102 protein-coding genes and 4 pseudogenes (1 of these 106 only partly in view) are annotated in these 102,963 nt (G+C 71.9%); 60 read left to right on the top strand and 46 right to left on the bottom strand.

The window, feature by feature from the left end; genetic code table 11:
* The coding region (locus ACFYW5_RS30570; RefSeq protein WP_389420343.1) for a transposase at nt 1–184 on the bottom strand (184 nt) is incomplete at its 3' end.
* Between the two features lie 326 nt (nt 185–510).
* The gene (locus tag ACFYW5_RS30565; RefSeq protein ID WP_389420342.1) at nt 511–1,665 is read right to left on the bottom strand and encodes an aromatic acid exporter family protein; all 1,155 of its coding nucleotides are present in this window, start codon (nt 1,663–1,665) and stop codon (nt 511–513) included.
* 243 nt (nt 1,666–1,908) lie between these two features.
* Between ACFYW5_RS30565 and ACFYW5_RS30560 the strand changes: the two genes are divergently transcribed.
* Both ACFYW5_RS30560 and ACFYW5_RS30555 read left to right on the top strand, forming a co-directional pair.
* Nucleotides 1,909–2,643 carry a D-Ala-D-Ala carboxypeptidase family metallohydrolase gene (locus ACFYW5_RS30560; protein ID WP_389420341.1) on the top strand — a complete coding sequence of 245 codons (735 nt, stop codon included), beginning with the start codon at nt 1,909–1,911 and terminating at the stop codon, nt 2,641–2,643.
* Between the two features lie 36 nt (nt 2,644–2,679).
* On the top strand, nt 2,680–3,207 hold the full coding sequence (locus ACFYW5_RS30555; protein ID WP_389420340.1) for an SMI1/KNR4 family protein: 528 nt from the start codon (nt 2,680–2,682) through the stop codon (nt 3,205–3,207).
* A gap of 14 nt (nt 3,208–3,221) precedes the next feature.
* Here ACFYW5_RS30555 and ACFYW5_RS30550 read toward each other — a convergent pair whose 3' ends face one another.
* Nucleotides 3,222–4,112 carry a hypothetical protein gene (locus ACFYW5_RS30550; RefSeq protein ID WP_389420339.1) on the bottom strand — a complete coding sequence of 297 codons (891 nt, stop codon included), beginning with the start codon at nt 4,110–4,112 and terminating at the stop codon, nt 3,222–3,224.
* Nucleotides 4,113–4,198: 86 nt separating this feature from the next.
* Here ACFYW5_RS30550 and ACFYW5_RS30545 point away from each other — a divergent pair, with 86 nt between their 5' ends.
* The 3 genes from ACFYW5_RS30545 to ACFYW5_RS30535 are packed head-to-tail and all read left to right on the top strand — an operon-like array spanning nt 4,199 to nt 6,621.
* Nucleotides 4,199–5,395: an MFS transporter gene (locus ACFYW5_RS30545; protein ID WP_389420338.1), complete on the top strand. Its 1,197-nt coding sequence runs from the start codon at nt 4,199–4,201 to the stop codon at nt 5,393–5,395.
* Between the two features lie 56 nt (nt 5,396–5,451).
* On the top strand, nt 5,452–6,033 hold the full coding sequence (locus ACFYW5_RS30540; protein WP_389420337.1) for a sugar O-acetyltransferase: 582 nt from the start codon (nt 5,452–5,454) through the stop codon (nt 6,031–6,033).
* A 30-nt stretch (nt 6,034–6,063) separates the two neighbouring features.
* On the top strand, nt 6,064–6,621 hold the full coding sequence (locus tag ACFYW5_RS30535) for a TetR/AcrR family transcriptional regulator (protein ID WP_389420336.1): 558 nt from the start codon (nt 6,064–6,066) through the stop codon (nt 6,619–6,621).
* A 93-nt stretch (nt 6,622–6,714) separates the two neighbouring features.
* On the opposite strand, the gene ACFYW5_RS30530 is transcribed toward ACFYW5_RS30535, so the two are convergent.
* Complete coding sequence (locus ACFYW5_RS30530; RefSeq protein ID WP_389420335.1) at nt 6,715–7,242, bottom strand: DUF2269 domain-containing protein; 528 nt, start codon at nt 7,240–7,242, stop codon at nt 6,715–6,717.
* Between the two features lie 266 nt (nt 7,243–7,508).
* Here ACFYW5_RS30530 and ACFYW5_RS30525 point away from each other — a divergent pair, with 266 nt between their 5' ends.
* On the top strand, nt 7,509–8,129 hold the full coding sequence (locus tag ACFYW5_RS30525; RefSeq protein ID WP_389420334.1) for an NADPH-dependent F420 reductase: 621 nt from the start codon (nt 7,509–7,511) through the stop codon (nt 8,127–8,129).
* 15 nt (nt 8,130–8,144) lie between these two features.
* On the opposite strand, the gene ACFYW5_RS30520 is transcribed toward ACFYW5_RS30525, so the two are convergent.
* Nucleotides 8,145–8,993 carry a hypothetical protein gene (locus ACFYW5_RS30520; protein ID WP_389420333.1) on the bottom strand — a complete coding sequence of 283 codons (849 nt, stop codon included), beginning with the start codon at nt 8,991–8,993 and terminating at the stop codon, nt 8,145–8,147.
* Nucleotides 8,994–9,283: 290 nt separating this feature from the next.
* On the opposite strand from ACFYW5_RS30520, the gene ACFYW5_RS30515 reads away from it, so the two are divergent.
* Complete coding sequence (locus ACFYW5_RS30515; protein WP_389420332.1) at nt 9,284–9,445, top strand: hypothetical protein; 162 nt, start codon at nt 9,284–9,286, stop codon at nt 9,443–9,445.
* A pseudogene (locus tag ACFYW5_RS30510) lies at nt 9,439–9,728 on the top strand (TauD/TfdA dioxygenase family protein); the annotation flags it as partial. The gene ACFYW5_RS30515 and the pseudogene ACFYW5_RS30510, both read left to right, overlap by 7 nt.
* Before the next feature lie 121 nt (nt 9,729–9,849).
* On the opposite strand, the gene ACFYW5_RS30505 reads toward ACFYW5_RS30510, so the two are convergent.
* A complete protein-coding gene (locus ACFYW5_RS30505) occupies nt 9,850–11,793 on the bottom strand; it encodes a DUF1996 domain-containing protein (protein WP_389420331.1) in 1,944 nt (647 codons plus the stop codon).
* Nucleotides 11,794–12,041: 248 nt separating this feature from the next.
* Here ACFYW5_RS30505 and ACFYW5_RS30500 point away from each other — a divergent pair, with 248 nt between their 5' ends.
* Entirely contained in the window at nt 12,042–13,487 is a 1,446-nt protein-coding gene (locus ACFYW5_RS30500; protein ID WP_389420330.1) for a glyceraldehyde-3-phosphate dehydrogenase, read from the top strand.
* Between the two features lie 40 nt (nt 13,488–13,527).
* On the opposite strand, the gene ACFYW5_RS30495 is transcribed toward ACFYW5_RS30500, so the two are convergent.
* Both ACFYW5_RS30495 and ACFYW5_RS30490 read right to left on the bottom strand, forming a co-directional pair.
* Nucleotides 13,528–14,037 (bottom strand): hypothetical protein, encoded by a 510-nt coding sequence (locus ACFYW5_RS30495; protein ID WP_389420349.1) that lies wholly within the window; start codon nt 14,035–14,037, stop codon nt 13,528–13,530.
* Nucleotides 14,038–14,104: 67 nt separating this feature from the next.
* Entirely contained in the window at nt 14,105–14,557 is a 453-nt protein-coding gene (locus tag ACFYW5_RS30490; RefSeq protein ID WP_389420329.1) for a flavodoxin family protein, read from the bottom strand.
* Nucleotides 14,558–14,835: 278 nt separating this feature from the next.
* Between ACFYW5_RS30490 and ACFYW5_RS30485 the strand changes: the two genes are divergently transcribed.
* Nucleotides 14,836–15,954: an acyltransferase family protein gene (locus tag ACFYW5_RS30485; RefSeq protein WP_389420348.1), complete on the top strand. Its 1,119-nt coding sequence runs from the start codon at nt 14,836–14,838 to the stop codon at nt 15,952–15,954.
* A 30-nt stretch (nt 15,955–15,984) separates the two neighbouring features.
* Here ACFYW5_RS30485 and ACFYW5_RS30480 read toward each other — a convergent pair whose 3' ends face one another.
* Nucleotides 15,985–16,170, bottom strand: coding sequence for a CsbD family protein (locus tag ACFYW5_RS30480; protein WP_389420328.1), 186 nt, complete (start codon nt 16,168–16,170; stop codon nt 15,985–15,987).
* A 76-nt stretch (nt 16,171–16,246) separates the two neighbouring features.
* Nucleotides 16,247–16,933: an ANTAR domain-containing protein gene (locus ACFYW5_RS30475; RefSeq protein ID WP_389420327.1), complete on the bottom strand. Its 687-nt coding sequence runs from the start codon at nt 16,931–16,933 to the stop codon at nt 16,247–16,249.
* Between the two features lie 129 nt (nt 16,934–17,062).
* Here ACFYW5_RS30475 and ACFYW5_RS30470 point away from each other — a divergent pair, with 129 nt between their 5' ends.
* Complete coding sequence (locus ACFYW5_RS30470; protein WP_389420326.1) at nt 17,063–17,413, top strand: MarR family transcriptional regulator; 351 nt, start codon at nt 17,063–17,065, stop codon at nt 17,411–17,413.
* Here ACFYW5_RS30470 and ACFYW5_RS30465 read toward each other — a convergent pair.
* Both ACFYW5_RS30465 and ACFYW5_RS30460 read right to left on the bottom strand, forming a co-directional pair.
* Nucleotides 17,380–17,862, bottom strand: a complete 483-nt coding sequence (locus ACFYW5_RS30465) for a GNAT family N-acetyltransferase (protein ID WP_389420325.1) — start codon at nt 17,860–17,862, stop codon at nt 17,380–17,382. The two genes, ACFYW5_RS30470 and ACFYW5_RS30465, sit on opposite strands and share 34 nt — an antisense overlap.
* On the bottom strand, nt 17,859–18,377 hold the full coding sequence (locus tag ACFYW5_RS30460) for a hypothetical protein (RefSeq protein ID WP_389420324.1): 519 nt from the start codon (nt 18,375–18,377) through the stop codon (nt 17,859–17,861). The genes ACFYW5_RS30465 and ACFYW5_RS30460 overlap by 4 nt, the downstream gene beginning before the upstream one ends.
* 102 nt (nt 18,378–18,479) lie before the next feature.
* On the opposite strand from ACFYW5_RS30460, the gene ACFYW5_RS30455 reads away from it, so the two are divergent.
* The 10 genes from ACFYW5_RS30455 (at nt 18,480) to ACFYW5_RS30410 (ending at nt 29,201) form a co-directional block, all read left to right on the top strand.
* On the top strand, nt 18,480–19,124 hold the full coding sequence (locus ACFYW5_RS30455) for a lipoprotein (RefSeq protein WP_389420323.1): 645 nt from the start codon (nt 18,480–18,482) through the stop codon (nt 19,122–19,124).
* Nucleotides 19,125–19,507: 383 nt separating this feature from the next.
* The gene (locus ACFYW5_RS30450; RefSeq protein WP_389420322.1) at nt 19,508–21,631 is read left to right on the top strand and encodes a hypothetical protein; all 2,124 of its coding nucleotides are present in this window, start codon (nt 19,508–19,510) and stop codon (nt 21,629–21,631) included.
* Between the two features lie 84 nt (nt 21,632–21,715).
* Nucleotides 21,716–23,206: a GT4 family glycosyltransferase PelF gene (gene pelF, locus ACFYW5_RS30445; RefSeq protein ID WP_389420321.1), complete on the top strand. Its 1,491-nt coding sequence runs from the start codon at nt 21,716–21,718 to the stop codon at nt 23,204–23,206.
* Nucleotides 23,203–24,558, top strand: coding sequence for a hypothetical protein (locus ACFYW5_RS30440; protein WP_389420320.1), 1,356 nt, complete (start codon nt 23,203–23,205; stop codon nt 24,556–24,558). The genes pelF and ACFYW5_RS30440 overlap by 4 nt, the downstream gene beginning before the upstream one ends.
* A gap of 42 nt (nt 24,559–24,600) precedes the next feature.
* Nucleotides 24,601–25,602, top strand: coding sequence for a GDP-mannose 4,6-dehydratase (locus ACFYW5_RS30435; RefSeq protein ID WP_389420319.1), 1,002 nt, complete (start codon nt 24,601–24,603; stop codon nt 25,600–25,602).
* A gap of 38 nt (nt 25,603–25,640) precedes the next feature.
* Complete coding sequence (locus tag ACFYW5_RS30430) at nt 25,641–26,354, top strand: NDP-sugar synthase (protein WP_389420318.1); 714 nt, start codon at nt 25,641–25,643, stop codon at nt 26,352–26,354.
* A 7-nt stretch (nt 26,355–26,361) separates the two neighbouring features.
* Complete coding sequence (locus tag ACFYW5_RS30425; protein ID WP_389420317.1) at nt 26,362–27,243, top strand: NAD-dependent epimerase/dehydratase family protein; 882 nt, start codon at nt 26,362–26,364, stop codon at nt 27,241–27,243.
* Complete coding sequence (locus ACFYW5_RS30420) at nt 27,240–27,902, top strand: spherulation-specific family 4 protein (protein ID WP_389420316.1); 663 nt, start codon at nt 27,240–27,242, stop codon at nt 27,900–27,902. The genes ACFYW5_RS30425 and ACFYW5_RS30420 overlap by 4 nt, the downstream gene beginning before the upstream one ends.
* Complete coding sequence (locus ACFYW5_RS30415; protein WP_389420315.1) at nt 27,899–28,684, top strand: endo alpha-1,4 polygalactosaminidase; 786 nt, start codon at nt 27,899–27,901, stop codon at nt 28,682–28,684. Before ACFYW5_RS30420 ends, ACFYW5_RS30415 begins: the two co-directional genes overlap by 4 nt.
* A 28-nt stretch (nt 28,685–28,712) precedes the next feature.
* Entirely contained in the window at nt 28,713–29,201 is a 489-nt protein-coding gene (locus ACFYW5_RS30410) for a molybdenum cofactor biosysynthesis protein (protein WP_389420314.1), read from the top strand.
* Nucleotides 29,202–29,242: 41 nt separating this feature from the next.
* On the opposite strand, the gene ACFYW5_RS30405 is transcribed toward ACFYW5_RS30410, so the two are convergent.
* The 4 genes from ACFYW5_RS30405 to ACFYW5_RS30390 all read right to left on the bottom strand — a co-directional run bounded on the left by ACFYW5_RS30405 (nt 29,243) and on the right by ACFYW5_RS30390 (nt 32,157).
* On the bottom strand, nt 29,243–30,616 hold the full coding sequence (locus ACFYW5_RS30405) for an endo-1,4-beta-xylanase (protein WP_389420313.1): 1,374 nt from the start codon (nt 30,614–30,616) through the stop codon (nt 29,243–29,245).
* Nucleotides 30,617–30,808: 192 nt separating this feature from the next.
* Nucleotides 30,809–31,453 carry an SRPBCC family protein gene (locus tag ACFYW5_RS30400; protein WP_389420312.1) on the bottom strand — a complete coding sequence of 215 codons (645 nt, stop codon included), beginning with the start codon at nt 31,451–31,453 and terminating at the stop codon, nt 30,809–30,811.
* Nucleotides 31,446–31,799 (bottom strand): ArsR/SmtB family transcription factor, encoded by a 354-nt coding sequence (locus ACFYW5_RS30395; protein WP_389420311.1) that lies wholly within the window; start codon nt 31,797–31,799, stop codon nt 31,446–31,448. Before ACFYW5_RS30395 ends, ACFYW5_RS30400 begins: the two co-directional genes overlap by 8 nt.
* 121 nt (nt 31,800–31,920) lie before the next feature.
* On the bottom strand, nt 31,921–32,157 hold the full coding sequence (locus tag ACFYW5_RS30390; protein ID WP_389420310.1) for a hypothetical protein: 237 nt from the start codon (nt 32,155–32,157) through the stop codon (nt 31,921–31,923).
* Nucleotides 32,158–32,477: 320 nt separating this feature from the next.
* Between ACFYW5_RS30390 and ACFYW5_RS30385 the strand changes: the two genes are divergently transcribed.
* Genes ACFYW5_RS30385 through ACFYW5_RS30360 form a run of 6 tightly spaced genes read left to right on the top strand, consistent with a single transcriptional unit; the run spans nt 32,478 to nt 37,658 of the window.
* On the top strand, nt 32,478–33,833 hold the full coding sequence (locus ACFYW5_RS30385) for an ATP-binding protein (RefSeq protein WP_389420309.1): 1,356 nt from the start codon (nt 32,478–32,480) through the stop codon (nt 33,831–33,833).
* The gene (locus ACFYW5_RS30380; RefSeq protein WP_389420308.1) at nt 33,830–34,252 is read left to right on the top strand and encodes a roadblock/LC7 domain-containing protein; all 423 of its coding nucleotides are present in this window, start codon (nt 33,830–33,832) and stop codon (nt 34,250–34,252) included. The genes ACFYW5_RS30385 and ACFYW5_RS30380 overlap by 4 nt, the downstream gene beginning before the upstream one ends.
* The gene (locus ACFYW5_RS30375) at nt 34,249–34,611 is read left to right on the top strand and encodes a DUF742 domain-containing protein (RefSeq protein ID WP_250076951.1); all 363 of its coding nucleotides are present in this window, start codon (nt 34,249–34,251) and stop codon (nt 34,609–34,611) included. The genes ACFYW5_RS30380 and ACFYW5_RS30375 overlap by 4 nt, the downstream gene beginning before the upstream one ends.
* Nucleotides 34,583–35,191 carry an ATP/GTP-binding protein gene (locus tag ACFYW5_RS30370; RefSeq protein WP_351985524.1) on the top strand — a complete coding sequence of 203 codons (609 nt, stop codon included), beginning with the start codon at nt 34,583–34,585 and terminating at the stop codon, nt 35,189–35,191. Before ACFYW5_RS30375 ends, ACFYW5_RS30370 begins: the two co-directional genes overlap by 29 nt.
* A complete protein-coding gene (locus tag ACFYW5_RS30365; RefSeq protein ID WP_389420307.1) occupies nt 35,188–36,426 on the top strand; it encodes a cytochrome P450 in 1,239 nt (412 codons plus the stop codon). Before ACFYW5_RS30370 ends, ACFYW5_RS30365 begins: the two co-directional genes overlap by 4 nt.
* Complete coding sequence (locus ACFYW5_RS30360) at nt 36,423–37,658, top strand: cytochrome P450 (protein WP_389420306.1); 1,236 nt, start codon at nt 36,423–36,425, stop codon at nt 37,656–37,658. The genes ACFYW5_RS30365 and ACFYW5_RS30360 overlap by 4 nt, the downstream gene beginning before the upstream one ends.
* A gap of 128 nt (nt 37,659–37,786) precedes the next feature.
* Here the strand turns inward: ACFYW5_RS30360 and ACFYW5_RS30355 are convergent, their stop codons facing one another.
* The gene (locus tag ACFYW5_RS30355) at nt 37,787–39,295 is read right to left on the bottom strand and encodes a helix-turn-helix domain-containing protein (RefSeq protein WP_389420305.1); all 1,509 of its coding nucleotides are present in this window, start codon (nt 39,293–39,295) and stop codon (nt 37,787–37,789) included.
* A 199-nt stretch (nt 39,296–39,494) separates the two neighbouring features.
* Between ACFYW5_RS30355 and ACFYW5_RS30350 the strand changes: the two genes are divergently transcribed.
* The 3 genes from ACFYW5_RS30350 (at nt 39,495) to ACFYW5_RS30340 (ending at nt 41,881) form a co-directional block, all read left to right on the top strand.
* Nucleotides 39,495–40,115: an L-threonylcarbamoyladenylate synthase gene (locus ACFYW5_RS30350; RefSeq protein ID WP_389420304.1), complete on the top strand. Its 621-nt coding sequence runs from the start codon at nt 39,495–39,497 to the stop codon at nt 40,113–40,115.
* Between the two features lie 112 nt (nt 40,116–40,227).
* Nucleotides 40,228–40,992, top strand: a complete 765-nt coding sequence (locus tag ACFYW5_RS30345) for a dienelactone hydrolase family protein (RefSeq protein ID WP_389420303.1) — start codon at nt 40,228–40,230, stop codon at nt 40,990–40,992.
* A 109-nt stretch (nt 40,993–41,101) separates the two neighbouring features.
* Nucleotides 41,102–41,881 carry an SDR family NAD(P)-dependent oxidoreductase gene (locus ACFYW5_RS30340; protein WP_389420302.1) on the top strand — a complete coding sequence of 260 codons (780 nt, stop codon included), beginning with the start codon at nt 41,102–41,104 and terminating at the stop codon, nt 41,879–41,881.
* Between the two features lie 4 nt (nt 41,882–41,885).
* On the opposite strand, the gene ACFYW5_RS30335 is transcribed toward ACFYW5_RS30340, so the two are convergent.
* Nucleotides 41,886–44,279 carry an ATP-binding cassette domain-containing protein gene (locus ACFYW5_RS30335; protein WP_389420301.1) on the bottom strand — a complete coding sequence of 798 codons (2,394 nt, stop codon included), beginning with the start codon at nt 44,277–44,279 and terminating at the stop codon, nt 41,886–41,888.
* Nucleotides 44,280–44,457: 178 nt separating this feature from the next.
* Complete coding sequence (locus ACFYW5_RS30330; RefSeq protein ID WP_389420300.1) at nt 44,458–44,892, bottom strand: Lrp/AsnC family transcriptional regulator; 435 nt, start codon at nt 44,890–44,892, stop codon at nt 44,458–44,460.
* Nucleotides 44,893–44,988: 96 nt separating this feature from the next.
* Between ACFYW5_RS30330 and ACFYW5_RS30325 the strand changes: the two genes are divergently transcribed.
* Nucleotides 44,989–45,927: an SMP-30/gluconolactonase/LRE family protein gene (locus ACFYW5_RS30325; protein WP_389420299.1), complete on the top strand. Its 939-nt coding sequence runs from the start codon at nt 44,989–44,991 to the stop codon at nt 45,925–45,927.
* Nucleotides 45,924–46,736 (top strand): ammonia-dependent NAD(+) synthetase, encoded by an 813-nt coding sequence (gene nadE, locus ACFYW5_RS30320; protein WP_389420298.1) that lies wholly within the window; start codon nt 45,924–45,926, stop codon nt 46,734–46,736. Before ACFYW5_RS30325 ends, nadE begins: the two co-directional genes overlap by 4 nt.
* Here nadE and ACFYW5_RS30315 read toward each other — a convergent pair whose 3' ends face one another.
* Both ACFYW5_RS30315 and argG read right to left on the bottom strand, forming a co-directional pair.
* Nucleotides 46,737–47,678: a DMT family transporter gene (locus ACFYW5_RS30315; protein ID WP_389420297.1), complete on the bottom strand. Its 942-nt coding sequence runs from the start codon at nt 47,676–47,678 to the stop codon at nt 46,737–46,739.
* 350 nt (nt 47,679–48,028) lie between these two features.
* Nucleotides 48,029–49,471 (bottom strand): argininosuccinate synthase, encoded by a 1,443-nt coding sequence (gene argG, locus ACFYW5_RS30310; RefSeq protein ID WP_389420296.1) that lies wholly within the window; start codon nt 49,469–49,471, stop codon nt 48,029–48,031.
* Between the two features lie 210 nt (nt 49,472–49,681).
* Here argG and ACFYW5_RS30305 point away from each other — a divergent pair, with 210 nt between their 5' ends.
* On the top strand, nt 49,682–51,184 hold the full coding sequence (locus ACFYW5_RS30305) for a metallophosphoesterase family protein (RefSeq protein ID WP_389420295.1): 1,503 nt from the start codon (nt 49,682–49,684) through the stop codon (nt 51,182–51,184).
* 29 nt (nt 51,185–51,213) lie between these two features.
* Here the strand turns inward: ACFYW5_RS30305 and ACFYW5_RS30300 are convergent, their stop codons facing one another.
* Nucleotides 51,214–52,404, bottom strand: coding sequence for an erythromycin esterase family protein (locus ACFYW5_RS30300; protein WP_389420294.1), 1,191 nt, complete (start codon nt 52,402–52,404; stop codon nt 51,214–51,216).
* Between the two features lie 58 nt (nt 52,405–52,462).
* On the opposite strand from ACFYW5_RS30300, the gene ACFYW5_RS30295 reads away from it, so the two are divergent.
* A complete protein-coding gene (locus tag ACFYW5_RS30295; protein WP_389420293.1) occupies nt 52,463–53,191 on the top strand; it encodes a TioE family transcriptional regulator in 729 nt (242 codons plus the stop codon).
* Nucleotides 53,192–53,276: 85 nt separating this feature from the next.
* On the opposite strand, the gene ACFYW5_RS30290 is transcribed toward ACFYW5_RS30295, so the two are convergent.
* Nucleotides 53,277–54,629, bottom strand: coding sequence for a phosphatase PAP2 family protein (locus ACFYW5_RS30290; protein ID WP_389420292.1), 1,353 nt, complete (start codon nt 54,627–54,629; stop codon nt 53,277–53,279).
* A 138-nt stretch (nt 54,630–54,767) separates the two neighbouring features.
* Complete coding sequence (locus tag ACFYW5_RS30285) at nt 54,768–55,742, bottom strand: TauD/TfdA dioxygenase family protein (RefSeq protein WP_389420291.1); 975 nt, start codon at nt 55,740–55,742, stop codon at nt 54,768–54,770.
* Between the two features lie 217 nt (nt 55,743–55,959).
* Between ACFYW5_RS30285 and ACFYW5_RS30280 the strand changes: the two genes are divergently transcribed.
* The gene (locus ACFYW5_RS30280; RefSeq protein ID WP_389420347.1) at nt 55,960–56,400 is read left to right on the top strand and encodes a cupin domain-containing protein; all 441 of its coding nucleotides are present in this window, start codon (nt 55,960–55,962) and stop codon (nt 56,398–56,400) included.
* 6 nt (nt 56,401–56,406) lie between these two features.
* Here ACFYW5_RS30280 and ACFYW5_RS30275 read toward each other — a convergent pair whose 3' ends face one another.
* On the bottom strand, nt 56,407–56,874 hold the full coding sequence (locus tag ACFYW5_RS30275) for a peroxiredoxin (RefSeq protein ID WP_389420290.1): 468 nt from the start codon (nt 56,872–56,874) through the stop codon (nt 56,407–56,409).
* 93 nt (nt 56,875–56,967) lie between these two features.
* Nucleotides 56,968–57,214 (bottom strand): annotated as a pseudogene (locus ACFYW5_RS30270) (hypothetical protein); the annotation flags it as partial.
* Between the two features lie 183 nt (nt 57,215–57,397).
* Here ACFYW5_RS30270 and ACFYW5_RS30265 point away from each other — a divergent pair.
* The 3 genes from ACFYW5_RS30265 (at nt 57,398) to ACFYW5_RS30255 (ending at nt 60,397) form a co-directional block, all read left to right on the top strand.
* Nucleotides 57,398–58,378, top strand: coding sequence for an ATP-dependent DNA ligase (locus ACFYW5_RS30265; RefSeq protein ID WP_389420289.1), 981 nt, complete (start codon nt 57,398–57,400; stop codon nt 58,376–58,378).
* A 129-nt stretch (nt 58,379–58,507) separates the two neighbouring features.
* Complete coding sequence (locus ACFYW5_RS30260; RefSeq protein ID WP_389420288.1) at nt 58,508–59,284, top strand: NPP1 family protein; 777 nt, start codon at nt 58,508–58,510, stop codon at nt 59,282–59,284.
* A 93-nt stretch (nt 59,285–59,377) separates the two neighbouring features.
* The gene (locus tag ACFYW5_RS30255; RefSeq protein WP_389420287.1) at nt 59,378–60,397 is read left to right on the top strand and encodes a questin oxidase family protein; all 1,020 of its coding nucleotides are present in this window, start codon (nt 59,378–59,380) and stop codon (nt 60,395–60,397) included.
* Here ACFYW5_RS30255 and ACFYW5_RS30250 read toward each other — a convergent pair.
* On the bottom strand, nt 60,375–61,373 hold the full coding sequence (locus ACFYW5_RS30250) for a DUF5937 family protein (protein WP_389420286.1): 999 nt from the start codon (nt 61,371–61,373) through the stop codon (nt 60,375–60,377). The two genes, ACFYW5_RS30255 and ACFYW5_RS30250, sit on opposite strands and share 23 nt — an antisense overlap.
* Before the next feature lie 74 nt (nt 61,374–61,447).
* On the opposite strand from ACFYW5_RS30250, the gene ACFYW5_RS30245 reads away from it, so the two are divergent.
* Nucleotides 61,448–62,635, top strand: coding sequence for an MFS transporter (locus ACFYW5_RS30245; RefSeq protein WP_389420285.1), 1,188 nt, complete (start codon nt 61,448–61,450; stop codon nt 62,633–62,635).
* Between the two features lie 124 nt (nt 62,636–62,759).
* On the top strand, nt 62,760–63,695 hold the full coding sequence (hemC, locus tag ACFYW5_RS30240) for a hydroxymethylbilane synthase (protein WP_389420284.1): 936 nt from the start codon (nt 62,760–62,762) through the stop codon (nt 63,693–63,695).
* Between the two features lie 14 nt (nt 63,696–63,709).
* Here the strand turns inward: hemC and ACFYW5_RS30235 are convergent, their stop codons facing one another.
* Nucleotides 63,710–64,225: a hypothetical protein gene (locus tag ACFYW5_RS30235; protein WP_389420283.1), complete on the bottom strand. Its 516-nt coding sequence runs from the start codon at nt 64,223–64,225 to the stop codon at nt 63,710–63,712.
* A gap of 426 nt (nt 64,226–64,651) precedes the next feature.
* Between ACFYW5_RS30235 and ACFYW5_RS30230 the strand changes: the two genes are divergently transcribed.
* The gene (locus tag ACFYW5_RS30230) at nt 64,652–65,470 is read left to right on the top strand and encodes an RNA polymerase sigma factor SigF (RefSeq protein ID WP_389420282.1); all 819 of its coding nucleotides are present in this window, start codon (nt 64,652–64,654) and stop codon (nt 65,468–65,470) included.
* Here the strand turns inward: ACFYW5_RS30230 and ACFYW5_RS30225 are convergent.
* Nucleotides 65,467–65,817 carry an ANTAR domain-containing protein gene (locus ACFYW5_RS30225; protein ID WP_389420281.1) on the bottom strand — a complete coding sequence of 117 codons (351 nt, stop codon included), beginning with the start codon at nt 65,815–65,817 and terminating at the stop codon, nt 65,467–65,469. The genes ACFYW5_RS30230 and ACFYW5_RS30225 overlap by 4 nt on opposite strands.
* A gap of 165 nt (nt 65,818–65,982) precedes the next feature.
* Between ACFYW5_RS30225 and ACFYW5_RS30220 the strand changes: the two genes are divergently transcribed.
* The gene (locus ACFYW5_RS30220; protein ID WP_389420280.1) at nt 65,983–66,786 is read left to right on the top strand and encodes a VOC family protein; all 804 of its coding nucleotides are present in this window, start codon (nt 65,983–65,985) and stop codon (nt 66,784–66,786) included.
* Here the strand turns inward: ACFYW5_RS30220 and glgX are convergent.
* Together glgX and ACFYW5_RS30210 are read right to left on the bottom strand one after the other, a co-directional pair.
* The gene (gene glgX, locus ACFYW5_RS30215; protein WP_389420279.1) at nt 66,783–68,927 is read right to left on the bottom strand and encodes a glycogen debranching protein GlgX; all 2,145 of its coding nucleotides are present in this window, start codon (nt 68,925–68,927) and stop codon (nt 66,783–66,785) included. The genes ACFYW5_RS30220 and glgX overlap by 4 nt on opposite strands.
* Entirely contained in the window at nt 68,924–69,436 is a 513-nt protein-coding gene (locus ACFYW5_RS30210; RefSeq protein ID WP_389420278.1) for a pep a2, read from the bottom strand. Before ACFYW5_RS30210 ends, glgX begins: the two co-directional genes overlap by 4 nt.
* A 303-nt stretch (nt 69,437–69,739) precedes the next feature.
* Here ACFYW5_RS30210 and ACFYW5_RS30205 point away from each other — a divergent pair, with 303 nt between their 5' ends.
* From ACFYW5_RS30205 to ACFYW5_RS30180, 6 genes are all read left to right on the top strand, one after another.
* A complete protein-coding gene (locus tag ACFYW5_RS30205) occupies nt 69,740–70,039 on the top strand; it encodes a DUF5133 domain-containing protein (RefSeq protein WP_389420277.1) in 300 nt (99 codons plus the stop codon).
* Between the two features lie 72 nt (nt 70,040–70,111).
* Nucleotides 70,112–72,094: an alpha-1,4-glucan--maltose-1-phosphate maltosyltransferase gene (locus tag ACFYW5_RS30200; RefSeq protein WP_389420276.1), complete on the top strand. Its 1,983-nt coding sequence runs from the start codon at nt 70,112–70,114 to the stop codon at nt 72,092–72,094.
* Nucleotides 72,091–73,824 carry a maltose alpha-D-glucosyltransferase gene (treS, locus tag ACFYW5_RS30195; protein WP_389420275.1) on the top strand — a complete coding sequence of 578 codons (1,734 nt, stop codon included), beginning with the start codon at nt 72,091–72,093 and terminating at the stop codon, nt 73,822–73,824. Before ACFYW5_RS30200 ends, treS begins: the two co-directional genes overlap by 4 nt.
* A gap of 42 nt (nt 73,825–73,866) precedes the next feature.
* Nucleotides 73,867–75,234, top strand: coding sequence for a maltokinase (locus ACFYW5_RS30190; protein ID WP_389420274.1), 1,368 nt, complete (start codon nt 73,867–73,869; stop codon nt 75,232–75,234).
* Nucleotides 75,235–75,238: 4 nt separating this feature from the next.
* The gene (gene glgB, locus ACFYW5_RS30185) at nt 75,239–77,449 is read left to right on the top strand and encodes a 1,4-alpha-glucan branching protein GlgB (RefSeq protein ID WP_389420273.1); all 2,211 of its coding nucleotides are present in this window, start codon (nt 75,239–75,241) and stop codon (nt 77,447–77,449) included.
* Nucleotides 77,450–77,553: 104 nt separating this feature from the next.
* Complete coding sequence (locus ACFYW5_RS30180; RefSeq protein ID WP_389420272.1) at nt 77,554–78,645, top strand: glutamate--cysteine ligase; 1,092 nt, start codon at nt 77,554–77,556, stop codon at nt 78,643–78,645.
* Nucleotides 78,646–78,658: 13 nt separating this feature from the next.
* Here the strand turns inward: ACFYW5_RS30180 and ACFYW5_RS30175 are convergent, their stop codons facing one another.
* Nucleotides 78,659–78,892, bottom strand: a complete 234-nt coding sequence (locus ACFYW5_RS30175; protein ID WP_389420271.1) for a DUF6480 family protein — start codon at nt 78,890–78,892, stop codon at nt 78,659–78,661.
* Between the two features lie 166 nt (nt 78,893–79,058).
* Between ACFYW5_RS30175 and ACFYW5_RS30170 the strand changes: the two genes are divergently transcribed.
* The 4 genes from ACFYW5_RS30170 (at nt 79,059) to ACFYW5_RS30155 (ending at nt 85,227) form a co-directional block, all read left to right on the top strand.
* The gene (locus ACFYW5_RS30170; RefSeq protein WP_389420270.1) at nt 79,059–80,960 is read left to right on the top strand and encodes an AMP-dependent synthetase/ligase; all 1,902 of its coding nucleotides are present in this window, start codon (nt 79,059–79,061) and stop codon (nt 80,958–80,960) included.
* 47 nt (nt 80,961–81,007) lie between these two features.
* On the top strand, nt 81,008–81,439 hold the full coding sequence (locus ACFYW5_RS30165) for an ATP-binding protein (protein ID WP_389420269.1): 432 nt from the start codon (nt 81,008–81,010) through the stop codon (nt 81,437–81,439).
* A 195-nt stretch (nt 81,440–81,634) separates the two neighbouring features.
* Nucleotides 81,635–83,002 (top strand): NAD(P)/FAD-dependent oxidoreductase, encoded by a 1,368-nt coding sequence (locus ACFYW5_RS30160; protein WP_389420268.1) that lies wholly within the window; start codon nt 81,635–81,637, stop codon nt 83,000–83,002.
* 113 nt (nt 83,003–83,115) lie between these two features.
* A complete protein-coding gene (locus ACFYW5_RS30155) occupies nt 83,116–85,227 on the top strand; it encodes an FUSC family protein (protein WP_389420267.1) in 2,112 nt (703 codons plus the stop codon).
* A gap of 6 nt (nt 85,228–85,233) precedes the next feature.
* Here ACFYW5_RS30155 and ACFYW5_RS30150 read toward each other — a convergent pair whose 3' ends face one another.
* The 4 genes from ACFYW5_RS30150 to ACFYW5_RS30135 all read right to left on the bottom strand — a co-directional run bounded on the left by ACFYW5_RS30150 (nt 85,234) and on the right by ACFYW5_RS30135 (nt 87,880).
* The gene (locus tag ACFYW5_RS30150) at nt 85,234–85,665 is read right to left on the bottom strand and encodes a hypothetical protein (RefSeq protein WP_383308988.1); all 432 of its coding nucleotides are present in this window, start codon (nt 85,663–85,665) and stop codon (nt 85,234–85,236) included.
* Nucleotides 85,666–85,693: 28 nt separating this feature from the next.
* Nucleotides 85,694–86,536, bottom strand: a complete 843-nt coding sequence (locus ACFYW5_RS30145) for a DUF1206 domain-containing protein (RefSeq protein WP_389420266.1) — start codon at nt 86,534–86,536, stop codon at nt 85,694–85,696.
* Between the two features lie 59 nt (nt 86,537–86,595).
* On the bottom strand, nt 86,596–87,417 hold the full coding sequence (locus ACFYW5_RS30140) for an ANTAR domain-containing protein (protein WP_389420265.1): 822 nt from the start codon (nt 87,415–87,417) through the stop codon (nt 86,596–86,598).
* A 61-nt stretch (nt 87,418–87,478) separates the two neighbouring features.
* A complete protein-coding gene (locus tag ACFYW5_RS30135; protein WP_389420346.1) occupies nt 87,479–87,880 on the bottom strand; it encodes an ATP-binding protein in 402 nt (133 codons plus the stop codon).
* 142 nt (nt 87,881–88,022) lie between these two features.
* Between ACFYW5_RS30135 and ACFYW5_RS30130 the strand changes: the two genes are divergently transcribed.
* From ACFYW5_RS30130 to ACFYW5_RS30120, 3 genes are all read left to right on the top strand, one after another.
* Nucleotides 88,023–88,244: a hypothetical protein gene (locus tag ACFYW5_RS30130; protein ID WP_389420264.1), complete on the top strand. Its 222-nt coding sequence runs from the start codon at nt 88,023–88,025 to the stop codon at nt 88,242–88,244.
* Between the two features lie 42 nt (nt 88,245–88,286).
* Nucleotides 88,287–89,762: an aminotransferase class I/II-fold pyridoxal phosphate-dependent enzyme gene (locus tag ACFYW5_RS30125; RefSeq protein WP_389420263.1), complete on the top strand. Its 1,476-nt coding sequence runs from the start codon at nt 88,287–88,289 to the stop codon at nt 89,760–89,762.
* A gap of 268 nt (nt 89,763–90,030) precedes the next feature.
* The gene (locus tag ACFYW5_RS30120; RefSeq protein ID WP_389420262.1) at nt 90,031–90,486 is read left to right on the top strand and encodes a cyclic nucleotide-binding domain-containing protein; all 456 of its coding nucleotides are present in this window, start codon (nt 90,031–90,033) and stop codon (nt 90,484–90,486) included.
* Nucleotides 90,487–90,492: 6 nt separating this feature from the next.
* Here ACFYW5_RS30120 and ACFYW5_RS30115 read toward each other — a convergent pair.
* Both ACFYW5_RS30115 and ACFYW5_RS30110 read right to left on the bottom strand, forming a co-directional pair.
* Nucleotides 90,493–91,047 (bottom strand): annotated as a pseudogene (locus tag ACFYW5_RS30115) (MFS transporter); the annotation flags it as partial.
* Nucleotides 91,048–91,128: 81 nt separating this feature from the next.
* On the bottom strand, nt 91,129–91,743 hold the full coding sequence (locus ACFYW5_RS30110; RefSeq protein ID WP_389420261.1) for a LysE/ArgO family amino acid transporter: 615 nt from the start codon (nt 91,741–91,743) through the stop codon (nt 91,129–91,131).
* 69 nt (nt 91,744–91,812) lie between these two features.
* On the opposite strand from ACFYW5_RS30110, the gene ACFYW5_RS30105 reads away from it, so the two are divergent.
* Complete coding sequence (locus tag ACFYW5_RS30105; protein ID WP_389420345.1) at nt 91,813–92,709, top strand: LysR family transcriptional regulator ArgP; 897 nt, start codon at nt 91,813–91,815, stop codon at nt 92,707–92,709.
* A gap of 19 nt (nt 92,710–92,728) precedes the next feature.
* Here the strand turns inward: ACFYW5_RS30105 and ACFYW5_RS30100 are convergent, their stop codons facing one another.
* Nucleotides 92,729–93,433, bottom strand: a complete 705-nt coding sequence (locus ACFYW5_RS30100) for a TetR/AcrR family transcriptional regulator (RefSeq protein ID WP_389420260.1) — start codon at nt 93,431–93,433, stop codon at nt 92,729–92,731.
* Between the two features lie 124 nt (nt 93,434–93,557).
* On the opposite strand from ACFYW5_RS30100, the gene ACFYW5_RS30095 reads away from it, so the two are divergent.
* Nucleotides 93,558–94,772, top strand: a complete 1,215-nt coding sequence (locus ACFYW5_RS30095) for a saccharopine dehydrogenase family protein (RefSeq protein ID WP_389420259.1) — start codon at nt 93,558–93,560, stop codon at nt 94,770–94,772.
* Nucleotides 94,773–94,883: 111 nt separating this feature from the next.
* On the top strand, nt 94,884–95,138 hold the full coding sequence (locus tag ACFYW5_RS30090) for a WhiB family transcriptional regulator (protein WP_389420258.1): 255 nt from the start codon (nt 94,884–94,886) through the stop codon (nt 95,136–95,138).
* A gap of 7 nt (nt 95,139–95,145) precedes the next feature.
* On the opposite strand, the gene ACFYW5_RS30085 is transcribed toward ACFYW5_RS30090, so the two are convergent.
* The 3 genes from ACFYW5_RS30085 to ACFYW5_RS30075 are packed head-to-tail and all read right to left on the bottom strand — an operon-like array spanning nt 95,146 to nt 98,423.
* Nucleotides 95,146–96,972, bottom strand: a complete 1,827-nt coding sequence (locus ACFYW5_RS30085) for a sensor histidine kinase (protein WP_389420257.1) — start codon at nt 96,970–96,972, stop codon at nt 95,146–95,148.
* The gene (locus ACFYW5_RS30080; RefSeq protein ID WP_389420256.1) at nt 96,969–97,673 is read right to left on the bottom strand and encodes a response regulator transcription factor; all 705 of its coding nucleotides are present in this window, start codon (nt 97,671–97,673) and stop codon (nt 96,969–96,971) included. Before ACFYW5_RS30080 ends, ACFYW5_RS30085 begins: the two co-directional genes overlap by 4 nt.
* 18 nt (nt 97,674–97,691) lie before the next feature.
* The gene (locus ACFYW5_RS30075; protein WP_389420255.1) at nt 97,692–98,423 is read right to left on the bottom strand and encodes a L,D-transpeptidase family protein; all 732 of its coding nucleotides are present in this window, start codon (nt 98,421–98,423) and stop codon (nt 97,692–97,694) included.
* Between the two features lie 52 nt (nt 98,424–98,475).
* Between ACFYW5_RS30075 and ACFYW5_RS30070 the strand changes: the two are divergent.
* Nucleotides 98,476–98,580: pseudogene (locus ACFYW5_RS30070) on the top strand (DUF488 family protein); the annotation flags it as partial.
* Between the two features lie 3 nt (nt 98,581–98,583).
* Here the strand turns inward: ACFYW5_RS30070 and ACFYW5_RS30065 are convergent.
* Together ACFYW5_RS30065 and ACFYW5_RS30060 are read right to left on the bottom strand one after the other, a co-directional pair.
* Nucleotides 98,584–100,257 carry an FAD-binding dehydrogenase gene (locus ACFYW5_RS30065; RefSeq protein ID WP_389420254.1) on the bottom strand — a complete coding sequence of 558 codons (1,674 nt, stop codon included), beginning with the start codon at nt 100,255–100,257 and terminating at the stop codon, nt 98,584–98,586.
* A gap of 16 nt (nt 100,258–100,273) precedes the next feature.
* The gene (locus tag ACFYW5_RS30060; protein ID WP_389420253.1) at nt 100,274–100,873 is read right to left on the bottom strand and encodes a TetR/AcrR family transcriptional regulator; all 600 of its coding nucleotides are present in this window, start codon (nt 100,871–100,873) and stop codon (nt 100,274–100,276) included.
* 154 nt (nt 100,874–101,027) lie between these two features.
* On the opposite strand from ACFYW5_RS30060, the gene ACFYW5_RS30055 reads away from it, so the two are divergent.
* Nucleotides 101,028–101,654 (top strand): alpha-ketoglutarate-dependent dioxygenase AlkB, encoded by a 627-nt coding sequence (locus ACFYW5_RS30055; protein ID WP_389420252.1) that lies wholly within the window; start codon nt 101,028–101,030, stop codon nt 101,652–101,654.
* Nucleotides 101,655–101,680: 26 nt separating this feature from the next.
* Here the strand turns inward: ACFYW5_RS30055 and ACFYW5_RS30050 are convergent, their stop codons facing one another.
* Complete coding sequence (locus ACFYW5_RS30050; RefSeq protein WP_389420251.1) at nt 101,681–102,469, bottom strand: ABC transporter permease; 789 nt, start codon at nt 102,467–102,469, stop codon at nt 101,681–101,683.
* Nucleotides 102,466–102,963, bottom strand: partial view of an ATP-binding cassette domain-containing protein gene (locus tag ACFYW5_RS30045; RefSeq protein ID WP_389420250.1) — the 3' portion only. Its footprint extends 492 nt past the window's final position; only the last 498 of its 990 coding nucleotides appear in the window; its start codon lies off the right edge, out of view — the gene reads right to left on this strand; its stop codon occupies nt 102,466–102,468. Before ACFYW5_RS30045 ends, ACFYW5_RS30050 begins: the two co-directional genes overlap by 4 nt.

Here is a 102,963-nt window from a genome sequence, read left to right as displayed (position 1 = left end):
CGACCATCAGCACGGTCCCGTGCTTGGCCCGGAGCTTGTCGAACAGCTCCCGCAGCTTCGGTTCGCTGTTAGGCAGCGGCTTGTCGAACACCTTCTTCCCAGCGTGATTGACGGCGGCGGCGTGGTGTTCGCCCTTGCCGACATCCAGTCCCAGATAGACGCCGATGCCAGTTTCGTCCGTCACGACCGTCGCTCCCGCCCTCGCCTGTTCCCCGGCCTCACCGCGGCATCAGCGTGCCGGCATCCACGTTACGAAGAGACTGCCGTACCCGGTTGAGGGATTGGCGCTCGTGCCTCTAATCAGCGGTCTGCCAATGCCTCCGGCACCGGCGACACCACCTTTTCGATCATCTCGACTGGGGGCTCAAGTCATACCGGGGCCGAAGGCCGGGAGCCTCCTTGCGAGGCCACGAAGAAGGTAACGGGGTATCCGGGGACGTCCACAAGGCGCGGCATGATCGGACCGTAGCGATTTCCTCACCGCGGCGGCAGAGCGCGGTCGCGTCGCGCCTAGCGGCGGCCGCTGTGTTCGAGGCGGTTGGTCAGGCGGTGGGCCTGGTTGAGGAGGGTGCCGTACGTCGCCAGGCCGTCGGGGTCGTCCGGGACCACGTCGGGGAGGCGTCGACGCAGGTCGTCGAGGGTGCGGCGCAGGACCTCGGTGGCTTCCCGGAGCGGGGGGTCCGGGTCTTCGTCCGGGGTGAAGCGGGCGCTCGTGCACCAGTGCAGGGCGTGGGCCGTCCGGTGCAGGAAGTCGGCGTATGGGCCGGTGATCTCGGATCCCGGCCACCGCGGGTCGTCCTCCTGGGCGGACACCTCCAGGATGGTGCGGGTGACACCCGCCGCGTGGACGGCGACGTCGTCGAGGACGGTGAGGACATCGTCGTAGTGCTGCTCGGGGAGGGCCGCGTCGGACCTGCGGCGGCGCGGGTTGGCGCGCAGGCTCTCCCGGCTCCAGCCGACCGCGGAGCGCGCCTCGCCGACCAGGCGTTCGAGGCGCAGGGCCCGATCGTGCCAGCCGGTGGCTTCGTCCGGGTCCGGTCGGCCCCGCGCCAGGCCGTCGGCGACAGCGCCCAGGAGGTCCTGCGCCTCGCGGGCCGCGTTGTCCAGGGCCGCGCGGGTGTCGCGCAGGTAGAGCGGGGGCCGGATCAGCGCGTTCACCGCGATGCCGACCACCGCGCCGAAGACCGCCTCGGCGATACGGGCGCCCGCCGCGCCGACCCCGACCGGGCCGCTGGTCAGGACGAACAGGGCGGCTGTGGCGGCGTAGATGCCCTGGTTGCCCAGCCGTCGCCAGTTGCCCAGCAGCACCGCGGCCGGGAGGACCAGGGCCATCGCCACGAGGGTGGAGTCCAGCACCATGGCGCAGGCGGTGGCCACGATCGTGCCCGTGGCGATCGCGGCGAGTTGCTGCAAGCCGTGTGCGATCGACCGGTACACGGTCGACTCCACCAGCACGATCGCCACCCAGGGCGCCATGAACGCCATCGGCGCCTGGAGCCACCAGCCGACCACGGCCCACGCGACGCCCGCGGCCAGCGCCGCCTTCGCCGCCTGGAACGCCACATCACGCTCCCGGCCGGGCTCCTTCCACGCCCGTCGCACGCTTCGTCCGGCGCCCCGCGCATGGCGCCGCGCCGCTGACACCGTTTCCTGAAACCACCGCATCACGGGCCAGGTGCCACACAGGGCGCATTCGATGCCTGCGGATGTGCGATCGCCTGCCCGCCGCCCTTCCGCTTCCACGCGCCCCCCAGCACCCTCCGCTCCGATCTCCCACACCGCCACCGTTCACCATCCCGCCACAGCCGCGCCGTTGACGCGCGTAGCGCTTGGCCTCAGGCTGGTCAGCGGTCGCCGCCGCGAGGGCGGTGGTCACCGCAACCGGAAGTCGACGACCCGGAGGTCGGGATGTTCAGACGGATGGCACGTTTCCTCATCGCTTTTGTCATGATCACGTCGGGTGCAGTGGTCGGCGTCGGCGCCACCGCGGGCACCGCGCACGCCGACGAGTGCTACACCTGGAGCCGCACCCTCTCCCAGGGCGCCTCCGGCGGCGATGTCACTCAGCTCCAGATCCGGGTGGCCGGCTGGGTCACCTCCGGCGAGCGGCTCTCCTACGACGGCCAGTACGGCGCCCGCACGGCCGCCGCCGTGGCGAAGTTCCAGTCCGCCTACGGCCTCGCCGCCGACGGAGTCGCGGGACCGGCGACCTTCAGCAAGCTCTACGCGCTCCAGGACGCGGACTGCACCCCCATCCACTTCAGCTACGCCGAGCTCAACCGCTGCAACGCCGACTGGTCCGGCGGCGCGGTCTCCGCGGCCACCGCCAAGGCGAACGCGCTGAAGACCATGTGGAAACTGGAGGCCATGCGGCGCGCGCTCGGCGACGTCCCGCTCACCGTCTCCAGCGGCTTCCGCTCCTACGCCTGCAACAACGCCGTCGGCGGCTCGTCCACCAGCCGCCACCTCTACGGCGACGCCGCCGACCTCACCGGCTCCCCCACCCTGTGCCGCCTCGCCCAGCAGTCCCGCACCCACGGCTTCTCGGAGATCCTCGGCCCGGGCTACCCCGGCCACAACGACCACACCCACGTCGCGTTCGACCCCTCCCCCTACTGGTCAGCCCCCACCTGCGGGATCTGAGCCGCCGTTGTCAGAGCCGGCGGCTAGTCTGCGCGCGTGACAGAGACGATCGCTGCCGACCGCGCGCTGCCGCCGGCCCTGGCCGCGACAGCCCGCACCGAGTTCGACCACGACGACGGCAACGGCATCGACTTCGAGCCCTACGACGCCTTCGACTCCCCCGAGGAGACCACCGACTGGCTGCGCGACTGGACCGGCAACCACGACCTCGACGGCGCCGCCTTCCGCGTCTTCGGACAGGACGGCACCGGCGGGCTCGCCGCCCTCTGGTGCGTGCGGCAGGGCCGGCCCCTCGCCGAACAGCCGGTGGTCTTCATGGGCTCCGAGGGCGCCCGCGGTGTCGTGGCCGGGAATCTGTCCGACTTCCTGTGGCTGCTGGCCGACGGCATCGGACCGATGGAGGCCGTCGAGCACGACGAGCACACCGGCCGTCCGGACCCGACGCTCACCGCTCTCGCGGAGCGCCACGCCACCACTCGGCGCCGGACCGCGCAGGCCATCATCACCGAGGCCCGGGCGGAGTTCCCGACGTACGCCGAGGACATCGACGCGCTCTGCCGCTGACGCGTCCCGGCGGGTCAGTCCGACGAGGCCGGCGCAGAGGTGGCCCGCGGCCCACGTCGCAGCGCGGCCACGGCGGCGCCCGCGTCCTCGGCGTAGAAACGGAAGGTCCGTGCCTCGGCGGGCTTGCCCAGGGCCCGTATGTACCGGACGTGCTCGGTCAGTTCGACGGTGACCGTCGTCTGACCCGCCACGGCCAGCTCGCAGACGCCGTTCTCGCCCACGGCCCCCGGCCCGTTCTCCGGGAACCTGCGTTCCTGGCGCACGGAGGCGATGCGGCCGGCCGGGATGCGGATGTCGAGCAGGGCGCCGTAGCGCAGCCGCAGTGAGCCGTCGGCGCCGATCACATGGGGGCGCACGACGCAGGAGGCGTGCAGGGCGACGACGAACCAGCAGCCCCAGATGTCGAGGACGAGGGTGACGGCGTGCACCAGCGGCCAGGGGATCAGGAAGGCGAGGGCCACGGTCTCCACAACGCAGACGAAGAAGAAGCCGAGCATGACCGCCGTCTGGCCCGGCGCGTAGGGAACGGGCAGGTCGCCGTCGCGTACGCCGTGCGGGCCGCGGCGGGTCACCCAGCGCAGGAAGCTGGTGGACAGGAAGACCTCGTGGGCCATCAGCCTGCGCACGGGCGCCGCGACGGTGTCGGCGAACGCGGCGCCGAGGGCGGCGCGGCGGTCGAGGCCCGCGCGGCGGTGGCGCCGGTGGTCGAGGAAGAGCAGGGCGCCCGCCGCGATCATGACGGCGAGCACCGACAGTTCCAGGGCCGACCGTACGGCCGACGGGATGTCCACTCCCCCGGCCAGGCACAGGACGAGCATGAACTCGCCCGGCAGCAGGGCCAGGCACGACCACCGCACCGCCTTGCGCCACACCTTCGTCCCGCCCGCGGGCTCTCCGATTCGCATGGCCCCAGTAGAGACGTTGACGTTGCGGCAAGGTCAAGCCATAACCGGAGTGTACGTTCGTACGCTCTGGCTCTAGGCTGCCTGCCATGACTCTCGACGTGGTGCGACGGCCCGCTCCGGCCGAACGGCGGGCCCGGGTGGCCGTCGCCGTGCTGTTCTTCACCAACGGCGCCCTGTTCGCCAACCTGCTGCCGAGGTATCCGCAGATCAAGGCGGACCTCGGCATCAGCAACGCGGCCTACGGGCTGGCCGTCGCGGCCTTTCCCGCGGGCGCCATCGCGGCCGGTCTCGCGGCCGGGGCCGTCATCCGGCGGCTGGGATCGGCGCAAGCGGCGGTGGGCGGGACGCTGGTCACGGGGGCCGGCCTTCTCGTGGCGGGGCTCGCCGACTCGGTCGTCTGGTTCGCGGGTGCGCTCTGCCTGGCGGGAGCCATGGACGCGATCACCGATGTCGCCCAGAACGCCCACGGCCTGCGGGTCCAGCGCCGCTACGGGCGCTCCATCATCAACTCCTTCCACGCCGTCTGGTCCATCGGCGCCGTCACCGGTGGCGCGATGGCCGCGGCGGCCATCGCGCTGGGCCTGCCCCGGGGACAGCACCTGGCCATATCGGCGGCGGTCTTCGCGGTGGCCGCGTGCGGCGCCCTGCGGTTCCGCCTGCCCGGACCCGACACCGAGGAGACCGCCGACGAGAACGGCGTACGGCCGTCCGAGGCTGCCAAGCCGGGCCGGCGGACCGCCTGCGTGCTGGCCGCACTGGTCCTCATCGCCACGGCGGGCACGATCGTCGAGGACGCCGGCAGTTCCTGGGCCGCGCTGTACCTCTCCGACTCGCTCCACGCCTCGGTGACGGTGGCGGCCACCGGCTTCATCGCTCTGGTCGGCGCCCAGTTCCTCGGCCGGCTCATCGGCGACCGGCTCGTCGACCGGTTCGGGGAGCGTGCCGTGGCGCGCGCCGGTGGGATCGTCGCCGCGGCCGGGATGGGGCTGGCGCTGGCCGTGCCGACCGTGGGCGGGACCGTGCTCGGTTTCGCCGCGGCCGGGTTCGGGGTGGCGACACTGGTGCCCGCCGCGATGCACCAGGCCGATGAGCTGCCCGGCCTCAAGCCCGGGTCGGGACTGAGCGTCGTCTCCTGGCTGATGCGCCTGGGCTTCCTCTGCTCGCCGCCCGTGGTCGGCCTGGTCGCCGATGCCACCAGTCTCCGGGTCGGCCTGCTGGTGGTCCCCGCCGCCGGACTGCTCGTCCTCCTGCTGTCCGGAGTGCTGCACCCTCGGCGGCGGTAGGCGGAGGTGGCTCCCTTGCCGGGACGCCGCACGCCCGCGAGTGTACGATCGTACGCATGCCGACGGACCACTTCGCGGACGACCCCCGCAGCAACCTCGAGCGCATGCTGGCGGGCGACCTCTACATCGCCGACGATCCCGAGATCGCCCGCAGGCTGCAGCAGGCCGCCCGGCTGACCGCCCGTTACCAGGCGGCCTACGCCGAGGATCCTGACGCCGCCCGGAAGATCCTCGGCGAACTGCTCGGCTCGCTGGGCGAAGAGGCGCATGTGCGGCCGCCGTTGTTCGTCGACTACGGCAGCAACATCAGCATCGGGGCGCGCACCTTCGTCAACTTCAACCTCACCGCGCTGGACGTCGCGGCGATCACCGTCGGCGAGGACTGCCAGATCGGACCGAACGTCCAACTGCTCACCCCGACCCACCCGTTGGAGCCGCAGCCCCGGCGGGACAAGCTGGAGGCGGCGCGGCCGATCACCATCGGCGACAACGTCTGGCTGGGCGGGGGCGTCATCGTGCTGCCCGGCGTGAGCATCGGCGACGACTCCGTCATCGGCGCCGGTTCGGTGGTGACGAAGGACGTCCCCGCGGGCGTCGTCGCCGTCGGCAGCCCCGCGCGTGTCGTCCGTACCCTCTGAACCCTCTGAACCCTCTGAGGACACAGCGTCATGGCCACCGGACACACCGACCCCCAGCGCCGCGAGCGCATCCTCGCCGCCACTCTCGATCTCATCGCCGATGAGGGCGTCGCGGGCGTCTCCCACCGGAAGATCGCCGCGCGCGCCGGGGTGCCGCTGGGGTCGATGACGTATCACTTCAGCGGGATGGACGACCTGCTCCGGGAGGCGTTCGGGCGGTTCGCCGATCACGTCGTGGCCGTGTTCGACGCCCATCTCACCGCGCCGGACGGCCCCGAGCAGGCCCGCGCGGCCGTCACCGACCTCGTCCACGCGCTGTCCGAGGGCACCCGGCGCGACCTGGTGCTGACCCAGGAGCTGTACACGCTCGCCGCGCGCCGGCCCGCGTACCGGGAACTCACCGACACGTGGATGCGCCGCAGCCGGGTCCACCTGGAGAAGCACTTCGACCCGGACACCGCCCGGCAGCTGGACGCGCTCATCGAAGGGCTGATCCTGCACCGGGCGCTGTCCCGGGACCCCCACGACCGGGCGCTGACCGCGGACGCGATCACCCGTATCACCACGCCGAGCCGCGCCGGCCGATGACGGCGGCAGCCTCGGCCACCACGGACCGTACTGCCGGACGTGCGCTCACCTGGGCCGTATCGAGTCCTCCCCCTCACTTCGACGGCTGACCGGTCAGGCCGCCTGGCGGGCGCGCCCGGGGGCGGCCGACGCGGTGCGCAGGCGACGGCCTCGGCGGGTCGGGCCCCATGGCTTGAGGACCGAGATGACCGTCATGAAGACGTAGGCCGACAGGGACACGACCGGGCCGAACACGACGTCACCGGCATCGGGCAGCGGGCCGCCCGCGGCGACGGCGGTGACCGCGGAGTTCACGCCCGGGCGCAGGGCGAGGACCGTGGCGGTGAGGGTGGCCAGGGTCAGCCAGAACTTGGTGAACACCCACCGGTGCCGGGCCAGCCCCCACACCGTGCCCAGGGAGAGCAGCAGACCGCTGAGGAGTGTCAGGAACGCGACGGGAAGCAGCAACCAGTCCGCGAACAGCTTCATCGCGCGCACCGATGCCTCCACCGTCACCGGCGAGCCGGTGGTCGCGGCGGTGCCGCCCAGCGCGAGCAGGCCGAGCGTGACCCCGAGCCAGGAGGCGGCGGCGACGACATGGACGACGAGGGTGGCCCGGCGGGCGGGGCGGCTGAGTTTCACCCGACCCAGCCTGCCGAGCGGCCCCGGCCGGCGCGTCCGACGCCGGGAGCAACCTCAGGTACTCGCCGGGGCGTACGCGGGTCCGCTCGGGATGCTCCGCCGACGCCGGGGGCGACGAAGTGCCGGTGCGGCGGGGCCGTCGTCACCTGCCGCCCGGCTCACCACCGGAGGCCGGTTCCCCCGGTCCTGAGGACTACGACTTTCGTCCGCCCCACCTGGGCCCGCGGCCCGATGGGCCCGGCCTCTGCAGTGGTTAGCGTCGGGGCATGCGAATAGGACTACTTGGCACCGGCAACGTCGCCCGAGCACTTGCCCACGGATGGAGCGCCGCGGGACACGACGTCCTCCTCGGCTCCCGCAAGCCGGACGAGCGCAAGGACCTCGGCCTTCCCGTGGCGGGACTGAACGAGACCGCCGCACACGCGGAGGTTCTGGTGAACGCCACCCCGGGCAACGTCTCCGTCGACCTGCTCCGCTCCATCGGCGCGCCCGCCCTGGCCGGCACCCTGCTGATCGACGTCGGGGTCGGCCTCTCCGACGACTACACCGAGCTCTCCCACCCCAACAGCAGCCTGGCCGAGGAGATCCAGGCGGCCTTCCCGGACACCCCCGTCGTCAAGACGCTGTGCACCATGGACTCCACCACGATGGTCGCCCCGCAAGCGCTCACCGGCCCGAGCACCGTCTTCCTCTCCGGCGACGACGCGGAAGCCAAGCGGACGACAGGGAAACTGCTCACCGACCTCGGCTGGCCGGAATCGTCCCAGCTGGACATCGGCGGCATCACGAGCGCCCGCGGGCAGGAGCACTTCGCGCTGCTGTTCATCGGGATCGCGAACGGGCTGGGCTCCCACACCTTCAACATCAAGGTGGTCACCCTGCCGTGAGGCACCGGGGCGAGGTCACCGCTTGTGGTGCCGCTCCAGTCGGGCGGTCGCCGTCTCCGCGCGGCGCCTGGCCTCCCGTACCCGGCGTTCGAGCGCCCGCAGCCCGTCCCGCGCTCGGCGTTCCTCGTCGCGGGCCCTTCCGTGGTCCTCCTCCACGCGGCTCAGCTCCTCGGTCAACTCGCTGATGCGCTGACGCAGTCGGGCGGTGTTCTCCCGCGCCTCCTCCGCCGCCCGCCCGGCCCCGGCCGCCTCGTCCTCCAGCGCCCGCAGCTCGCTCACGGCCGTGTCGGCGTCCTGTCGGGCCCGGGTCAGCGCCTCGTCGTCGCGGCGCTTCGCCGGGCGGGGTGGGGGTGGCGGGGCGGCGGGCCGGCGTACCGCGGCCGGGCTGACGTCGGGGAAGCCGACGGCCGCCTCGAACGGCCGGGCCAGTCGGCCCTGCGCCCATTCCCGCGCGGCCTCCGGGTCGGCGAGGACGGTGTGCAGGGTCGCCTCCACCTCGCGCCCCACGTCATCGCCGACCGGATGACCGGCCTGCCTCGCCAGTTGCCGGGCCTCCTGGGAGAGGGCTCTGATCAGGGTCCGCTGCCGGCCGCTGAGTTCTCGCAGCTGCGTCCCGTCCAGGTCGTGATGGGCGCGCCGCAGCCCTTCGCCGAGCTTGAGCAGGGCCGCCACCTCGTCGGGGCGCTCGCGGACGAGGAGGTTGCTGACCCAGGCCGAGCGGCTGGGGCGGCGCAGCTTGCCGATCCGCTCCGCGAGAGCGCGGTCACCTGCCGTGCGGGCCTCGGCGACCCGGACGTTGCGCGCCGCCGTGAACTCCTCCGGCCGCAGCGCGTACAGCTCGTCGGCGACCGTGTCGATGTCCACGAGGGCTCCTGTCGATGGTCGGCACCGGCACTGCCGAGCCTAGGAGGGCGGCGCGCGGAGTGCGCGTCGGGAGCCGTGGCCTGCGGCCGGCCGGGGAGCGTCCGGCAGCGATGTGTGAACGCGGCACTTCAGTTGCCTGTCCCACCATTGCGACCGTGCGACGTCGTCGCCATCCGCATTGACCTGGCTGGATTGCGCTGCAACGCTCATGACGTGAGCAAGCCCGAGAACCTCGCCGCGCGCCTGACCGTCGATCTGCCACGTCAGGCCGACGCCCGCTGCGCCGACTGTTGTCGCACGCACTGACAGGCGCCGTTCCCCCTCACTCCGAACTGGCCGAGGATCTCGGCTATCTGGGGGACGTGCGGCTGGAGTGGGTCGGCAACACGATCGGCGTGGACGCCTTCGGCGGAGTGCGGACGAAGGTGACGTCGGTGTGCCCAGGATCGTGATCCCGCCCTACGGCGGCCACACGCTCATCGCCAACTCGGCCGCCGCGTACGGGATCTGCCCGCGCCGCTGCGCGAGTTCGCGGAGAGGCTGTGGGCGGTGCACACCAATGACTACGACTATGCGGCGCCGAAGAGTGAGAAGGCGGCCGAGCACCGCAGGCGGTTCGTCTCCCGGAAGTACCGCACCGCCCATCCGGTGGTCCGCGTCCATCCCGAGACCGGGGAACGCGGGCTGTTCATCGGCGGCTTCGCCCAGAGCATCGTGGGCCTCGGCCCGTCCGACGGCACCCTCAGCCATGTCGTCGAGGGCGACGAGGCGGCCCACTGCACGCCCGCCACGGCATAGCGGGTAGAGCGCACGGCCGCTGGTGGCGCGGGGTGCCGGCGCCACCAGCGGCCCTCGCTCAGGCGTCGCGCCGGATGCGGCGCAGCAGCACGAAGCCGACGAGGACCAGGACCGACCCGGCCGCGGCCGGCCACAGCTCGGCGCCGGTGTCGGCGAGTCCGCCGCCGACGGTCTGCGGTTCGGTGCCGGCCACCGGCGACTGCTCGGCGCCGACGGGGGCCGCGTTCTCGGTCGGCGAAGCGGTTGCCGTTCCCACGGCCTCGGCCGGGGCCTCGCCGGTGCGGGTCGCCGACGGGGTGACGTAGGTCTTCGGCTTGTCGGCGCCGTCGGACGGGGCCTCGTCCGCCGGGGTCTCGTTCGCCGGGGTCTCGTTCGCCGGGGCCTTGTCGCTCGGCCTGGCGGCCGGGGGCGCCTGCGTCACGGGCTCGGTCTCGCCGCCGTCGCCGTCGTCGCCGGTCGGCGTCGGGTCGGCGGGCTCCTGCGGCTCGTCGGACTGCTCCGGCTGCCCAGTCTCCTGCGGCTCCTCGGGCTGCTGGGTCTCCCCCGGCTGCTCCGGCTGGTCGGTCTCCTGGGGCTCCTCCGGCTGCTGCGGCTCCTCCGGGAGGGCGCCGCCGTCGCACTGCCGTCCCTCGTTGATGCAGTCGACCATCTCCCGCATCAGGTCCTCGTCGAAGACGTTGATGAAGTCGCCGTGGTCGGTGACCGGCTTGTGCAGCTGCTCCGGGAAGGAGTCGACCGCGAAGAGCGGCTTGGTCCGGCCCCCGTCCTCGAGGCTCGGGGCGTCCACGTCGTAGACGATCCGCTGCACCAGTTGCGGGACGGCACGGAAGCCGGCCGGGCAGGAGCCGTCGGCCGCGGCGAACGCCACATGGGTGCGGTGGTTGGCGCTGTCGATGTTGCGGCCGTCCCAGCAGCTCTGGAACTTGAACGTGCGCACGACGTCGCTGCCGTCGGGGCAGAGCGGGTACTTGTCCTTCAGCTGCCGGTCCTCGAACCCGGTGCAGCTCCAGGAGGCGTTGGCGTTGGCCGTGCCGTTGACGAAGGCCTTGGCGTCGCCGGTGATGATGCGCAGCAGCCGGGGCATGGCCGTCACGTCACCGGTGGGGCTGCCCTGGAAGGTCAGCGTGACCTCGCGGGGCGTGACGATCTCACCGGCGTTGCCCTCGATGCCGCCGCCGGGGGCGTTGGCGTCCTGTTCCTGGGTGCCGTTCTGCAGGCGCAGGACGGGCCAGTAGTACGAGGACTTGTCGCCCGGGTTCTCGCAGCTGGTGTCGGCGGCGGCCAGGTCCTCGTCACTGGCGAAGGCGTCATTGGCCTGGTTGCCGATGTAGTCGTGGAAGTGGTGGGCGCCGTTGGAGACGCCCGGCGCGACGATCACGTTGTCCGAGTTGAACACGCCGTTCTCGTTGACCCCGCAGCTGGTGGTGAAGGTGCCGCGGGAGGCGCCCGCTCCGGCGGCCGGGGCCTGGACGTTCGGCTGGACTTCGGTGATGTCGGTGAAGTCCGCGGCGACGGGGCCGTTTCCGGCCTGGCCGCCCTCCGGCTGCTCCTCGGGGACGGTCAGTTCGCAGCCCGCCAGCGCTTCGAGCCCTTCGGGGCGTTCGCCCGCGTTGCCGATCGCGACGGCGATCTTCTCGATCGTCCCGCCCCGCTTGTCCTTCAGCGGGTTCATGATCGATTCGTCGGTGAAGCCGGTGTCCTGCCGCTGTTCCGGTGTCGCCTCCCGCAGTTGCTGGTAGGCCTCGGCTGTCTGGCCGTCCAGGGCGGCGAGTTCGTTGTCGACGTCCGCCCTGGCCGCGTCCGGGACCTCGGTCAACTTGGCGCCCACGTCGGGGCAGTCGATCGTGGCGCCGCCGGTCTGGGCCGATGCGCCGTCACTGCCCTCGGTCGCCGAGGCGTAGATGTTGGTCGCCACCAGTCCGCCGCCGCCCAGGATCAGCGCGACCGCGGCGAAGGTCGCGCGTCGTGGGCCGGTCGGGCGCCTGCGCGTAGTGCGTCTCAAGGCAGTACTCCTACGTTCGTGACGGGCGAGCGGACATACAGATCCCTCGCCCCATACGGACCAGGGGCCCGCCTTGTTCAACCGCCCCACGGATTCATACGAACATCTCAGGGACCTCCACGTCACGGCCTCATTTACCTACGTACGCCCATATGCCGCGCACGCAAAGAGCCCCCCGCGACCCCGATCATGACCCTTCGAACAGGCGGGTTAGCATATGAGCACCGCCTAGCTCGAAAGAGACTTCTGTGACTGTCAACGACGACTCGTTCACCAACTGGAAGAACCGCGAGGAGATCGCGGAGTCGATGATCCCGATCATCGGGAAGCTGCACCGCGAGCGGGACGTGACGATCCTGCTGCACAGCCGCTCCTTGGTGAACAAGTCGGTGGTCAGCATCCTGAAGACGCACCGGTTCGCGCGGCAGATCGCGGGCGAGGAGCTGTCGGTCACCGAAACGCTGCCCTTCCTCCAGGCGCTCACCACGCTCGACCTCGGCCCGTCCCAGATCGACATCGGCATGCTCGCCGCGACGTACAAGGCCGACGACCGCGGCCTGTCGGTGGCGGACTTCACCGCCGAGGCCGTCGCCGGTGCCACGGGCGCCAACAAGCTCGCGGGCGGCGCGGGCCGGGACGTCGTCCTCTACGGCTTCGGGCGCATCGGCCGCCTCGTCGCCCGTCTCCTGATCGAGAAGGCGGGCTCGGGCAACGGGCTGCGGCTGCGCGCCATCGTCGTGCGCGGCGGCGGTGACCAGGACCTCGTCAAGCGCGCCTCGCTGCTGCGCCGCGACTCCATCCACGGTCAGTTCCAGGGCACGATCACGGTGGACGAGGAGTCCAGCACGATCCTCGCCAACGGCAACGCCATCAAGGTGATCTACGCCAGCGACCCGTCCGAGGTCGACTACACGGCGTACGGCATCAAGGACGCCATCCTGATCGACAACACCGGCAAGTGGCGGGACCGCGAGGGCCTCTCGCAGCACCTGCGCCCCGGTATCGACAAGGTCGTCCTGACCGCTCCCGGCAAGGGCGACGTCCCGAACATCGTGCACGGCGTGAACCACGACACGATCAAGCCCGACGAGCAGATCCTGTCCTGCGCGTCCTGCACCACCAACGCGATCGTGCCGCCGCTGAAGGCGATGGACGACGAGTACGGTGTCGTCCGCGGCCATGTGGAGACCGTCCACTCGTTCACCAACGACCAGAACCTGCTGGACAATTACCACAAGGCGGACCGTCGGGGCCGCAGCGCGCCGCTGAACATGGTCATCACCGAGACCGGTGCCGCCTCCGCCGTCGCCAAGGCGCTGCCGGACCTCAAGGCCCCGATCACCGGCAGCTCGATCCGCGTCCCCGTGCCGGACGTCTCGATCGCGATCCTCAGCCTGCGCCTGGGTCGTGAGACCACCCGCGAGGAGGTCCTGGAGTACCTCCGCGACGTCTCGCTGAACTCGCCGCTCAAGCGCCAGATCGACTTCACCACCGCCCCCGACGCCGTCTCCATGGACTTCGTCGGCTCGCGCCACGCCTCGATCGTCGACGCGGGCGCCACCAAGGTCGACGGCGACAACGCCATCCTCTACCTCTGGTACGACAACGAGTTCGGCTACTCCTGCCAGGTCATCCGGGTCGTGCAGCACGTCTCCGGCGTGGAGTACCCGACGTACCCGGCCCCGGCCGTCTGATCCCGGGCCCGACCCCGCGCCGCCCGAGCCCGCAGGACGCTCAGGCGGCGCGCGGCTGTCCGGCGGCCAGCAGGTCCATCAGCTCGGCGCGGTGCAGTCCGGCGACACGGTCCAGCAGGTCGGGATGGCGCAGCAGCGCGGCCGCCCGGCGGTCGTTCTCGTCGGGAGCCGTCAGACGCCGGAACTCCATCGGCGCACCCGCGGTGTGGCCGCCGTCGAGCGCCGCGCTCACCGCGACCTCGGCCAGCCGCGGCTCGGCGAGCAGACAGGCCGCCCAGCTCGCCACCACCTCGTCCACCCAGCTCCGCCAGGGCTCGCCGCCGCCCTCCACGCCGGTGATCCAGTCGAGCCGGACCGAGCCCCCGGAGCCGGCCATGCCCGCCAGGGCGGCATCCGTCGGCGTCGGGAAGCGCAGCCAGGCCGCGACCGTCACGGCCTGGCGCGCCTGTACGTCGCAGAGGGCGGCGGCGAGCGCGCCGCCGTTGGGCGGGAAGGCGCTCGTCAGCCAGCGGGCGGTCGCCGCGATGAGCGAGGAGAAGTCCGAGAGCACGGGCAGGCCGTCCCAGGTGTACGCGAGGGGACAAGGGGTACCGCACACACGGTAGCTTCCCGCTTTGTCAGTCCATCAGTCCGGCGGCGAGCGTGGCAGCCAGCTCCCAGCACGCTTCGATGTCCTTTTTGGTCGGTTCGCCGGTTACCGTCACGGCCTCGGCGGCGCGCCGCCAGCCGAGCCCGGTGGTGACGGTCTCGATGGAGCGCACCGCGCCGGTGACGTCGTTGCCGCCGTGCACGTAGTAGCCGAAGGGCCGCCCGCGGGTGGCGTCCAGGCACGGGTAGTAGACCTGGTCGAAGAAGTGCTTGAGGGCGCCGGACATGTAGCCGAGGTTGGCCGGGGTGCCGAGCAGGAAGGCGTCGGCGTCCAGGACGTCGGAGGCGGTGGCGGACAGGGCCGCGCGCCGGACGACACGGACGTGCTCGATCTCGGGCGCGGTCGCCCCGGAGACGGCGGCCTCGAGCATCGCCTGGCAGTGCGGCGAGGGCGTGTGGTGCACGATCAGCAGAGTTGCCACCCGACCGACCCTGCCGTGCCGTCACGTACCCCCGCAACTTCGGAGGAGGTACGTCCGGTTATGCACCGGTGCACCTGTCCCGAAATGGTGCGTTCACCTCACGCGGCCGGTGGTACCCGCACGACTGCGGCCGTAAAAGATACGGCGGTCACATCATGACCGTCCGGGTTTACGCGGCTGTGGTTGCGTGACTACGGTGTCCGGGGTGTCGGCACAAGGGCCACACAGGTAACTCTCCTAAGAGGTGTTTCGCTCTGTCTGGGTTCCGTCGGGATGGGATCGCGCAGCAAACGCTGCCCACGCGCAGCCTCGGACAGGCCCAGGCGCCACCGGACGGTGACGCCTCCGCGCCGACCGGACGGACCGCTCGGTCGGTCAAGGAGCGGGACGCGTTCTTCGACAACGCCAAGTACCTGGCCATCGTGCTGGTGGCGATGGGGCACGCCTGGGAGCCGCTGCGGGACGACAGCCGGACGGTGACCGCGCTGTACATGGTGGTCTACGCCTTCCACATGCCGGCGTTCATCGTCATCTCCGGTTACTTCTCGCGGAACTTCGACGCGAGCCCGGGCCGTATCAAGCGGCTGGTGACCGGCGTTGCCGTCCCCTATGTCGTGTTCGAGGTGGCCTACACCTTCTTCACCAGGTGGACGGACAACGAGCCGGACCGCGACATCAGCCTGCTGAATCCGCTGTATCTGACGTGGTTCCTCGCCGCGTTGTTCATCTGGCGGCTCACCACGCCGTTCTGGCGGATCGTCCGGTGGCCGCTGCCGCTGGCGCTGGTGGTCGCGATGCTGGCCACGCTGTCGCCGTCCATCGGCAACGACCTCGACCTCCAGCGCGCGTTGCAGTTCCTGCCGTACTTCGTGCTGGGTCTGGTGCTGAAGCCGGAGCACTTCGCGCTGGTGCGCCGCCGCGAGGTGCGAATGCTGGCGGTGCCCGTGTTCCTGTGCGCGGTCGTGGTGGCGTACTGGGCGGTCCCGCGGATGAACTACGCGTGGTTCTTCCACCGCACCAGTGCCGAGGAACTGGCCGCGCCCGCCTGGTACGGGCCGGTGATGACGCTGGTGCTGTTCGCCTGCTCGGCGGTCCTGGTCACGTGCTTCCTGGCGCTGGTGCCCAGGCGCGGCATGTGGTTCACGGCCCTCGGCGCGGGCACGCTGTACGGCTATCTCCTGCACGGTTTCGTGATCCAGGCGGCCAATCACTGGCACTGGTCCCACATCGACGCGGTGCACGAGCCGCTCGGGAAGATCGCCGCGACGCTGGTCGCCGGGGCGGTCGTGACGGCCCTGTGCACGGCGCCGGTGCGGCGGGTGTTCCGGTTCGTGATGGAGCCGAAGATGGACTGGGCGTTCAAGCGTGATCCGGCGGAGGCCGCCCGGTCCCGCTGAGACCGGGCGGCACGCCGCTCGCCGCGCCGATCAGTGGCGGGTGGCGTCCTTCGCGGCGTCCTTGACCTTCTCCTTGGCCTGGCGGGCGTCGCCCTTGGCCTGTGCCGCCTGGCCTTCGGCCGTCATCCGCTCATTGCCCACCGCGCGGCCTGCCGCTTCCTTGGCCTTGCCCTTGGCCTGCTCCATCTTGGCCTTGTTCTTCTGCTGTCGCGCCATGACGCGTCACCCCACACCGTGCTCGGGAAACTTCTGCTCCGCTACGGGTGAACCGGCACGGGCAACGTAAACCGGGCTACCGCGAAGCGGCCCCCGCGCGCTCGCCGACAGCGGCGACCGCGGCGGACACCTGCTTCTGCAGCGGTTCACTCAGCGGCTCTCCGCCGACCGTGGCCACCAGGTCGCGGGCCAGGTGATGGAGCTTGGTGTTGGTGTTCTGGGAGGCCATGACCAGGACCTCCCAGGCATCCTCGGCCTTCAAGCCGAAGGTGGCCATCAGGATGCCCCGGGCGAGATCGATGGTGGGGCGGGTCTGCATGGCCCGCCTCAGCTGGACGACCTCGATCCGCAGATCTTGCAGCATGCTCTCGTCCTCGGTCTCGTGGTGCGACGGGGACGGCTCGAAGTCCTCGGCGTCCTCGTCCGCGGGGGCGAACAGCGACAGCATTCCGGTCAGGGTGAGGAGCCGTTCGGCGCTGCGTCCGGCGGAGCGCAGGACGACCGTCTTGCCCTCGCGCAACGCACGGTGCCGTATGCCGAGCATGATGTTGAGCGCGGAGCAGTCGCAGAACGGCACGCCGCTCAGGTCCAGGTCGATGCCGTGGATCGAGCGGGTGAGGGCCTCGCGCAGGGCACCCTCGAACGCCGGGGCGCCGTCGAGGTCCAGCTCGCCTCGGACGACCACCGTCATGCGGTCGCCGTCGGGGCGGAGATGGATCTCCGGCGAGTATGCCGACCGCACCGCCGACACCGCCTCTGCCATGACCGCCTCCCCGGTCATCACTGCCGTCTGTCGCTACCAGCGTCACCGGGAAGCGCTCACACGTCAAGCGATACATGAAATCCAGTTCGTGTTTTTGATTACGTGAATGCCCAACCGTACAATCGCGCCATGGAGGGAGTTCCGGAACCACACGCAGGATGGACGTTCCTGACCAATCACGCTCGGGTCCTGGCCACCATCGCCGACGACCGCAATGCCCGCATCCGCGATATCGCTGTGCGCTGCCGACTCACCGAGCGGGCCGTGCAGAAGATCATCGCCGACCTGGAGCAAGCGGGATATCTCTCGCACACCCGGGAGGGCCGCAGCAACACGTACCGCATCGATCCCAGCATGGTTCTGCGCCATCCGGCGGAGGCGGGCGTGACGGTGGCGTCGCTGCTCTCGCTGCTGGTCCAGGACGAGGCAGACCGTGCCGGGACGCCTCAGTCGGCCTCGACGTCCAGGAGCAGGGAGTAGCGCAGCTTCTCCGTGGCCCGGGCGCCGAGCCGGTCGTAGAACCTGATCGCGTCGGTGTTCCACGAGGGCGTCTGCCACTGGATCCGGTCGAGTCCCCGGGTCCGTGCGTCCGCGACCACGGCGGCCATGAGCATCGGGCCGATGCCCAGGCCGCGGTGGCCGGACCGGAGGAACAGGCAGTCCATGTGGAGGTACTCGTCGCCGTCCCAGGTGGACACCTCGGGGGCGCAGGAGGCGTACCCGATGACGTCGTCGCCGAGTTCCGCGACGAACACGGACAGGCGCGGCGGATCCGCCTGCCCGAACAGCAGCTTCTCCAGCCGCTGGGGCAGGTCGGCGGGCGGCTCCACCGCCTTTTCGTAGGCGGCGTGTTCGGCCGCGAGGGCGGCGATGCCGGGCAGGTCCGCGGGCCGTGCGTGCCGCACGCGTGCGGAGGCGGTGGCGGTCAACGGACCTCGCCCGCCAGCACATCGGCGCGCCAGGCCGCCAGCCGGGCCTCGATGTCGTCCTCTCCGTCCAGCACGTGACGGCTGAAGGCGTCCCGCTCATGGGCCAGCACGGCGGCCTCCCACACGCAGGGCGCGAGGCCCGTACGGCCGGGCCGCAGCGCGTCGATGTCCCCGGCGGGGCCGGTGAAGACGGCGAGGTCGGACATGTGGCCCTCGATCCAGGTGTGCACGAGGACGTAGTCGCCGTCACCGCCGGCATGCAGCAGGAGCACGGACAGGCCCAGGGAGCCGCGCAGTTGTGCCGCCGCCAGATGACCGGCGGCGATCCGCAGCGCCGCGCGTGCGTCCTGTTCCGTCACCGCGCGTCCGGGCGCCTCGATCGCGTACGCCTTCACGGCGTGCCCGGCGACCTCGTGACTGCCCAGCGGGCGCACGGTGCGGGCGTGGTGGCCCTCGGCCAGGGCGAGCAACTCGGCCGCGTGGCCAGGGATCAGCTTTACATCGGTGTCCGTCACCACATCATCATGCCTTGCCTCTGGTCCCACCAGAAGTGGCCCGGTCAGTGGGGGTGCGGCCTCGGTTACTCTGTGCCGCCGGGCCGGTGAGGGGAGAGCGAAGTGGTGGGGCGTCGAGCGGTGTGTGCTGCGGTGCTGGCCGTGCTGGTGGCGGGTTGTTCGTCGGGGGCGGGGGACAACGGCTCGCGGCCGTCGGACGGTTCGTCCGCGACCCGGGCGGCGGCAGCCGCCGTGCGCAGCGGGGGCTCCGTCGGAGGTGCGGGTTCGCCCTGCGCGTTGCCGGTCACGTTCGACATCGCCGAGGAGTGGACGGCGGAGGCCGTCGGCGACGACGACGAGGTGTCGCAGGAGATCGCCGACGCGGTGCTGCGGCAGGGGCCGGTCGCCCTGGTCTGCGAGGTCGACGCCAAACCGGCGGGCAGCATCGGCTTCCTGCGGGCGTGGACCGGCGAACCCGGCGACGACGACGCCCGTACCGTCCTGGAGGCCTTCGTGGCCGCCCAGAGCGGGGTGAGCAAGGAGAAGTACGGCACCTTCACCGCGGGCGGTCTCGCCGGTGCGGAAGTGACGTACCGGTACAGCGACGAGTTCCTGGAGGAAAGCAAGGAGGAGAGGGCCCTTGCCGTCACCACCGCCCAGGGGCCGGTCGTCCTGCACCTCGGCGGGCTGGACACCGAGGAGCACCGGGCGATGCTGCCCGCTTACGAGCTGGCCAGGAAGACCCTGCGGCCGGGCCGGGCCGAGTAGGTCCCGCCCTGATGACCGGAACCGGTCTGCGCTCGACATCCCCGAGTGGTCCAGACCTCCGGCAGTGGCCCGGGCGGACCCGGTCGGCCCGCCGGAGTGCCGTGCAGGCCCCCGGCCAGCACTCGAGCCACTTCCCACCCCGGCAGCACCACTCCTCCAGCCACCCCCGGGGCGTCATAATCCGCTCGTTCGCGACCAGTTGGACACCTGCGCTTTTCCGTCATGTTTCGCAAGGCGACCGCTGAAGCTACACAGAGGCACCACCATGTGACGCGATGGATGCGTCGGCGACCGGCTACTGAGGGGGCACGGCGTCGCGCAAGGGGGTGCGTCCGCTCCGTGCGAGCAGCACTCACCCCTGCCCGGGGAGGGGACAAAGCCGCATGAAGCGGATCTTATGCACCACCGTGGCGACGGTGGGCGCACTCATCGCCGCGCTCGGCCCGCCGGCCGGAGCGGCCCACGCCGACAGCGCGCCCCGCGTCGATCTGCGGGTGCTGGTCGTCAGCGACGGCGGTCCGTCGACGGACGCGATCGCCGCCGAACTGCAGGTGTCGGGGACGCCGTACACCGAGATCGACCTGACCCGGGCGGACCGCCCGGTCATCGACGCGGACCTGCTCGCCGACACCGTCGACGGGCGGCCGCGGGCCAAGTTCCAGGCGGTCGTGCTGCCCAGCGACAACCCGTTCGCGGCCGGCTCCGCCGAGATGGCGGCGCTGGCCGCCTATGAGCGGACGTACCGCATTCCCCAGGTCGACGCCTACACCTACGCGCGTCCGGAGGCCGGTCTCCAGTACCCGGTCGAGGGCGGCTACGCCGGGAGCCTGGACGGGGTACGGGCGCAGGTCACGGACGCCGGGCGCGCTGGGCCCTTCGGCTATCTCGACGGCGCGGTACCCTTCGAGGACAACTCCCCCACCGTCGGGGAGAGTTACGCCTATCTCGCCACGCCCGTCGCGGGCGCCGACTTCACCCCGTACGTCGACGCGGCCATCCCCGGCACCTCCCGGCGCGGCTCCCTGGTGGGCGAGTACCGGCACGACGGGCGGCGCGAACTCGTCGTCACCTTCGTCTACAACCAGCACCAGCAGCAGTTCCGGCTGCTGGCCCGCGGGATCGTGGAGTGGATGACGGGCGGGGTACACCTGGGCGCGTCGAAGCACTACTTCGCCGTGCACGTGGACGACGTGTTCGCCGCCGACGACCGCTGGAACACGGAGCTGAACTGCACGCCCGGGGACGTCGACTGTCCCGAAGGGGCGGGCACCCCCGATCCGATCCGGATGACCCCCGCGGACGTCACCCACGCCACCGACTGGCAGCACGGCCACGGCTTCACCCTGGACCTGGCCTACAACGGCGCCGGAAGCGTCGAGCACCGCGAGGACAACGGCGGCGCCGATCCGCTCACCGACCGCTTCCTCGCCGACCGCGCCCGGTTCCGCTGGATCAACCACACCTACACGCATGCCTTCCTCGGCTGCGAGCAGGACACCACGGTCGTGCCCTGGCGGTGCGCCACGGAGGCCGACGGCACCGTCCGCTGGGTCGGCCGCACCACCGTCGCCGACGAGATCGCCACCAACCGGGTCTGGGGCACCGGCGCCGGACTGCCCCTGGAGAACGGCGAGTTGGTGACCGGCGAGCACTCGGGGACGCGAGTGCTGCCGCAGCAGACCGCCGACAACCCCCACCTCGCGCCCGCCCTCGCCGACACCGGCGTCGCCTGGCTCGCCTCGGACAACTCCCGTGAGCCGCAGCAGCGGCAGGTCGGCCCGGCCGCCACCGTGCCCCGCCACCCGATGAACGTCTTCTACAACGCGGGCCGGACCACCGAGCAGGTCGACGAGTACAACTGGATCTACACCAGCCGCGCCCAGGGCGGCAGCGGCATGTGCGAGGACGATCCGGCGACGTCCACCTGCCTCACCGAGCCGCTGGACACGGCCACCGGTTACGCGCGGTACATCGTGCCGCTGGAGACGCGGACGGCCCTCGGCCATGTCCTCGCGGGCGACCCGCGACCGCACTTCATCCACCAGTCCAACCTCGCCGAGGACCGCATCGCCTATCCGGTGCTCAGCGGCGTACTCGACGGCTACGAGGCGCTGTTCGCCGCCGACACTCCCGTCCTGAACCCGCGGATGAAGGAGGTCGGCGTCGAACTCCAGCGCCGCGCCGCCTGGCGGGCCGCGCTCGGCGACGGCCGGGTGACCGCCTACCGCATCGGCGAGACGGTGACCGTCGGGGCACCGGACGGGGTCGCGGTCACCGCGACCCTGCCCACCGGCACCACCCTGGCCGGCGCCGCCTTCGGCGAGCCCTACGCGGGCGGGCGCTCCGGCTGGGCGCCCTCCACGGGCACCGCCCTCACCCTCGCCCTGCCGTCGCCCGCCGCCACCCCGGCCGGCACCGGCGCCCCGGCACCGGTCACGGACCCGGCGCCCGGCACCGAGGTCCCGGCGGGGGTCAGGGAGCAGGTCCGGTACGCCCCGGCGACCTGACGGCGTACCGATCGAAGGTCTCGGCCGCCCGTCCGCGGCCGGGACCGGCACGACCACCCCACACTTCGGCCGTGGAGCACACCGATGCACGATCCCCGCGGCGCGCGACGCTCGGACGCGACGCGCGTCACCCTGCTCACCGAGGGCACCTACCCGCACAGCCACGGAGGCGTGAGCGTCTGGTGCGACCAGCTCGTCACCGGCATGCCCGACCTGGACTTCGACGTCATCGCCGTCACCGGCACCGGTCACGAACCCCTGGTGTGGGAGCTGCCCGCCCACGTGTCCCAGCTCTGGTCGGTCCCGATGTGGGGCGCCCCGCCGCAGGGCGACCCGCCCCGCGGACGCGCCCGCCGCCGCCTCGCCGCCGCCTACGAGCGGTTCCTCACCGCGCTCGTCGACCCCTGCGCCGAGGACGGCTTCGCACCGGCGCTGTACACGATGGCGCGGGCCGCCGCGGACGGCACGCTCAGCCCTTTCCTCCGCGGTGACCGGGCGGTTGCCGTGCTGGCCTCCGTGTGGAACCGGCCCGGCCTCGTCGTACGGGAGGCCCGGCCCTCCCTGCACGACGCGCTCACCGCCACCGCGCTGCTGGAGCACGCGCTGCGCCCGCTGACCGCTCCGGTGCCGAGCGGCGGGGTCACCCACGCGGTGAGCGGAGGCGTCGCCGTGCTGCCCGGACTGGCCGCGCTGGAACGTTACGGCGTGCCGCTGCTGCTGACCGAGCACGGCGTCTATCTGCGCGAGCGCTACCTCGGCTACCGCACCGCCCCCTACCGCTGGCCGGTGAAGGCGGTCGTGCTGGGCTTCTTCCGGCTGCTGGCGGAGGAGGCCTACCGCCGGGCGGCCCTGATCACACCGGGCAACCGCTACAACCGGCTGTGGGAGGAGCAGGGCGGTGCGGCGCCGGAGTCGATCCGGACCGTCTACAACGGCGTGGACCCGGCGGCCTTCCCGCCCGCCGGGCCTGAACCGGAAGGACTCACCCTCAGCTGGGCGGGCCGCGTGGACCCGATCAAGGACCTGGAGACCCTCATCCGGGCCTTCTCCCTCGTACGCGCCCAACTGCCCGCCGCCCGGCTGCGGTTGTTCGGCGGTACGCCCCGTGGTGGCGAGGCGTACCGGGAGCGGTGCGAGGCGCTGGCCGCCGAGTTGGGGCACGCGGACGCGGTCACCTTCGAGGGGCGCGTCGACGACATCAAGGACGCCTACGCCGCGGGGACCGTGGTGATGCTGTCCAGCATCAGCGAGGGCTTCCCGTTCACGCTGATCGAGGCGATGTCGTGCGGCCGGGCGACCGTCTCCACCGATGTGGGCGGGGTGCGGGAGGCCGTCGGCGACACCGGGCTCGTGGTACCGCCGCGGGACCCGGCGGCGATGGCCGCCGCCGCGCTGGAGCTGCTGCGCGCCCCGCAGCGACGGGCGGCGATGGGAGAGGCGGCGCGGCTGCGGGTGATCGAGCAGTTCACCCTGCGCCGCACCATCGACACCTTCCGCGCCATCTACCAGGAACTGCCCGATGCGGGACGGGCTTTGACGCCCGCACCGGAACCGGTACGGAGCCTGGCGCTGTGAGCGGGCCCATGGCACTCGAACCGGGCGGCACGGAGCAGGACACCCTCGCGCTGCGCCTGGCCGCCGACACCACGCTCGCACTGCGCCTCCCGGACCGCGGGACGCGGCGCGGCGAGGTCGACGGGCTGGCGGCCGAGCTCGCCGACCGCATCGGGCCCGCGGTCCATCCGTACGAGGTGGCCGCGCTGCTGGAGTCGGAGGGCCTGACCGCCGCGGTGGTGAAGGAGCGGTACGGGCATCCGGACATCTTCTCGCTCGCCTCGGCCCTGTACGAGCGGGTCCCCCGGGTCTTCCCCGAGCCCGCGCCGACGTCCGACCCCTGGCGCCCGGACCATGTGCGCTGCCTGCTGCGCGGGGTGCTCTTCGCGCTGCCGGGGCTCGCTTATCTGCTCGCCGCCCCTCTGTGGCACGCCACCGCTCACGCCTACGCGCTGATCGTGGCCGGGCTGGTCTCCTGGGCGTGGGGACAGGCCCTGGGCCACCGGGCCCATCTGCGCCGGGCGACCGGCCGTCGGGAGGCGGGCCGCACGCTGCTCCTGGGCGCCCCGCTGGGCGCGCTCGGGGCGACGGCCTGCGCCGCGGTGCCCGCGCAGGGCGGACCGGTGACCCTGGTGGCGGCCGCGCAGTCGGCCTATCTGGCCGCGGCGGGCGTGCTGCTGGTCCTCGGCGCGGAGTGGCTGCTGCTGGCCGCGCTCTCCCCGCTGGTCGCCGGGTCCGCGGTGCTGCCCTGGTGGGAGCCGGGCCCGGAGCTGCGCGCCGGGCTGCCCCTGCTGGCGCTGCTCGCCACGCTCGCCGTCACCGCGCACACCCTGCGCACCGCCCTCGCCACGCCACCCGGCCCCGCCACTCCCCCGCCGCCGGCGCACCGGTCCCTGCCCTACGGCCTGTTCGGCCTCGCCGCCGCGATCCTGGTGCTGTCGGCGGGACGGCAGCACCCGTACGCGGTGATCGCGCTGACCGTCTCCATGGGTCCCGCCGAGTGGCTGCTGTACCGCTACCGGGGACTGTCCGTCGGCGCGCTGCGGGCCGCCGCGACCCCGGCCGCGTTCCAGTGGCGCTCGGCCGGTGTCCTCGGCCTGTGCCTGCTCGCCTACCTCCTGCCCCTGGCGCCCGCCGCCCTGCTCACCGGCAGCGATCCGGCGGCGCTGCTGCCGCTCGCGGCCGCCTTGTGGACGGCGCTGCTGCTCCAGGCGTTCGGCATCGCCTGGCCGCCCGCGGTGATCTGCCTGACCGCGGCGGCCTGCGCCGGCGCCGCGCCCCCGCAGCACCTCCCCCTGGCCTACGGCTCGGCCGCCCTGTGTCTCACGGTCTGCGTGCTGTGGACGCTCGGCCGACCCGCCCCGCATGTCTGAACCCACCGCGGCTCGCCGCAACCCACCGGAAGGACCCACGAGTTGACCTCCGCACCGCTCGCCGCCGTCACCGGAGCCGAAGGCTTCATCGGCTCCCACCTCACCGAGGCGCTCGTCGCCACCGGCCACCGGGTCAGGGCGATGGCCCAGTACAACTCCTTCTCCTCCTACGGCTGGCTGGAGACCCTGCCGCCGGACGTCCTGGACCACGTCGAGATCGTCCTCGGCGACGTCCGCGACCCCGGCTCCGTGCGCGGCCTGCTGGAGGGCGCCGACTGCGCCTACCACCTGGCCGCGCTCATCGCGATCCCGTACTCCTACCAGGCGCCGCACAGTTACGTGGACACGAACGTGACCGGCACCCTCAACGTGCTGGAGGCCGTCCGGACCCTGGGCACACCCCGGCTGGTGCACACCTCCACCAGCGAGACCTACGGCACCGCGCAGACCGTGCCGATCACCGAGGACCACCCGATCAACACCCAGTCGCCGTACGCCGCTTCGAAGGCGGGCGGGGACCGGCTCGCCGACAGCTACCACGCGAGTTTCGGCACCCCCGTGGTGACCCTGCGCCCGTTCAACACCTTCGGCCCCCGGCAGTCGATGCGGGCGGTGATTCCCACCGTGATCGGTCAAGTGGCCGCCGGAGAACGGACGATCACCCTCGGCGATCTGCGACCCACCCGCGACTTCACCTACGTCAAGGACACCGCCCAGGCGTTCCTCACGGTGGGCACCGCGCCCGCCGGGCAGGTGGTGGGGCGCACCTTCAACGCCGGTACGGGCGGCGAGATCTCGGTCGGTGACCTGGTCGCGCTGATCGGCAAGGTGATGGACACCGCCCTCGACGTCCGCGAGGACACCGAGCGGCTGCGGCCCGCCGCCTCGGAGGTGATGCGGCTGGTGGCGGACGCGTCCCGGCTCGCCGCGGCGACCGGCTGGGAGCCCGCGCACACCCTGGAGGAAGGCCTCGCCCGCACCGTGGAGTTCTTCCGCGACCCCGCCAACCTGGCCCGCTACAAGACCGGCATCTACAACATCTGACACCCTCCACCACGACGTTCCATGAAGGAGCAGTCACCATGCACGCAGTGATCCTGGCAGGTGGCAAGGGCGTCCGGCTGCTGCCCTACACCACGGCCCTGCCCAAGCCGCTCGTCCCCATCGGCGACCAGCACGCCATCCTGGAGATCGTGCTGCGCCAGCTGTCGGCCTCCGGCTTCACCCACTGCACCCTCGCCATCGGCCACCTCGGGGAGATCATCCGCGCCTATGTCGGCGACGGCACCCAGTGGGGCATGAACGTCACCTACGCCACCGAGGAAAGCCCCCTCGGCACGATGGGCCCGCTGCTGACGCTGCGCGACCAACTGCCGGAGACCTTCCTGGTGATGAACGGCGACATCCTCACCGACCTCGACTACGCCGACGTACTGCACCGGCACCAGGACTCGGGGGCGCCGCTGACCATCGCCACCTACGCCCGCAAGGTGCTCATCGACTTCGGGGTGCTGACCACCGACGCCAGCAAGGTGGTCGCCTTCACCGAGAAGCCGAGCATGGACTACCGCGTCTCCATGGGCGTCTACGGCCTGTCCCGCGACACGCTCGACGCCTACACCCCGGGGCTGCCGCTCGGCTTCGACGAGCTCGTCCTGGATCTGCTGGCCGCGGGCCGGCCCCCGCACGCCTACGAGTTCGAGGGGTACTGGCTGGACATCGGCCGCCCCGACGACTACGACCGGGCGAACGCGGAGTTCACCAGCCGCAAGTCGCTTCTGCTCAAGGGAGCCTGAGCACCCCATGCGCATCCTCGTCCTGGGCTTCACCGGCTATCTGGGCGGCCATGTCGCCGAGCGACTGCGGGCCCTGCCGGGCACGCGGGTGCTCGGCGGCGGCCGCTCGTCCGACGCCGACCATCACATCGACCTCGCCTCGGCCGACCCCGAACGGCTGGCGAAGACCCTCGCCTCGGCGGCTCCCGACGCCGTGGTCAACTGCGCGGGCGCCGTCGCCGGCGACACCCTCACCCTCGCCGAGGTCAACACCCGGGGACCGGCCGTCCTGTGCGCGGCGCTGCGGGCGGCGGCCCCGGCCGCGCGTCTGGTCCATCTGGGCTCGGCCGCCGAGTACGGCCCCGGCGCCCCCGGCTCCCGGGTCACGGAGTCGGCCCCGACCAGCCCGGTCGGCCCCTACGGCGCGACCAAGCTCGCGGGCACCGCCGCGGTGACCGCCTCGGGGCTGGACGCGGTGGTCCTCCGGGTGGGCAACCCGGTGGGGCCCGGGGCGCCGCCGGCCGGTCTGCCCGGCCGGGTCGCCGCCCTGCTGCGCGAACCGGGCCCGGTGCTGAGGCTCGGCGACCTGTCGGCCCACCGCGACTTCGTCGACGTACGCGATGTGGCCCGGGCCGTGGCGCTCGCGGTGGCCGCGGAGGGGCCCCTGCCTGGCGTGCTCAACATCGGCGGCGGAACGGCGGTCCCGGTCCGCGACCTCGTGCACGGACTGGCCGGACTGGCGGACTTCCGCGGCCGCGTCGAGGAGTCCGCGCCCAGCTCGGCCCGCTCGGCACAGGTGTCCTGGCAGTGCTCGGACATCACCGCCGCGCACCGGGCGCTCGGCTGGCGGCCGGTCCACTCGCTGGCGGATTCCCTGGGCGCCCTGTGGGAGAGCGGACGAACACCGTGAGCCTGCTCATTCCGCTGTACGTCCATCCGGCCGAGGATCCGGGCGCCTGGCACCGGCTGATCTCGGGCGCCGCCCACACCTACGCGGTGATCCTCAACCCGGCCAGCGGACCGGGCCGGGAGCCCGATCCGGCGTTCACGGCGGCGGCCGGCGCGCTGCGCACCGCGGGCGCCCGGCTGCTCGGGTACGCGGACACCGCGTACGGGCGCCGCGACCCCGCCGACGTCGTCGACGACATGCGCCGGCACCGGGAGTGGTACGCGGCCGACGGCTGCTTCCTGGACCGGGTGCCGGCGGAGCGGGCCGGGCTGTCCGACTGCCGGAAGCTGGTGCGCTCGGTGCGGCGGGCGGGCGCCGGGACCGTGGTGCTCAATCCGGGCGTCCATCCGGCGCCCGGCTACACCCGCCTCGCCGATCTGACGGTCACCTTCGAGGGCCACTGGTCGACGTACGTCTCGGCCTTCACCCGCCCGGCCTGGACCACGCGGCAGCCCGCCGAACGGTTCTGCCATCTGGTGTACGGGGTGCCGCAGGCGCTGGTGCCGTTGGCCGTGCGGACCGCGCACGAGCGTGGGGCGGCGGTGTCGGGCCCCGTGACGGGTGAACAGCCCAATCCCTGGGCGGGGTTGACGCCCGCGCTGTCGGGGGCGGCGGGGTGAGGCGGGCGGCCTGGGCCGTGGTGCTCGTGACGCTGGCAGCGCTCACCGGGTGCTCGGGGGCGGACGAGGACCGCGCCGGGGCGCCCCGGTGGCAGCCACGGCCCGGGCTGGCCTGGCAGTGGCAGCTCGACGGCCCCGTGGACCCGTCGGTCGACGTGCCGGTCTACGACATCGACGGCTTCGAGAACTCCGCGGCCGACGTGGCCCGGCTGCACCGCGACGGGCGCAAGGTCATCTGCTACGTCAACGTCGGCGCCTGGGAGGACTTCCGCCCCGACCGGGCGGACTTCCCCGCCTCGGTGCTCGGCCGCCCCAACGGCTGGAGGGGCGAGCGCTGGCTGGACATCCGCCGGGTGTCCGTGCTCCGGCCCCTCATGGAGCGCCGCTTCGACATGTGCCGCGACAAGGGCTTCGACGCCGTCGAGCCCGATCTGGTGGAGGGGTACGGCAACGACACCGGTTTCCCGCTCACCGCGCGCGATCAGCTCGGGTACAACCGCATGATCGCGGACCTCGCCCACCGACGCGGCCTGTCCGTCGGGCTCAAGAACGACCTTCCCCAAATCCCCGCACTGGTGCGGCACTTCGACTTCGCCGTCAACGAGGAGTGCGCCCAGTACGACGAGTGCGGGGAGCTGAAGCCGTTCATCGCGGCGGGCAAGGCCGTCTTCCACGTGGAGTACGCCGAACCGGCCGCCGCCTTCTGCCCCGACTCGCGCCGGCTGGAGCTGTCGTCGATGCGGAAGAAGCCGGAACTAGGGGTGTGGCGGGCGCCGTGCTGAGGCGGGCGGCCCTCCGTAGGGTGAGCGCATGACCGAGGTGATCGTCCATGTGGTGCAGCTGCTGGTGTCGCCCGTCCACCGGCTCGCAGGGCGCCCCGCGGACGGCGCCGGGCCTGAACCGGCCGGGGAACTCGTCCGGCGGGCGGAGGTCCGCGAGGGGCTCGGACTGGTCGGCGACCGGTACTACGGGCAGCGGGCCCACCGGAACGCCTCGGTGACCCTGATGGCCGAGGAGAACCTGCCGGCCGGCACCGACCTGCGGCACACCCGCCGCAACGTCCTGCTGCGGGGCGTCGACATCGACTCCCTCGCCGGCTCGGTCATCAGCCTCGACTGCGGTACGGGACCGGTGACCTTCGCCCTGAAGCGCCCCGCCCGGCCGTGCGCCTGGATGGACGTCACGATCGGCCCGGGGGCCCAGCGGGCGCTGCGCGGCAAGGGCGGGGTGCGGGGCACTCCGCTGTCGGACGGGGTGCTGGAGGTCGGGGAGGCGGTCTTGCGGGTGCTGGACGAGTAGCCCGGCGCGGAGGTGCCGCGCCGGGCTCGTGGTGCCGTCCGTCAGGACGCCGTGCAGGGACCCAGCACGGGCGCGGCGTTGCTGCCGTTCTTCATGACGGTGAAGCCGAAGCTCGTCGAGGCACCGGCGGCGAGAGCGCCGTTGCCGTTCGGGCGCATCGTCATGACGTTGCCGGAACTGTCCCAGGTGGGCGAGCCGTTCCAGGTGGTGACGATCTTCTGCGGTGAGGTGACCGTGACGGTGGTGCTCCAGCCGGTGATCGCGGAGCTGCCCGCGGTGACGGTCACCCTGCCGTTGAAGCGGTCGCTCCACTCCTCCTGCTTGCTGTACGTCACGGAGCAGGACGCGCTGCCCCCGCCGCCACCGCCGCCCGATCCGGATCCGCCGAGCGCGGTCAGTACGGCCGTGTAGGCGGGCTTCTTGTTGTAGTTGCCGTCGAACAGCAGGGGTGTTCCGGAGGCGCGCCAGGAGTACTTGTCGGTGACGCCCCAGACGGTGATGCCGGTGCAGCGGGTGACCGCGAGACAGGCCCTCACGACGTTGCCGTAGCTGGTGGCCTGGGCGGTGCCGGAGCCCTCGATGTCGAGCTCGGTGATCTGCACGTCGACGCCGAGGTCGGCGAAGCGCTGCAGGTTCGCCTGGTAGTCGGACGGCACGGGCGAGGCGCTGTTGAAGTGGGACTGGAAGCCGACGCAGTCGATCGGCACACCGCGGGCCTTGAAGTCGCGGACCATGTTGTAGACGGCATTGCTCTTCGCGTTGACGCCGTCGGTGTTGTAGTCGTTGTAGCAGAGCTTGGCGGCCGGGTCGGCCGCGCGGGCGGTGCGGAACGCCTCCTCGATGAAGCCGTTGCCGAGCTTGTCCTGGAAGGGCGAGCTGCGCCGGGCTCCGCTGGAGCCGTCCTGGAAGGCCTCGTTGACGACGTCCCAGGAGTGGATCTTGCCCTTCCAGTGGGTCATCACCTGGGTGATGTGGTTGTTCATCGCCGTTCTGAGGTCGCCGGCCCCCAATGAGCCGACCCAGCCGGGGAGTTGGGAGTGCCAGACCAGGGTGTGGCCGCGGACCTTCATGTCCCGGTTCAGGGCGTGGTTGACGATCTGGTCGGCGGAGCCGTAGCTGAAGGAGCCGCGGCTGGGCTCCAGGGCGTCCCACTTCATCTCGTTCTCGGGCGTCACCGAGTTGAACTCGGTGTTGAGCGTGGACACGTACGGGGCTTCGCCGAGGCGGTTCGCGGCGACGGCGGTGCCGAAGTAGCGGCCCTTCTCGGCCGCCGCGGCGCCGAGGGTGCTCGCGGCGTGCGCCGGGCCCGACAGGGCGGTGAGGCCGGCGGTGGCCAGCAGGCCCGCGAGGCCGAGGACCAGGGCGGTGCGAGCGGTGCGTTCGGGGGCCTTGCGGATGGACGTGCGGGTAACCATCTCGTCCCCTTCTTCCGGTGACTGGACGCCGGAACCGCGCGCCGAAAGTTTCGGTCACGGTTCCGAATGGCGCGGCAGACCATACGGGTGCCCTGATGCACCGTCAACGGGTTGCGTTGCGATGCATTGCAGTTGGCTCAAGAAGAGCAGCTAGGGCACCCGTCACGTCCAGCCCTCGAAAGTTTCGAGGATTCAAGAAGGTGTTTCGGTGCCGGTGTAGAAGGCGATCGTCGCCCGGGTGGTGGACTCGACGGTCTCCGCGTCCGCCCCGGAGTCGGTGTACGCGGCGCCCCACAGCTCGCCCGAGCGCGTCATGCACGCCTTGCCCTCGTCGGACATCGCCCACTCCTGCGCCTGCTCCGGGCTGAGCCCGCCGCCCGTGAGGTGCAGGCCGAGCCCGAGAAGGACCATGTCCCAGCCGACGCCGGTCGCGCCGGGCCCGTACTGCCCCCAGAACTCCTCCGGGACGACCGCCACGTGCTCGAGCTCCAACAGGGTGCGCTCCTCGCCCTCCGGGGTGAGGCGCAGCAGGACCTCGCTGAAGCCCGGGTCGGGGCCGAACAGCCAGCTCACCCGGAGCAGGTTCGGCTCGTCGCACTGGAGGATCTCGCCGCCGGCCTGACCTTCCAGCTGATAGCGTCCGCCGACCTGGAACTCGCCGCTGACCGGCAGGAACCAGCGCGCGATGCGCTCGGGAGAGGTCACCGCGTCCCACACGTCGGCGACCTCGGCGTCGTAGGAGCGCCGCAGCACCACCGTACGAGCCTCGCCCGCCTCGACTCGCCGGGTGCCCACCTCGCGGTGCAGCCGGTTGATCTCGTCGACGATCTCAGTCATCCCTGTTCACTTCCTCTTGCTGCCTGCGCTCGCGCTTGCCGCGCGCGAGCTCCGTACCGAGCGCGTCGAGCCGCTGCTCCCAGAACCCCCGGAACCGTTCCAGCCAGTCGTCCACCTGGCGCAGGGGCGCGGCGTCCACGGCGTACAGCCGCCGGGTGCCCTCCGCCCGCACGGAGGCGAAGCCGTTCTCCCGCAGCACTCTGAGGTGCTGGGAGACGGCCGGCTGCGAGATCCCGAATTCCTCCTGGATGGCGGCGCCTATCTCACCCGACGCCCGCTCACCCGTGGCGAGCAGTTCCAATATCCGGCGTCTGACCGGGTCCCCGAGAACATCGAAGGCGTGCACGGCACCGACTATGCCACCCGCAGCTTATATAAGGCAACTCTTAAATAAGGCCGCCGGAGCACGCGAAAGCCCGGACATCGCGTGCGGGGCGATGTCCGGGCCGGTGTGCGGGGCGCGTGGGTCAGCTGTCGCCGAGGCGGGCGCGCAGGAGCTTCTTGCCCAGTTCCGCGCCCTTGCGGCTGTCGGCCTGCGCCTTGCGGAACAGGTCCGCGACCTCGGTGTCCTTCTCGCGCTCCGCGTCCTGGATGTACGACTCCAGACGCAGCGCGTTGCTCAGGCACGCCTCGACGTACCAGACCAGGTTGTAGTCCTTGTCCTGCGTACCGGTCACACCGCCGGTCTCGGCACTGCTGGCCATGGGGAGCTCCTTCCTCGTCGGTACGGGGCTCGGTGGGCCCCGTCTGTCGTTGCGCGCCGAGTACCCGCACCGACCGCGGCCAGTCAGCCGATCCGCACCTTTCGCATAGATCCCGCACCCCGGCCGCCGTCGGCGTCAACTCGCTTGTTCCATGCGGCAATTCAGACAGTTGGCACAGAAGCGAACAGAGAGCAGGCGGATTCGGAGCGAAGTACGCATCGACCGTGCGAGAGCGGTCGATGACGGTGTGTACTGTGCTGCGAGCGCCTCGTCAGGGGTTCTCGCACCCACCCCTGCCCACTTCTCTGGATACCGATTCGATGATCGAACTACCGGACCTGGCCGCCGGCGGTCTGGCCGTCGGCACACTGTCCGCGCTCGCTCTCAGCGGCGGTCTGCTCCGGTCGCGGCGGCAACGGGCCGTGCAGCGCGACGAGATCGCCGCCCTGCGCGCCCATCTCGACGGCGTGGTGCAGACGTTCGCCGCCGAGATCGAGCATCTGGCGGCCAAGCGCATCCCGGCCGCCGCCCGCCGCCTGTCCCATCCTCATGTCACGGTACCGGGTCCCCTCCAGCTCCGGGCTGCCGGATCCTCCCTCGGCGTCGCCATGGAGAACGTGCTGGACCAGCTGCGCGTCGAGCTGACCGCCCAGCACCTGCGCGTCGACGCCGCCGCACAGGCCGGGATGCGCGGGGCGACCCGGGAGATCCAGGCCGCCCTGTACCGCCTCCAGGACGCCCTGCGGGGTCTGCAACAGCAGTACGACGACCCCGAGTTGACACAGACGCTGTTCGAACTGGACCACGAGAACGAGCAGTCGCTGCGACGCGCCCAGGTCGCCGCCGTGGTGTGCGGGGCCTGGGTGGGGCTGGCCCGCGAGGAATCCCACGTGGTGGACGCGGTGACCGGCGGCCAGGCCCGGCTCACGGGCTACCACCGGGTCCGGGTCAACAACCACCTCGAACCCGGCACCGCCCTGGTCTCGCACGCCGTCGAACCGGTCGCGATCATCGTCGCCGAGCTGCTGGACAACGCCCTGCGGCACTCCGCGCCGGACACCGACGTGGTGGTCAACCTGGAACACGTCCACCACGGCGTCTGCGTCACCGTCGACGACGCCGGCCTCGGCATGACCCAGGACGAACGCGCCCGCGCCCAGCGGATGGTGGCCGGCACCGAGCCGATCCTCCTCACCGACCTCGGCGATCCCCCGCGCATGGGCCTCGCCGCGATCGGCCAGCTGACCCGGCAGTTCGACCTGAGCGTGGACCTCTCCTCGCCCTCCCCCTACGGCGGAGTCCGGGGCGTCCTGCGCGTCGACAGCCACCTGCTGACCCGGATCGACCCCGACGCACGGCCCCCGGCCGCCAGCGCCCCGCGCCCGACGCGCCGGACCCAGGAGGACGAGCCGGCGCGCGGCACCTCGCACGACTACGTGCCCGAGCCGGAGACCCACGGCCCGCGGCCCACCGCCGAAGGGCTGCCCCAGCGCCGCCGCCGCACCAGGGCGACCACCGACCGGCCGGCCGTGGCCGAACAGCGGCCGACCGCACGGCGTCCCGAGGAGGCGGCCGCCGCGCTCGGCGGGCTCCAGGCCGCCACCGCCGCCGCGCGCTCCGAGACCGCCGAGCACGACACCGAACGCGACGACCACGAAGGGGGCACGGCCCGATGACCGGCCGCGACACAGGAGACACCGCGTGGGTTCTGGATCCGATTCTCGAGGTGCCGCATGTCGTGGCCGCCGTCCTGCTCACCCGGGACGGGCTCGTCAAAGGCTGGACGGACGCGCTCTCCCAGCCGTCGGCCGAGCGGGTGGCCGCCATCACCAGCACCGTGCAGGGGGCCTGCCGTACCGCCGCGGCCGCGTTCGCGGACCGGGAGGGGGCCGAGGTGCGGCAGGTGGTCATCGAATCGGACCACGGCTATGTGCTGATCGTGCCGACCGACCACGGCACCTGCGTCGCCGCCTACGGTGACGGCGAGACGCGCCTGGATCTGCTCGCCCACCGGGTGCACTCCCAGGTGGCACGGCTCGGCGAGAAGGCGATGGCCGCCGCGCCCCGAGGCACCGACGGCGGCGCGCCGGCATGACAGCACGCCCGGGCGGCCGACCGCTGGTCCCGGCGTATCTCTCGACCGGCGGCGTGGCCCGGCCCAGCCGCCCCCAGCTGGAGCGGCTCTCGGTGCTCACCGGCAGCGGTGAGCCCGCGCCGGCCGGCCTGCCCGCCGCCGAACTCGCCCTGCTCGAAGCCCTGGACGGCGGATCCCTGACGGTGGTGGAGGCGGCGGCGCACCTGCGCCTGCCGGTCTCCGCCGTGCGGGTCCTGGCCGGCGCGCTCCTGGACCGCGAGCTGGTCCTCGCCCGCGCCCCCGTCCCGCCCGCCGAGCGCTTCGACCCCGACCTGCTGAAGAGAGTGGCCGATGGCCTTCGCGCCCTCAAGCACGACTAGCGGCATCCACCTGCCGGACACCGCCCGCGACCTGGTGAAGATCCTGGTCACGGGCCCTTTCGGGGTGGGCAAGACCACACTGATCGACTCCGTCTCCGAGATCCGGCCGCTGCACACCGAGGAGCGGCTCAGCGAGGCGTCCGCCCCGGTGGACGATCTGGCGGGGGTACGGGAGAAGTCGACGACCACCGTCGCCATCGACTTCGGCCGGATCAGCCTCGACCACGGCATCGTGCTCTACCTCTTCGGCACGCCCGGCCAGGAGCGGTTCCGCGCCCTGTGGGACGACATCGCCTACGGGGCGCTCGGCGCGCTGGTGCTGGTCGACAGCCGCCGGATCGACGCCTCCTTCGACGTCCTCGGCCTGGTCGAGGAGAGCGGGCTGCCGTACGCCGTCGCCTTCAACGCCTTCCCGGACGCGCCGAACCACTACACCGAGGCGCAGTTGCGCGCCGCGCTGGACCTGGAGGCGGGCACGCCGATGGTGACCTGCGACGCGCGCGACCCCAACTCCTCAATCGACGCCCTGCTCGCCCTGGTCCAGCATCTGATCGACCGCCACCCTCCGGAGAACCGGTGACCACCTACCCCGCCGCCCAGCAGACCTTCTCCCGCTCCGCGCCCGTGCGGCTGTGGGAGGACGGCTTCGCGCTCGACCCCTATCGCTACTACGAGGATCTGCGGGCCCAGGGCCCGGTCGGCTGGGCCGAGTTGGCGCCGGGCGTACCGGCGTACGTCGTCACCGACCGGCGAGCGGCCCTGGACCTGCTGCACGACACGGAGACGTTCTCGCACGACCCGCGGCCGTGGGAGGCGACGGTCGCCGACGACTCGCCGGTGCTCGGCATGATGCGCTGGCGGCCCAACACCCTGTTCGCCGACGGCGCTGATCACGTCCGCTACCGCACCACGCTGATCGACACCTTCGACCGGATCGAGCCGCACGACCTGCGCGCCCGGGTGCACCGCGCGGTGCGGCTGCTGGTCGGCCGGATCGGGCCGCGCGGCCACGCGGACCTGGTCGGTGACTTCGCCCGGCCGCTGATGGCGCTGGTGTTCAACAACCTCTTCGGACTGCCCGACAGCGCGAGCGACCGGCTCAACGCGGCGCTGGGCAAGATGATGGAGGGCGGTTCCGAAGCCGCCGAGGGCGAGGCAGAGTTCGGCGGCTACGTGCTGGAGCTGATCGCCGCCAAGGCCGAGCGGCGCGGCGAGGACCTGCCGAGCTGGCTGCTGGACCACCCCGCCGGGCTCACCCCGGAGGAGGTCACCTGGCAGGTGTTCCTCACCCTCGGCGCCGGACACGAACCGACGGCGAACCTGGTCTCCAACGCCCTCTCCCGCATCCTCGGCAACCCCTCCTACTACTCCACCCTCACCAGCGGCGCCCGCCCGGTGATGGACGCCGTGGTGGAGGTGCTGCACCACGAGACACCGCTGGCGAACTACGGCATCCACTACGCCCGCCGGCCGCTGACCTTCCACGGCGCGTGGATCAGGGCCGCGGTCCCCGTCGTCATCTCCTACGGGGCACTCGCGCACGCCGCCGAGCAGAGCACCGGCGGCCACCGGCACCCGGGGGACGCCTCACACCTGTCCTGGTCGGCGGGGCCGCACGCCTGCCCGGTCAAGCAGCACACGCTGCTGATCGCGACGGAGGCGATCGAGCGGCTCACGCAGTGGCTGCCCGACCTCGAACCGGTCCTGCCGCGCGAGCGGCTGACCTGGCGGCCGGGCCCCTTCCACCGTTCGCTGACCTCCCTGCCCGTGCGGTTCAGCCCTCGCTCCCCCGATCTGCCTGGAGGCCCGTCGTGACCGTCACCGACCGCACCGAACGCTTCGCCCTCGACCCGTTCGGCTCCGACATCGCCGCCGAGTCCGCCCGGTTGCGCGCCCTCGGCCCGGTCGTGCCCGTCGAGCTGCCCGGCGGGATCCCGGCCTGGGCGCCCACCGGCTACGACACCCTCAAACAGCTGATCCTCGACCCCCGGGTCAGCAAGGACCCCCGCAAACACTGGACGTTGTGGCCCGAGATCTCCGAACACCCCTCCTGGGGCTGGATCCTCGGCTGGGTCGGCGTGGTCAACATGCTCTCCACCTACGGCCCCGACCACGCCCGGCTGCGCAAGCTGGTCGCCCCCAGCTTCACCCAGCGCCGCACCCAGGCCATGCGCGCCCGGGTCGAGGCGATCACCACGGAGCTGCTCGACCAGGTGGCCGCTGCCGACGCCGAGCCGGTGGACATCAAGGCGGCGTTCGCCCATCCCCTCCCGCTGCGGATCATCTGCGAACTGTTCGGCGTGCCGGACGAGTTGGTGCCCGACACCACCCGGCTGATCGCGGCCATCATGGACACCTCGGACCCCTCCCCCGAGCACGCCGCGTCCGTGCAGCGGCAGATCGGCACGGTGCTGCCCGCCCTGATCGCCCACCGCAGCGAGCACCCCGGGGACGATCTGACGACCGAGCTGATCCGGGTCCGCGACGAGGACGGCGACCGGCTCAGCGACGAGGAGCTGCTGTACACGCTGCTGCTGGTGATCGGCGCCGGGTTCGAGACGACGGTGAACCTCATCGGCAACGCCGTCGTCGCCCTGCTGCGCCGCCCCGAGCAGCTGGCGGCGGTGCGGGCTGGGCAGATCGGCTGGGACGCCGTCGTCGACGAGACCCTGCGGGTCCACCCGTCCATCGCCTCGCTGCCGCTGCGGTTCGCGGTCACCGACGTGGAGGTCGCGGGCGTCACGATCCCGGCCGGGGACGCCATCATCACGACGTACGCCGCCGCGGGCCTGGATCCGGCGCACTACGGCCCGGACGCGGACACCTTCGACGCGGCACGCGGCGCCGACGACCATCTGGCGTTCGGCATCGGCGTGCACCGCTGCATCGGCGCTCCGCTGGCCCGGGTGGAGGCACTCACCGCCCTGCCGGCCCTGTTCGACCGGTTCCCCGGCCTGCGGCTCGCGGTCGACGCGGACGACCTGCGTCAGGTGCCGTCGTTCATCGCCTTCGGCTGGCGGGAGATTCCGGTACTGCTGGGCGAGTGACCCGGAGACAGCCGCGCGAGGGCCGACCGGTCCCCCGTTCCGGTCGCGCCCCCCGCGGCTCGTTGAACCTACGTCCGTCGCGGGCCCCTTGGGAACCGCGTCGATGCCCGCTGTCGGGAGCGCGGGGCTCACCTGTGCACAAGTGAGTCCGGTTCGCCCTGCTTGGCCCCGTGCAGGGTGGGCGGATCGAGGTCGCCCGCCGCCAGGTGGGCGAGCACGACCTCGTACAGGTCGCCGCCGCCGGCCAGGAGCTGCCGTTCCAGGACGGGCTCCGCGGCACGGACGTGCTCGCGCACGGTCTGCGCGTGGACGCCCAGCGCCTGCGCGGCGCGCTCGGCGTTGCCGCCGGCCGCGATCCAGGTGCGCAGGGTGCGGCGCAGGTCGCGGGCGTCGGCGTCCAGGCGGGCCAGCAGGTCGTGCGCCCAGGCGCGCATCGCGGGTCCGGTGAGCAGCTCGCCGAGGTCGGCGGACACGGGGGCCCGGTCGTCCGCACCATGGGCCAGGCTCTCCTGGCTGTTGAGCGCGAGATGGACGACGGCACGGGCCGTGAGGTCGGAGAAGTCGGTGCCCAGCAGGGCCTCGACGCGTTCCATCCGGGCCCGGACGGTGTTGCGGCTGACGCCGAGCACCTTGGCGGCGCTGACCGCGGTGAACTCAAGGCCCAGACGGGTGGTGGCGAGCAGTTCCGTGTGGGTGTGATGGGGCAGGCCGGCGAGCGGGCCGAGCACCCGCAGCGTCCAGCCGCGCAGGGCGTCGGGGGCCATCAGGCGCTCGGGGTGGGTGCGTTCGGCGTACACCGCGGCCTTGTCCGGCCGGAAGTGCGCCACGGCCAGCGCGCTGACGGCCTGTCCGTAGGCGGTGGCGGTCCTGGCCAGGCTCTGCCGGGCGCTGCCGCCGAGGAAGACCCGCGGGCGGGGGCCGATCAGCGAGCGCAGGGCACCGGCCACCGCCTCCCTGGGGGTGACGACGATGACGTGTTCGTCCCTCGCGGGGCACCGCACGACCAGCGCCTGCTCCCCCGTCGCGTCCCGGCACTCCTCGGCGAGCCCGTCGCGTTCCTCGGGACGGCTCTCGACGACGTACACACAGGCGGTGTCCGTGTCGAGCAGCCCGGGCCACAGTCCCGCGGCGACCCGGCGGGCGGCGACGGTGTCCTCGACCATCAGCAGCTGCAGGATGGCCAGGCGCAGGTCGGACGTGGCGCGTTCGAGCCGGTGCACGGCGACCGCCGACTCATGGGCCCTGAGCAGCACATCGAGCACCTGGACGCTGTGCGTGACGATCTCGGAGGCCCGCCGGTCGAACGGAACCGGGCGGGAGACGGTCAGCACACCCGCCGACGCCGCCACCCGGACCAGCCGCAGATGACGCCCCGGCCCCTCCCACGCGGCGGAGGCGATCCGGCCGGCGACCATGTCGTCGAACAGGTCCTCGAACGGGCCGCTGTCCAGCGAGGTCCCCGCGAGGACGGCTCCGGATCCGTCGTACAGACAGGCCGTGCCGCCGACGGCGTCGGCGAGCCAGGCGACGACCTGCCGGACGCGCTGCCCGCCCGGCCGCAGCAGCTCCAGCAACTCCCGTTCCCACGCCGCGCCCCGCACCTCCGCACGACGGCTCGCATCCGCTCGGCCTGTCACGATCGGCCTTCCTCGTCTTTCGTCCCGTTTCCGGCGTACCGGTCCGGGACGTTACCTCACACCCACCGAACCGGCCGCCGGCGTTCCCGGCGGGGACGGGTTCCCAAAACGGGCCGCTTCAGGCGCCGGGCACCGGGCCTGGCGCGTGCGCGGGCCTGCCCTGCGTGTCCCGGCCCGGGGCAGGGCTTAGGCTCGGCGGATGGCGAAGTACTTCGATGTGCACCCCGACAACCCCCAGCCGCGTGTCGTCTCCCAGGTCGCCGACAGCGTCCGGGCCGACGCGCTGATCGCGTACCCGACGGACTCCTGCTACGCCCTCGGCTGCCGGCTGGGCAGCCGTGACGGGGTGGAGCGGATCCGGTCCATCCGCCGGCTGGACGACCGGCACCACTTCACCCTGGTGTGCCAGGACTTCGCGCAGCTCGGCCAGTTCGTGCGGATCGACAACGACGTGTTCCGCGCCATCAAGGCCTCCACGCCGGGCAGTTACACCTTCATCCTGCCCGCGACCCGCGAGGTGCCGCGCATGCTCCAGCACCCGAAGAAGAAGACCGTCGGGGTGCGCATCCCCGACCATGTCGTCACCCAGGCGCTCCTCGCCGAGCTGGGCGAGCCGCTGCTGTCCAGCACCCTGCTCCTGCCCGACGAGGACGAGCCGATGACACAGGGCTGGGAGATCAAGGACCGGCTGGACCATGTGCTGGACGCGGTCGTCGACTCCGGGGAGTGCGGTACCGAGCCGACGACGGTCATCGACTTCTCCGGCGGGGAGGCCGAGATCGTACGGCGCGGCGCCGGTGACGTCTCACGCTTCGAGTGAGGCCGGGGCGGCCGTGTGGCCTGCGGTGACGCGTGGAACGATGGCCCCGACCCGGCCCCGCCCAGGGGCGGGGCCGTCGCCCGCTCCCTCCGCAGAGAGGCACGACCGCGCCATGACCGTCGTACAGGGAACCGCCGTCGGCATCGCCACCGGGGACGGCACCGCCGACGCCTACCTCGCCCACCCCGGTGACGGCGCCCCGCACCCCGCCGTCCTGCTCTACATGGACGCCTTCGGGCTCCGGCCGCGGCTGCGGGCCATGGCCGACCGGCTCGCGGGGGCCGGTTACACGGTCCTGGTGCCGAACGTGTTCTACCGTCACGGCCGCGCCCCCGTCGTGGAGTTGCCCGAGTTCATCGACCCGTCGGCGCGTCCGGAGATCTTCGAGCGGCTCGGGCCGGTCATGCGGGCCCTGACGCCCGAGCTCGCGATGCGGGACGCCGGTGCCTGTCTGGCCTGGCTCGCCGAGAGCCCGGTGGCCGCCGAGGGCCCGGTGGGGCTGACCGGCTACTGCATGGGTGCCCGGCTGGCGCTGCTCACCGCCGGGACCTACCCGGAGCGGATCGCCGCGGCGGCCGGTTTCCACGGCGGGCGCCTCGCCACCGACACCCCCGACAGCCCGCACCTGCTCGCCGGACGCATCACCGCCGAGCTGTACTTCGGCCACGCGGACCAGGACCCCGCCCTGCCCGAGGACCAGCAGGAGCGTCTTCAGCAGGCGCTGGCCGCGGCCGGCGTCCGCCATCGCTGCGAGGTCTATCCGGGCGCCCACCACGGCTTCACCCAGGCCGACACCGCGGCCTACAGCCAGGAGGCGGACGAGCGGCACTGGGCGGCGCTGCTCGATCTGCTGAAGCGAAATCTGGTGGGCGCCTGACACGTGCTCGATCTACCGAAGCGCAACCTGGCGGGCGGCTGACACCTGCTCGCTCCGCTGGAGGGAAACCTGATGGGCGGCTGACACCTGCCCGATCTAAGGTGCGGCCATGACCTCGCAGCCCTATCTCTCCGAACTGTTCTCCCTCGACGGCCACGTCGCCCTGGTGACCGGCGGCAGCTCCGGCATCGGGCGGGCCATCGCCGGTGCCCTCGCCCGCGCCGGGGCGAGTGTCGTGGTCCTCGCCCGCAAGGAGGCGGAACTGACCGCGACGGTCGAGGAGTTGACCGGTGACGGCTGCCGAGCCGGCTGGGTGAGCGCCGATCTGGGCACGCGTACGGGCGTGCGGGCGGGGGCCGAGGAGGCGGCCGGGGTGTTCGGGGAGCCCGACATCCTGGTGAACTGCGCCGGGATCAATCTGCGGCCCCCCATGACCGAGCTGGACGAGGACGTCTGGGACACCACGATGGCCGTGAACCTGGAGGCGCCCTTCCTGCTGGGGCAGCGGTTCGGGCCGGGGATGGCCGAGCGCGGCTTCGGGCGGATCATCCACGTCACCTCGCAGCAGGCGCACCGGGCGTTCGTGCAGAGCGGCGCCTACGGCGTCTCCAAGGGGGCGCTGGAGTCGCTGGCCCGGTCACAGGCGGAGGCCTGGTCGCCGTACGGCGTCACCTGCAACACGCTGGTGCCGGGGTTCGTGATGACACCGCTGAACCGGCGGCTGTCCTCCGACCCGGAGAAGGTGGCGGCGCTGGCCGCCCGCACGATGATCGGACGCAACGGCCTGGCCGAGGACTTCGCGGGGGCGGCGGTGTTCCTCGCGAGCCGCGCCTCCGCCTATGTCACCGGCCAGGCCCTGTTCGTCGACGGCGGTCTCTCCGTCCACTGACCGGTCAGGCGCCGACGTACTCCGCCAGGTGCCGGCCGGTGAGGGTGGAGCGCTCGGCGACCAGGTCGGCGGGGGTGCCCTCGAAGACGATCCTGCCGCCGTCGTGGCCGGCGCCGGGGCCCAGGTCGATGATCCAGTCGGCGTGGGCCATGACGGCCTGGTGGTGCTCGATGACGATGACGGACTTGCCGGAGTCCACGAGCCGGTCCAGCAGCCCGAGCAGCTGCTCGACGTCGGCGAGGTGGAGGCCGGTGGTCGGTTCGTCAAGGACGTAGATGCCGCCCTTGTCGGCCATGTGCGTGGCCAGCTTCAGCCGCTGCCGCTCGCCGCCGGACAGCGTGGTCAGCGGCTGGCCGAGGGTGAGGTAGCCGAGGCCGACGTCGGCGAGGCGGCTGAGGATGGCGTGCGCGGCCGGGGTGCGCGCGTCGCCGGAGCCGAAGAACTCCTCCGCCTCGGTCACCGACATCCCGAGCACCTCGCTGATGTCGCGGCCGCCGAGGTGGTACTCCAGCACCGCGGCCTGGAACCGCTTGCCCTCGCATTCCTCGCAGGGCGTGGCGACGCTCTGCATGATGGCCAGGTCGGTGTAGATGACGCCGGCGCCGTTGCAGGTGGGGCAGGCGCCCTCGGAGTTGGCGCTGAACAGGGCCGGCTTCACGCCGTTGGCCTTGGCGAAGGCCTTGCGGATCGGGTCGAGCAGTCCGGTGTACGTCGCCGGGTTGCTGCGCCGCGAGCCGCGGATCGGGCTCTGGTCGACCGAGACCACGCCCTCGGCGGCCGGGACGGATCCGTGGATCAGCGAACTCTTGCCGGAGCCCGCGACGCCGGTGACGACGGTCAGTACCCCGAGCGGGACGTCGACGTCCACGTTCCGCAGGTTGTTGGCGCTCGCGCCGCGGATCTCCAGGGCGCCGGTGGACTTGCGGACCGTGTCCTTCAGGGCGGCCCGGTCGTCGAGGTGGCGGCCGGTGACGGTGCCGGAGGCGCGCAGGCCGTCGAGGGTGCCGGCGAAGCAGATGGTGCCGCCGGCCGTACCGGCGCCGGGGCCGAGGTCGACGACGTGGTCGGCGATCGCGATGGCCTCGGGCTTGTGCTCCACGACGAGCACGGTGTTGCCCTTGTCCCGCAGCCTGAGCAGCAGGTTGTTCATCCGCTGGATGTCATGGGGGTGCAGGCCGATGGTGGGCTCGTCGAAGACGTAGGTGACGTCGGTGAGCGCGGAGCCGAGGTGACGGATCATCTTGACGCGCTGGGCCTCGCCGCCGGACAGGGTGCCGGCCGGCCGGTCGAGGGCGAGGTAGCCGAGGCCGATCTCCACGAAGGAGTCCAGGGTCTGCTGGAGTGCGGTGAGCAGCGGTGCCACCGACGGCTCCTCGATGCCGCGGACCCACTCGGCGAGGTCGCGGATCTCCATCGCGCAGGCGTCGGCGATGCTGATCTTCTTGATCTTCGAGGACCGGGCGCCCTCGCTGAGCCGGCTGCCGTCGCACTCGGGGCAGACGGTGAAGGTGACGGCGCGCTCCACGAAGGCCCGGATGTGCGGCTGCATCGCCTCCTTGTCCTTGGACAGGAAGGACTTCTGGATCTTCGGGATGAGACCTTCGTAGGTGAGGTTGACGCCGTTGACCTTCACCTTGGTGGGCTCGCCGTAGAGGAAGGCGTGCATCTCCTTCTTGGTGAACCGGCGGATCGGCTTGTCCGGGTCGAGGAAGCCGGACTGGGCGTAGAGGCCGACGGTCCAGACGTTGTCCGACTTCCAGCCGGGGATGGTGAAGGCGCCCTCGGAGATCGATTTGGAGTCGTCGTAGAGCTGGGTGAGGTCGATGTCGGAGACCTTGCCGCGGCCCTCGCAGCGGGTGCACATGCCGCCGGTGCGCTCGAAGGTCGCCTTCTCGGCCTTGGTCTTGTCGCCGCGCTGCACGGTGATCGCGCCGCTCGCCTTCACCGAGGCCGTGTTGAAGGAGTACGCGCTGGGCGGGCCGATGTGCGGCTTGCCCAGGCGGCTGAAGAGGATGCGCAGCAAGGCGTTGGCGTCGGTGGCGGTGCCGACGGTGGAGCGCGGGTCGGCGCCCATGCGCTGCTGGTCGACGCTGATCACGGTGGTCAGACCGTCGAGCACATCGACCTCGGGGCGGGCGAGGTTCGCCATGAAGCCCTGCACGAAGGCGGGGTAGGTCTCGTTGATCAGCCGCTGCGACTCGGCGGCGATCGTGTCGAACACCAGGGAGCTTTTGCCTGAGCCGGACACGCCGGTGAAGACCGTCAGCCGGCGCTTGGGCAGCTCGATGCTGACGTCCTTGAGGTTGTTCTCGCGGGCCCCGTGCACGCGGATCATGTCGTGGCTGTCGGCGATGTGCGGCGCAGGCGACTGCGTGTCTTTTCTGGTGGCCCTGGTCATCGTCTCTCCGTCTTCTGGGTCGCCTGGCCGGATCTGACCGGCTTCGACCAGTACGTCAGGTGCTACGCGATCGCCGCGGGAAGCGGTGCCGGATCAGCGCTCGGCCGATCCCGATCAACCCTCCACGCTAGCCGCGGCGCCGGGCGGGCGCTTCTCCATTTCTGACCGACCGGTTCCGTCACGGGGGCACGGGCCGCTCGAAGAAGGTCTCCAGGACGACGGTGGCGTGGGTGCCGCTCACGCCGTCGATCGCGTAGATACGGCGCAGCACGTCCTGGAGCCCCTCGGTGGTGGCGGTCCTGATCTTGACCAGGACCGAGGCGCTGCCCGCGATGACATGCGCCTCCTGGATCTCCGGGATGGCGGCGAACCGGTCACCGGAGTCGCCCACCCACCGCGTGGAGTCCACCATCACGAAGGCGAGCACGCCCTTTCCCACCGCCGCCGGATCGACCTCGACGGCGGTCCGCCGGATGACGCCCCGCTCGCGCAGCTTGCGGACGCGTTCATGGGTCGCGCCCGCGGACAGTCCGACGGCCTGTCCCAGCGCGGCGTACGACTGTGCGGCGTCCTGCTGGAGGAGGACCAGCAACTGCCGATCGACGTCGTCCACCGATTCTCCTTCTGGGTTTTGCTTGATCTACCGAATGTCATTCTGCATAGTCTTGGTTCTGCACACCAGTGTTCGACGATACGTAAGGGCGGCGACATGGCCAGCGAGCGACCGCAGTTGTACGAGATCCTCGATGAGCGCTTCCGCACGGGCCGCTGCCACGCGGGCGATTCCAAGCTGGAGACCCTGTACGAGGGCTGCCGCTGGGCCGAGGGCCCGGTGTACGTCCCGGCCGGCCGGTACCTGCTGTGGAGCGACATCCCCAACGACCGGCTGCTGCGCTGGGACGAGACCACCGGCACGGTCGGCGTCTTCCGCTCCCCGGCCGGTCACCCCAACGGCAACACCCTGGACGGCGAGGGCCGGCTGATCACCTGCGAGCAGGGCAACCGCCGGGTCACCCGCACCGAGCACGACGGGTCGGTCACCGTGCTCGCCGACCGCTTCCGGGGCAAGCGGTTCAACAGCCCGAACGACGCCGCCGTACGCTCCGACGGCTCGATCTGGTTCTCCGACCCCGACTTCGGGATCACCAGCGACTACGAGGGCAATCGCGCCGAGAGCGAGATCGGCGCCTGCAACGTCTACCGGCTGGACCCCGCCACCGGCGAGGTACGGCTGGTCGCCGACGGGTTCGCCGGGCCGAACGGTCTGGTGTTCTCGCTGGACGAGCGGCAACTGTTCGTCTCGGACAGCCGGGCCAACCACATCCGCGTCTTCGACGTCCGCGACGACGGCACCCTCTCCGACGGGAACGTCTTCGCCGAGTGCAAGACCGGCAACTTCGACAACATCCGCTTCGACGACGGCGGCCGGCTCTGGGCCGCGGCGATGGACGGCGGGGTGCACTGCTACGACCCGGACGGCACCCTCCTCGGCCGCCTGCTGATCCCCGATGTCGTCGCCAACATCCGCTTCGGCGGCGCCCGGCGCAACCGCCTGTTCATCGCCGCCGACACCGCCCTGTACTCCCTCGTCATGGGGGTCACCGGCGCCCCCGCACTGCCGACCGCCCTCCGGAAGGACCAGCCGTGACCGAGCAGCAGGACATCGCCGGGGACCTCCAGGTGCCCGCGGACTTCGACGCGACGCGGGAGATCGAGCGCCGGGTCGCCTTCCTCGCCGACCGGTTGACCTCCACGGGCCTGCGCGCGCTGGTGCTCGGCATCAGCGGCGGCGTCGACTCCACTACCGCGGGCCGGCTGTGTCAGCTCGCGGTGGAGCGGGTCCGCGCGACCGGACGGGACGCGGCCTTCTTCGCGATGCGTCTGCCGTACGGCGTCCAGGCCGACGAGGAGGACGCGCGCCGTGCGCTGGAGTTCATCCGGCCCGACCGGCTGCTGACGGTCGATGTGCGGCCCGCGAGCGACGCCTTGATGGAGGCGCTGTCGGCCGGCGGCACCGTCTTCCCCGACGCGCACGGCCAGGACTTCGCGCTCGGCAACATCAAGGCCCGGCAGCGCATGATCGCCCAGTACGCGGTGGCCGGTGCGCACGGCGGCCTGGTCGTCGGCACCGACCACGCCGCCGAGGCGGTCTCCGGGTTCTTCACCAAGTTCGGCGACGGCGCGGCGGACGTGGTCCCGCTCACCGGTCTCACCAAGCGGTGGGTGCGGGCCGTGGCGGAAGCGCTGGGCGCACCCGCGGAGTTGGTCCGCAAGACCCCGACCGCCGACCTGGAGACCCTCGCCCCCGGCCGGCCGGACGAGGAAGCCCTCGGTGTCACCTACGACGACATCGACGACTTCCTCGAAGGCAAACCGGTCGACGAGGCGGCGCACGCCACCATCGTCCGCCGCTACCATCTCACCGCGCACAAACGGCAGTTGCCGATCGCGCCCTGACTACACGGGTAGCGTCAGCAGCACCAGGCCGGCCGCCAGCACCACCAACCCGCCCCAGGACAGCGCCGGAAGCCGCTCGCCGAGGACCGCTACCGCCATGACGGCCGCCACGGCGGGCTCGCCCAGCGTCAGCGAGGTGGCCACCGACGCGGAGGTGCGGCGCAGGCCGTACCCGAACATGCGGTACGCCAAGTAGACGGTGAACAAGGCGAGATACCCGGCCACTGCCGCACCCCGCGCGGTGCCGAGCCAGTGCATGTCGACGCAGAGCAGCAGCGGCACCACGAGCAGCCCGGCGGCGCCGAACAGCACGCCCATGACCGCGTCCGACGAGTGCCCGCGCCTGATCAGCCCACCGCCGATCAGCGCGTACACGGCGTAGGACAGTCCACCCGCCGCGGCGAGCAGGACACCGGTGGGATCGACCGGCGTGCCGTGTCCGCTGAGCCCGGGACCCATCACCAGGAGGGTGCAGCCCAGGACGGTGGCCACGGTGGCGCCGCTCCAGCGCGCGGTCGGCCGGGCCTGTCCGGTGATCCAGGCGAGCAGCCCGGCGAAGACCGGGGCACTGCCCAACGCGATCACCGTGGCGACGGCCACGCCGGTGCGGGCCACCGCCGGGTAGAACGCCACCGGGTATCCGGCCACCGCCAGCGCGCCGAGGACGAGCAGCAGGCGCTCGCGGCGGGTGCAGGCGGCCGGCAGGGTGCGGGCGGCGGGAGAGGTGAGGAACAGCAGGAGCCCGCCGAGGGTGAGTCCGGCGCAGCCGATGGCCGCCGCCGGGGCACCGGCCGGTGCCAGGGAACTCACCGTGCCGGTCGTGCCCCACAGCACGGTCGAGGCGAGGATCGGCGCGGGCCCGCCGAGGAGACGGGAACGGGAGGTGCGCGGGGCCGAGGCGGCCGGGCGCACGGAGGTCAGGGGAGAAGTACGGTTCGGCACTGTCGTGAGCTTCCGTCGTCGAATGCGTCTGGGACTCGATCCGAAACGGGCGCACGACACAGACCCCTGACCGCCCAGAGGGCCGGTCGGGGCCGGGAATCACACCGGGATGTCCGCGCCCGTCAGGCGCAGAGCGGCGGCAGAACGACGTGCCAGTAGGAGTTCACCCGATGATCGTACACAGCCAGGTGGCTCTCACTGATGATCAAGCAGAATCGACGACACCCTGCTCACCCGGGTCCTGGCAGCCCCAGTCACTTCAGCCACCGGTTTCAGCGGCGTACGGGGCAGCGCAAATGCGCGGCGGGTGGGTCCCTGAGGGAGCCCACCCGCCGCGCATTTGCGCACCGTCAGTCGGTGCCGAACTCCATGGCCGCGCTGTCGAGCAGCTCGTCGCTGTCGGGGCCCTTGCCGCCGGACGCGATGGCCTCGGCGCCGCCCTCGGTCAGCGCGCCGATCAGGCTGGTCGGCCCGGTGGCCTCGACCGACGCCGACCGGGGGCCGCCGACCATGCCGAGACCGGCGTACAGCTCCAGCTTCGTGCGCGAGTCGGCGATGTCGAGGTTGCGCATCGTGAGCTGGCCGATCCGGTCCACCGGACCGAACGCCGCGTCCTCGGTGCGCTCCATGGACAGCTTGTCCGGGTGGTAGCTGAACATCGGGCCCGTGGTGTCGAGGATCGAGTAGTCCTCGCCGCGCCGCAGCCGCAGCGTCACCTCGCCGGTGACGGCCTGGCCGACCCAGCGCTGCAGCGACTCGCGGATCATCAGCGCCTGCGGATCCAGCCAGCGGCCCTCGTACATCAGCCGGCCGAGGCGACGGCCCTCGTTGTGGTACTGGGCGAGGGTGTCCTCGTTGTGGATGGCGTTCACGAGCCGCTCGTACGCCGCGTGCAGCAGGGCCATGCCGGGCGCCTCGTAGATGCCGCGGCTCTTGGCCTCGATGATCCGGTTCTCGATCTGGTCCGACATGCCGAGACCGTGCCGGCCGCCGATGGCGTTGGCCTCCATCACGAGGTCGACGGCGGAGGCGAACTCCTTGCCGTTGACGGTGACCGGGCGGCCCTGCTCGAAGCCGATCGTCACGTCCTCGGTGGCGATCTCCACCGCGGGGTCCCAGAACCGCACGCCCATGATCGGCTGCACGGTCTCCAGGCTGGTGTCCAGGTGCTCCAGGGTCTTGGCCTCGTGCGTGGCACCCCAGATGTTGGCGTCCGTGGAGTACGCCTTCTCCGTCGAGTCCCGGTAGGGAAGGTCGTGGGCGGCCAGCCACTCCGACATCTCCTTGCGGCCGCCCAGCTCGGTCACGAAGTCCGCGTCGAGCCAGGGCTTGTAGATCCGCAGGTGGGGGTTGGCGAGCAGGCCGTAGCGGTAGAACCGCTCGATGTCGTTGCCCTTGAAGGTCGAGCCGTCGCCCCAGATCTGGACGTCGTCCTCGAGCATCGCCCGGACCAGCAGGGTGCCGGTGACGGCACGGCCGAGGGGCGTGGTGTTGAAGTACGCCCGTCCGCCCGAGCGGATGTGGAACGCACCGCAGGTCAGTGCGGCCAGGCCCTCCTCGACCAGCGCCGCGCGGCAGTCGACCAGGCGCGCGATCTCGGCGCCGTAGGTCTTCGCGCGACCGGGCACCGACGCGATGTCGGGCTCGTCGTACTGGCCGATGTCGGCGGTGTACGTGCAGGGCACGGCACCCTTGTCGCGCATCCAGGCGACCGCCACGGAGGTGTCGAGGCCCCCGGAGAAGGCGATCCCGACGCGCGAGCCGACGGGGAGGGAGGTAAGCACTTTGGACATAGCAGAAGTATGCACGACAACGCATGAACATGCAACGCATGGTGCTGGGGAACGGCGAGGGGAACCGGCAGGCCGGGGCGGACAGCGAAGGCGAAGGCGCAGACGTCGCCGGACCCGGGCCCCAACGACCTTGCCCGTAAAGCCCATTGACTCGCAGCTTCCTCGGAATTCACCGCGAACCCTGCCCTAGATCATTGTTACGGTGCACCGGTGTCTGACTCTTCACGCGATACCGCCGAAGGCGCCGGCTGGGGAACCGCGGAACGCGGCGCGTACCAGCGGCTGATGCCCACCGACGTCCGCAAGATCTCCTGGCTGGACCCGAGGATGCTGTGGGCGGCCCGCAACGGCGTGCTGGCCTCCTGGTTCGGGGATCCGACGGGCCGGACCCGCAGCCGTTGGGTGGCCCAGCGGGCCGCGGCCGGAGCACCGGCCGACAAAGTGATCGGACGAACGGACCCCGACCGCTTCTCCTTCCTGGTCATCGGGGACACCGGCGAGGGTGACGACCCCCAATACGCGGTCGTGCCGGGGATGTTGCAGGCGGGTCGGGACACCAGCTTCGCGGTGCTGGCCAGTGACGTGATCTACCCGGCGGGCAGCGCGGACGACTACGGCGCGAAGTTCTTCCGTCCGTACCAGGACTACCGGGCGCCGATCTACGCGATACCCGGCAACCACGACTGGTACGAGGACCTGGGCGCCTTCATGCGCGTTTTCTGCGGCGACGCCCCGCCGCTCGCGCCCGAGCCGAGACCGCGTGCGCTGACCAGGGCCTGGCTGCGGTCGTTGCTGTGGCACCGGCCGAGCCGGACGGACGGCCAACACCTCGACGAGGCCCGTAAGTTGCGCTCGGAGCCGGCCCAGCAGGCGGTCCAGCCGGGCCCGTACTGGGCCGTCGACGCGGGACCGATCCGGATCATAGGCATCGACACCGGGCTGCTGGGCACCCTCGACGCCGAACAGGGCGACTGGCTGCGCGAGGTCTCCCGCGACCCCCGCCCGAAGATCCTGATCACCGGCTCGCCGCTGTACGTCGACGGCGAGTACCACCCCTGCGCGATCGAGGGCGGCGGCACGGTGGACGACCTCGTCCGCGACCCGGCGCATCGCTATGTCGCGGCGATAGGCGGCGACATCCACAACTACCAGCGCTATCCGGTGCGGGTCGAGGGACGGACGATCCAGTACGTCGTCTCGGGCGGCGGAGGCGCGTTCATGCACGCCACGCACACCATCCCCCGGGTCGACGTGGCGAACGTGACCGAACAGGACTTCCGCTGCTACCCGCTGCGCGGTGACTCCCTCGCCTTCTACAGCAGGCTCTACGGCCGCCGGCTGCGGCTGCGCCGCTTCTTCACGCTGACCGAGGCCGAGGCCGCGGCGGTGGTCGCGGAGCGTCTGGGCATCCCGCTCACCCGCACCCGGGCGGGGACGCCGCACATCACACGGCGCACCCGCCTGGTGGCCTCCCTGCTGGGCGCGGGCCGCCGCCCCGACCGCACCGCCCGCTTCCGGCTCCCCGTGCGCAAGATCTACACGTCGCTGTTCTCACCAAGCTCGGCGACGTACAGTCCGCCGTTCTTCAAGTGCTTCCTGCGGGTGGACGTCTCGCCCGAGTCCATCCGGCTGCGCTGTTACGCGGCGACCGGCAACCGGGCGCAGGAGATCGACCCGCCGGTGGAGGACGAGGTGACGATCCCGCTGGGGTGAGCCGGGTCCCGTGCGCCCGCGCGAGGGCGCTACCTCTGCTCGACGTCCTTGACGAACACGATCCCGTCCATGCCCGCGAGCCGGGCCGGGTCCAGCGGGGAGTAGCCGAACCACGGGGAGACACGTGAGGTGAGGTTCAGGCCGGCCAGTCGGCGGGCGTCCAGGACGCAGTGGTTCTCCGGGAGGGAGTACAGGAGTCCTTCGACCGTGTCCGGGGGCGGGGTGTTCACCCCCCGGTGCCCGATCGTGCCGAGGGCCGTGACCAGGAAGGCGTACTCGTCGCCCAGGTGCGCGTCCAGGAGCGCCCCCGCGCTCCACCACTCCACCCGCAGGTCGCCCAGGTGCATGACGCTCTTGTGGCGCTGCAGATGGCCGTTGTGGGCGAAGAGCAGGGCCGGACCCCGGTCGGCGACGGCGTGGAGGTTGTCGGCCATCATCCGGGCCCGCAGGCCGACCAGGCGCGTCATGCGGGCCGGTGAGGTGTCGGCCATCCAGTGGTGGTAGCGCAGCAGGCCGGTCGCGGTGCGGCCGTACAGGCGCGCCCGGTCCCAGTCGTCCCATGACGTCGCCGCGATCAGGTGGGGGGTCTCCGTGTCGAGCAGCGCCGCCAGGTCGTCGGCCAGCAGGCGCAGCTCACCGGCCTCGGCCGACCGGCCCACGGACCGGGTGGGGTCCATCATCGCCGCGGGTTCGGTCCAGCGGTCGTCGGTGCCGAGCAGGCGGTCGAGCGTGTCCGCCGTGCAGGGCAGCAGGTCCGCGTCCAGGTGCGCCGCGAGGTAGCCGTGGAGTGCGGTGAGGGCCTGCCGAGGGCTTGCCGCGCCGGTGATCTCCAGCGGGCCGTCGAAACCGGCGAACCGGAGGTGTTCGGACGCGGGCCGGCCGGCGTTGTGGGCCCGCATCCAGCTCACCAGGTCGCGGTTGGCCGCGGACGCGCCGAATCCGTGGCTGAATCCGCGCGCCATGACGTCGTCCAGGGTGCCCGTGCCGGAGGTGACGTAGTCGTCCACCACCAGGCCCGTCAGACAATCGCTCTCGATCGCGATCGTCCGGTAGCCCTCCCGCTCGACGAGCTGCCGGAAGAGCTCGTTGCGCAGGTCGAGCAGGGCGTCCTCGCCATGGGTGGGCTCGCCCAGGGCGAGCAGGCGGGGGCGGTGCGGGAGCAGCTTCATGACCGCGGCAGCGTCGACGGCATGCGCGGCGTCCTCGATGTCAGTCGCCATGCCCTCAACGCTATCGTTGAAGCTTCGGTGGAGACTTTTGCGCGATATCGGCAGGGGCATGGGGAAAAAGCTTCAAACCGGGGAACGGCTCAGGCCCGTCGATCTGGCCCGCGGGCACGGTCTGTCCACGCAGGCGGTCAGGAACTACGAGGAGGCCGGAATCCTCCCGCCCGCGGCCCGTACACCCCACGGGTACCGCACCTATACGCCCGTGCACGCGGCGGCCCTGCGCGCCTTCGTGGCGCTGGTGCCCGGCCACGGCCACCGGACGGCGACGGAGATCATGCGGGCGGTGAACGAGGGCGCGGTGAACGAGGGCGCGGCCGAGGAGGCGTTCCGCCTCATCGACGAGAGTCACGCCCAGCTCCTCGAAGACCGCCGCACCCTGCACGCCGTCGAGCGCGCCCTGCGCGACCTGGAGCCCACGACAGCGGCCGAGTCCGGCGGCACCTTCATCGGCCCCCTGGCCGGGAAGCTCGGTATCCGGCCCGCCACCCTGCGCACCTGGGAGCGCGCCGGACTGGTGCACCCGGGCCGCGATCCCCGGACCGGATACCGCGTCTACGACGAAGCCGCCGTACGGGACGCCCGGCTCGTCCACCAACTCCGCCGCGGCGGTTACCTACTGGAGCAGATCGCCCCGCTGATCACCCAGGTGCGGGCGGTCGGCGGTCCGGAACCGCTGGAGGCGGCCCTGCGGGACTGGCGCGGCCGGCTGTCCGCCCGCGCACGAGCGATGCTGACCGGCGCGGCCGAGCTGGAGGCATACCTGCGCGAGCGCGGCTGACGCTTCGGTCGCTCCCCTCGGGACAGAAGGAAACCCCAGGCCAATGGCCTGGGGTCGGTTCGGTGCGATACGGCCGTCGGACGGCTCAGATCAGTTCGAGCTGCCGTTCCGGCTGCCGCGTCGGCACGGTCTTGGCGTCCCAGGGTCCGACGGTGCGGACATAGCCGTAGATCACGGAGGCCATCGCCAGCAGGAGCAGCGGCCCGTACAGCCACGGATGCCTCGCCATCTCCAGCGGCAGCCAGCGATACGACAGCAGGAGCGCGGCGAACACCGTCGCGCCGTAGGCGACGAACCGGATCCCCGAGCGGTCCCAGCCCCGGTCGAAGGTGCGCAGTGCCGCCTCGATGGTGAGCGTGAAGACCACGCCGGCGATGAGGTCGGCGCCGTAGTGGTAGCCGAACCCCAGGGTCGCGGCGAGCGTGGCGACGAGCCAAAACGTTCCTGCCCAGCGCAGGGTCCTCGGGCCCTTGCGGGAATGGATGAAGATGGCCAGTGCCCATGCCGTGTGCAGGCTGGGCATGCAGTTCCGGGGGGTGACGCCGTCGAACGGCATGTGCTGCGGAGGGCTGATCGGAGGCAGCGTCTGGGGCCAGATATTGGTGACCGCCCACTGCACGCTGGGCGTCGATTCCGGCGCCCACAGGCTGACCGCCGCCCATTGTTCGGTGCCGGTGCCGTAGGCGAAGAGCGGTCCGACCACCGGGTAGATCATGTAGAAGGCCGGTCCGACGAGGCCGATCACCAGAAAGGTGCGCACCAGGTGGTGGCGGGGAAAGCACCGGTCCGCCGCCACGCCGCGGAGTTGATACAGCGCGACGACGACCGCGGCCACCGGGAGCTGGCCGTAGACGAAGTCGAGGATGTTGAACCCGACGGGGCCGCTCGCCTCGACGACCCGCCCCACCAGCCAGGACGGGTTGCCGAGCGCCTGGTCGGCGGTCGCCACGTACTGGTCGAGCACCGACGGCCGGGTCTGCGAGGTGATGAACAGCCAGGTGTCGCCGGTCTTACGGCCGGCCATCAGCAGCAGGGCCAGTCCGACGCCCTTCAGCAGCAGGAGGCGTTCCCGGCCGGTGCGGCGCGTGACGGCGATGACCGCGCAGCCCAGGATCACCCACAGCGCGCCATTTCCGAAGGGGTGCCCTTCGGTGATCTTGATGTCGAACGTCCAACGGACCAGCAGAAAGGCGAGGTCGACAGCGATCGCGGCGCCGACCGCGAGGAAGCGTTGCCGCCAGGTGAGGACCACCATCATCAACGCCATCGAGGCGTACAGCAGGCCACCCGATTTGGGGGCGAAGAGCACCTCTCGCGCCTGGTTGGTGATCGGTCCCGGCAGGCCGTAATGGCGCGAGGCGAATTCCAGCGCGATGAGGAAGGCGAGGGCCACGACGCCCGTCGCGGCCCAGAGTCCCGTCCGTGGTCGACGCCACACGGACGGTGTGGCCCCGCCGCTTATTCGCGGAGGTATGAGTGCTGGTCTGTTGCTCAATTTTCGGCCGATTTGTTAGGTGTTGGGAATCCCTGGAATCGCTGATCAGGGCCGCCGATCATACAAACAACGGCCCACCCCTCACCAGCGCCCTGCCTCACTCCCCACGATCGGCTCCGATTCCTTCCCGTCCACCCCCACCGGCACCTCACCGGCCAGCATCACCCGGTGCATGATCCGGGGGTGACCGAGGTGGGCGTTGTCGCTCGGGGCCAGATGGATCGTGGCGCGGTTGTCCCAGAAGGCCACGCTGCCCGGTTCCCAGCGGAAGCGGACCGTGTACTCGGGGCGGACGGCCTGGTCCAGGAGCAGGTCCAGCAAAGCCTGGCTCTCGGGCCGGGAGAGACCGGCGATCTGCTCCACGTAGTAGCCGTTGACGCACAGGATCCGCTCCCCCGTCTCCGGGTGGACCCGTACCAGCGGGTGGAGCGTCGCCACCTGGTGGTCGAGCAGGTGGCGGACGTAGGCGTCGTCACCGGGGCGGGGCTGGTAGCCGACGCCCAGGCGGTGTTCCGCCCTCAGCCCCAACACGAACTCCCGCATCGGGGCCGACAGTCCGGCGTACGCCGCCGCGAGGTTCGACCAGGTCGTGTCGCCGCCGTACGGCGGAACCGTCTCCGCGCGCAGGATCGTCGCCGCGGGCGGGTCGACGCGGGCGCCGTGGTCGCAGTGCCAGCCGCGCAGCAAGGTGTGCCGGCGGCGGCGCAGCCACTCGTCGTGGTCCATGCCGAAACGGCCGCCCAGTTCCAGCCGGTCCGCGGTCGTCTCCACCTCCGGGAAGTCCGGCGGCGACGCCTTCCCGCGGCGCGGCAGCACGACCGGGGAGCCGAAGCGGCGGGCGAACGCCACATGTCCGGCGTGGTCGAGCCTCTGGTCCCGGAAGAACACCACCTTCCAGCGCAGCACCGCCGCCCGGATCGCGGCGACCACCGCGTCGTCGGGGCCGGCCGCCAGGTCCACGCCCGTGATCTCCGCGCCGATGTGCCCGGCGACCGGTCTCACCTCGATCCCCGCGGCCCGCTCCGTTTCTTCCGCGGTGGCCCTGTCCCTCGTCATGCGCGCTCCGTCGGTCGTCGGCACCGGCTCCGGTCCCCGCCGGTTCCCCGCAAGATCGTGACAGCAAACGGCACGCCTGACGAGGACTGCGTCTCCTGCGTGGTGCTTCAGGAGCGGGCGAGCCGGGCGGATCCGCGGGTTCCGCCCCCAACTGCGCGCCGATGCCTCTATGTTCACGGCGAAGTCGACGCTGTCCGATCTCGGCCGGGAGGCCCTTATGCGCTTCGCGCTCCGCTCCGCCGTCACCGCGGCGGTGGCCGCCGCCACCTTCTTCGTGGGCGGTGCCGGTACCGCCCAGGCCACTCCCCCGGGGCCAGGAGTCACCGGCCGGGTCATCAGCCAGAAGACGGTCGGCGGCACCGTCTACATCCTGCGGGAGATCACCATTCCGCCCGGTCAGGGCACCGGATGGCACTACCACGACGGTCCGCTGTACGCCTTCGTCCAGGAGGGCACGCTGAGTCATTTCGACTCGTCCTGCGCCTCCGACGGGGTCTATCCGCAGGGGAGCTTCATCGAGGAGCCGGCCGGTCCGGGCAACGTGCACATCGGGCGCAACCTCGGTGACACGGCCATAGTCCTCGATGTGCTGTACGTCCTGCCGCACGGGGCGCCGTTCTCGCAGGACGCCCCGAACCCGGGCTGCCCCTTCCAGTGATCCGCGTCAGCCGTTCCGGCCGCGCAGCGCCTGCAGGGCCCGGTCGGCGTGGGTGTTCATGCGCAGTTCGCTGCGCACCACTTCCAGCACCTTGCGGTCCTGCCCTATGACGAAGGTGGTCCGCTTGGTCGGCGCCATCGAGAAACCGCGCTTCACGCCGAACCGGTCACGGACCGTGCCGTCGGTGTCGGAGAGCAGCAGCATGCCCAGCGTGTGCCGCTCGGCGAACTCCTGCTGGCGCTCCACGGGATCACCGCTGACGCCGACGGGCCGGGCGCCGACGGCGGCGAACTCGGTGGCCAGGTCGCGGAAGTGGCAGGCCTGCGCGGTGCAGCCGGGGGTCAGGGCGGCGGGGTAGAAGAAGAGCACCACCGGCCCCTCGGTGAGGAGTTCGGACAGCTTGCGGGTGGTGCCGGTCTCGTCGGGGAGGGCGAAGTCCTCGACCGTGTCCCCGATCTCCACGCGTGCGCTCACTGGTGACCCCTCCGTCGTCCGGGCTCGGTCGGCCGTCTGCCGCGTGATGTTACCGGAGCGTAGAGCGGTGGGTTCCGGTCATGCGGGGGTCGGGCGCCGCACGGCTCGAGGCGATGGCGCCGCGGCAGGGGTGACATAGCCGGGCTTCCCCAGCTGCTGCACGGTACGCGTGACGCAGGAGGCGTCCACCCCGAGGCGGGCCGCCGCTGTCGGCGATCTGCCGCGGCAGCGCCACGGCGGCGCGGTCCAACGGTACGTCTGCGAGCGCCATCAGGCGTTCGTTGCGCGCCTGTGTACCCCGGGGCGGCTCACATCCCGCAGTAGCCGGCGTCCGCCACATGTGACCAGACCCGTGGCGGCGTCCGGCCGGTCGGAGCGGTCCGGCGCGGTCCCCTCGGCCACCGCGGTCCGCCGCTCGGACTGCTCCAGCAACGGAAGCCTACGCAACGACGGCGTCCCGCCGTTCAGGCGAAACCCGGGGTCCGGGGGCGTGCCGGGCCGCCGGGCCGTCGAGAACTCCCCCGTGAACCTGCCGCTGATCCCCCCGATGCTCGCCACGCCCGGCACCCTCCCGTCCGCCGCGCAGGACGCGCGCTGGGCGTACGAGACCAAGCAGGACGGCCAGCGGGTGGTGGTCTACCTCACCGGCGACGGCGGCTTCGTCCTGCGGGCCCGGTCCGGGGAGGAGGTCACGGCCGCCTACCCCGAGCTGCGCCCACTGGGCGGGGCGCTCGGCAGCACGCCCGCCGTGCTGGACGGGGAGGTGATGGCCCTCGACGAGCGGGGGCGCGCCGACTTCCAGCTGCTCCAGTCGCGGATGGGGCTCGCCCACGCCCCGGCACGGGCCGCGCGCCGGGCCGCCCAGGCGCCCGTGCACCTGGTGCTGTTCGACGTGATGCACCTGGCCGGACGGCCCCTGGTCCGGCTCCCCTATGCCGAGCGCCGCGAGCGGCTGGAAGGGCTCGGGCTCGACGGGCCGCACTGGTCGACGCCCGCGGCCCTCGTCGGCCACGGCGAGGAGGCGCTGCGGGCCACCCGGGAGCACGGTCTGGAGGGGCTGGTCTGCAAGCGGCTGGACTCCGTGTACGAGCCCGGGGTTCGCTCCCGGGCCTGGATCAAGATCCGCAACATGCACAGCGAGGACGTCGTGGTGGGCGGCTGGCTGCCCGGCAAGGGACGGCTCACGGGCCTGCCGGGGGCACTGCTGGTGGGCCAGCGGGCCGGCGGGCGGCTGCGGTACGTCGGCGGGGTGGGCACCGGCTGGAGCCGGCGGGAGCGGGACGAGCTCGCCGGGCTGCTGGCGGCCGCCGCGACGGACGTATGCCCCTTCGATCCCGTGCCCGCGGCGCCCGGTGCGCGCTGGGTGGTGCCGCAGCTGGTCGGGGAGGTGCGGTTCAGCACCCGCACCCGGGCCGGGATGCTGCGGCAGCCGTCGTGGCTGCGGCTGCGGCCTGATCTCACGCCGGAGGAGTCCTCGGCGGACCTGCCCGACCCACCGCCATGATCCAAATATTGGGGTGCCCGTAACCGCTCGGACGCCCACCTCCTCTTGGCGCGGACATGAAAAGTCGGGAAGCTGAACTCCCCCTTCCCCACAGCCGTTGGGCTGCGCCCGCATCATGAGGAGGACGCAGTGTCGTCATCGTCGTCGAAGAAGCACCGCAGGAGATGGCTCACCGGTCTCGCCGGTGCCGCCGCCCTCGTCATCGCCTTCCCCTCCGTCGCCTTCGCGGCCCCGCCGTCGGCGCTGCCCGCCAACGCCGAGTCCGCGGAGTTCACCTACCAGCCGGCCTTCGACTACGACACGGACGGCTGCTATTCCACCCCCGCGATCGGCCCCGACGGGACCGTCAACGGCGGCCTCAACCCCACCGGTGCCCTCAACGGCAACTGCCGGGACGCCTCCGACCTGGACAACACCAACAGCTACTCGCGCTACAAGTGCAACAACGGCTGGTGCGCCTACCTGTACGGCCTGTACTTCGAGAAGGACCAGGCCCTCGCGGGCAGCAGCATCGGCGGGCACCGGCACGACTGGGAGCACGTCGTCATCTGGGTGCAGAGCGGCGCCGTGAAGTACGTCTCGACGTCCAACCACGGCTCTTTCACCGTGAGTTCGGCCTCCTCCGTCCGCTTCGAGGGCACCCACGCGAAGATCGTGTACCACAAGGACGGCATCAGCACCCACTGCTTCCGCCTGGCCAACGCCAACGACGAGCCGCCGGAGAACCACAAGCGCACGTGGCAGTACCCGCCGCTGGTCGGCTGGCACGGCTACCCCTCGGGCGTGCGCGACAAGCTGGTCGCGTACAACTTCGGCAGCGCCAACTTCGGCCTGAAGGACGCCTCCTTCGGCAACCACCTCTCCTCCGCGAAGCCGTCGGGGATCACCTTCGACCCGTACGCGTGACGCCGTAGGGCCCGGGGCGTAGGACCAGCGCCGCCTCCCGCCTCCGCCCCGGGCCCGATCCGTTGGCTCCGGCCGCTGTCTAGCGTGATCGCCATGGACGCCACCGACACGAGCGGACAGCTCGAAGAAGCCCTGGAACGCCTGCACTCCGCCGGTCCGGAACGCGAGGGCTGGCTCAGCAACCACGCACCCATGGTCGTCGAGGCCCTCGCCGCGCACGGACACGCGGGCGCGGTGCACCGCTGGGTGGACCTGTACCAGGACCGCCTCGAGGACTTCCCCGACCGCCTGGCCCCCGTCACGGACGACAACTGGCGTACGGCGCTGGGCGATCCGCGGCGGATCGCGGACTGGACCGACCACTTCTCCCGCACCCTCGCCGACCGCCCCTGGCGGGACGTCCTCGCCGAGTGGTGGCCGCGGCTGCTGCCCGGGATGTACGGCGGCGCCACGCATGTCGTCATCCGGGCCGGCCACGCCGTACGCGCCCTCGAAGCCGGTGAGAGCGCGCCGAGGCTCGCCGAACTCGCCCACGCGCTGGGCTACTGGGCAGCCCGGCACCAGCCCGTGACCGGCTTCGCCGTACTGCCGGGCGCGCCCACCGCCGGGGCGTCCCTGGACGCCGTGCCCCCGATCGGCGAGGGCGCCCTGGGATTCCGCAACCGCCTGGCCGCCGTGCGCCGGCTGCCCGCGTGGGCGGAGGACGTGACCGACCCGGACGTCGCGCGCGACCGGCTCACCGAACTCGTCCGCGCCACGACCCACCGCTACGCCACCCACGGCCACGGCGAGCCGACCATGCTCGTGCACGCGGCCACCGCCCCCAACGCGGTTCTGCGCACGCTCGATTCGCTGCCGCGCGAGCTGTGGGCGCCCAGCCTGCACGCGGCCTGGACCGCGTCCGCCGTCGTCACCGCGATCTACACCCCCGACGAGCCGGTGGCCTACGAGCCGCCCGTCCGGCTCACCGCCGGGGAGGTCATGGAGCGGGCCCTCGCCCACGGCGACGAGCACGTCATCAAGCTCACCGACACGGCCCTGGACGTCGGTGACGACCTCGCGCTCGCCGCGGCCCAGCGGGCGATCGAACTCAGCCCGCCCCTGGTCTCCTGACCAGGACCTCACCCAACTCGGTCCGCCCGTACAGGACATACGGCCCCGCACGCCGCGAGGTCAGCAGGCCCGCTTCCCGCAGGACCGACAGATGCGCCGAGACGGTCGACGGCGCGAGGCCGTGCCGGGCGGCGAGTTCGGTGGTCGAGGCGGGGGCGGCCAGACCGGTGAGGAGCGCGGCGCGGTGGTGTCCGAGGAGCCGGGCCAGGGCCTGTGCGGGGCTCGGCGGGCCGCTGTCGTGCAGGCGGCCCATCCCCCGCGCCGGGTAGATGACGGTGGGCTGCCAGGGACGGGCGAAACCGCTGACGACATCCGGCCACACGAACACACTCGGCATCAGCAGCACACCCCGGCCATCGGCGCGTTGGGCGTCGGCGACCTCGCCGTACATGCGCAGGGTCAGGGTGTGTCCCGCCCAGCCGATGCCGGGGTGCAGGCCGGTGAGCAGCGCGTCGAGGCCGCCGTCCGCCGCCTGCCGGGAGCGGTGGGCGACGTCGCCCTCCAGGACGGCACGGTGACGTGGCCAGTCCGGGGCGAGCAGGGCGTGCCAGGCCCGCTCGGTGAGGTCGGCGAGGCGCCGGACGGTGGCGGCGGGATCGGCGAGCGCCGCGCGCCCCTCGGACGACGCGGCGAGTCCCGGCGTACCGGCGAGGGAGCGGGCCATCTCGGCGTGGGCGAGCGCCGGGTCGGTGGCGCGCATCCGCGCCAGTTCGTCCTCGATCGAGGGGTACGGCTTGTCCGGGGGCGGGCCGAGGAAGTCGGGGGTGTAGCCGCCCGCGGGCGGGATGAACAGCCACAGCGGGGACAGGTCGAGCCCGGCGACGGTACGGCGGACGCGGCGCAGCCAGCCGCGGTGGTAGCCGTGCCGGGCGGGGCGGCGCAGCAGCCGTAGCGCCTCGTGGGTCTGGCACAGCGGCGAGATCGCGAACCGGCAGCGCGTCAGGTCCTCGGTGCCCAGGTCCAGGGTCAGGGGCAAGGCGGTCTCCGTGGGTGATTCGGCCCAGGACGAAAGAGTAGAGGTGCCCCGCCGGGCCCAGCACCCTGACCCCGATGACCGACTACCGATCAACAGCCGCCGAGCACACCGCCGTCGGGCCCGCCTGGCGCCGGGGCGCCGTCGTCGCGGCGCTGATGCTGGCCGCGTTCACCTTCAACACCACCGAGAACCTCCCCGTCGGCCTGCTCCCGCTCATGGCGGACGACCTCGGTGTCTCCCTCCCGGCCGTGGGCGTCCTGGTCACCGGGTACGCGCTCACCGTGGTCGTGGTGTCGCTGCCCCTCGCCCACGTCACCCGCGCGATCCCCCGCCGCCATCTGCTGACCCTGCTGCTCGGCCTGCTCGCCGCCGCGAGCTGGGTCTCGGCGCTCGACGCCGTCTCCTACGGCCCGTTGCTCGCCGCCCGCGCGACGACGGCGCTCGCGCAGGCGCTGTACTGGTCGGTGACGGGCCCGGTCGCGGTCGGCCTGTACCCGCCCGAGCGGCGGGGCCGGATCATCGGGCTGCTGTCGGTCGGGGGCTCGCTGGCCACGGTGCTCGGCGTGCCGGCCGGCACCTGGCTCGGCGGGCAGGCCGACTGGCGGACCCCGTTCGCGGTGCTCGGCGCGCTCGCGCTGGTGTCGCTGGTCGCGGTGGCCGTCCTGCTGCCGACGTCCCGCCCCCAGGAGAGCCACTCGGCCTACGGAGTCGCCCCGGACCGACGGCGCTTCCTGATCGTCGTCACCACCACCGCCCTGTCGGTGACGGGCGTGTTCACCGCGTTCACCTACGTCGTCGTCTTCCTCGACGAGGTCGGCGGCTTCGGCGAGGCCGCGGTCGGCGCCGTGCTGCTGGCGTTCGGGGCGGCGGGACTGGCCGGGGTCACGGTGACCGGGCCGCTCCTGGACCGCTTCCCGCGCGCCACCCTCGCCGTACCGGTCACGACCCAGACCGTCGCCCTGCTCGGCCTGTACGCGGCGGGGGACGGCCAAGTGGCGGCCGTGGCCCTGCTGATGCTGCTGGGGGCGTCCGTCGGCCCGGCGTTCATGGCCTCGCAGAGCCAGGTGCTCCACGTGGCCCCGGGCCGCACCGAGTCGGCCCTCGCCGCCAACTCGGTCGCCTTCAACGCGGGCGTGGCCGCCGGCGCCCTCCTCGGCGGCGGCCTGCTCACGGCCGTCGGCGTGCGCGGGACCTTTCTCGCCGGAGGTCTGCTCACGGCCGGGGCGCTCGCCGTGCTCGCACGGGACCGCACAGCGCGGTGAGGCGGGTGGAGCGTGGGCGCTCGCGGCCCTGACCGTGCGCCTGTTGCGGCCGACGCCGGTCCCGGGCGACGGGAATCGAGCGGTAGCGCACGGCCGTTGTGATCGGAAGGTCTATCGTGTCGGCATGTCCGTCCCCGAACTGATCCGCATCGTCTCCCGCGACTCGCCCATGGCGCTCGCCCAAGTGGAGCGTGTCCGCGCCGAGTTGACGGCCCTGCATCCCGGGGTGCGGACCGAGGTCGTGCCGGTGCGGACGACCGGCGACAAGTGGCTGGGCGACCTGTCGAAGGTCGACGGCAAGGGGGCGTTCACCAAGGAGGTGGACGCCGCCCTGCTGGCCGGTGAGGCCGATCTCGCGGTGCACTGCGTCAAGGACGTGCCCGCCGACCGGCCGCTCCCCGCGGGCACCGTCTTCGCCGCCTTCCTCGAACGGGACGACATCCGCGACGCGCTGATCCATCCGGACGGTCTCACCCTGGACGAACTGTCGGACGGCACCCGCATCGGCACCTCCTCGGTGCGCCGGATCGCCCAGCTCGCCGCGACCCACCCGCATCTGCGGTGCGTGCCCTTCCGGGGCAACGCCAACCGGCGGCTGGAGAAGCTGCGGGCCGGCGAGGTGGACGCGCTGCTGCTCGCGGTGTCCGGTCTGGAGCGGATCGGCCGGCGGGACGTGATCAGCGAGGTCCTCTCCCCCGAGACGATGATGCCGCCGATCGGCGCGGGCATCCTCGCCCTGCAGTGCCGGGAGGGCGACGACGGGCTCATCGACGCCGTCAGCGGCCTCGGCGATCCGGACACCCACCGGGAGGCCACCGCCGAGCGGATGTTCCTGCATGTCCTGCAGGGGCACTGCAACAGTCCGATCGCCGGGTACGCGCGCGTGGATCACGGCGGGGAACTGTCCCTGCGGGCGTGCGTGTTCACCCCGGACGGCAAGACCCGGCTCAACGCCCACGAGTGGGCGGGGCGGCTGGATCCGGCCACGTTGGGCACCTCGGTCGCCGTGGCGCTGCTGCGTCAGGGCGCGCGGGAAATCATCGACGGCATCCCGCACTGAGCTTCGGCACCGCGTCAGGCGGTGCCCTCTTCGGCCTGGTCGCGCAGGAAGTTGCTCACCTGGTGGGCGAGGCACTCGCGCCCGGCTCCGGCGTGCGCCGAGCCCTCGTGCAGGCCGATGCCGCCCGCCCACAGGCGGCGCTCGGTCCACTCCTCCTCGACCCGCAGCTGGATCTGCACGTCGATCTGGCTCAGGCTCGCCTCGGGACCGGCCGCGTACAGCACGGCGGTGGCCCGGCGCAGCGGGTAGACGTCGAAGCCCTCGATGAACTGGGAATTGCGCCAGTCGATGAAGGCGCTCTCCCCCTCGGACCCGATCCGGACGTCGATCTGGCCGTCCTCCAGGTGGATGCCGTAGTGCCGCTCACCGCGGTTCTCGACCGTCACGCGCAGGCTGAAGTAGGTCAGCCCTTCGGCGGCGTCGTCACGTCCCCGCGGAGGCTCGTTCTGCTCCAGACGGTGGACGCGGACACGCAGACCGGCATGCTCGTCGTACTCCTGCCAGTCCCCGACCACGTTCGGCTCGCACACACTGCACCTCTTCGACCTCAGAGAGCTGCTTCCTATCTGTGTGCTCAGCGCACTGTCAAATGAGCGGAATGGGCTCTGGCCAGCGCATTCACCCGCTTTGATCGCTGATCAAGCGCTGCGCAGGCACAATCGGCCGGCCGGCCCGGCGGGCGGGTGCGCCAGCGTGCCGCACATCACGTCCGCCGTCTCGATCTGTGGGCGTCCTCACACACCGAGTTCGACCAGTGTCGAAATATGCAGCAAATTCTCCTAAACCGGGGCAATTGTTTCAGGAGCGCCTTGTCGGGGAATTCTTACCGAAGTGCTTCGGACAGGAGGCACGTCCGTGGGAGCCCGGTTTCGGTTCCTGGATGTGCTCCGTGTGCTTCGACGCCGCGCCTCCCACGGTGACTGTCCCATCAGGCACCTTTGAGGGAGGTGCGCTTCATGCCCGTCACCGGCAGATCGAAGCAGCACCCGCACGACGACGCCCCCGACACCGTGGCCGACTTCCAGCGGCTCGCACGGCTGCCCGAGGGGCCGGAGCGCAAAGCGCTCCGCGACGAACTGGTCCGGGTCTGGCTTCCCATGGCGGAGCGCATCGCGGTCCGCTTCAAGGGGCGCGGCGAGGCCCTCGAAGATCTCTACCAGGTCGCCGCGCTCGGCCTCGTCAAGGCGGTCGACCACTACGACCCGGCCCGTGGCTGCGCCTTCGAGGCGTACGCCGTGCCGACCGTCACCGGCGAGATCAAGCGCCACTTCCGCGACCACATGTGGACGCTGCACGTACCCCGCCGGGTCCAGGACCTGCGCAACCGGGTACGGCAGGCCAACAAGGAGCTGTCGCAGACCAGCACGGGCCGCGCGCCCACCGTCCAGGAGATCGCCGAGCACACCGAGCTGACCGAGGCCGAGGTCCGCGCCGGTATGGAGGCCCTGGACTGCTTCTCCGCGCTGTCACTGGAGGCGGAGATGCCCGGCACCGACGGATACGCCCTCGGCGACTCGATCGGCGGGCCCGATCCGGGCTTCGACATCATCGTCGACCGGGTCGCCGTCCGGCCGTGCCTGGAGAAGCTGCCCGAGCGCGAGCGCACCATCCTGTATCTGCGGTTCTTCCAGGGCATGACGCAGAGCCGCATCGCCGAGCAGCTGGGGATCTCCCAGATGCACGTCTCGCGACTGCTCAGTGGCTGCTTCGCCCAGCTGCGGGAGGAGCTGGGTGAATCCCGGCTGCGCGAGGAGCTGCTCGTCCAGCACCGCTAGGAGCCAGGGCCCTGCGGGGCCCCTGGCGTCCCCGGGATCTGCGTCGGACCGTGCCGGTCGAGCGCGTCCTCCAGCTCGGCGCGGATCTCCGGGGGCATCCGACCGTCGCGGCCCCAGATCAGGATCAGGTCCGCGACATTGCGGAGCTTGATGTTGGTGTGCTGGGAGACGTCCTTCAGGACCGCCCAGCCCTGGGCCGGGGCGACCCGTCCCAGGGCCACGATCATCCCGATCGCCTGGTCCACGACGGCGTGCGAGGCGACGGCCTCCTTCAGCTGCTCTACCTCCCGCTGCAGCTCGGAGATCCGTCGGGACTGTTCGTCGGGCTCGCGGGGTACCTGGGTCACGCATCCATCCTCATCACTCGGGCAGCGGTATGCCACTGGGCAAAGGGTGGAATCATCATTGTTTCAGCGCGGCGGCCGGGGTACTCGGCAGGCGCCGTCAGAGGTACCGGCCGGACACTGGGAACAGACGCCGGTGGCCGCCGGCCCGGCGAGACCAGGACAGCCATGAACCACCACACGCAGACCCCCAGCGGTACGAAGGACCTCGTCTCCACCCATTCCGTGTTCGGCGCACCCTGCTGGGTGAGCCTGACCAGCCGTGACCTGGAGAGCACCGAGGACTTCTACAGTGCCGTCCTCGGCTGGCGCTGGCGCACCGGCAAGCTCGGCGAGCACTTCCGGATCGCGCTGGCCGACGGCGTGCCCGTCGCCGGGATCGCCGCCGTCGCGACGATGTGGCAGATGGCGGTCGCGTGGACGCCGTACTTCGCCGTGCACAGCGCGGACGAGGCCGTCTCCCGGGTCCAGGAGCGCGGGGGTACGGCCGCGGTCGGGCCGATCTCCTTCCCGCCCGGGCGCGCGGCACTGCTCGCCGACCGGGACGGCGCGACCTTCGGCATCTGGGAGGGCGAGCTGGTCGGCGACTGGGACACCTGGCGCCGCTCCACCCCCGCGTTCATCCGCCTGCACACCCGCGACGCCTTCGACTCCGCGATCTTCTACGGCGAGGTGCTGGACTGGGCCTCGGAGCGCCCCGGCTGCTGCGAGGTGAACTACGAGGGCGACGAGGTCGTGCTGCGCAGCGGCGGCGACGTGGTCGCCAAGATCGAGTCGGGGGCGCTCGGTGCCGCCCCCGATCCCACCATCCGGCCGCACTGGCAGGTCCACTTCGCCGTCCCCGACGTGGCGGCCTGCGCCCGGGCCGCGGAGCAGCACGGCGGCAGCGTCCTGTCGAAGGACGAGGACGAGGCCGTGCTGCGCGACTCCGACGGCGCCCAGTTCACCGTGACCTCCCGCCGCGGGCGTTAGTTCCCGGCGGTACGGGACGGGCGGGACAGCAGGACGAGACTGCGGGCGGTGACCGTCATCGTGGTGGCCGCCTTGTGCTCGGTCTCGTCCGGGGCCCCCGGTTCCGCGGTGTCGATCAGGGTGGTCCAGCGTTCGCCGTAGGTGGCGTCCGGGAGCTGGAACTCCACCGGCTCCCAGTAGCTGTTGAGCAGGAGCAGGAAGGAGTCGTCCACGACGGGCCGGCCGCACGGGTCGGGCTCGGCGATGGCGTCGCCGTTGAGGAACACGCCGACGCAGTGGGCGTCGGAGCGCAGCCAGTCCTCCTCCGCCATCTCGCGGGCGTCCGGCAGCAGCCAGACCAGGTCGGGCAGCGGCTGGCCCGCGTGCGTCACCGTCTCACCGCGGAAGAAGCGACGCCGGCGCAGTACGGGGTGGGCGCGGCGCAGTCCGATCACGTGCCGGGTGAAGTCGGCGAGGGAGCGCTGCTCCTCGGTCAGCCGCCAGTCGATCCAGGAGACCTCGTTGTCCTGGCAGTAGGCGTTGTTGTTGCCGCGCTGGGTGCGGCCGAGCTCGTCGCCGTGGCAGAGCATCGGGATGCCCTGGGACAGCAGCAGCGTGGCGAGGAAGTTGCGCTGCTGGCGGGCGCGCAGCTCCAGCACGGCCGGATCGCGGGTCTCGCCCTCCGCGCCGCAGTTCCAGGACCGGTTGTCGCTCTCGCCGTCCTGGTTGTCCTCGCCGTTGGCCTCGTTGTGCTTGTCGTTGTACGAGACGAGGTCGCGCAGCGTGAAACCGTCGTGCGCGGTGACGAAGTTGACGCTGGCGCGCGGCCGCCGCCTGCTGTGCTGGTACAGGTCGGAGGAGCCCGTCAGCCGGGAGGCGAAGTCGCCGAGGGTGTGTTCGCCGCCGCGCCAGAAGTCGCGCACGGTGTCGCGGTACATGCCGTTCCACTCCGACCACAGCGGCGGGAAGTTGCCCACCTGGTAGCCGCCCTCGCCGACGTCCCACGGCTCGGCGATCAGCTTGACGCGGCTGATCACCGGGTCCTGCTGGATCAGGTCGAAGAACGCCGAGAGCCGGTCCACCTCGTGGAACTGGCGGGCCAGGGTCGCCGCGAGGTCGAAGCGGAAGCCGTCGACATGCATCTCGGTGACCCAGTAGCGCAGCGAGTCCATGATCAGCTGGAGCACGTAGGGGTGCCGCATCAGCAGGCTGTTCCCGGTGCCGGTGGTGTCGTAGTAGTGCGACCAGTCGCCGTCCACGAGCCGGTAGTAGGAGGCGTTGTCGATGCCCCGGAAGGACAGGGTGGGGCCCTTCTCGTTGCCCTCGGCGGTGTGGTTGTAGACCACGTCGAGGATCACTTCGAGCCCGGCCTCGTGCAGCGCCTTCACCATCGCCTTGAACTCGGAGACCTGCTGGCCCCGGGTGCCGTGGGCGGCGTAGGCGTTGTGCGGCGCGAAGAAGCCGATGGTGTTGTAGCCCCAGTAGTTCGACAGGCCCCGGTCGGTCAGCACGCCGTCCTGGACGAACTGGTGCACGGGCATCAGCTCGACGGCCGTGACCCCGAGCGAGGTCAGATGCTCGACGACGGCCGGGTGCGCGAGGCCGGCGTACGTCCCGCGCAGTTCGGGGGGCACGTCCGGGTGGGTGCGGCTCAGGCCGCGGACGTGGGCCTCGTAGATGACGGTGTCCGCGTACGGCCGTCTGGGTGGACGGTCGTCGCCCCAGTCGAAGTAGGGGTCGGTCACCACGCCGAGCATGGTGTGCCCGGCGCTGTCCGCCGGGGCGGGGCCCTCGGGGGCGCGCTCGAAGAGCGAGGCGTGGTTGTCCATCTGCCCGTCCACCGCCTGCGTGTACGGGTCCAGCAGCAGCTTCGCCGGGTTGCACCGGTGGCCGACGGACGGGGCCCAGGGACCGTGCACCCGGTAGCCGTACCGCTGGCCGGGGCCGACACCGGGCAGGTAGCCGTGCCAGACGAAACCGTCGACCTCGGTCAGTTCGACGCCGGTGTGCTTGCCCGCGTCGTCGACCAGGATCAGCTCGACCCGCTCGGCGACCTCGCTGAACAGGGCGAAGTTCGTGCCCTGGCCGTCGTAGGCGGCACCCAGCGGGTAGGGGTGCCCGCTCCAGGCGTGCACCCCTGCACCATGCTTGCGCGCGGTCACCGCGCCTCCTCCAGCACTCGCTCCGGAGTGCTCGCCGGGCCGGCCAGTACGGCGGCCGGGACTTCACGGGGCACGTCGAGGCCCTCACGCAGGCTGGGCGCCGGGGCCGTCGGGACCAGCGGGACGCGCTCGCCGGCGCGGGCACGCTGCGAGAACCAGATGACCTTGCTGCCGGTGTCCGTGGCGCAGCACCCCCAGCCGTCGCTGATCGCGGCGATGTGCTCCAGGCAGGCGCGGAGATCCTGGTCCGGGCGCAGATCACGGTTGTGGTCCCCGATGGCCGTGATGAGGTGCTGTCCGTTCCACCACATCTCGATCGACGTGTTCTTGTCCGTGGCGTGCTCGTCGATGGCGTTGAGCAGCAGTTCGGCACCGCCGCACACGGGCTCCACCAGGTTCTCCAGGTCCCAGAACCGGAGGTGAGCGGCCAGGATGCGCCTGACCTGTCCGACCCGTTCCGGGCTGACTTCCACGTCGAGGTGGTAGTAGCAGGGCACTGCGGTCTTCATCTTGTTGGCTCCTCACCGGCGAGGCTCGGCGCTTTCCCCGTCCCCGCGGGACGGGCCCCGAACGCGAAGCGTGAGCATTGATCGCTTCTGAGTCACCTCAAGAGTGGGAGGGCTACGCCATTCGTGCAACACGAGGAGTCAACCGGGGGATCCTTCGAGTTCGTTGAAGCTCTAACAAGACGCTGGGTCGCCGCACGTGCACCATGAGTGAAGACCTCCATCCCCGTACGGCATCCGTGTCGCGCGCACGACCACCCCCACCGTGTGGTTTCGTGCCTTGAATCCCGAGAGGTGAACGGCGTCATGTTGCTACCGGCCAAAGCCGAAGTCGCCCGCCAGCTTGGGCGCTATCGGGCCTGGGAGCGCGTCATGCTCGCGTCCCCGGACGACCGCGCGGTGCGGGCCACTTTCGAGGACTCGGGCTACACGCTGTGCGTGCTGATGGGCAAGCGCTGCGCGCGCGAGGCCGCGGACGCGGCCGAGCGCTATCTGCGCAGCAGCCTCGGCACCTATCTGCGCGAGCAGACCGAGCGTCCCCGTCCGGGGGTCGCCGCGAGACGGGGCCCACCGAGGGCCAAGCGGCGTTCCCGGGCCGGCCGGTAGACCTGCCGGCACAGCTTGATTCCCCGGCCGGGCCCTGGAGGGTCCGGCCATGAGCACGGCGGAGGCGAGACCATGAAGGCAACCGCGGCCATCGGCCGTATCCCGGTACGCAATGTCCGGCCGGCCGTGGACTGCGGCAGGCGCCCGGCGAAGGCGGTCGTGGGCGAGACGTTCGAGGTCTCGGCGACCGTGTTCCGGGAGGGGCATGATGCCGTGGCCGCCAATGTCGTGCTGCGCGATCCCGAGGGCCGTCCCGGTCCCTGGACGCCGATGCGCGAACTGGCGCCGGGCAGCGACCGCTGGGGCGCCGAGGTCACGCCCGACGCCGAGGGGCACTGGACGTTCCATGTGGAGGCGTGGAGCGATCCGGTGGCCACCTGGCGGCACACCGCCCGCATCAAGGTCCCGGCGCGGATCGACACCGGGGTGGTCCTGGAGGAGGGCGCGGACATCCTGGAACGGGCGGCGGCCGGGGTTCCCGCCGGGCGGCGAAAGGTTCTTCTTCGTGCGGCCGGCACCCTGCGGGACGACTCGCTGCCGGTCGTGACCCGGCTGGCGGCGGCTTTCCGGCCCGAGGTGGATGCGGTGCTGTCGCGGTATCCGCTGCGGGAGTTGGTGACCGCGTCGGATCCGCTGCCGCTGCTGGTGGAGCGGGAGCGGGCCCTGTACGGGTCGTGGTACGAGTTCTTCCCCCGCTCCGAGGGCACCGAGCAGGTGCCGCACGGCACGTTCCGGACCGCGGCCAGGCGGCTTGCGGCGATCGCCCAGATGGGCTTCGACGTCGTGTACCTGCCGCCCATCCACCCGATCGGCACGACCTTCCGCAAGGGCCGCAACAACACCCTCGACCCCGCCCCCGAGGATGTCGGGGTGCCGTGGGCGATCGGCTCCCCCGAGGGCGGCCACGACGCCGTCCACCCCGCGCTGGGCACCCTGGAGGACTTCACCTGGTTCGTTCAGCAGGCCCGCGCGCAGGGGCTGGAGGTGGCGCTGGACTTCGCGCTGCAGTGCTCGCCGGACCATCCGTGGGTGCACAAGCATCCGGAGTGGTTCCACCACCGTCCCGACGGCACCATCGCCTACGCGGAGAACCCGCCGAAGAAGTACCAGGACATCTACCCCCTGGCCTTCGACGCGGACCTGGACGGGCTGGTCGCCGAGACGCTGCGGGTGCTGCGGCACTGGATGGCCTGCGGGGTGCGGATCTTCAGGGTGGACAACCCGCACACCAAGCCGGTGCTGTTCTGGGAGCGGGTGATCGCGGAGATCAACCGCACCGACCCGGACGTGATCTTCCTGGCCGAGGCGTTCACCCGGCCGGCGATGATGCACACCCTCGCCCAGATCGGCTTCCAGCAGTCGTACACGTACTTCACCTGGCGCAACACCAAGCAGGAGCTGACGGAGTACCTCACCGAACTGTCCGGCGAGGCGGCTTCCTACATGCGGCCGAACTTCTTCGCCAACACCCCTGACATCCTGCACGCCTTCCTCCAGCACGGCGGCCGGCCCGCCTTCGAACTGCGCGCGGTCCTCGCCGCCACCCTCTCGCCGACCTGGGGCATCTACAGCGGCTACGAACTGTGCGAGAACACCCCGCTGCGCGAGGGCAGCGAGGAGTACCTGGACTCGGAGAAGTACCAGTTGCGGCCGCGTGACTGGGACACCGCCGACACCATCGCTCCCCTCATCACCCGGCTCAACACCGTCCGACGCGAGCACCCCGCGCTGCACCAGCTCAGGAATCTCCGCTTCCACCACACCGACAACGACGCCGTCCTCGCCTACAGCAAGCGCGCGGGCCAGGACTCGGTGCTGGTGGTCGTCAATCTCGATCCGCACCACACCCAGGAGGCCACGGTCTCGTTGGACATGCCGCAACTCGGCCGCGACCGGGACGAAACCCTGTCCGTGCACGACGAACTGACGGGTGAGACCTATCAATGGGGCCGGACCAACTATGTGCGCCTTGAGCCCGGCAGGGCACCCGCGCACGTATTTCACGTCCAGGTCTCGCCCGCCTCGCCGCAGAACGGAGGGTCTACCGCGTCATGATCGTCAACGAGCCCGTCCATGACACGTTCGAGGACACCCCGGCCAAGGACCGGCATCCCGACTGGTTCAAGAGCGCCGTCTTCTACGAGGTGCTGGTCCGTTCCTTCCAGGACAGCAACGGCGACGGTGTCGGCGACCTCAAGGGCCTGACCGCCAAGCTGGACTACCTCCAGTGGCTCGGCGTGGACTGCCTGTGGCTGCCCCCGTTCTTCAAGTCCCCGCTCAGGGACGGCGGTTACGACGTCTCCGACTACACCGCGGTCCTGCCGGAGTTCGGCGACCTCGCCGACTTCGTGGAGTTCGTCGACTCCGCTCACCAGCGCGGCATGCGGGTCGTCATCGACTTCGTCATGAACCACACCAGTGACCAGCACCCGTGGTTCCAGGAGTCCAGGAAGGACCCCGACGGCCCCTACGGCGACTACTACATGTGGGCCGACGACGACAAGCAGTACCCCGACGCGCGGATCATCTTCGTCGACACCGAGGCCTCCAACTGGACCTTCGACCCGGTCCGCAAGCAGTACTTCTTCCACCGGTTCTTCTCCCACCAGCCGGACCTCAACTACGAGAACCCGGCCGTGCAGGAGGAGATCATCTCCGCGCTGCGCTTCTGGCTCGACCTCGGCATCGACGGCTTCCGGCTCGACGCCGTGCCGTATCTGTACGCCGAGGAGGGCACCAACTGCGAGAACCTCCCCGCCACGCACCACTTCCTCAAGCGCGTCCGCCGCGAGATCGACGCGATGTACCCGGACACGGTGCTGCTGGCGGAGGCCAACCAGTGGCCGGAGGACGTCGTCGACTACTTCGGCGACTACCGCAGCGGCGGCGACGAATGCCACATGGCCTTCCACTTCCCGGTCATGCCCCGCATCTTCATGGCCGTGCGCCGGGAGTCGCGCTACCCGGTCTCCGAGATCCTCGCCAAGACCCCGGCCATCCCCTCCGGCTGCCAGTGGGGCATCTTCCTGCGCAACCACGACGAGCTGACCCTGGAGATGGTCACCGACGAGGAACGCGACTACATGTGGGCCGAGTACGCCAAGGACCCCCGCATGCGCGCCAACATCGGCATCCGCCGCCGCCTCGCGCCTCTGCTGGACAACGACCGCAACCAGATCGAGCTGTTCACCGCCCTGCTGCTGTCGCTGCCCGGCTCGCCGATCCTCTACTACGGCGACGAGATCGGCATGGGCGACAACATCTGGCTCGGCGACCGCGACGCCGTCCGCACCCCGATGCAGTGGACACCGGACAGGAACGCGGGCTTCTCCACCGCCGACCCCGGCCGGCTCTTCCTGCCCACGATCATGGACCCGGTCTACGGTCACCAGGTCACCAACGTCGAGGCGTCCATGGCGTCGCCCTCCTCGTTGCTGCACTGGACACGCCGGATGATCGAGATCCGCAAGCAGAATCCCGCCTTCGGACTCGGCTCCTTCACGGAACTGCAGTCGTCCAACCCGGCGGTACTGGCCTTTCTGCGGGAGTACGAGGACGATCTCGTCCTGTGCGTGAACAATTTCTCCCGGTTTGCCCAGCCGACCGAGCTCGATCTGCGCGAGTTCGACGGACGGCACCCGGTCGAGCTGTTCGGCGGCGTCCGCTTCCCGGCCATCGGCGAACTGCCGTACCTGCTGACGCTGGCGGGACACGGCTTCTACTGGTTCCGGCTCTCCCGAGTCGCCTCCCGCATCGGCCGCCGACACCGAGCGTCCGCCCCTTGAGCGTGTCCCCTTGAGCATGTGCCGACGAAAGGACGCGTCACCATGCCGAAGACCGCATCCCTCAGACCGAGCCCTCCGGCCGTAGCCGACATCATGGTCTCGCTCGGCGGTCTGCTGCGTCAGTGGCTGCCGCGGCAGCGGTGGTTCGCGGGCAAGGACCGGCCGGTCACCGACCTGGCCCTGTTGTCCATGACCGAGCTGTTCCCGGGCTGTCTGCATCTGCTGGTCCACGCCGGTCATGTCCCGGTGCCCGCCCCCGGCGGCATCACCGCGCCCCCGGCCGGCGACTGCTACCAGCTGCTGCTCGGAGTGCGCGAGCACCCCTCCCCGCGCCTGGGCCGCAGCCTCATCGGACGAGCCGACGAGGGCCCGCTCGCCGGTCTCACGGTGTACGACGCCCTGCAGGACCTGCGCTCCGCACAGCTGCTCCTGGACCGGCTGCGGCACCCCGGCACCGCCGGCCCGCTGCGCTTCGAGTCCTGCTCCCCGGTGCAGGTCCCGTCCGGACTCGCGCCGCGCCTGATGGACGCCGAGCAGTCCAACTCCTCGCTGGTGTACGGCGACGCCTTCGTGCTGAAGGTGTTCCGGCGGATCCAGCCGGGTGTCAACCCGGATCTGGAGGTGCCGGGCGCGCTGGCCCGGCAGGGCTGCCGACGGGTCCCCGCACCGGTCGCCTGGTTCCGGACCACCCGTCCGTGGGACGCGACGCTGGGCGTGCTCCAGCCGTTCCTGCGGGACGCGACCGACGGCTGGACGCTGGCGCTCCAGGCGCTCGCCTCCGGTGACGACTTCACCGCGGAGGCCCACCAGCTGGGCCGGGCCACCGCCGAGGTCCACCTCGCGCTCGCCTCGGCGTTCCCCTGCGAGACCCGCCGCGAGAACGCCGCCACGGCCGCGGCGATGACCGAGCGGCTGGACTCCGCGGCGCACTGCGTACCGGCCCTGCAGTCCTTCGTGCCGGGCCTGCGGACCGCGTTCGGGGCGCTCACCGCCTGCGACCCCGGCCCGCCCGCCCAGCGGATCCACGGCGACCTGCACCTGGGGCAGGTCCTGCGGGCCGGACGGGAGTGGTTCGTGATCGACTTCGAGGGCGAACCGTCCCGCCCGCTCGCCGAGCGGCGCGACCTGCACTCCCCCGTCCGGGACATCGCCGGAATGCTGCGCTCCTTCGACTACGCGGCACGCCAGCGCAGGCCCTGGCGGCCTGAGTGGGCCCGCCGCTGCCGCGAGTCGTTCTGCGCGGGTTACGCGGCTGCCGCCGGATGGGACCCCCGCAAGAAACACGGCCTCTTGCGCGCCTACGAGACGGACCGGGCCGTGTATGAAGTGCTCTACGAAGCCAGGCACCGCCCGGACTGGCTACCCGTACCGATGGCGGCGATCGAGCGTCTCGCCGTACGAGGAGGCTGACCCCATGGCGTTGCGTGACACCTCGCTGCCCGAGCCGTCAGGACCCGCCCGGTGCGGGACGGCTCCGCCGCTGGACCCCGATGACCGCGGTCGCCTGCTGGCCGGCGCCCACCACGACCCGCACGCGCTGCTCGGCGCCCATGTGGTGCAGGGCGGGATCATGTTCCGGACGCTGCGCCCGTTCGCCCGCGCGGTGAGCGTGGTGATCGACGGCAGACGCAGACAGCTCACCTCCGAGGGCGACGGTCTCTTCGCCGGGGTGGTGCCGCGGCGGAAGAAGATCCCGGCGTACACCCTCCTGGTGTCGTACGAGGACGGCGAGCACGAGGTCGACGACCCGTACCGCTTCCTGCCCGCCCTCGGGGAGCTGGACCTCCATCTGATCCGGGAGGGCCGGCACGAGCAGCTGTGGAAGGCGCTCGGCGCCGAGCCGATGACCCACCAGGGCGTCACCGGCACCCGGTTCACCGTGTGGGCGCCGAACGCCCAGGGCGTGCGGGTCGCCACGGACTTCACGTACTGGGACGGCACCGCGTTCCCGATGCGCTCCCTGGGCGCCAGCGGTGTGTGGGAGCTGTTCCTGCCCGGCGTCGGCGAGGGTACCCGGTACAAGTTCGAGATCCACTCCCGGCACGGCCACCGCTTCCTCAAGGCCGACCCGATGGCCCGGTTCGCGGAGATCCCGCCGGACACCGCGTCCATCGTGCACTCCTCCCGCTACGAGTGGGACGACGCGGAGTGGATGGCGCACCGCGGGGACGTCCCGGTGCATGTGGCGCCGTTCTCGGTGTACGAGGTGCACCTTCCGTCCTGGCGGCCCGGGCTGACCTACCGTGAGCTGGCCGAGGTGCTCCCGGCCTACGTCAAGGACCTCGGCTTCACGCACGTGGAGTTCATGCCGGTCGCCCACCACCCGTTCTCGGGCTCCTGGGGCTACCAGATCACCGGCTTCTACGCGACCATGGCCCGGCTCGGCACGCCCGACGACTTCAAGTTCCTGATCGACGCACTGCACCGGGCGGGCATCGGCGTGATCATGGACTGGGTGCCCGCCCACTTCCCGAAGGACGACTGGGCCCTGGCCCGCTTCGACGGGGAGCCGCTGTACGAACCCGGGGACGACCGGCGGGCCGAACATCCGGACTGGGGCACCTACGAGTTCGACTTCGGGCGGGTCGAGGTGCGCAACTTCCTCGTCGCCAACGCCGTGTACTGGTGCGAGGAGTTCCATATCGACGGGCTGCGGGTGGACGCGGTCGCCTCGATGCTGTACCTCGACTACTCCCGTGACTCCGGCCAGTGGACGCCCAATGTGTTCGGCGGCCGGGAGGACCTGGACGCGGTGGCGTTCCTGCGCGAGATGAACGCCACCGTGTACCGGCGGGCGCCCGGCGTGGTGACCATCGCGGAGGAGTCCACCGCCTGGGAGGGAGTCACCCGGCCCACCGACAGCGGCGGGCTCGGCTTCGGCCTGAAGTGGAACATGGGCTGGATGCACGACTCGCTCGGCTACATCAGCCACGAGCCCGTCCACCGCAAGTACCACCACAACGAGATGACCTTCTCGATGGTGTACGCCTACAGCGAGAACTACGTCCTGCCGATCTCGCACGACGAGGTCGTGCACGGCAAGCAGGCGCTGGTGTCGAAGATGCCCGGCGACTGGTGGCAGCAGCGCGCCAACCACCGCGCCTACCTGGGCTTCATGTGGGCCCACCCCGGCAAGCAACTCCTGTTCATGGGGCAGGAGTTCGCCCAGGGCGCGGAGTGGTCCGAGCCGCACGGACCGGACTGGTGGCTGCTGGACCCCGGCTACAGCGCCGAGCCCGACCACCGGGGCGTCCGGGACCTGGTCCGGGACCTCAACACCGCCTACCTCGCCACCCCGTCGCTGTGGCAGCGGGACACCGACCCGGGCGGCTTCCAGTGGGCCCTCGGCGACGCGGCCGACGACAACGTCTTCGCCTTCCTCCGGTACGCCGCCGACGGCACTCCCCTGCTCGCGGTGTCGAACTTCTCCCCGGTCGTGCGGGAGGACTACCGGATCTGGGTCCCCGAGGGCGGCACCGTCTGGGAGGAGACCCTGAACACGGACGCGGCCCGGTACGGAGGCGGCGACATCACCAACCCCGGGCCGATCAAGCCGGAGGAGGACGGGATCCGGATCACCCTGCCTCCGCTGGCGACGGTCTGGCTGACGCCGTATCCCTCCTGACGCCCGAGGCGATGCCAGGTGTCCGACTGCCCGGTAGCGGGCAGTCGGGGGCGTACGACGAAACCTCGTCGTCATCGCGTCGGGCCATAGAAGGGGTGCCACAGGTGCGCACCGTAGGTGTGGAGGAAGAACTCCTCCTTGTCGATCCGGAGACGGGTGAACCGCGGGCCCGGTCGGCCGCGATCATCGCCCGCGCCGAGCGGGAGAGCGCGGACGGGCACGACGTGTTCGAGAAGGAACTGCACGACCAGATGCTGGAGTACGCCAGCGAGCCGCAGTCGAGCATGGACGGCCTGAGCCGGGAGATCGCCCGGTGCCGCAAGGAGGCGGCGCGGTACGCCGGGGAGCTGGGCTGTGCCGTGGCGGCGCTGGCCACCTCCCCGCTGCCGGTCAGCCCGGCCGTCGGCGCGGGCCGGCGCTATCAGTGGATGGCGGAGCAGTACGGCATCGCCACCCAGGAGCAGCTCGTCCTCGGCTGCCATGTGCATGTGAGCGTGGAGTCCGACGAAGAGGGCGTCGCCGTCATCGACCGGATCCGGCCGTGGCTGTCGGTGCTGGGCGCGCTGAGCGCCAACTCGCCCTTCTGGCAGGGCAAGGACTCCGGGTACAGCAGCTATCGCAGCCGGGTGTGGCAGCGCTGGCCGTCGGCGGGTCCCACCGAGGTCTTCGGGTCGGCCGAGCGGTACCACCAGGTCGTCCAGGACATGATCGACACCGGGGTGATCCTCGACCAGGGGATGGTGTACTTCGACGCCCGGCTGTCCCGGAACTTCCCGACCGTGGAGATCCGGGTGTCCGACGTGAGTCTGCACGCGGACACGCCCGTCCTGATCGCCAACCTGGCCCGCGGCCTGGTGGAGACGGCCGCACGGGAGTGGCGGGCGGGGATCGAGCCGGCGGCGCACAGCGTCAGCGTGCTGCGGCTGGCGGCCTGGCAGGCCGCCCGGGCGGGCGTCACGGAGGAGCTGCTGCACCCCGTGACCATGCGGCCCATGCCGGCCCGCGCCGTGGTGCAGGCCCTCCTCGACCATGTCGGGGAGGCGCTGGAGGACCACGGCGACCTCGAGCGGGCCCGGGCGGGCGTCGCCGAGCTGCTGGAGCGCGGCAACGGCGCCCGGGTGCAGCGCGAGCTGCTGGAGCGCACCGGCAGCCTTCGGGACGTGGTCCTGGAGTGCGTCCGGCGCACTCACGAGTGAGGCGGGAGGCGCCTCACAGCATGAGCATGATGGCGTAGGTCAGGAAGAAGCCCGCGCAGAGCACGGCGAGGACGAGGATCACGAGGATCGGGCCCTTGGCCCAGCCCGTGGTCGGGTTGTGCGTCTCGCGCGGGCCCGCTTCGGGCATGCTGCTCTCCGCAGGCGGGGTTTCGCCCGGTGGTACCGAACCGCCCGGTTCCAGACCGGTGGTGCGCTCGGGCTCCGGATCAGGGTTGATGTGGTTCATGCCCCCCGAGTCCCCCGATCTCGCCGAGATCATCAGCGGCGGCGGATCAGCACCGGCGGAGTTGTCGGATTCCGGCCCGGTTCGCTCGTACCTCGGCTAGATTCGAGCACCGCCGATAACCCTCCTCGTCGGTGGCGTCACACCGTGTACACGACAGGAGCTGCGCATGCGCGACTTCGCCCTGGCTCCCTCCGTCACCGCGCCGCCGGGCGGCGGGCTCGCCGACAGCATCTTCGAACGGGCCCTCCTGGAGCCCACGCTGCCGATGCTGGCGCGCCGCCTGCCCGGTTCCGCGGAGTGGACCGAGATCAGCGCGGTCGAGGTGCGGGACACGGTGGTCGACGTGGCCAAGGGTCTGGTCGCCTCCGGGATCTCGCCCGGCCGGCGCGTGGCGATCATGGCGCGCACCCGGTACGAGTGGACGGTCTTCAGCCATGCCCTGTGGGCGGTGGGCGCCGAGGTCGTGCCCGTGTACCCGACCGCCTCGCGGGAGCAGGTGGAGTGGATCCTCCGCGATGCCAAATGCGTGGGCGTGGTGGTCGAGGACGAGCAGTCGGTGATGACCGTCGGCTCGGTGTGCGCCTCGCTGCCGCTGCTGCGGCATGTCTGGCAGCTGGACGCGGGGGCGCTGGACGAGCTGGTCGAGCGGGGGGCCTTCGTGCCGCTCGCCGCGGTCGACTCGCTGCGCCGGATCGTGCTGCCGGACTCCACCGCCGTGATCTCCTACACCTCCGGCTCCACCGGCCGCCCGCTCGGCTGCGCGCTGAGCCACCGGAGCCTGGCCAACGGGTGCGACACGCTGCTGGCGGGCTGGGGGCACCTGGTGGTGCCGCCGGGAGGACAGGCGTCGGTGCTCGCCTTCCTGCCGTTCTCGCATGTGTACGGGCTCATGGTGCAGGGACTGTGCGTGCGCGGCGGGATGCTGATGGGCCACGAGTCCGACCCGGGCGGGGACTCCCTCGCCTCGGCGCTGCGCTCGTTCCGGCCGACGTACTTCTGCGCCGTCCCGTCCGTCTTCGAGAAGATCTACAAGAACTTCCTGCGCTCCGCCCGCCAGTCGGGCCGGGGCTCGCTGTTCGAGCGGGCCGCCGACACGGCACGGGACTTCGCCGCGGCCCTGGAGCGGCACCGGCTCGGCGAGGGGCCCGGGCCCGGCTTCGATCTGCGCCTCCAGCACGCGCTGTACGAGCGGACGGTCTACCGCGGGCTGCGCGGCGCCCTGGGCGGCCGGATCCGCCGGGCGACGTCCGGCGGCTCACCCCTGAACCGGGAGATCTCCCTGTTCTACGAGGGCATCGGCATCTACCTCAACGACGGGTACGGGCTCACCGAGACCGCCGGCGGGGTCACCGCGCAGCCGCCCGGCCAGGAGCGGTCGGGGACGGTCGGCAAGGCGCTGCCCGGCATGGACGTCCGGGTGGCCGACGACGGGGAGATCCTGGTGCGCGGGCCGTCGGTGTTCCAGGGCTACGTCAACGACGAGGCGGCGACCCGGGCCGTGCTGCGGGGTGGCTGGCTGGCCACCGGGGACCTCGGGATGCTCGACTCCGACGGCTATCTGACGATCACCGGCCGCAAGAAGGACGTCATCATCACCAGCAGCGGCAAGAGCGTCGCTCCGGCCGCCCTGGAGCAGCGCCTGCGGATGAACCCGCTGATCCATCAGGCGGTGGTGGTGGGCGACAACCGGCCCTGTGTCGGGGCACTGCTCACCCTGGACCCGGACTTCCTGGCGTACTGGCGCGGCACCCTGCAGCCGCGCTCCGACCCGCGCAGCCGGGACGCCCGGGAGGAGAACGCGCTGCGGGAGGAGATCGCCCGGGCGGTGGCGGCCGCCAACAGCACGGTGTCGCGGTCGGAGTCGATCCGGGTCTTCCGGGTGCTGCCGGAGCCGTTCGACCTCAGCAACGGACTGCTGACGCCGTCGATGAAATTGCGCAGGGACGCTATCGTGCGGCACTACGCATTGGAGATCGACGCGATGTACCAGGCCCGCGCCCGGACCCGGCGGCAGCCGGTGCCGGACGAGTCGGCGGTGTGGGACGACGCGGACAACGTCTTCCGGTGACCTGTGCGTAGGTCGCGGCGAGCGGGGAAGCCGGACAGCGCAGGTGCATGGGGGGAGAGACGGACGACGACACCTTGGCTGGACAGGACATTGCAGACCGTCTCGTCCGCTTCGCGGGGGCGCTGGCGGACGTGACCGAGGCACGCATGGCCGCGGAGGCATACCTCCGTGACCTGGCGCGGGTCTCGCCGCCCGCCGAGCCCGACCACCGGGACGACATCCTGCTGGTGGTCACGGAGCTGGCGGCGAACACGGTGGAATACGCCCCGGGCCCGTTCGAGCTGCGCTTGAGCAGAGCCTTCGACGGTGTGCACGTCGTCCTGCGCGACACCAGTCCGGAGCCGCCGGCCCCGCGTGCCTTCGACCCGCACAGCGGCGGCCGCGGAGTTGGCTGGTATCTGGTGCAGAGCCTGAGCCATCAGGTCGGCGTCATCACCCATGAGCGCGGCAAGGACGTCCACGTCTTCCTGCCGTGGTGACTGCGCGGCCGATCTTTGGGAACCCAGTGTGCGCAAGCCCCCCGTGGGGCAGTGTGGCTCGAACATGCCGTTCATCTGCCTGCCGCACCCGACTGGCCAAGCGGCCGCGAGCGCGGTGGGATCGATGAGGTGCGAGGCAGCGATCCAGGGGCAGGCGAACGACGTCGTATCAGACCGCCTGGAGCCGCAGAAGGGATGAACACCGTGACACGACCCAGGATCCTGGTGGTTGGCGCAGGCTTCGCCGGAGTGGGGTGCGTTCGCCGTCTGGAGCGCAAGCTGGCCGCCGACGAGGCCGACGTCACCCTGGTGACGCCGTTCGCCTACCAGCTCTATCTGCCCCTGCTGCCTCAGGTCGCCTCCGGCGTGCTGACGCCCCAGTCGATCGCGGTCTCCTTGCGCCGCAGCCGCAAGTACCGCACCCGGATCATCCCGGGCGGTGCCATCGGCGTGGACCTCGCGGCCAAGGTGTGCGTCATCCGCACGATCACCGACGAGATCGTCAACGAACGCTTCGACTACATCGTGCTGGCGCCCGGCAGCATCACCCGCACCTTCGACATCCCGGGTCTGACGGACCACGCGTTCGGGATGAAGACGCTCGCCGAGGCCGCCTACATCCGTGACCACGTCATCTCGCAGCTCGACCTGGCCGACGCCAGTGACGATCCGGCGGAGCGGGAGTCGCGGCTGCAGTTCGTGGTGGTCGGCGGCGGCTACGCGGGCACCGAGACGGCCGCCTGCCTCAACCGGCTCACCCGGGCCGCCGTCAAGCGCTACCCCCGGCTGGATCCCAGCCTGATCAAGTGGCATCTGATCGACATCGCCCCGAAACTCATGCCCGAGCTGGGCGACAAGCTCGGCCGCAGCGCCCAGGACGTCCTGCGCAAGCGGGGCATCGAGATCTCGCTCGGAGTGTCCATCGCCAAGGCGAGCCCGGAGGAGGTCACCTTCACCGACGGCCGGGTGGTGCCCACCCGCACCCTGATCTGGACGGCCGGGGTCGTCGCCAGCCCGCTCATCAAGACCCTCGGCGCGGAGACCGTCCGGGGGCGGCTCGCGGTGACGGCCGAGATGAACCTGCCCGGACAGGACGGGGTGTTCGCGCTGGGCGACGCGGCGGCGGTGCCGGACCGGGCCAAGGGCGAGGAGGGCGCCGTCTGCCCGCCGACGGCCCAGCACGCCATGCGTCAGGGCAAGGTCGTCGCCGACAACGTCATCGCGACCCTGCGCAACCAGCCGATGAAGCCGTACGTCCACAAGGACCTCGGGCTCGTCGTCGACCTCGGTGGCCGGGACGCGGTGTCCAAGCCGCTCGGGGTCGAACTGCGCGGGCTGCCCGCCCAGGCGGTGGCCCGCGGCTACCACTGGTCGGCGTTGCGCACCAATGTCGCCAAGACGCGCGTGATGACGAACTGGGTGCTCAACGCCATCGCCGGCGACGACTTCGTGCGCACCGGCTTCCAGGCCCGCAAGCCCGCCAAGCTGAGGGACTTCGAGTACACCGACGCCTATCTGACGCCGGAGCAGCTGCGGGAGCACCTGGCGGAGGGTCGGGGATAGCCTCCGGCAAGGGGCGGGCACGGCTGCGGGACCGGGTCGCGGCGTCCGACCCGGGGCTGCTGCGGCTGGCCGCGGGGCTGCGCACGGTCGCCTCGATCGCGCTCGCCCTCGTCGTGCTCGCCCTGCTCGGCGCCGATGTGCCGCATCTGGTCGCGGGCGCGATGGCGGCGATGGTCTCCACCTTCGCCGTACGGGAGAAGCAGCGCGGCCCGCAGGCCGTCACGCTCGCCCTCGGCCTGCCGGTCGCGCTCACCTCCGTCACCCTGGCCGCGCTGCTGCACTCCCATGTGATCGCCGGTGATCTGTTCTTCGTCGCCCTGATCTTCGGTGCCGTCTACAGCCGCCGGTTCGGCGACCGCGGTACCGCGCTCGGGCTGATCGGCTTCCAGCTGTACTTCGTGTCCCTGTTCGTCGGCGCCACCGTCGCGGACCTGCCCGAGCTGTACGTCTCCGTGGTCACGGCCGTGGTGTGCAGCGCCCTGGTGCGGTTCGCGGTGGTGCCGGAGACACCGGCCGGGACGCTGGAGCGGCTGCGCGAGGCGTTCCGGGCCCGGTTGGCGCAGCTGGTGTCGGCCCAGCTGGAGCTGCTGGACGCGGGCCCCGGAGAAGCAAACCGGGCGTTGCGGAGCGTGCGCGAGGGCACGGCGCGGCTGCACGAGACGGCGCTGATGATTCAGGGGCGGCTGGAGGAGGGCACGGCGGACGAGAGCACGGCCCGGCTGGTGCAGCGGCGGGTGGCGGACGCGGAGATCGCCGCGGAGCGGCTGGGCCTGCTGCTGCTCACCGCCCGCAGTGCCGAACGCACGGACACCCTGACCCTGCACCTGCCCGGCGCCACCGTCCCGATGGCTGGACGGCTGCCGGTCCGGGACGAGGCCGCCGACACCCTGCGCCGGGACCTGCGCGGCCTGCAGCTGCTGGTCCAGCGCCCGGGCGGCACCGCGCTCGCCCAGGTCCGCAACCGCCTGCTGTCCTACCGCGACGAGGAGAACCTGCCCGCCGCCTCCCCGGCGGTGCAGGACGCATTCCGCGGGATCGGCGAGGCCGCCCGGGCCGTCCTGGGGCTGCGGACCGCGCTGGACGGGCCGCAGGACGAGTCGGACGACACCCCGTCCACCGCCAGGTCCCGTGAGGAGCTGGACGCCGAGGACGCCGCCATCGACGGCGCGGAGGACACCGCGGCCGAGGAGCCGGCCGGACTGCGCAGGCCGACCACCCGGGCCGCCGTGCAGGTCGCCGTGGGCTCGGCGCTGGCCATCGTCGGCGGGGAGCTGCTGTCCAGTCACCGCTGGTACTGGGCGGTGCTGACCTGCTGGATCGTCTTCCTCAACACCTCCTCCACCGGCGAGATCCTGGTGAAGGGCTACCGCAGGCTGCTCGGCACGGTGTTCGGGGTGGTGGCCGGCATCGTGCTGGCGGGGCTGGTGGGGCAGCACACCTGGACGGCGTTCGCGCTGGTGCTGGTCTTCGTGTTCTGCATGTTCTACACCGCGCCCCTGTCGTACACGCTGATGTCGTTCTTCGTCACGGCGGCGCTGGGGCTGCTCTACACCCTGCTGCACACCTACAGCCTCGCGGTGCTGGTGCTGCGGATCGAGGAGACGGCGCTGGGGGCGGCCTGCGGGGTGTTCGCGGCGGCGCTGGTGCTGCCCATCGCCACCGACCGGCGGACCAATGACCTGCTCGGCACCGTGCTGGAGCGGTTGGGGGAGGTCACCGGGACGGCCGTGGAGCAGTTGAGCGGCGGGCCGCCGGTGGAGCTGCTGGACCAGGCGCGGGACCTGGATCAGGCGCTGGCCGATCTGCGGGCGGCGACCAAGCCGCTGACGCATCCGGTGACCCCGCTCAGGGCCCGCCGTGACACCGCCCGTTATGTGGTCGCGCTGCTGGAGACGGCGGCCTATCACGCGCGGTCGCTGGCGGCGACCGCCGAGCTGTTGCCCACGCATCCCTCGATCGCGGCGGATCCGCGGCTGCGCGGGGCCGGGCGGCGCATCGCGCACAACATCAGGGCCATCGCCGCGCATGTCGCCGACGAGCGGGCCGAGGACCGGGTGGAGACCGGTCCGAGCATCGCCTCGCTGCTGGAGCCGCAGGTGCCGGGTAGCAGCCGGTACGGCAGGGTCACCGACCGGGTGCTGCGGCACCTGCAGCGGCTCGACGAGTCCGTGGTGGGCCTGGCCCGCCCGCTGGGGGCACCGGTCGGCCCGGCGGACGGCGCCTGAGGCCGGTCAGAAGTCGGTGGGCAGGCCGCTCGCCTCGGCGATGCCGCGCAGTTCCTCGTCGTCGTGGCGGCGCGTCCTGATGTAGGACGCGATCTCGTCGAGGCGGTCGGGGTCGGAGGCGGTGGCCGAGTCGGTGACCACCCGTACCGAGCCGGTGTCCCCGAGGTCGATCTCGACGACCTCGTTGTCCATCCGGCCGGTGACCGCGGTGGCGATGACCAGGGCGGCCTGGTCCCGGATCTCCTGGGGCAGCTGCTCCTCGCCGTCGTCGTCCAGGGCGAACTCGGCCGGTGGCAGCCGCCGCTCGTCGATGGCCCGCAGAACGGGTTCGACGACGTCCAGCAGACGGAGGTAGTCCTCGGTGTCCATTCGGGCGCGCAGCAGGCCGAGGTAGATGTCCACGGGCCGGCCGTCGGGCGAAAGCTCGTAGTCGTTCATCTGCCCCGCGTTCCCCTTATCCGGAGTCTCAGACGCGTCGCCGGGCGGCCATCATGAAGGAGAACAGGCCGAACAGCACCAGACCGCAGGCGACGGCGGCCAGCAGCCACGGGCCGAGCCCCGTCTCGGCGAACGAGCGCAGGGTGTCGTCCAGGCCCTTGGCCTCGTCGGGTTCGTAGTCGACGGCGGCGCGTACGGCGAAGGCGCCCAGCACGGCGAAGACCGCTGCGCGCGCCAGGCCGCCGCCCACGCCCGTCACGTCCGTCAGGCGCTGTGCGGTCCGGGACATCTCGCCGAGCTTCAGATCCTTGCGGTACTTGCGGCGGATCGCCTGGACGCCGATCCACACCCCGGCGACCATGATGCCCGCCCCGCCCGCCCCGACGATCCACTGTCCGGCGGGCAGCTCCATCGCCGTCGCGGTGATGTCGCGGGACTGCTGGTCGGTGGAGCCGCCGCCCTCGCCCTTGCCACCGTTCGCCGCGAAGCGCAGCACGGAGTAGGCGACGAAGCCGTAGAAGAGACACCTGCCCGCGGACAGGAGGCGCTTGTGGGGCTTGTGGCCCTTCGGTCCCACGCGGCCGAAGACCACCTCCGACAGCCGCCACAGGGCCATGCCGACCAGGCCGATGCCCAGGGCCCACAGCAGGACGGAGCCGAAGGGCTTCTCGGACAGTTCGGCCAGGGCGCCCTGGCGGTCCGCCTGGCGGCGCCGGCCGCCGAAGGCGATCTGCAGGGCGAGGGTTCCGACCAGCAGGTAGATCACCCCGCGCGCGGCCAGTCCCGCCCGGGCGGCGCCCTCGGTCATCGAACCGGCGGCCTTCGACCCGGACGGGGTGCGACCCGCCCCGACCACGGCACTCATATTCATCAGGACCTCCCGGACTTCGAATGCCCCGGTTGGGGCGGGACTCACGTCGGAAGGCCGGATCAGCGCCGCCGGCTGCGGCGGCCGAGGGCGTGCAGGTGCTCCAGGGCGTCCAGGACCACGGTCCGGTCGTACCAGGCCAGCCAGCGGCCCGCCTGGGCGCCGACCTCCTCCAGGGCCTTGAGCTGGGCCGCCGTCATGTCCTTGAGCAGGCCCTCGAAGTGTGCCGAGACGATGCCCAGGCACTGGCCGGAGGCGGTGGCCAGCGGCACACTGTGGACGGACCTGCTGCCCGAGGCGAGGATCGCCTCCCGGGCCGGTTCGGTGAAGACCGGGTCCGCCTCCACGTCGTGCACGGTCAACTGGGCGACGTCCCGGGCCGCCCGGGCGCACGCGGTGCCGTCGGCACCGACGTAGGCGAAGAAGTCGAGGAAGTCCGCGGTGTGCCCGGTGTGCTTCTCGATCCGCAACCCGGTGCGGGCGCGGTCGGCGAGCTGCACATTGCCCATGTCGGTGTCCACCACGGCGAGCGTCTGGCTCAGTACCGCCGTCAGGACGGCGCCCCGGGTCTCGCTGCCGGTCTCCCGGGCGGCCGGAAAGGTCAGGGGCGGCTCCACGGTCCGGGCCCGGCCGGTGAACCACAGCGCCGCGCGCTCGTCGGGGCGCGGCAGGGTCACCACGGCTTCGGCGAGGGTGCGCATGCGCACGTTGTAGTGCTGCGAGGCCCGCCGCATCAGCGAGAACGCACTGTCCGCGTCGGGCAGCGCGTAGCGCTCCTGCAGCATGCCCTGGGCCTGTGCGATCAGCGGATGGGTCAGGGCGCGGGCGCGCAGATCGCGCACCTCGGCGCGGAGCCGCTCCAGCTCCTCCTCGGTATCGGACATGGAACTCCTCAGGTGGGTCGAAACCGCACCTGCCCTCTTTGTTCCGTCCTACACGCGAGGTTCAGAGCAGCGGCATCAGGGCGCTGATCCGTTTGCCGCCCGCGGGCAGCAGGGATACCTGCACGTCACGGGCGAGACGGCACACGATCCGCCAGCCGTGGCCGCCGAAACGGCGGGGCGAGCGCCGCTCGCCGGGTTCGGTGACCACCGGAAGGCAGTCGCTGCGGTCGCTCACCGAGACCCGTACGCCGGGATCGACGAGATCGACGCGGAAGTCGGTGACCCCGCCGCCGTGCACGATTGCGTTGGTAGTGAGTTCCGAAGCGACCAGCAGGGCGTCGTGGACCGCCATGCGGTCGGGCGCCGCACCGGTGGCGCGGCAGTGGTCGGCCACCGCGCGTTCCACGGCCCTGCGTGCCTGGGCCGGTTCGCTCACGGACTGTGTGTTGTGCTCCCCGCGCATCATCTGACTCCGTGAATCGGTATGGAGGGCTCCCACCGGGCGCCTTGCGGCCCCTTCTTCCGGCTCGCCCTTACCGGGCGGGTCAAACCTTCCGGCACCCGACCGGACGCTCGAACCGGCCACCACGGGGTACGCGGAATCCATGACCGATGTCGTGGACTCAGACGAACTGCTACGGCGCATCCAGCGCGCCCGGACCTGCGCGCGTCAGGAGGAGCAGACCTGGCGGACCCGCAGCGTCGAACTGCGGGCGAGTGATCCGGACGGAGCGCGGGACGCCGACGTGCGGGCGGTCGCCTATGAGGCCGTGCTGCGGGTGCTGGACGAGATCGTGACACCGGGCGCGCATGCGCAGGAGCCCTGAGGGCCCCGGTTGGTGGCCGCCCTGTCGGGAACCCGCTCCCGCATGAAACTCGATCACGAGCGAGCACCGGTACTGGAGGCCCTGGCCGACTACCACCGTCAAGGGCGGACGTCGTTCTCCCCGCCCGGGCACAAGCAGGCCCGCGGCGCGGATCCGGCGGTCCGGGAGATCCTCGGTGACGCGGTCTTCCTCGGCGATGTGCTGGCCTCGGGCGGTCTCGACGACCGGCTCACCCGGGGCCGGGTGCTGGAGCGGGCCGAGGAACTGATGGCCGACGTGGTCCACGCCGACCACACGTTCTTCACCACCTGTGGCTCGTCCCTGTCCGTCAAGGCGGCGATGCTGTCCGTCGCCGGCCCGCACGAGCGGCTGCTGATCGGGCGAGACGCCCACAAGGCCGTGGTGTCGGGGCTGATCATCGCCGGGATCGAGCCGGTCTGGGTGGAACCCCAGTGGGACGCCGAGCGGCACCTGGCACATCCCCCGTCCGCGGCGGACTTCGACCGCGCCTTCGACGCGCATCCCGACGCCAAGGGTGCCCTGGTCACCAGCCCCACGCCGTACGGGACCTGCGCCGATCTGCAGGCCGTCGCCGACGTCTGCCACCGGCGCGGGCGGCCGCTGATCGTGGACGAGGCCTGGGGGGCGCATCTGCCCTTCCATCCGGATCTGCCGACCTGGGCGATGGACGCCGGCGCGGACATCTGCGTGACCAGCGTCCACAAGATGGGCAGCGGGCTCGAACAGGGCTCGGTCTTCCATCTCCAGGGCGACCTGGTGCCGCCCCAGCTGCTCAAGATGCGCTCGGACCTGCTCAGCACCACCAGCCCCTCGGTGCTGATCTACGCGGGTCTGGACGGCTGGCGTCGCCAGATGGCGCTGCGCGGCAAGGACCTGATGGGCGGGGCGCTGGACCTCGCGGCCCGGCTGCGGGAGGACATCGAGCGGCTCGAGGGCCTGCATGTCAACGACCGGGACGACTTCTGCGGCGCCGGCCTCGCGGACGACCTCGATCCGCTGACGGTCACCGTCGAGGTCGACGGCCTCGGCATCACCGGGTACCGGGCGGCGGACTGGCTGCGCCGGCACCGCGAGGTCGACGTCCATCTCAACGACCACCGGCGGATCGGCGCGCAGATCACGCACGGGGACGACGAGGAGACGACGGGCGAGCTGATCGCCGCGCTGAAGGATCTGGTGGCCGCGGCGCCGGGGCTGCGCCCGGTCCCCGGCGTGGCGGTGCCGCCCCCGGCCGAGCTGCGACTGGAGCAGGCCCGGCTGCCGCGGGACGCCTTCTTCGGGCCCGCCGAGGACGTGCCGGTCCAGGAGGCGGCGGGCCGGATCGCGGCCGAGATGATCACGCCGTATCCGCCGGGCATCCCGGTCGTCCTGCCCGGTGAGCGGCTGACCGAGCCGGTGCTGCGATACGTGCTCACCGGCCGCGACGCGGGCATGAATCTGCCGGATCCGAGCGATACGAGCCTGGAGACGATCCGGGTGACGGCGGACCCGGAGTGAAACGGGTCACGTGACCCGCTGCCGGTTTCACACGACGACCAGAGATGGTTTACCGTTCATCCATACGTGGTCGCGGGGTCGATGTGAACCGTCCCCCGGACCCCGCATACGGCCCTGGCTGGCTTCCCCCGTCCAGCCAGGGCTTTTTCATGCCCGCGGAAATCTCCACCGGTTCTGTAGTCCGTCAAGGTGCTCTTCGGCTCGGCAGCGGCTGAAATGGGCGTAGGGAAAGCCCCGGAACCCCGACGCCGGCGAGGAGCCCCGTGTCATGACCAAAGCGACCAAACTGCTGACCGCCCTTCCCCCGCCGCAGCGCAGCCTTCTGATGACGGCGGCCAAGGAAGTCTCCTTCCCGGAGGACGCCCGTATCTTCGAGGCCGGCGGCACCGCCGACCGGTTCTGGGTGATCCGCTCCGGCGCCGTATCGCTGGACCAGCAGGTGACCTCCGTGCAGCGGGTCACCGTCGCCAGCCTCGGCTCCGGCGATCTGCTGGGCTGGTCCTGGCTCTTCCCGCCGTACCGGTGGGACTTCGGCGCGGAGGCTTTCAGCCCTGTGCGCGCCTATGAGTTCGACGCCGCGGCCGTGCTCCGGCTGTGCGAGGAGGACCAGCAGCTCGGCATGATCCTGGTCCGCACGGTCGCCGAGATTCTCGCGCACCGGCTGGAGATGACCCGGGGCAAGCTCATGGAGCAGTACGGGATGCGCCGGCGCAGCGCCCTGTAGGGGGCGTCAGACCCGGTAGCGGCGCAGTGCCGGGACGGCGAGGGCCAGGCCGAGCACCGCCACGACGGCCTGGCGCGCGCCGAAGGCCGAGCCCGCCGTGCCGTGCAGCACGCCGGCGCGGTCCGCCCGCGACGACGACCGTGAGGACACCCTGCATCCGGCCGCGCATCTGATGGCGGCGCCCCAGGCGACCACGGCGCCGATCACCATCAGGCCGTGCCGGCGTGCCCGGGAGAAGGTGCCGGAGAACAGCCCGCCGAGCACCGCGCCGACCGGGATCGCGGCGAACAGCACACCGAGCGCGAGGCCTTCGCCGTAGGACCCGTAGGACCCGTAGGTCTCGGCGCGAGCTGCGGGAACGGGGCCCGGGGCATGCCGAGGACCATGGCGATCACATCGGCGAGGAACGACAGCGGCAGCACCTTGTGCAGGGCGAGGTAACGGAACCCGGCCCCGATGCATCACGGTCGAGCCGACGGCGTTGGCCGTCAGTTCGTCCGCCGGGACGAGCCGGGCGACGGAGGCGTTGCGGGTCGGCGCGTTCAGCCCGAAGAAGGCCTTGGGCGGGGCGGCGCAGCGGGCGGGTGTCCATGACCCGGCGGCGCCTGACTCGTGCCGGGCGGGAGTTCGGGGTGCGTGATCTCAGCTGCCGAGGATCAGTGACGCACCGAGGACGAGCATCATGGCGGCGACCAGAGCGTCGACGATCCGCCAGGCCGCGGGGCGGGCGAGCAGCGGGCTGAGCAGGCGGGCACCGTAGCCGAGCGCGGTGAACCAGCACAGGCTGGCGAGGACGGCGCCGAGCCCGAACGTCCAGCGCAGGTCACCGCGGTCGGCGGCGACGGAGCCGAGCAGGAACACCGTGTCGAGGTAGACGTGCGGGTTGAGCCAGGTCATCGCCAGACAGGTCAGCACCGCGCGCCTGCGCGACCCCGTGGCGTCCCCGTCCGTCCGCAGCGCACCGGCCGGACGGAACACGCGCCGGGCGGCGAGGACGCCGTAGGCGATCAGGAACGCTCCGCCGATCCAGCCGACCGCCGTCAGCGCGCCCGGCCAGGCCACCACGACCGCGCCGACGCCGCCGACGCCGAGGGCGATGAGCGCGGCGTCGGACAGGGCGCAGATGGCGACGACGGCGAGGACCGCGTCGCGGCGGATGCCCTGGCGCAGGACGAAGGCGTTCTGGGCGCCGATGGCGACGATGAGCGAGAGGCCGGTGCCGAAACCGGCGGCGGCGGTGGTGAGAGCGATGGGCATGGCTCCGACGCTAGAGATGCCCCCACCTTGTGTACAGCTAAAGATTCTTACGTACCCTTAGCTCTCGTGATGGTGACGGAGCTGCCGCTGGACCAAGTGCGTACGCTGCTCGCGGTGGTGGACGAGGGGACGTTCGAGGCCGCCGCGGCCGAGCTGCATGTGACGCCCTCCGCGGTCAGCCAGCGGGTGAAGGCGCTCGAACAGCGCACGGGGCGCGTGCTGCTGGTGCGGACGAGACCGGTGCGCCCCACCGAGTCGGGCGCCGTCGTGGTGCGGTTCGCGCGCCAGCTCGCCCGGCTGGAGCGCGACGCGCGGGCCGAGCTGGGCATGGGCGGCGCGGAGCGGGAACCGACCCGGGTGTCGGTCGCGGTGAACGCCGACTCCCTGGCGACCTGGTTCCTCGACGCCCTCACCCGCGTACCGTCCGACCCACGGCTCTGCTTCGAACTGCGCCGCGAGGACGAGGCCCATACCGCGGCGATGCTCCGGGAGGGCCTGGTGATGGCGGCGGTGACCTCCGCGGCCGAGCCGGTGGCGGGATGTTCGGTACGGCCGCTCGGCAGGATGCGGTACGTCGCCGCGGCGAGCCCCGGCTTCGTCGAGCGGTATCTCGCCGGACCGCTGCGTCAGGCGCTGCCGGAAGCACCCGTGGTGACCTTCGACCGCAGCGACGAACTCCAGGACGCCTTCCTGCGCCGCCTGCGCCGGGACGGCACCGGCGCGGTCCGGCACCGGATCCCCACGTCGGAGGGGTTCCTGGCAGCCGTCGAGGCAGGGCTCGGCTGGGGCATGGTGCCGGAGATCCAGGCCGGCGCCCGGTTGCGTGACGGCCGGCTGGTCTCCCTCGCCCCGGAGCGGCCGGTGGACGTGCCGCTGTACTGGCAGCAGTGGAAGCTGGACTCCCCCGCGCTGGCGACGGTCGCGGAGGTGGTGGCGAGGACGGCGGCCGAGGTGCTGGACGTCTAGATCCACCTGACAGACGGAGCTAGCGCGCCGGGTCCAGCCGGGCCTGCGCGCTGTCCAGGAGCATTTCCAGCGCCGTCGGATAGGCGCTGGTCACCATGCGGGTCGCCAGCAGGGGGGCCGCCTCGGCGATGCGGGGATGGCTGGTGCGGGGCAGACGGGCGTACGTGGAGCGCCACATCGCCTCGTCGGCGCGCAGCGCGGCGCTCGGTAGGGCCAGGGAGGCGGCGTCCAGAGCGGCGAAGGCCAGGGTCTGGTCGATGAAGGCGTGGTAGATCCGGACCGTCTCGGCGAGCGGGAAACCGGCGGTCCGCAGCACGTCCAGCACTGCCTCGTCGGCGGCGAGTTCGTTGGCCCGGCCGGTGACCCGGTTCGTGGTCAGCAGCGCGGCCTGCGGATGGGCGACGTAGGCGGCGTGGATCCTGAGGCCGACCGTCCTGAGGTCCGCCCGCCACTCCCCTGTCGGCCGCCAGCCGTGCAGGGCCTGTCCGATGAGCGCGTCGCCGATCGCGAGGGTGAGGTCGTCCATGCCGCGGAAGTACCGGTACAGGGTGCTCGGATCGGCGTCCAGGGCCAGCCCGAGGCGGCGGGCGGTGAGCCCGGCGCTGCCGTGCTCGCGCAGCAGCCGCAGCGCGGTCTCCACGATCAGCGCCTCGGACAGCACCGTGCCGCTCTTGGTCGGACGGCGCCGGCGCCGCTTCTCCTCGGGGACCACTGGTTTGGGCACGCCTGCCTCCTGCCGTCTTATGCCAACGCCATTGACCTTACGTGAGAGGCGGGCGTTGTATCTCCGTCGGGGCCCCGCGTTCTTTCCCAGTCCTTTTGATCTGCTCCGACAGGGAGTTCTCGTCATGCGTGTACTGCTCGTGGGCGTCGGCGGTGTCGGCACCGCTGTCACCCGGATCGCCGCCCGGCGTACGTTCTTCGAGGCGATGATCGTCGCCGACTTCGACCCGGCGCGTGCCGAGGCGGCCGTCGCCCACCTCGACGACCCCCGGTTCCTGGCCGAGCGGGTCGACGCCGGCGACGAGGCCGCGGTGGCCGCGCTGCTGCGGCGCCACTCCTGCGACGTCCTGGTCAACGCCACCGACCCGCGCTTCGTGATGCCGCTGTTCCGGGCGGCGCGCGCCGCCGGGGCCACCTATGTCGACATGGCGATGTCCCTGTCGCGTCCGCACGCCGAGCACCCGTACCGCGAGTGCGGCGTCAAACTCGGTGACGAGCAGTTCGCCGAGGCCGACGCGTGGGCGAAGGACGGCGCGCTGGCCCTGGTGGGCATGGGCGTCGAGCCGGGTCTGTCCGATGTCTTCGCCCGGTACGCGGCCGACGAACTCTTCGACGAGATCGAGGAGATCGGCGTCCGGGACGGCGCGAACCTCACCGTCGACGGCTACGACTTCGCCCCCTCCTTCAGCATCTGGACCACGATCGAGGAATGCCTCAACCCGCCGGTCGTCTACGAGGCCGACCGGGGCTGGTTCACGACCGAGCCCTTCAGCGAGCCCGAGGTGTTCGACTTCCCGGAGGGCATCGGGCCGGTGGAGTGCGTGAACGTGGAGCACGAGGAGGTGCTGCTGGTCCCGCGCTGGGTGGACGCCCGCCGCGTCACCTTCAAGTACGGGCTAGGTGAGGAGTTCATCAGCACCCTCAAGACGCTGCATCTGCTGGGCCTGGACCGCACCGAGCCGGTGACCGTGCCCGGCCCCGACGGGCCGGTGCGGGTCTCGCCCCGGGACGTGGTCGCCGCCTGCCTGCCCGACCCGGCGACCCTCGGCGAGCGGATGCGCGGCAAGACCTGTGCGGGCACCTGGGTGCGGGGCGTGAAGGACGGGGCGCCGCGCGAGGTGTACCTGTACCACGTCGTCGACAACGCGTGGTCGATGGCCGAGTACGGCAGCCAGGCCGTGGTGTGGCAGACGGCCGTCAACCCGGTGGTCGCGCTCGAACTCCTCGCCGGCGGTGCCTGGTCGGGCGCCGGCGTGCTCGGTCCGGAGGCGTTCCCGGCCCGTCCGTTCCTGGATCTGCTGACCGCCTACGGCTCCCCGTGGGGCCTGCGCGAGCAGTGATCGCGGGGCCGGCTCAGAAATCCGTGGTTTCACTTCCGTGTCGGCAGGTCACCCGAAAGCGACTAAACGCATCCGAAAGGCATGAACGACGTTAGGGCGCAGGTGACTTCGATGGATGACTGGCGCGGCCGGGCCGAATGCCGTCACGAGGACCCCGAACTCTTCTTCCCGATCGGTACCTCGGGGCCGGCACTGATGCAGGCGGAGCAGGCGAAGGAGGTGTGCCGGCGCTGTCCGGTGCAGGAGCGGTGTCTGGAGTGGGCGTTGGACACCCGCCAGGCGGTCGGTGTCTGGGGCGCGACGACCGAGACGGAACGCGTGTCGCTGCTGCGGCGGCGGGCCTCCGCGCGCCGCCGCAGCGGGTAGCAGACGGTCAGCTGTCCTGCGGCGGGCCGCACCCGGGCAGCCGGAGCGTGAACACCGCGCCGGTGCCGGGTTCGCTCGCCGCCTCGGCCGTACCGCCGTGGGCGGCCAGCAGATGGCGGACGATGGGCAGGCCGAGTCCGCTGCCACCGGTGCGGCGGCTGCGGGACTTCTCCGCCCGCCAGAAGCGGTCGAAGACGTGCGGCAGATCCTCGGGCGCGATCCCGCAGCCGGTGTCGGTGACCTCCAGGACCACGGCGTCGCCGTCGTGGCGCGCGGACAGGGTCACGGTGCCGCCTGAGGGGGTGTGCCGCAGCGCGTTGGAGACGAGGTTGCCGAGCGCCTGCCGCATCCGTACCGGGTCGGCGTCCAGCCAGGGGTCACCCTGCGCCATGGTGCGCAGGGTGACCCCTGCCGCGTCGGCGGCGACCCGGTGGGCGGCGGCGACCTGGTCGAGGAGTTCGTCGGCGCGGACCGGTTCGCGGTGCAGCCGCAGGGTGCCGGCGTCGGCGTCGGCGAGGTCCTGGAGATCGTCGATGACGCGCTGCAGGACGAGCGCCTCCTCGTGCAGCGAGCCGAGCAGGGCGGGGTCGGGGTCGACCAGGCCGTCCCGGGTGACCTCGAGCCAGCCGCGGATGTTGGTGAGCGGGCTGCGCAGTTCATGGGCGATGTCGCTGACCATCGCCTTGCGCTGGGCCTCCAACCGGGCCCGGCGGTCGGTGAGTTCGTTGAACGCCGCCGCGAGGATCCCGGTCTCGTCCCGGGTGGTGACGGGCACCCGCACATGCCGGTCCGGGGGCTGCTGGGCGGCCGCGGTCAGCGCCCGCAGCGGCCTGACCAGCCGGGTGGCGACGGCGGCGGTCACGGCCACGGTGACGGCGAGCACCAGGCCCGCGGCGCCCACGACCTTGGTCCAGTTGGCCGGGGACAGGTCGAAGCGGACGGCGGGCCGGTCCCCGACGCCGAGGTACAGGTGGGCGGGCGGGGCGACATAGGGGTCGAGCTGGACCCGGCGGGCCTGCTCGACGCAGTCCTGCGCCTGCCGCTGGGCGCTCTCGTGCGGTTGCGCCAGGAGCTTGCCCATGAGGTAGCGGGTGGTCATCCTGCGCTCGGTGACGTCCACGGCGACGAAGAGCGGCTCGTGGAAGTCCAGGCCCCGCGCGTCCAGGCAGGCGCGGGCGCGTTCGGTCAGCTCGGTCAGCGCCTTGTCCTCGGTGGCGGTGGGCGTGTTGAGCCGCCCGTCGGCGCATTCCACGGGCACGTAGTCGAGGGCGCTGCCGTCGTCGTCGGTGAGGACCGGGCGGCCGCTCGGGGTGCGCTCCACGGTCGCCTCGATGCCGTTGCGGGCGAAGCATGCGCGCCGCTGGCCGGCCAGTCGGTCCAGCCGCGCGCGTTCACCGGCGGGCAGCCGGTAGGGGCCGGCCACCCGCGGGTCGGTGCCGCCGCGCTGGGCTCCGCGGTCGGTGTGGGTGTCGATGGTCAGCGGGTCGACGGTGGCTGCGGCCCGCGGCGGCAGCGGGGTGCCGGGCGCCGCGGAGTCGGCGATCACCGTGCCGTCGCCGGTGGTCAGGGCGATGCGCCGGCCGATCCGGTCGGACAGCTCGCGCAGGGTGCCCGGTACGCCCTTCCAGTCGGGGTGGGTGGCCGCGTAGCCGCTGAGCCGGTCGAGGACGTCCATGTCGTCGGCGAGGACCTGGCCCTGTTCCTCGCGCAGGGCGCGCGTGGTGGTCTCCACCGCCAGCCAGGCCGTCGCCGCCACCGAGCACACCGCGATCAGCACCGAGGCGATCAGCAGCCGCACCAGAAGCCGCTTGCGCAGGGGTATGCCGGATCTCATCCGCGGCCGCCGCTCAGCTTGTAGCCCACCCCGAACACCGTCAGCAGCCGGACCGGCCGCCGTGGATCGGCCTCGACCTTGCGGCGCAGGTTCATGATGTGGACGTCCACGGCCCGCTCGGTGGAGGCCCGGTCGGTGCCCCGGGTGCACTCCAGCAACTGCCGCCGGGAGAACACCCGCTCGGGCTCGGCGGTCATGGCGAGCAGGATCTGGAACTCGGCGGGCGTGCACTCCACCGGCTCCCCGTCGCACCGCACCTCGTGCCGCACCGGATCGACGGCGAGGCCCGCCGCCCGTACGACGGGATCCTCCCGCCGGTCCGCGGCCCGCCCGCTGCGCCGCAGCACCGTGCGGATACGGGCCATCAGCTCGCGCGGGCTGTACGGCTTGGTCATGTAGTCGTCGGCGCCCAGTTCGAGACCGAGCAGGACGTCGTCCTCGGCGGAACGGGCCGTCAGCATCAGCACCGGGATGTCCGGATTCCCGGGGTCGCGGCGCAGCACCCGGCACACCCCGAAGCCGTCGATCACGGGGAGCATCAGGTCCAGCACGACCAGGTCGGGGCGCAATCGTCGGACGGCGTCCAGGGCGGCGGGGCCGTCGTGGACCACGGTGGCGGTGTGACCCTCCGCCAGCAGGGAGCGCCGGATCAGTTCGGCCTGCATCTCGTCGTCCTCGGCGACCAGCACATGTGCGCACACGCGGCGGATCCTAGGCGGTCAGCGGGCGAGGGACTTCGCGTCGCCCATGACGACGACGGGCTTCTTGTCAGGGTCCAGGGCCAGCAGCAGCGTTCTCATATGGTCCTTCGCGAGGCTCACACAGCCCTGGGTGGGTCCCTCGTGGTCGACGTGGAGCCATATGCCGCCCCCGCGGCCGTCGCCCAGGGGGCGGGTCCAGTCGAGCGGTGTGGTCCCGGGCTTGCGGTTGTAGTCGATGGCGATGACGTAGTCGAAGGAGCCCGCCAGCGGCTCGCCCTCGAAACCGGTACCGGTCGCGGTGAAGCCGGGACCGTGGTCGTACGGCAGCCGGGTCCCGGGGTCGCGCAGGCGTCCGCCGGCGTCAGTGAGGGTGAAGACACCGATGGGTGAGCGCAGGTCACCGGCCCGGTGGTGGTCGGTCCAGCCCTTGAGCGCGTTGTGCGCGGGCAGGCTCGGGCCCGCCAGCCAGCCGGCGTCGGTGCGCTCGTACAGGACGGCCGTGGAGTGGGGCGAGTTCTTGCCGCGTCCGGTCACCACGAGGGCCTGGCGGGTGGCGGAGGGCACCTCGGCCCAGGTCCTGGCGCCGAGGCCCGGGATCTGCTGCGGGGCCAGGTCCAGCGAGATCTCCGGCTGGGGCGCGCTTTTCGTGGGGGCCGCGGTGGTCGGGGCGGTCGCCGCGGCGCCGGTGCCGCATCCGGTGAGCAGGAGGCAGGCGGCCAGCAGAGCGGCCCGCGGGTTCGGCGTGATCATGCGTCGACCTTGCCGGACACTTGTGAGGAACCCGTCAGCCCCGCGGGGTGACGAAGATGTCAGGGAGTTGGCGGGGAATGGGGCCGTGACGCTGCTGACGGCCGCGAAGACTCCCGAGGAGAGTCACGCGGCCGTCCTGGCCCTGCTGTTGGGCTGACGCTCAGCGGGTCTGCTGTGCGGCGGCCCGTCCCGCCGCCCGCCCGGAGAACAGGCAGCCGCCGAGGAAGGTGCCCTCCAGCGCGTTGTAGCCGTGCACTCCGCCGCCGCCGAAGCCGGCCACCTCACCGGCCGCGTACAGCCCGTCCACCGGCTGTCCGTCGGTGCCCAGCGCGCGGGAGTCGAGGTCGGTCTGGATGCCGCCCAGCGTCTTGCGGGTGAGGATGTGCAGCTTGACGCCGATCAGCGGGCCCGCGGCGGGGTCGAGGATGCGGTGCGGGGTGGCGACCCGGCCGAGCCGGTCGCCGATGTAGCGGCGGGCGTTGCGGATGCCCTGCACCTGGGCGTCCTTGCTGTAGGAGTTGGTGAGTTGGAGGTCGCGGGCCTCGATCTGGCGGCGCACCGTGGCCGCGTCGAGCAGCGGCTTCTCGGTCAACCCGTTCATCTTCTCGACGAGTTGCTCCAGGTTGGGGGCGGTCACGAAGTCGGCGCCCTTGCGCAGGAACGCGTCGACCGGTCCCGGCGCGCCCTTGCCGAGCACGCGCTCCTTGAGGAAGCCCGTGCGGTCCTTGGCGGTGATGTCGGGGTTCTGCTCGGAGCCGGAGAGCGCGAACTCCTTCTCGATGATCTTCCGGGTGAGGATGAACCAGGAGTGGTCGTACCCGGCGATGTCCTCGGTGGTGCGCAGGTACTCGAGGGTGCCGAGGGTGTCGTAGCCGGGCAGGCAGGGGTCGGGCAGCCGGCGGCCGAGCGCGTCGAACCACATCGAGGACGGTCCCGGCAGGATGCGGATGCCGTGGCCGGGCCAGATCGGGTCCCAGTTCGCCAGGCCCTCGGTGTAGTGCCACATGCGGTCGCGGTTGACCAGCCGTACGCCGGCCTGTGCGCTGATGTCGAGCATCCGACCGTCCACGTAGGCGGGGACGCCGGTGACCATCTCGGCGGGCGGGGTGCCGAGGCGCTCGGGCCAGTAGCGGCGCACGATGTCGTGGTCGGCGCCGATGCCGCCGGTGGTCACGATGACGGCCTGGGCGGTGAGTTCGAAGTCGCCGACGCGGTCGCGGTTGGACCGCACGCCGCGGGCCGAGGTGTCCTCGGCGAGGACGGTGCCGCGCACGCCGCGCGCCTGGCCGCCCTCGATGACGAGTTCGTCGACCCGGTGGCGGTGGTGGAAGGTCAGCAGCCCGTCGCGCGCGGCCTGCTCGGCGTACCCCACGAACGGCTCGACCACGCCGGTGCCGGTGCCCCAGGCGATGTGGAAGCGGGGCACCGAGTTGCCGTGGCCGTGCGCCCTGAGGTCGCCGCGCTCGGCCCAGCCGACGGTGGGCAGGAACGTGATGCCGTGCCCCGCCAGCCAGGACCGCTTCTCCCCCGCCGCGAACTCCACGTAGGCCCGCGCCCAGCGCACCGCCCAGGAGTCCTCGTCGTCGACGCGGTCGAACCCGGCGCTGCCCTGCCAGTCGTTCCAGGCCAGCTCGAAGGAGTCCTTGATCTTCAGGCGCCGCTGCTCCGGCGAGTCGACGAGGAACAGCCCGCCGAACGACCAGAAGGCCTGTCCGCCCAGGTTGTTGGCGTTCTCCTGGTCCACCAGGGCGACCCGGCGGCCCCGGCTGGTGAGTTCATGTGCGGCGACCAGGCCCGCGAGGCCCGCTCCGACGACGATGACGTCGGCATCCATGCGACCGTTCCCTTCCTCAGTGGGGAGTGCCGCTGCCGTCGGTCAGCAGGGCGGTGAGCAGTTGCTTGAGCCAGGCGCGGGCGCTGTCGACGTCCTTGTCCAGCAGCAGTTGGGTGGTGACCCCGTCGTAGGCGGCGACGACCGCGCGCGCGGCGCCGTCGATGCCGCCCAACACGGCGGGCAGCCGGGTGTGCCCGGTGGCCCGGCCGAGCCGGTCGGCGATGGCCGCGCGCAGCCGCTCGCGGTGCTCCAGCAGGCTCTGCGCGACGGCCGGGTCCCGGGCCGCGTGCACCAGGAAGTCGGTCTTCACCAGCAGCCACTCCACATCGAGCAGCAAAACCTCGGTGACCCGGTCCACGGACTCCGGTACGTCGAGCGCGGGCCCGTCCAGCGCCAGCGCACCCGCGACCTGCTCGGCGATCAGGTCGGCGCGCTGCCGGTACAGGGCGAAGAAGAGTTCGTCGAGGCTGGCGAAATTGGAGTAGAAGGCGCCCCGGCTGTAGCCGGCGGCCTCGCAGACCTCCTCGATCGACACCCGGCCGAAGCCCTTGGCGGCGAAGACCTCGAAGGCGGCGTCGAGCAGATTGGCCCGGGTGCGCACGCGACGCCTGGTCACGCGCCGTGCCGTCTGCTCCGCCACCCTGGCCGCCTTCCCGGTCGGTCCGTCGTTCGATGCGTGAATGTATCCGATACACCAGTGCATCGAAAGGGGCTGGTCAGACCCGACTGCGGATAGGAACAGACTTTCGATTAAGGAGTACGCTGGATCCATGAACACGCACCTCCAGGGATCCCTCTTCGACCAGACGGACCAGGTGAGGCTCGGGTCCCTCGACGGGATCCGCCGGACCACGCTCGGCCGGGGCGCCTGGATCGACGTGCTGCCCGGCTGGCTCGGCGGCGCGGACACCCTGTTCGGACAGCTCGCCGCCGAGGTGCCCTGGCGCGCCGAGCGCCGGAAGATGTACGACCACGTCGTCGACGTGCCTCGGCTGCTCGCGTTCTACGGGGTGCGCGACGCGCTGCCGCATCCGGTGCTGGACGAGGCGCGGGCCGCGCTGAGCGCGCACTACGCCGAGGAGCTGGGCGAGCCGTTCACCACGGCGGGGCTGTGCTTCTACCGCGACGGCCGGGACAGCGTCGCCTGGCACGGCGACCGGATCGGCCGGGGTGCCCGCGAGGACACGATGGTCGCGATTCTCTCGGTGGGCGCGCCCCGGGATCTGCTGCTGCGCCCGATGGGCGGGGGCGAGACCCTGCGGCGTCCGCTGGGCCACGGCGACCTGATCGTGATGGGCGGCTCCTGCCAGCGGACCTGGGAGCACGCGGTCCCGAAGAGCTCGCGCGCCACTGGACCGCGCATCAGCATCCAGTTCCGGCCGCACGGGGTGCAGTGACCCCTGTCATGGTGCGGTGAACCCCGTCATTTCGGGTCGCGGCCGAAGGACGCCTTCGACCAGACGTATCCCAGCGCCGACAGGCCCAGGCACCAGGCCACCGCGAGCCACCCGTTGTGACCGATCCCGCTGCCCAGCAGCAGCCCGCGCAGGGTCTCGATGGCCGGCGTGAACGGCTGGTACTCGGCGACCGGCTGGAACCACCCCGGCATCGCCTCGATCGGCACGAAAGCGCTCGACAGAAGCGGCAGCAGGATCAACGGCAGCGCGTTGTTGCTCGCCGCCTCGGCGTTGGGGCTGACCAGGCCCATCCCGACCGCGATCCAGGTCAGCGCCAGGGCGACGAGCGTGACCAGGCCGAACGCCGCCAGCCACTCCAGGACCGTGGCCCCATGGGACCGGAAGCCGATGGCCACGGCGACGGCACCCACCAGCACCACGCTCATGATCACCTGGAGGACGCTGCCGAGGACATGCCCGATGAGCACCGACCCGCGGTGGATCGCCATCGTGCGGAAACGGGCCATGATGCCCTCGGACATGTCCATCGCGACGGACACCGCGCTGCCGACTACCGTGCCGCCGATGGTCATCATCAGGATGCCCGGGACGACATAGGCGACGTACACAGAGCGGTCGGCGGCGCCGGCGATGCCCGCGCTCATGGCGTCGCCGAAGACGTAGACGAAGAGCAGCAGCAGGACGACCGGCGTCAGCAGCAGGTTGAGGGTCAGGGACGGATAGCGCCGGGCGTGCAGGAGGTTGCGGCGCAGCATCGTGGACGAGTCGCGCACGGCGAGAGCGAGGGAGCTCATCGGGCGTTCTCCTTCGGCTGGTCGGGGACGGTCGCGGCGCCGCCGGTGAGGGCGAAGAACACGTCGTCGAGGTCGGGGGTGTGCACGGTCAGCTCGTCGGCCTCGACCCCGGTGGCATCCAGCCAGTCGAGGATGGCGCGCAGTTCGCGCTGGCTTCCGCCGCTGGGGATCTGGAGCGCCAGTGCTTCGTCGTCGCGGGTGGTCTCGCGCAGCGCGGAGGCGGCGGAGCGGTAGGCGGCCGGGTCGGAGAAGCGGAGCCGGACGTGGCCGCCGGGGATGAGCCGCTTCAGCTCGTCCGCGGTGCCCTCGGCGGCGATCCTGCCGTCGTGCAGCACGGCGATACGGTCGGCGAGTTCGTCGGCCTCCTCCAGGTACTGGGTGGTGAGGAACACCGTGACGCCGCCGGTGACCAGTTCACGGATGATCTGCCACATGGTGTGGCGGCTGCGCGGGTCGAGCCCGGTGGTCGGCTCGTCGAGGAAGATGATCCGCGG

It is taken from the genome of Streptomyces sp. NPDC002779 (assembly GCF_042888685.1).
Lineage (GTDB): Bacteria > Actinomycetota > Actinomycetes > Streptomycetales > Streptomycetaceae > Streptomyces.
Note: the sequence above shows the minus strand (reverse complement) of the source record. Positions and strands in the feature narration are given on the sequence as shown.

Excerpts from the sequence above, each read along its gene's own strand:
- ACFYW5_RS30565 (WP_389420342.1), bottom strand. The coding sequence starts at position 1,665 with ATGCGGTGGTTTCAGGAAACGGTGTCAGCGGCGCGGCGCCATGCGCGG.
- ACFYW5_RS30560 (WP_389420341.1), top strand. The coding sequence starts at position 1,909 with ATGTTCAGACGGATGGCACGTTTCCTCATCGCTTTTGTCATGATCACG.
- ACFYW5_RS30550 (WP_389420339.1), bottom strand. The coding sequence starts at position 4,112 with ATGCGAATCGGAGAGCCCGCGGGCGGGACGAAGGTGTGGCGCAAGGCG.
- ACFYW5_RS30545 (WP_389420338.1), top strand. The coding sequence starts at position 4,199 with ATGACTCTCGACGTGGTGCGACGGCCCGCTCCGGCCGAACGGCGGGCC.
- ACFYW5_RS30540 (WP_389420337.1), top strand. The coding sequence starts at position 5,452 with ATGCCGACGGACCACTTCGCGGACGACCCCCGCAGCAACCTCGAGCGC.
- ACFYW5_RS30535 (WP_389420336.1), top strand. The coding sequence starts at position 6,064 with ATGGCCACCGGACACACCGACCCCCAGCGCCGCGAGCGCATCCTCGCC.
- ACFYW5_RS30525 (WP_389420334.1), top strand. The coding sequence starts at position 7,509 with ATGCGAATAGGACTACTTGGCACCGGCAACGTCGCCCGAGCACTTGCC.
- ACFYW5_RS30480 (WP_389420328.1), bottom strand. The coding sequence starts at position 16,170 with ATGGCGCGACAGCAGAAGAACAAGGCCAAGATGGAGCAGGCCAAGGGC.
- ACFYW5_RS30475 (WP_389420327.1), bottom strand. The coding sequence starts at position 16,933 with ATGGCAGAGGCGGTGTCGGCGGTGCGGTCGGCATACTCGCCGGAGATC.
- ACFYW5_RS30470 (WP_389420326.1), top strand. The coding sequence starts at position 17,063 with ATGGAGGGAGTTCCGGAACCACACGCAGGATGGACGTTCCTGACCAAT.
- ACFYW5_RS30450 (WP_389420322.1), top strand. The coding sequence starts at position 19,508 with ATGAAGCGGATCTTATGCACCACCGTGGCGACGGTGGGCGCACTCATC.
- pelF (WP_389420321.1), top strand. The coding sequence starts at position 21,716 with ATGCACGATCCCCGCGGCGCGCGACGCTCGGACGCGACGCGCGTCACC.
- ACFYW5_RS30430 (WP_389420318.1), top strand. The coding sequence starts at position 25,641 with ATGCACGCAGTGATCCTGGCAGGTGGCAAGGGCGTCCGGCTGCTGCCC.
- ACFYW5_RS30425 (WP_389420317.1), top strand. The coding sequence starts at position 26,362 with ATGCGCATCCTCGTCCTGGGCTTCACCGGCTATCTGGGCGGCCATGTC.
- ACFYW5_RS30410 (WP_389420314.1), top strand. The coding sequence starts at position 28,713 with ATGACCGAGGTGATCGTCCATGTGGTGCAGCTGCTGGTGTCGCCCGTC.
- ACFYW5_RS30405 (WP_389420313.1), bottom strand. The coding sequence starts at position 30,616 with ATGGTTACCCGCACGTCCATCCGCAAGGCCCCCGAACGCACCGCTCGC.
- ACFYW5_RS30400 (WP_389420312.1), bottom strand. The coding sequence starts at position 31,453 with ATGACTGAGATCGTCGACGAGATCAACCGGCTGCACCGCGAGGTGGGC.
- ACFYW5_RS30390 (WP_389420310.1), bottom strand. The coding sequence starts at position 32,157 with ATGGCCAGCAGTGCCGAGACCGGCGGTGTGACCGGTACGCAGGACAAG.
- ACFYW5_RS30385 (WP_389420309.1), top strand. The coding sequence starts at position 32,478 with ATGATCGAACTACCGGACCTGGCCGCCGGCGGTCTGGCCGTCGGCACA.
- ACFYW5_RS30380 (WP_389420308.1), top strand. The coding sequence starts at position 33,830 with ATGACCGGCCGCGACACAGGAGACACCGCGTGGGTTCTGGATCCGATT.
- ACFYW5_RS30375 (WP_250076951.1), top strand. The coding sequence starts at position 34,249 with ATGACAGCACGCCCGGGCGGCCGACCGCTGGTCCCGGCGTATCTCTCG.
- ACFYW5_RS30370 (WP_351985524.1), top strand. The coding sequence starts at position 34,583 with ATGGCCTTCGCGCCCTCAAGCACGACTAGCGGCATCCACCTGCCGGAC.
- ACFYW5_RS30350 (WP_389420304.1), top strand. The coding sequence starts at position 39,495 with ATGGCGAAGTACTTCGATGTGCACCCCGACAACCCCCAGCCGCGTGTC.
- ACFYW5_RS30345 (WP_389420303.1), top strand. The coding sequence starts at position 40,228 with ATGACCGTCGTACAGGGAACCGCCGTCGGCATCGCCACCGGGGACGGC.
- ACFYW5_RS30340 (WP_389420302.1), top strand. The coding sequence starts at position 41,102 with ATGACCTCGCAGCCCTATCTCTCCGAACTGTTCTCCCTCGACGGCCAC.
- ACFYW5_RS30335 (WP_389420301.1), bottom strand. The coding sequence starts at position 44,279 with ATGACCAGGGCCACCAGAAAAGACACGCAGTCGCCTGCGCCGCACATC.
- ACFYW5_RS30325 (WP_389420299.1), top strand. The coding sequence starts at position 44,989 with ATGGCCAGCGAGCGACCGCAGTTGTACGAGATCCTCGATGAGCGCTTC.
- argG (WP_389420296.1), bottom strand. The coding sequence starts at position 49,471 with ATGTCCAAAGTGCTTACCTCCCTCCCCGTCGGCTCGCGCGTCGGGATC.
- ACFYW5_RS30300 (WP_389420294.1), bottom strand. The coding sequence starts at position 52,404 with ATGGCGACTGACATCGAGGACGCCGCGCATGCCGTCGACGCTGCCGCG.
- ACFYW5_RS30295 (WP_389420293.1), top strand. The coding sequence starts at position 52,463 with ATGGGGAAAAAGCTTCAAACCGGGGAACGGCTCAGGCCCGTCGATCTG.
- ACFYW5_RS30285 (WP_389420291.1), bottom strand. The coding sequence starts at position 55,742 with ATGACGAGGGACAGGGCCACCGCGGAAGAAACGGAGCGGGCCGCGGGG.
- ACFYW5_RS30280 (WP_389420347.1), top strand. The coding sequence starts at position 55,960 with ATGCGCTTCGCGCTCCGCTCCGCCGTCACCGCGGCGGTGGCCGCCGCC.
- ACFYW5_RS30255 (WP_389420287.1), top strand. The coding sequence starts at position 59,378 with ATGGACGCCACCGACACGAGCGGACAGCTCGAAGAAGCCCTGGAACGC.
- ACFYW5_RS30245 (WP_389420285.1), top strand. The coding sequence starts at position 61,448 with ATGACCGACTACCGATCAACAGCCGCCGAGCACACCGCCGTCGGGCCC.
- hemC (WP_389420284.1), top strand. The coding sequence starts at position 62,760 with ATGTCCGTCCCCGAACTGATCCGCATCGTCTCCCGCGACTCGCCCATG.
- ACFYW5_RS30230 (WP_389420282.1), top strand. The coding sequence starts at position 64,652 with ATGCCCGTCACCGGCAGATCGAAGCAGCACCCGCACGACGACGCCCCC.
- ACFYW5_RS30220 (WP_389420280.1), top strand. The coding sequence starts at position 65,983 with ATGAACCACCACACGCAGACCCCCAGCGGTACGAAGGACCTCGTCTCC.
- ACFYW5_RS30210 (WP_389420278.1), bottom strand. The coding sequence starts at position 69,436 with ATGAAGACCGCAGTGCCCTGCTACTACCACCTCGACGTGGAAGTCAGC.
- ACFYW5_RS30205 (WP_389420277.1), top strand. The coding sequence starts at position 69,740 with ATGTTGCTACCGGCCAAAGCCGAAGTCGCCCGCCAGCTTGGGCGCTAT.
- ACFYW5_RS30200 (WP_389420276.1), top strand. The coding sequence starts at position 70,112 with ATGAAGGCAACCGCGGCCATCGGCCGTATCCCGGTACGCAATGTCCGG.
- treS (WP_389420275.1), top strand. The coding sequence starts at position 72,091 with ATGATCGTCAACGAGCCCGTCCATGACACGTTCGAGGACACCCCGGCC.
- ACFYW5_RS30190 (WP_389420274.1), top strand. The coding sequence starts at position 73,867 with ATGCCGAAGACCGCATCCCTCAGACCGAGCCCTCCGGCCGTAGCCGAC.
- glgB (WP_389420273.1), top strand. The coding sequence starts at position 75,239 with ATGGCGTTGCGTGACACCTCGCTGCCCGAGCCGTCAGGACCCGCCCGG.
- ACFYW5_RS30175 (WP_389420271.1), bottom strand. The coding sequence starts at position 78,892 with ATGAACCACATCAACCCTGATCCGGAGCCCGAGCGCACCACCGGTCTG.
- ACFYW5_RS30170 (WP_389420270.1), top strand. The coding sequence starts at position 79,059 with ATGCGCGACTTCGCCCTGGCTCCCTCCGTCACCGCGCCGCCGGGCGGC.
- ACFYW5_RS30165 (WP_389420269.1), top strand. The coding sequence starts at position 81,008 with ATGGGGGGAGAGACGGACGACGACACCTTGGCTGGACAGGACATTGCA.
- ACFYW5_RS30160 (WP_389420268.1), top strand. The coding sequence starts at position 81,635 with ATGAACACCGTGACACGACCCAGGATCCTGGTGGTTGGCGCAGGCTTC.
- ACFYW5_RS30150 (WP_383308988.1), bottom strand. The coding sequence starts at position 85,665 with ATGAACGACTACGAGCTTTCGCCCGACGGCCGGCCCGTGGACATCTAC.
- ACFYW5_RS30145 (WP_389420266.1), bottom strand. The coding sequence starts at position 86,536 with ATGAATATGAGTGCCGTGGTCGGGGCGGGTCGCACCCCGTCCGGGTCG.
- ACFYW5_RS30140 (WP_389420265.1), bottom strand. The coding sequence starts at position 87,417 with ATGTCCGATACCGAGGAGGAGCTGGAGCGGCTCCGCGCCGAGGTGCGC.
- ACFYW5_RS30135 (WP_389420346.1), bottom strand. The coding sequence starts at position 87,880 with ATGCGCGGGGAGCACAACACACAGTCCGTGAGCGAACCGGCCCAGGCA.
- ACFYW5_RS30130 (WP_389420264.1), top strand. The coding sequence starts at position 88,023 with ATGACCGATGTCGTGGACTCAGACGAACTGCTACGGCGCATCCAGCGC.
- ACFYW5_RS30125 (WP_389420263.1), top strand. The coding sequence starts at position 88,287 with ATGAAACTCGATCACGAGCGAGCACCGGTACTGGAGGCCCTGGCCGAC.
- ACFYW5_RS30120 (WP_389420262.1), top strand. The coding sequence starts at position 90,031 with ATGACCAAAGCGACCAAACTGCTGACCGCCCTTCCCCCGCCGCAGCGC.
- ACFYW5_RS30110 (WP_389420261.1), bottom strand. The coding sequence starts at position 91,743 with ATGCCCATCGCTCTCACCACCGCCGCCGCCGGTTTCGGCACCGGCCTC.
- ACFYW5_RS30105 (WP_389420345.1), top strand. The coding sequence starts at position 91,813 with ATGGTGACGGAGCTGCCGCTGGACCAAGTGCGTACGCTGCTCGCGGTG.
- ACFYW5_RS30095 (WP_389420259.1), top strand. The coding sequence starts at position 93,558 with ATGCGTGTACTGCTCGTGGGCGTCGGCGGTGTCGGCACCGCTGTCACC.
- ACFYW5_RS30090 (WP_389420258.1), top strand. The coding sequence starts at position 94,884 with ATGGATGACTGGCGCGGCCGGGCCGAATGCCGTCACGAGGACCCCGAA.
- ACFYW5_RS30085 (WP_389420257.1), bottom strand. The coding sequence starts at position 96,972 with ATGAGATCCGGCATACCCCTGCGCAAGCGGCTTCTGGTGCGGCTGCTG.
- ACFYW5_RS30075 (WP_389420255.1), bottom strand. The coding sequence starts at position 98,423 with ATGATCACGCCGAACCCGCGGGCCGCTCTGCTGGCCGCCTGCCTCCTG.
- ACFYW5_RS30065 (WP_389420254.1), bottom strand. The coding sequence starts at position 100,257 with ATGGATGCCGACGTCATCGTCGTCGGAGCGGGCCTCGCGGGCCTGGTC.
- ACFYW5_RS30055 (WP_389420252.1), top strand. The coding sequence starts at position 101,028 with ATGAACACGCACCTCCAGGGATCCCTCTTCGACCAGACGGACCAGGTG.
- ACFYW5_RS30050 (WP_389420251.1), bottom strand. The coding sequence starts at position 102,469 with ATGAGCTCCCTCGCTCTCGCCGTGCGCGACTCGTCCACGATGCTGCGC.